Below are 109834 nucleotides of genomic sequence, written 5' to 3'. Positions count from 1 at the left end.
CCACGGTTAATCCGGCATGAACGCGTCGGCCAATATCCGGCGCGTTCGTTTATATGGCTGCAATCTAAGATAGGTATCATGCGCTTCTCATTGGGAGAGACGTGACATGCTTTCGAAAATCACTCTGACAGCGACTGCAGCGACATTGCTGATCGTCTCCGCGACGGCGGCGGTCCAGGCGCAAATGCCGGGCAACCGTCGAATGCCCGGCCCCAACGGCGTGCCGGAGGGCTACATCCGCATCACAGCCACGCTTAATCTGTTTGTGGCCGGCCCAACCGGCGAAGGCGAAGAGGCCGACAAGCTGCGCGATCGTTCCCGCCGCTTCATCTACAGCACGGCCGCGCGCGAATGCGATATTCTGCGTGAAACGCTGGCGCAGGAATGTGCGCTGGAGAATGTCACCAGCAACCTCAACGTCACGCCACGCTACCAGCCGAACCAGCCGGAAGGTTACAATGTGAGCGGCACGATGACGCTCAGCGTGAAATTGAAGAAGGAGTAGAGCATTGTCACCCCCGTCGCACAGCTTCGCTGTGCTTGGGGGATGACTGAGCGCGACTTCGAAGATCCTGCGTTAGTCTCGCGCGCGCTTTGCTCGTCTCACGTCAGAACTTCACCGTCGCTTCCAGCGAGAAGCGACGGACGTCGCCGATGGCGACGTTCGTATTGTTGACGGCCGACGGGTAATAGGTCTTGTCGAACAGGTTCTTGACGTTGAACTGATAAATGACCGGGAAGCCATTCTGTTTCACCTCATAGCTCGCAAAGGCGTCGGCCACCGTATAGGACGGCAGCATGTAGGTGTTGGTGGAGTCGCCCGGTCGATCACCGACATAGCGGGCGCCGCCGCCGACGCGTAGCCTGCCCGGCAGCGCGGTGCCGAAATCATAGACCATAAACAGCGAGGCGGTGTTGAGGGCTACGTTGAGCAACCCCTTGCCGATCAGCGTCGGATCTTCCGTGACGCGGGCGTCCGTATAGCCATAGCTGCCGATCACGCTGACATTGTCGGTCAGGCGGCCGGTGAGGTCGAGTTCAACGCCGCGCGAGCGCACCTTGCCGGCCGTGCGGATCGCATTCACCCCGCCTCCGACAGGAATTGCGACCAGTACGTTCTTCTTGTCGATATCAAAAACGGCAATATTACCGGACAGCCGCTTGTTGACGTCGAATTTGATGCCGGTTTCCCACTGCACGCCTTCTTCGGGAAGCAGGTCCGAGCCGATCGTGAAGCCGGTGGATGCGCCAGGAAAGATGTTGATCGCGGAGGTGGGCTTCAGCGACTCAGTGTAGCTGAGATACCATGACACTTCGTCGGTGATCTTGTAGATGACGCCGCCGATCGGCAGCGCCTTGCTGCCAGCGAGATTCGTGTTGGTGATAAACGGGCTTGGGCTGCGGCCGCGTCCGGCGAGTTGTTCATACTCCAACCATCGCACGCCGCCGACCAATAGAAGCTGATTGGTCAGATAGAACGTGTCCTGAAAGAACAGGCCGCGCATGCCGAGCAAATCGGTCTGCGCGCTTTCGGTGGAACCGACGATCGAGCTCGGCTGCAGCACGCCATAGACCGGATTGTACATGTTGAAGTTGGATGGACCGCCGCGGATCAGATATTCGCGATAGATGGAGCGGTATTGCGCATCGCCGCCGAACAGCACTTCGTTGCGGAAGCCGCCAATATTGACGTCGCCGCGCAGATAGGCGACGCCAGCGCTCACATTGCTCAGCGATCCCTTGGTGCCATCGTTGTTGCGCACCATTGCGCCGGTCGTGGGGTTGAAGCTGTTGATGCGCAGCTGGTTCGCATCGAACATTTCGGTGTTGTAGCTGTAGGATGCGTAGAGCTTCCAGTTCTCGTTGATGCGATGATCCACCGACGCCTGGATCAGGTGCGACTTGCCCCACATATTGTTATAGGCTTCGTCCAGCCGGCGCTCGCGCGGAATCTGCAACGGGGTCGAGGTGCCGGCGATGAACGACGTGCCGCGATCGAATGGATAGCTGAAGTCGCGATATTCGTAGTTCAGGTGCACCGTGGTGTCGTCGCCGTACCAGGACAGCGATGGCGCGATCAGCGTTTCCTTGCGGAGGCCGAAATTGCGCCAGTAATCCTCGCTCTGCCCATAGGCGATGAAGCGATAGGCAAGGCCATTGCTGCCGATCGGTCCGGTGATATCGGCGGTGCCGTCGATGCCGTTCTTGCCATTGCCAAAGGTCGAGCCGAGCAGGGTGACCGAGCCGTGCTGATAGAGATCGGGCCGCTTGCTGATCGTGTTGACGATGCCGCCGGGATCGATGATGCCGTAAAGCAGCGAGGCCGGCCCCTTCAGCACTTCAACGCTTTCGACGGCGGCGTTGAGGCTGCGGCCCTGCACCAGCGGCAGCCCGTTGCGCATGATCGAGCCGTCGCGATTGTCACCGAAGCCGCGGCGCATCACGGCATCCTGTGTGCCGGCCAGCGTGTTGGTCTGGGTGATGCCGCTCACATTGGCGAGGGCGTCGTCGAGATTGCGCGGCAGCTGATCCTTGATCACCTGCTCGGGAACGACGTTCACGGTCTGCGATGAATTCAGCGGCGGCTGGCCGGAGCGCAGCGTGGTGGCGCTCGGCATCGCGCGATAGCCGAGCACCTGCTCATAGCGCACAGCCGCTGCCGCGATGGCGCGCTCGGTCGCCGTGGGTGGCGCAGGCGGCGGCGTGGTGTTGCGACGGGCAGCGACGGCGCGCGAACGGCTCGGCGTGGCGGTGGCGCGGGCAGGGCGGCGCGTCTGCGTGGAGGATTCCACGGTGACGGGCGGCAGCGATGTCTGGGCCTGAGCCAGCGAGGCGCATGCCATCATGTCGCCGACGACGAATGCGGCACCGATCAGCCAGCGGGCTTGTCGCGCAGTGAATGCGTTGGGTCGGCTCTTGTGAGAGCCACGAGAAATGCTGGTCGTCACGTCGCCCTGCCACTTTCCAATTGAGGTGAGAAAGTGGCGCTGTATCAGGCGTTAACCATCAGCAGAATGAGCGCGACGGTTGAATTGCTCTAAGAACACACCATCGCACCTTTCCGCCTCAACAATCCGCGGGTCGTGCCGATGAATTGTGCAGTCACCTTTGCTCGAAAGCTTTTAAAATCGCGCAGCGCGGGTTCGGTCTGTGAACTGCGCTGCGCGGTTGTTGTCCGATTTCGGGCTTACACGCCGGCCTTCACCTGGGCGACAGCTTCGGCAATCAGCGAATCCATCTTGCTGCGCAGTTCGGCGTCGGTGATGGCCACGCCCTTGGCGGTAAGATCGGCCAGCACCTTGCGCAGCACGTCGTCATCGCCGGCTTCGTCGAAATCGGCCGCCACCACTTCCTTGGCATAGGCATCGGCGTCCGCGCCGGCCTTGCCGAGCTTTTCCGCGGCCCACAGGCCGAGCAGCTTGTTGCGGCGGTTCATCGCCTTGAACTTCTGCTCCTCATCGAGCGCGAATTTGCGTTCAAAATCTTGTCCGCGCTTGTCCATTGATGACATCTTGGGGTTCCCTGGGTTGGCGGGTGGTCGGGCCGGCGTTGTAATTACCGGTTGGAGGCTTAACTAAGTGCGCGTAGCTGACCGAACAATCGGCCGCATGGTCGCAGGTCATTGCGAGGACGGATCATTTGTGCAACCGGGTAAAACCCGCATCTAACCGGCTGGATCGATTGTATCGGCGGGGGGGATCGGGTAGGTTGCCACAAGGTTCGGTTCTCGTTCTGTTTCCTGATCACAGTTCTGTATTCAGAATCTGTGACAGATTGGTGGACAGACCGGTTCCTGGCCTTCACGGCAGCTCCGTCGTGGGTCAATCCCGTTACTCCGGAGCAACCAAATTCCATGGATTTCAACAACACACGGTACATCCCCATGAGCCGTCGACGTCGCATTTATGAAGGCAAGGCCAAGGTTCTGTATGAAGGCCCCGAGCCCGGCACTTTGATCCAGCACTTCAAGGACGACGCGACCGCGTTCAATGCGAAGAAGCATCAGGTGATCGAGGGCAAGGGTGTCCTCAACAACCGGATCTCGGAATACCTGTTCCAGCACCTGAACGATATCGGCGTGCCCACGCATTTCATCCGCCGGCTCAACATGCGCGAGCAGTTGATCCGCGAGGTCGAGATCGTGCCGCTCGAAGTGGTCGTGCGCAATGTCGCCGCCGGCTCGCTGTCGCAGCGCCTCGGCATTGAGGAAGGCACCCAGCTGCCGCGCTCGATCATCGAATTCTACTACAAGAACGATCAGCTCAACGATCCGATGGTCTCCGAAGAGCACATCACGGCATTCGGCTGGGCGACCCCGCAGGAAATCGACGACATCATGGCGCTGGCCATCCGCGTTAACGACTTCCTGACCGGTCTCTTCCTGGGCATCGGCATCCGTCTGGTCGATTTCAAGATGGAATGCGGCCGCCTGTTCGAGAACGACATGATGCGCATCATCGTCGCCGACGAGATCTCGCCGGATTCGTGCCGGCTGTGGGATATCAAGTCGAACGAGAAGCTGGACAAGGACCGTTTCCGCCGGGATCTTGGCGGCGTGCTGGAGGCCTATACCGAGGTTGCCAAGCGTCTCGGCATTCTGGCAGAGAACGAGCGTCCGATGGGCACCGGCCCGGTATTGGTGAAGAGCTGAGGATATAAAGTGAAAGCCCGCGTCACAGTCACATTGAAGAACGGCATCCTCGATCCGCAGGGCAAGGCGATCGAGGGCGCATTGAAGTCGCTCGGCATCGATGGCATCGCCCAGGTACGCCAGGGCAAGGTATTCGATATCGAACTCGCCGCCGGCGCCGATCAGGCGAAGGCCGAAGCTGCGTTAAAAGCAGCAGCGGACAAGCTGCTCGCGAATACCGTGATCGAGAATTACAAGGTGGAAGTGCAGGGGTAAGACGAGGTTCAGCTCAGGGGCTTGGGAGATCGTGTCATGGCTGAGATCAGTGCTGATTTGGTCTACGAAGTTTTGAAAGCGGTGCAGAACGACATTTCGCAGATAAAGCATGAGATGCGCGATGCCAACGGTGCAACGAATGCAATGCGTGGACATCAGATCTCCATGCAGCAGGACGTTCACAACATCTACTCCATCCTCACGAGATACGACGCTCGTCTGGAGCGGATCGAGCGCCGTCTCGAATTGAGCGACGCGCCGACGCTCTCGGCCTAGCGGCGATCATGAGCGAAGTCACCAACCAGCAGGTTTTCGATCTGTTGTGCGAAGTCTTGGATGACCTCGATCGTCTTGATGCAAAGCTTGACGAAAATCTCGTCTTGCTGCGAACGATAAATTACGAAGCAGAGCTTTGGCGGCAACGCATTGATGCGGCCAGAGCTTCGTACAGACCATCCAAGGAAGCTCTTTCGCCATGAAATCCGCCGTCCTCGTCTTCCCCGGAATCAATCGCGAGCGCGACATGGCGCGGGCGCTCAAGCTGGCGTCGGGCACCGAGTCCAAGATGGTCTGGCACACCGACACGACGCTGCCTGATGGCACCGATCTGGTCGTCGTTCCCGGCGGCTTCTCCTATGGCGACTATCTGCGCTGTGGCGCCATCGCGGCACGCTCGCCGGTGATGGATGCGGTGCGCAAGTTTGCGGCGGATGGTGGCCTCGTGCTTGGCGTCTGCAACGGTTTTCAGATCCTGTGCGAGAGCGGCCTCCTGCCGGGCATCCTGATGCGCAATGCGCGTCTGAAGTTTATCTGCCAGGACGTGCATCTGCGCGTCGAACGTTCGGATACGCCTTTCACCCGCGGTTACAATGCGGGGCAGGTGATCCGCGTTCCCGTCGCCCATGGCGAGGGCAACTACACGGCGGATGCCGAGACGCTGAAGCGCCTCGAAGGCGATGGCCGCGTGCTGTATCGCTATTGCTCGCCCACCGGCGATGTCGGCGACTTGCATAATATCAACGGCGCCGCTGCTTCGATTGCCGGCATCGTCAGCGAGAACGGCAATGTCCTCGGCATGATGCCGCATCCGGAAAACCACGTCGAAGACATCATGGGCAACACCGACGGCCGCGGTCTCTTCACCGGCCTCGCCGCCCATCTGTCGCGCGCTGCATAGCTGCACTGCGCGTTTGAACCCAGCGTCATTTCGCTGCGTCCATCACGGCATAGGATGACACGTCACCGGCGGTTCCGGTGCGTGCGTTTCAATGCTTGCCTGAGGGGACGCTCATGCCGCTGGCTCTGGTCATTATTCTGCTCGATATCATGCTTGTCTGGCACGCTGCCCGCACCGGGCGGATGCAGCCATGGGCCTATATCATCCTGATGGTGCCGGTGGCCGGCGCGGTCGCCTATGTACTGATCGAGCTGCTGCCGGAAATCTTTGGCGGCCGTACCGCGCAGCAGGCGCGCCGCAATGTCGCCAAGCGCATCGATCCCGAAAAGACCTATCGCGGATTGGCCGATCAGCTCGCTTCCGCCGATACGATCGCCAATCGCGCCGCACTGGCGGCCGAATGCCTCGAGATCGGCCGGTTCGACGAAGCCGTACAGCACTACGCGCATATCCTCACACTGCCGCTCGGCCATGACCCCAAATACGCGCTCGCCAAGGCCAGGGCGCAGTTCGGCGCCAGGCGTCCGCTGGATGCGATCGCGACGCTCGACGCGTTGCAGACGCAGTGGCCGGATTTCGAATCTGCGGACGCGCACCTGCTTTATGCCCGGGCGCTAACGGAGGCGGGGCGAACCGACGAGGCGCTCGGCGAATATGAAGCGCTGCTGCGTTATGCATCGAGCGCCGAGGCGAATGTTCGCTATGGCCAGTTGCTGCATGCGCTGGGCCGCACCTCTGAAGCGAAGGTCGTGTTCGCGGAGTTCGTGGTGCAGATGAAGCGCGCGCCCAAATTCGCCCGCAAGGCGCAGGCCGAATGGCTGTCCATCGCCGAGAAGTCGCTAGCGGCGTGAGGTTGCGGTGGCGGATTGCGGAACAACCGGGGTGTGGCAGTCGGCCATCTTTCCGGCGCGGCCAGGGCCGATATGATGATCCATCGGTCACAATACGGCCCGGGCTGCGTTTGATGTGGACGCCGGCGGCGAATTGATGAAATCGCAATCAACATTTGCAAAACTCGCATTCGACAGCATTTCACTGGGGCATTGCATGACAAATCGGTTGGCGACGACGCATCTCACCGTGGCGACGCGGTGCTGGACGGTCTCCGCCGTGATGGCGCTGGCAGCGATGGCTGCGGCGCCGGCCTTTGCTGCCCCCGCCAAGCAGGCGCGACCGGCCAAGGTCGTCGAGGCGATGGCGCCGCGCAATGCCGGCGAGCCGATCATGGCGATCGTGTCGATCAAGAGCCAGCAGGTGACGTTCTACGACGCCGAAGGCTGGATCGCGCGTGCGCCGGTCTCCACCGGCGTCGGTGGACGCGAAACGCCGTCCGGCGTGTTTGCGATCCTGGAGAAAAACAAGGATCACCGCTCCAACATGTATGACGATGCGCATATGCCGAACATGCAGCGCATCACCTGGAACGGTGTGGCGCTGCATGGCGGCCCGCTGCCCGGTTATGCCGCCTCGCATGGCTGCGTGCGCATGCCTTATGGTTTCGCCGACAAGATGTTCGACAAGACGCGCATCGGAATGCGCGTGATCGTCTCGCCGATCGATACGGCGCCGATGGATATCGCTCACCCCGCACTGCTGGTGCCGAAGGCCGAGATCATCGCGGCGGTGCCGGCGCGTGCCGAGACGGCGACGCGCGAGGCGGCTGAGGCTGCCACTGCTGCAGCCGAGGCGAAGAAACTGGCCGCGACGACGGCGCGCGAGGCGAAGCCGCTGCCGGCTGCGCTGCGCAAGCTGGAACTCGCCAAGACCCGTGCCGATGCCCAGCTCGCTTCTGCCGACAAGGCGTTGGCCGCAGCCGCGACCGATCAGGCGAAGGCACGCGCTGAAGATGCGCAGAAGAAAGCGGCTGCGAAGGCGGCAGACCTCGCGACACAGCTCGAGGCGACCAAGGCCGACACGACAGCGAAGCTCGATGCTGCCGCTGCGGCCAAGGATGCGCTAAAGGCTGCCGACGCTAGGAAACTCGCCACGGCCACAGCGGCCACCGACGCAAAACTCGCTGCCGAGCCGGTCTCGATCTATATCAGCCGTGAAACGCAGAAACTCTATGTTCGCCGCAACACGCACAAGCCGGCGCCCGATGGCGGCGGTGAGGTTTACGACTTCAGCATCGAGGTGCCTGTGACGATCCGCGATCCCGGCAAGCCGATCGGCACCCACGTGTTCACGGCCATGGCGCGTGACGGCGCAGGCCTGCGCTGGAGCGCGGTGAGCATCGACGATGGCGACGACGCCAAGTCCGCGCTCGACCGCATCACCATTCCGCAGGAGGTGCTGGACCGGATCGGGCCGACCGCGTTGCCGCGTTCCTCGATCGTGATTTCGGATGAGCCGCTGAGCGCCGAAACCAATTATCGCACCGAGTTCGTCACCGTGCTGAACAACCACCCGCAAGGTGGCTTCGTCACCCGCGTACCGACGCCGCGGATGGATGTGGCGAGCGATGATGGCTATTACGACGATGGTTTCAGCAGCATGTTCTTCCCGCGCGAGCGTGCCCCGCAGGGCAATGCGATGCGCCGTCGCAGCGGCCAGAACGAACGCCCGATGTATCAGCGCAATTGGTGGGAATAGGGCCGGGCCGCATCGACGCCGGCGGGTGTTAACCTCTCGGTAACCGCATTTGTTCAGATCTTAATCAAAGTGTGAACATTTCGTTTCATGCTCGGGTTATTGCGCCGACAACATCGGATTTGAACAATGGCATTGCGGTTCATCACCATGCTCGTCGCCACGGCGGCGAGTGCATCGACGGCTTTCGCGCAGGCGCCTGCAGCCGCACCCGCCAAGGCACCGAACGCCAATGCGATCATCGATGCCAAGAGCATGACGCCGGAGCAACGCTCGGCAGCCATTCTCGCGCAATATGGCGAGCCGGTGTTCGATCCGCAGTCGGCGCAACGGACCGAAGAGGCGCTGAAGCGCTACCGGGCGATCGCAGCGAAAGGCGGTTGGCCGCTGATCCCGGCCGAAGCCAAATATGCGGCCGGCGCGGAAGGGCCGGATGTCGAATTGCTGCGGCGTCGACTCGTGGTCACCGGTGATCTGTTCACGGTGGAAAGCAGCGGCCCCTATAATGACGAGCTGATCGCCGGCGTGAAGCGCTACCAGCTGCGCAACGGCTTGCTTGCCACCGGTCTGGTCGGTCCGCGGACGCTGGCGGCGCTTAATGTGCCGGTGGACAAGCGCATCCAGCAGCTGGAAGCCTCATTGCAGCGCATGCAGGCGATCGGCTTCAAATTCGGCGAACGCTATGTAGTGGTGAATATCCCCGCAGCTTTCGCCGAAGCTATCGAAGGCGACAAGGTCGTGCGGCGTTATCGTGTCATCGTCGGCAAGAGCGAGAAGCCGTCGCCGACGGTCACGTCGCAGATCAACAACGTCAATCTCAATCCGACCTGGACCGTGCCGTCGTCGATCACCAAGCACGAGATCACTGCGCGCATGCGAAAAGATCCCGGCTATCTCGCGCGCATGCATATGCAGGTGCTGGATGGCCGCGGCAATGCGCTGGATCCCGCCAGTATCGACTGGAGCGAGAGCAAGGTGCCCGATGTCACCGTGCGGCAGGACCCCGGCGAGTGGAATGCGCTCGGCCGCGTGCGCATCGACATGCCGAATTCCTATGCGGTCTACATGCACGACACCAACCAGCGCAATCTTTTCGCGAATGATTATCGCTTTGACTCCCATGGCTGCGCTCGCGTCGACAATGTGCGCGATCTCGCGGCATGGCTGCTGAAGGATACGCCAAACTGGGAGCGCCCGCAGATCGATGCGGCGATCGCGACCAGCCAGCGTCAGGACGTGAAGCTGACGAAGTCGGTGCCGGTGGCGTGGGTCTATCTCACCGCCTGGATGGCGCGCGACGGCATCGTGCAATTCCGCAACGACATCTACGACCAGGACGCGCAACTCACCGAAGCATCGGCGGATATCAAGGCATTCCTGAAGCCGTCACCCGAGCCGGTGACGCGCTAGCGCTGAAACGTAGGGCGGATGAGCGGAGCGTCATCCGCCGACCGATTGCATGTGGCGAAGAATGGCGGATTACGCCTACGGCTCATCCGCCCTACGGTCCTTCGCATAGGCTCCATGCATTCGCGTGCGACTGGTTTACAGTTCCCGCATCGGCGGCCTACGCTTCGTTCAGCAATAACCTTGTTGAACGGATGCACGGCATGACTTTGGCGATGAGCTGGGACGAATGGGCGAAGCACGATGCGGTCGGGCTGGCCGAGCGCGTGCGCAAGGGCGAGCTCAAGCCGTCTGAACTGGCGGCGCAAGCCGCAGCCGGCATCGCCAAAACCAATCCCGCGCTCGATGCTGTTGTCGAGGTGTTCGACGACGTGGTAGCCGATCCGCTCAAGGACGGCATGAATCCGGACGGCGTCTTCGGCGGCGTGCCGTATCTGATGAAGGATCTTGGGCCGACGCTGAAGGGGCGCCTGCAGGAATTCGGTTCGCAGATCATGCAGGGCAACCGCCCCGCGCAGGACAGCTTCCTGACCGGCAAGATCCGCAATGCCGGCCTCAATATCATCGGCCGCAGCACCACGCCGGAATTCGGCGTGTGCAGCTCGGCGGAAAACAAGTTCTATGTCACGCGCAATCCGTGGAACGTCGATTATTCCAGCTGCGGGTCTTCCGCAGGTTCGACGGCGATGGTGGGCGCAGGCGTGCTGCCGATCGCACACGCCACCGACGGCGGCGGCTCGATCCGCATTCCGGCCGGCGTCTGCGGCACCATCGGTCTGAAAGTGTCGCGCGGTGTCTATTCGCTGGCGCCGGCTTTGTCGGATCTCTCCGGCCTGGTCTCGATCCAGGGCTGCACCACGCGCACGGTGCGCGACACCGCCGCATTCGTGGACAATTGCCGCGGCGGCGCGCCCGGCGAGTTCATGCCGTTCTGGTCGCCGGCAGATTCCTATAGCGAATTGATCAAGCGCGATCCCGGCAAACTGCGCATCGCGCTATCGCATGAATGGGGCGACTACAAAGCCACGCCGCAATTCGTGGCGGAGCTGGAGCGCGTCGGCAAGATGCTCGAGGTGCTGGGGCATCATGTGGAATGGGCCGTGCCCGAGGTCGATTTCCGCGCGGCCTTCGCGGCGCAGACGACCTGCTATATCAGCAACTTTGCGCAGGTGATCGCGGGCCATCTGGCGCGGCTCGGCCTAGACAAGCCGACGCCCGGGCTGCTGGAGCCGATCAATGTCAAGATCTGGGAAGAGGGCGTGAACACGTCCTATACCGAACGTGCAGCGATGCAGGCGGTATTCAATACGACGTCACGCGCCTTCGGCAATTTCTTCGAGCGATATGACATCATCCTGACGCCGATCACCGCGAAGCCGACGCCGAAGATCGGCACCACGGAATATCTCTCCATGAGCGACAATCCGTCGGTGCATGACTGGTTCGCCAATCTCTGGAAGTTCTTCGCCTATACGCCGCTGGCCAATCTCAGCGGCATCCCCGGCATCTCGCTGCCGCTGGCGTCGCAGGACCATGGCCTGCCGCTTGGTATCCAGGCGCAGGCGCGCCAGGCCAATGACGGGCTGCTGTTGCAACTGGCCGCGCAGATCGAGCGCGCCATCGACGGCAAGTGGAATGACGGCAAGGTGCCGGCGACGCACGTCACGCACTAATCGTTGTGCATGAGGCGCCGTGATGTGCATCCACATCACGGCGAATGATCGTCGTACGGAAAATGTGAGCGGGATCTTGTCTCGCTCTGCGCCTTTGCGGCGCGCATGAGGTGTGCCACACTTCTCGTCACGAAGATCGACGCCGAATGGCGCGATGGTGACAGGGAAGGGAGCGCCGATGCGCGCAAGCAAGTTTCTCCGGGACGGCGGTGTTGCGCTGGCCCTGGCCGTCTCCAGTCTATCTGCGACGGCGCAGACCTATCCGGACCGCAATATCACGATGGTCGTGCCGTTTCCGCCGGGCGGAACAACCGACATTGTCGCGCGCGTACTCACCGAGCAGCTCAGCGCAGATCTCGGCAAGCAGGTCATCATCGAAAACCGCGGCGGCGCCTCGACCTCCATCGGTGCCCAATATGTCGCGGGCGCGGACAAGGATGGCTACACGCTGCTGTTTGCGGCCGCGACGACATTCACGACCAATCCGCATCTGCTCGCCTCGATCAAATACAAGCTCGAAGACTTCGCGCCGGTCGCCATGGTGGTGAAGGTGCCGTTCGCCTTCAATGTGAAAAAGGATTTTCCGGCCAAGGATGTTGCGGCATTCCGCACCTATGCGCTGGCCAATCCCAGCAAGGTCAACAACGCCACCAACGGGCCGGGCAGCACCGTGCATCTGATGGGTGAGATCGTGGCGCGCGGGCTCGGCGTAAAGCTGCAGCATGTGCATTACCGCGGCGCCGCGCCGGCCATGAACGATCTGCTCGCAGGCGTGGTCGACAGCAATGTGGAGGCGCTGACCAATACGGTGCCGAACCACAATGCCGGCCTCTACAAAGCCATCGCGGTCCTCTCCGAAGAACGCTTGCCGCAATTGCCCGACGTGCCGACCTTCAAGGAACTGGGCTTTCCGAGCATCGTCGGCTCCACCTGGTTTGCCGTGTTCGCGCCGGCAGGCACGCCGCAGCCGGTGGTGGACAAGCTCAGCGCCGCCATCAACAAGGTGATCAAGACGCCGGAATTCGCCAAGAAGATGGACCCGATGGGCAACCAGCCCTGGCCGATGACGCCTGCCGAACTGAATACGCATGTGAAGAGTGAAAGCGAGCGTCTCGGCAAGTTGATCCGCGACGCAAATATCACGGTCGACTGACCGCTATCGACACAAGGGAGAACATCCATGAACGCCGCTGTCAGTGCACCCGCCGTCAAGGTCGTCCGCTCCGTGCAGGAGCAGGTCAGCCCCGAGGAATGGCAATCGCGCGTCAATCTTGCCGCCTGTTATCGCCTCACGGCGATGTATGGCATGACCGAGATGATCGCCAACCATATCTCATGCCGCGTGCCGGGGACCGAGGATCAGTTCCTCATCAATCCCTATGGCATGCTTTATGAGGAGATCGATGCGTCGAGCCTCGTCAAGATCGACCTTGATGGCAACACGCTGTTCAATGCCTCCGACTACAGCGTGAACGCAGCCGGCTTTGTCATTCACAGCGCGATCCATATGGCGCGTCACGATGTCGATTGCGTCGCGCATACCCATACGGTGGCGGGCATGGCGGTGTCGGCGATGGAATGCGGCCTGCTGCCGGTGGCGCAGACCTGCATGCGCTTCCTTCACGTCGCCTATCATGATTTCGAGGGGATCGCCGACAATCCCGAAGAGCGCGAAAGGCTGATCGCCCATCTCGGCGATCACGAGGCGATGGTGCTGCGCAATCACGGCTTGCTCGTGGTCGGCAAGACGATTGCGTCGGCCTTCAACGTGCTGTTTCGCATGGAGCGCGCCTGCGAGGTGCAGGTCGCGGCGCTGTCATGCAACACCAAGCTGGTGACCCCGCCGCAGCATGTGCTGCAAGACACCTATGACCGCATGAAGCCGCGCGACAATGTCCCCGGCCTCAGCGGCGAGCTCGCCTGGCCGGCGCTGCTGCGCAAGCTGGACCGGGCCGATCCGTCCTATCGGAACTGAGGCGCCGCGCTCCGGTTCGATATTCTTGGGTGCGGCCGGTATCCACGGGATGCCGGCCGCCCGCGGTTCCATATGTCGCCGCAACATGATGGAACCTGAGCCGATGGAGGCTATTGATCACCGTTCCGGAATTGACGAAACGGGTCGGGTTCAATGTCGAAGATGCGCCGCAAGGCCGATCTGCCGCAAAAGATCTGTGCGGCGTGTGGCCGGCCATTTGCGTGGCGCAAAAAATGGGCGCGCGACTGGGAGCAGGTGAAAACCTGCTCGGATCGCTGCAAGGGTGATTTGCGCCGCAAGGCGTCCGGGGTCGCGTTGGCTGGCGGTGTCCGCTCGTGACACGCTTGCGCCTCGTACTCGGCGATCAACTCACGCGTGATGTCGCCTCGCTTCGTGGTTACGCGGCAGGCGATGTCGTTGTCATGGCGGAGGTCGTGGGCGAAGCGACCTATGTGAAACATCACAAGCAGAAAATCGTCTTCGTGCTGTCGGCAATGCGCCACTTCGCGGACGAACTGCGCGCGGACGGAATTGCTGTCGATTACATCAGACTCGACGATCCCGACAATAGCGGCTCCATCGCCGGTGAGTTGCAGCGCGCCGTCGCGCGACACCGGCCAGTTGAACTGATCGTCACAGCGCCCGGCGAGTGGCGCTTGTTGGCGGACTTCAAGGCGCTGGATCTCCGCATCCCCATCGATATCCGCGAGGACGAGCGCTTCTTCGCAACGACGGCGCGCTTCGCGGCCTGGGCCGAAGGTCGCAAGGTGCTGCGCATGGAGTTCTTCTATCGCGAGATGCGCCGCGAGACGAACCTGCTGATGGAGGGCGATGTGCCCGCAGGCGGGCAATGGAACTACGATCACGACAACCGCAAGCGCCTGCCGAAATCACAGGCGTTGCCGCCGCATTTCGGATATGCGCCGGATCGGATCACGCAGGACGTCATCGCGCTGGTGCAGGATCGCTTCGCCGATCATTTCGGCGATCTCGACGGCTTTGAATGGGCGGTTACGCGGAAGGATGCGCTGCGGTCGCTGGACGATTTTCTGATTCATGCGCTGCCGAATTTCGGCAAGTATCAGGACGCCATGGCGTCAGGCGAACCGTTCGTGTTTCACGCGGTCATCTCGCCCTATCTCAATGCCGGGCTTTTGACCGCGTGCGAGGTCTGCATCGCGGCCGAGCGCGAATATATCGAACGGCGCGCGCCGCTGAATGCAGTCGAGGGCTTCATCCGCCAGATCCTCGGCTGGCGCGAATATGTCCGCGGCGTCTATTGGCTGAAGATGCCGGATTATGCCGAGACCAATGCGCTGAACGCCACGCGGCCGCTGCCATGGCTCTATTGGTCTGGTGAGACCGATATGCATTGCATGGCGGAAGCGATCGGGCAGACCAGGCGAACCGCCTATTCGCATCACATCCAGCGGCTGATGGTCACCGGCAATTTCGCGCTGCTCGCCGGCATCGCGCCGAAGGAGATCGCCGAATGGTATCTCGTCGTCTATGCGGATGCATTCGAATGGGTCGAACTGCCGAACGTACAGGGCATGTCGCAATTCGCCGATGGCGGCCTGCTGGCATCGAAGCCCTACGCTTCATCGGGCGCTTACATCGATCGGATGTCCGATTTCTGCGACAGCTGCGCCTATGATGTGAAACTCAAATCCGGCCCAAAAGCGTGCCCGTTCAATTTCCTCTATTGGGCCTTCCTGATCCGCAACGCAGCGACACTCCGCAACAGCCAGCGCATGGCGATGCCCTATCGCACGCTGGCGGGATGGGACGAGGGCCGCAAGGCGGCGATCACGGCAGAGGCTGAGGCATTTCTGGATGGGCTGGCGACTGAGTGAGGTCGGCTGTTCTGGACGCAGGCGCGCGTAGCGGGTATATTGCCGCCAGAGGTTGCGTTGTCTCGACCCCGTCTCCGAATTCCACGACGCGTTTGCCGTGTCCCCCGCAAGCGGAGATGAAGCGCCTTTAGCCGACCAATTGCCTGACATCGCCTGAGTTGAATTTCCATCGTGAGGTTCATCGCGTTCGCGTAACGCATCAAGGAGGTTGTGATGAGCAAGGGAAAAGTGCTGATCGTCTGCTCCAATTCCACCCAGATCGAAGTACATGGCGGCTTCGGCCCCACCGGCCACTATCTCAACGAAACCGTGGTGCCGGCGATGGCGCTGGTCGATGCCGGCTATGACATCGTGCTCGCGACGCCAAGCGGCGCCAAGCCGCCGCTCGACGAGGTCTCGCGTGCCGCTGCGCATTTCGAGAATGACGAAGCTGCCTTTCAGCGCGCCGAGGCGTTCTTCGCCGATCATCCATCGATGAACGATGTTCGCAGCCTGCGTTCGGTGATCGATGCGGGGCTGGACAACTACGCGGCCTACTTCACGCCGGGCGGGCAAGCGCCGGTGGTCGATCTGATGCAGAATGCAGAGGTGGGCGAAATCCTGCGCCATTACCATACGCGTCAGAAACCGACGGCATTGCTCTGCCATGGCCCGATCGCGCTGATCGCGGCATTGCCGACGGCGCCCGCATTGCGCGCCGCTCTGGTCGAGGGCGACGCGGCCAAAGCGGCCGAAGCGGCCAAAGGCTGGCAATATGCGGGATATCGGATGACGATCTTCTCCAACAGCGAGGAGAAGGTGATCGAAGAGCAGATCCTGCATGCCGACATGTATTTCCATGTCGTCGACACGCTCGAACTCGCCGGCGGCAAGGTGATCATCGGCCCGGATTTCGAGCCGAATGTGATCGAGGATCGCGAACTGATCACCGGCCAGAATCCGCGGTCAGATCATCTCATTGCGGAGAAGCTGATCGAGGCACTGGGGCGCATGAAGATCGCGGCGTGAGCAGCGGCGCTTGTGTCGTGGCTGTCTCATTCTTCAAGGGTCAGCCCTTCTTGCCATCAATCTTGCCGGCTTCGGCTAGGATGAGCGTGATCAGGCCGGGAAAGCGCTTTTCGAGTTCCTTGATGCGCAACTGGTTGGTGCGGCTGTTGCCGAGATCGACCTGTCGCAGCAGTCCGGATTCCCGCAGCACGCGGAAGTGATGCGTCCGGGTGGCCTTGGTGACAGGCAGATCGAATGAGCTGCAGTCGCGGATCTCGTTGGGCCTGGCCGCCAGCGCCAGCACCACGCGGCGGCGAATGGGATCGGCAAGGGCAGCGAAAATGCTGCCGATGTCCATTTGCTCCGGCGTTGGATGGGGCAGCTCGTCCGGCATGTAAATCCTTAGGTATGGCTTGTGTCGTACCTTGCGGCGGTCTACAGAACTATCCCGCCTTTGGAGCATAATTCAATGAGCACTCGCCGCGCTGCCGTCATCCGGGCTTTCGGCCCAGCTTCTGTTCTCGAGCTCGTCGAAGAGGCATTGTCGCCGCCGGCGGCCGGCGAAGTGCAACTCCGGCAGACGGCCATCGGCTTCAACTTCATCGATATCTATCAGCGCTCAGGCATCTATCCGCTGCCGCTGCCAACCGGGCTCGGCTTTGAGGCTGCGGGTGTGGTCGAAGCCATCGGTGAGGGCGTCGCGGATATCAGCATGGGCGATCGCGTCGCCTATATGAATGCCGGCGTCGGCGCCTATGCGGATCGCCGCAATGTGCCGGCGGAACGTCTCGTCAAGCTGCCTGATGACGTCAGTGACGAGGCGGCGGCGACGTTGCTTTTCAAGGGAATGACCGCGCAATATCTGCTGCGCAAGACCCATGCGGTTCAGCCCGGGGATCTCCTGCTCGTGCATTCGGCCGCCGGCGGCGTCGGCCAGATTCTCACGCGCTGGGCCACGGCCTTGGGAGCCACGGTGATCGGAACGACCGGCTCACCGCACAAGCGTGCCGCTGCGCTTGCAGCAGGCTGTGCCGAGGTGATCGACCTGAAAGACCCGGAATGGCCCGCGGCCTTTTTGAAGGCCACGAATGGCCGTAAGGCGCGCGTCGTTTACGACGCGGTTGGCAAGGATACGTTGATCCAGTCGCTGGATTGCGCGGCGCCATTCGGACTTGTGGTGAGCTATGGCGCAGCCTCGGGCAAGGCGCCTGCCATCGATCCCGAACTGCTCAACAAGAAGGGCTGTCTGTTCTTCACGCGCCCCTCCGTATTTCCGCACAATGCAGACCCGGCGACGTTCAAGGCCAATGCGGCCGATCTGTTCGATGCGATCGGTCGTGGACATGTGAAAGTCGATATCGGCCAGCGTTTCGCGCTCAACTATATCGTCGATGCTCATCTCGCAGCGGAGCAGCGCGTTGCTGAAGGCGCGATTCTCATCGTGCCTTGATGCCCAGCGTCAGGGGCGATGCGCTTTGACGAAATCGACAAATGCCCGCAATGGCCCCGGCACGAGCCGCCGCCCGGCGAAATAGAGAAACGGTCCTTCAAAGCTCTGCCACCAGGGCTCCAGCACCGGCTCCAGCGCGCCGCTGTTGAAATGCGGGCGTAGCCAGTCTTCGAAGAGCGGCACGATGCCGACGCCTGCGACGGCGACATCGACGATGAGGTCGCTGGCGCCGCCGATTTCCACGGTCAGCGGCCCCGTCACATCGACCTTCACGACCTCATGGCCGCGCTCGAATTCCCATTGCATGCGGGTGCCGCTTGGAAAGCGGCCCTGCAGGCAGCGATGCGTGAGCAGATCGCGTGGGTGCTCCGGCCTGCCGCGTTCATCGAGATAGGCCGGCGACGCGCCGAGCGCGAAGCGCTGGCGACGCGGGCCGATGGGTACGGCGATCATGTCTTTCTCGAGCCGCTCACCGTAGCGAATGCCGGCATCGCAGCCGGCAGCAAGGATATCGACAAAACTCTCGTCGACCGTGATGTCGAGATGGATGTCGGGATAGGCGGCGAGAAAGGCCGGAATGATCGCGGGCAGCACAAGGCGCGTGGCGCTGACCGGCACATTGAGCTTGAGCGTGCCGGCAGGGCGATCGCGCAACTCGCGGGCGTCGCTGATGGCGGCATCGACTTCGCTGAGCGCAGGTGTGAGACGATCCAGCAGACGCCGACCGGCTTCCGTCAGCGCGATGCTGCGGGTGGTGCGATTGAGCAGGCGCAGGCCCAGCTGTGTTTCCAGCCGGCGCACCGCCTCGCTCAGCGCCGATGCGCTGGCGCCGCTCATACGGGCACCATCGCGAAAACCACCAGCACGCGCGACGGCCACGAATGCGTTCAGATCAGACAGATCGGCCTTCATTGTTTGGATTATCGCACGGCCTGTGCAGATTGTCTGTATTTTCGTACGGAAGGGCAGGGGTTATCTCCGGGGCTCACGGAGAAGGAGATCGACCATGACCAGCGTTCAGACATCCGGCACATTCAAGCTTGGCACCCGCACGGTGCATCGTCTCGGCTATGGCGCCATGCAGCTTGCAGGGCCCGGCGTGTTCGGGCCGCCCAGGGATCGCGAAGCGGCGGTGAAAGTGCTGCGCGAAGCTGTGGCGCAGGGCGTCGATCATATCGACACCAGCGATTTCTATGGCCCGCATGTCACCAACCAGATCATCCGCGAGGCGCTGCATCCCTATGCGAAGGATCTCACCATCGTGACCAAGGTGAGCGCCCGCCGCGGCGAGGACGGCTCGTGGCTTCCGGCAACGTCGCCTGCGGAGCTGACGCAGGCGGTGCATGACAATCTCCGCAATCTCGGTCTTGATGTGCTCGATGTCGTCAATCTGCGCAGCATGCTCGATGTGCACGGTCCCGCGGAAGGCTCGCTTGAAGCGCAGGTGACGACCCTCGCCGAACTGCAGCGCAAGGGGCTGATCCGCCATATCGGATTGAGCAATGTGACGCCGAAGCAGGTCGCGGATGGACGCAAGATCTGCGAGATCGTCTGTGTGCAGAACGCCTATAATCTTGCACATCGCGCCGATGATGCGTTCATCGATGATCTTGCACGCGACGGCATCGCCTATGTGCCGTTTTTCCCGCTCGGCGGCTTCAATCCGCTGCAGTCGTCGGTCCTGTCGGATGTCGCAGCAAGCCTGAATGCGACACCTATGCAGGTGGCGCTTGCGTGGCTGCTGCGCAGATCGCCAAACATTCTGCTGATCCCCGGCACGTCGTCGGTGGCGCATCTGACAGAGAATGTGGCAGCGGCAGATCTGGTGTTGAGCGACGATGTTGTTCGCAAACTGGATGGCGTCGCCAGTCGCTAATTCGTAGCCCGGATGGAGCGTAGCGCAATCCAGGGACCGGCGTTTCAATGAACTCTGTTGTCCCGGATTGCGCTTCGCTCCATCCGGGCCACAACGTTACTCCGCTGCGATCGCCGCCGGCTTCGCCCGCTTCTTCACGCGCTTGATGGTGCCGGAGAAGCTGAACAGTTTTCTCCCATCCGTATGCAGCACGCCGCGCAAAAAGATGAGCGAGCCGCCGATGCGGGTCATTTCGCCATCGCATTCGATGAGGTCGCCGACGCGGCCGGCATCGAGAAATTCGCAGGCGAAGGAGACGGTAATGCCGGGGCCGGCCAGTTCGCGCGAGGCGAGGGCGAACAGGCAGTAGTCGGCAAAGGTCATGAAGCAGCCGCCATGGACGTTCTTCATGCCGTTAAGATGCCGCGGCTCCACCCGGAAGGCGCAGCGGATGCGGCCGTCGGCCTCGACCTTGTGCCAGAACGGGCCGGACAGCGATTCGAAGGAATCGCGCTTCCAGGTGCTCCAGCCCGCAAATTCCCCCTCGGTTTCGGTATAGACGTCGGAACTGAACGGGATGACGGCGTCTGCAGGCACATTCACGGCGCGGAACTCCTTGGATTGTCGGCGAAAAGTGTTAAATCCGATCCGTCCGGCGGGCGCAATCCGGCCTCCGCGCAGGGCACCATGCGGGCCGATTTTCGGCCCCGGCGGGACTTTTCGGGCAAAGCTTGGGACATGCGGGGAACGGGCCTGAAAAGGGCCTTTTCCGGCTGCTCCGATCTTTCTATGAAGGGCCCTTCCCAGAGCCAAACATTCGACGACTGGATCCCATGACCGAGCCCAAGAACGAGCCAGCGATCACTCCCGAACTCGTCGCCTCCCACGGCCTCAAGCCCGACGAGTATGAGCGCATCCTGAAGCTGATCGGGCGCGAGCCGAGCTTCACCGAACTCGGCATCTTCTCGGCCATGTGGAACGAGCACTGCTCGTACAAGTCCTCGCGCATCCATCTGAAGGGCCTGCCGACCAAGGCGCCATGGGTGCTGCAGGGGCCTGGCGAAAACGCGGGTGTCATCGATATCGGTGACAATCAGGCCATCGTGTTCAAGATGGAGAGCCACAACCATCCGAGCTATATCGAGCCCTATCAGGGCGCGACCACGGGTGTCGGCGGTATTTTGCGCGACGTCTTTACCATGGGCGCCCGGCCGATCGCCTGCCTGAACGCCATCTCGTTCGGCGCCCCGGAACATCCGAAGACCCGCCATCTCGTGTCGGGCGTCGTCGCCGGTATCGGCGGCTACGGCAATTCGTTTGGCGTGCCAACCGTCGGCGGCCAGACGCGTTTCCACACCCGCTATGACGGCAACAACCTCGTCAATGCGATGGCTGTCGGCCTGGCCGATGCGGACAAGATCTTCCTTGCCGCAGCTTCCGGCGTGAACATGCCGATCGTCTATCTCGGCTCCAAGACCGGCCGCGACGGCATCCATGGCGCGTCGATGGCTTCGGCTGAATTCGATGATGCCTCGGAAGAGAAGCGCCCGACCGTGCAGGTCGGTGATCCCTTCGCCGAAAAGCTGCTGCTGGAAGCCTGCCTCGAAATCATGGCCGCCGATTGCGTGATCGCGATCCAGGATATGGGCGCCGCGGGTCTCACATGTTCGGCCGTTGAAATGGGCGCCAAGGGCGATCTCGGTGTCGAACTCAATCTCGATGCGGTGCCGACGCGCGAAGAGGGCATGACGGCCTATGAGATGATGCTCTCGGAAAGCCAGGAGCGCATGCTCATGGTGCTGAAGCCCGAAAAGGAAAAGCAGGCCGAGGATATCTTCAAGAAGTGGGGCCTCGACTTCGCCATTGTCGGCCACACCACACCGACCCTGCGTTTCGTCGTAAAGCATGGCGGCAAGACCATGGCCGACCTGCCGATCAAGGAGCTCGGCGACGAAGCGCCGCTCTATAATCGTCCGCATGTGCCGTCGCCGAAGCTGCCGGTGATCGCGGCGCGCGACGTCAAGGCGCCGGTGTCGCTGGTCGATGCGCTCGTCAAGCTGATCGGCTCGCCGGATCTGTGCTCGAAGCGCTGGGTGTGGGAGCAGTATGATCACGTGATCGGCGGCAACACCGTGCAGCGCCCGGGCGGCGATGCCGGCGTGGTGCGCATCGAGGATGGCCCGAAGGGCATCGCGATGTCGGTGGACGTGACGCCGCGCTATTGCGAGGCCGATCCGGTGGAAGGCGGCAAGCAGGCCGTGGCCGAAGCCTGGCGCAACATTACTGCGGTGGGCGGCAAGCCGCTGGCGGTGACCGACAATCTCAACTTCGGCAATCCCGAGCGGCCCGAGATCATGGGCCAGCTGGTCGGCTGCCTAAAGGGCATCGGCGAAGCCTGTATCGCGCTCGACTTCCCGATCGTGTCGGGCAATGTCTCGCTCTACAACGAAACCAATGGCCGCGGCATCCTGCCGACCCCGTCGATCGGCGGCGTTGGCGTGCTCGACGATTTCACCAAGTCGGCGACGCTGGCCTTCAAGAAAGAGGGCGAAGCGATCCTGCTGATCGGCGCCACCGAAGGCTGGCTCGGTCAATCCGTCTATCTGCGCGATGTCTGTGGCAAGGAAGAAGGCGCTCCGCCGCCGGTCGATCTCGCCACCGAGCGCCGCAATGGCGATGTGGTCCGCGGCATGATCCATGCGGGCACCGCCACTGCGGTGCATGACATTGCCGATGGTGGTTTGCTCGTTGCGATTGCCGAAATGGCGATGGCCTCGGGTATCGGCGCCAAGCTGGATGCGGCGCCGTCATCGATCGTGCCGCATGCCTTCTGGTTCGGCGAGGATCAGGCGCGTTACATCGTGACGGTGGCGGAGAATGATCTGCTGACAGTGCTGTCGAAGCTGAAGAATGTCGGCGTGCCCTGCGTGCAGATCGGCGTCACCGGCGGCCACGCGGTCGCTGTCAACGGTGAGAAAGCGGTGGACATCAAGGCGCTCGTGCATGCGCATGAAAGCTGGTTGCCGAACTATATGAGCGGCAAGGTCGCGTAGGCCGCTACTGGTGTTTTTACACCTTCAGGTTTAGATTGTTCCCGCTGACCTTTTGGCGGGAGCATGCTAAAGTGAGCATTGAAGCGATACGGCGCAACGAGCGACGCAAGTTGACCGCGGCTTGGTGCAATGGCGCAGCGACCGGTGTTTTGACTGTAGGTTTCTTTGCGCCAATCGTTGCTGGCATTGTAGGTGTCGGAACGTCGCCAAGCAGTTTGGCTGTTTGGAGCACTGTGCTTTGCGCGTTCGCTATTTCGATATGCCTACACTTGGCCGGCCGGCATATGCTCGAAGGACTCGAAGAATGACACAGATCGAAATTCTCGGGATTCTGGCCCCAATCATGGGTGGATTGGTCGTCATCGTGACGGCCTTCGTTGTCACCCATTTCGATAACAAGGCAGCCGAAGCCGAGCGTAGGTCCAAGCTGTCGTCCGGCAAGGACGACGCGGCGCGGATGGCGTCGGCGGCGGAGTAGATGTCGCCATCGTCTCAATAGCTCAACGTCCGATCTACCACATGCAGCAGCGGCTGCCCGCTCTCTGCGCGCATCACATTCTCCGCGATCTTCTCCGCCGCCGTCGAAGCCCGTGTTGCTGCTGCGATATGCGGCGAGATCGTCACGCCCGGATGCGACCAGAACGGATGATCTGACGGCACCGGCTCGGTACGGAACACGTCCAGCGTGGCGTGTGCCACCTGTCCGCTGTCAAGCGCAGCGATCAGCGCGCCATCGACGATCAGCGTGCCGCGGCCGGCATTGACGATGATGCTGCCCTTCGGCAGCAGCGCCAGCCGTTCGGCATTGAGGAGATCGATCGTTTCCGGCGTCTGCGGCAGCAGGCCGACGAGGATCTCCGCCGAGGCCAATGCCTGCGGCAGGTTGTCCGCGCCGGCGAGGCAACGAACGCCCGTGACTTCGCGCGGGCTGCGGCTCCAGCCGGTGACGCGGAAGCCGAGCTGCGCCAGTGCCGTCGCTGCCGCCGCGCCCAATTCGCCGAGGCCCAGCACCGTCACTGCGCGATCAGTGGCGAGTGGTGGCACATGCTGTTCCCATGCGTGTGGCTTCTCGCAGACATAGCGGTCCATGCCAAGATGGGCGCGCAGCACGTGGCCGACGACCCATTCGACCATGCCTTGCCGCAAGCCATCATCGACCATGCGGCAGAGCGGCTGCGTCAGCGTGGTGTTGCCGACGATCTTCTCCACGCCGGCCCACAGGCTCAGCACGGCGCGCGTATTGGTGAAGGGGGCGAAGTCGGTGATCGGGCCGCCGGTGGCGTGGATGATATAGTCCACGTTCTCCGGCGCGATGTCGCCGAGCAGGCCGGCATGTGCGTCGATGCTTCGGCGCTTCAAAGCGTCGAGAATGGAATCGCGATATTCCTCGAGCACGTCCGGCGTGACGTTGAAAAGCAGATTGATCTTGTCGCCGTTGCGCACGCGCATGCTGGTCTCCTGCAGGTGGTCGTTATTCGAGTGGGAAGGGCGTTACAGTACCCGCGTCATGCCGGGTATCTGGCGCAATGCGCGCGTCGCGGCCCAGCTCATGGCGAGCGTGCCGGCGAATGCGATCAGCGCCTTGGGCTGCGCGCCCCACGGCATTTTCAGCATCGCCCATTGCAGCCACAGCATCGGGATGTAGTGCAGCACGAAGATGCCATAGGCGTCGCCGCGCAGCGGATCGAAGATGCTCTTCTCGCGCTGGCCGAAGCGGACGAACAGCGCCAGCACGGCGAGGCAGATCAGCGTGCAGGCGATCGCATAGATCACGCCATAGCTCGACTGCCACCAGAATGGCGGCGCGCCGGTGAGATTGGATAGCTTCATGCGGCGGAAATTGATGAGATAGGCGAGCGATCCGAACGAGGCGGCGGCGGCAATCGTCCACCACAACCATTGCCGTGCCAGCGTGCCGGTGCGGGCGAGCAGGCCCTGGTCGATATTGGCGGCGCCGATGCCCATGCCGGCGAAGAAGAACACGCCATAGATCGCCATGCGGCTGAACTGCACCTGCAGGGGACCCAAGCTGAACCAGCGCACGGCGCCGACGGTAAAGAGGAACGGCACATAGGAGATCACGGCAATGATCGCGAGCGCGGCGATGAACAGCCATGGTCGCTCGAAAGCGCGGATCGACAATCGGTTGATGCCGTCGACCAATCGCGGCGCGAACAGGAAGACTGGAATCGCGACGAGATCGAGAAACAGCAGATACCAGATGAACCAGCCGGGGCCGGCGAACCATTGGCCCTGCTTGAAATTATTGATGTAGAATTCGACGAAGCCGGTCTTGTTGGTGGAGAGGCTGAACGACGCGTAATAGGCGATCGGCATCAACACCAGGATCATCGCCAGGAAGGGCAGGCCGAGCCGCAGCGCGCGGTCGCGCACAAAATCCAGGATGCCCTTGCGCTTCAGGCTCGGCCACACGAACAGGCCCGACAGCATGAACATCAGGCACATGAAGAAAGTGTCGTTGAACAGCGTCAGAACATTGAAGCCGAACCAGCGCTGGTCGTCGACGATGGGCGCCGTCGACCACAGATAGTGGTTCGGGTAATAGCGGCCGAAGGCGGTGTAGGCGACCACCGCATGGTTTGCGAGGACCAGCAGCGTGACGAAGGTGCGGGCGCGGTCGAGCGCGGCGTTACGGTCTGACATGGTGGTCCGGCGAGCCCCCGCTGTGCCGCGCCATGGGCGCGGCCGTCGCATCATTCATGCGCACCATGATAAGGGGCGAAGCGTGTCCCGGCAATTCGCGGGGGATCGGCGGATGCCGGGTCAGGCGGGAAGGATCTCGATCTTCACCTTGTCCGGATAGAAAGCGAGATAGTCCTTGATGTCAGCCATGGCCGGGAAGGGCGTCTCATAGGTCCAGATGGCGTTGTCCAGCACCTTGTCCGCGGTCTTGATGCTGTAATAATTCGCGTCGCCTTTGTAGGGGCAATGGGTCACGCGCTCGGTGCGCGTCACGATATCCATATTGGCGTCACTGCGCGGGATATAGAACACCTCGGGATAGGTCGCTTCCTTGAGCGTTACGGCCCGGGTGGTATCGGCGACCACGAGGTCGCCAGCGGTGACGCGGATATGCTTGCCGGCGGGCGTGATGGAGATCGGATGGTCCGGGCCGGGGACTTTCATAGGGAAACCCTTGAGCGGTCGATGATCCCAACCAGATGTGACCTCTTGCCTGCCTTTAAAAGGGGCGGATGAGGGATTATCGTGATGGGAATGCCGCGCTGCACGCGATAGGCTGACGCTTCCTGCGGCGCAATCAGGCCGCGATTCGAGATGTCTGGAGACCCGATTAATGCCGATGGACGCCCGCGATATCGAGACCATGATCAAGGCCGCGATTCCCGACGCGCAGGTGACAATCCGTGACCTCGCCGGCGATGGCGACCACTATGCGGCAACCGTGTTGTCGGAAAGCTTTCGCGGCAAGTCCCGCGTAGCCCAGCACCAGATCGTCTATCAGTCGCTGAAGGGCCAGATGGGCGGCGTGCTGCACGCGCTGGCGCTGCAGACGGGTGTGCCGGAGGGCTAGGCCCGCACTCGTAGCCCGGATGGAGCGAAGCGCAATCCGGGATTCAGAGCTTCAATAGTTCGCCGGTCCCCGGATTTCGCTCCGCTCCATCCGGGCTACAGATCGTCGACTATTCCACCGCCACCAGCGCATGGACCGAGAACTGCTCCTCCGCATCGGTCCATGACGACTTCGGCTCCCAGCCCGAACCGCGGGCCAGCGCCCCAAAACGCTCCATGCTGTATTTGTAGCTGCTTTCGGTGTGGATGCTCTCGCCGGCGCGGAAATTGAAGCTGCGGCCGAGCAGATGCACCGTCTGCGGCTTCTTGGCGATCAGATGCATTTCGATGCGATGGCGCTCCTTGTTGTAGATCGCGCGGTGCACGAAGGCGCCGAGATCGAAATCGCCACCGAGCTCGCGATTGATGCGTACCAGCACGTTCTTGTTGAATTCGCCGGTGACGCCGGCCGCATCATTATAGGCGGCTTGCAACACGCGCTCGTCCTTTTCGAGGTCGATACCGATCAGCATCAACGCGCCCTTGCCAAGGATCTGGCGGGCCGATCGCAGAAATGCGCAGGCTTCATGCGGATCGAAATTGCCGAGCGTCGAGCCGGGAAAGAAACCGACTTTCGGCATCGCTTTCACGTCGGTGGGGAGATCGAACGTCGTAGTGAAATCCGCGTTCACCGGCAGCACGTCCAGCGTCGGGAAATCCTTGCGCAGCTCCGCGGCCTGATCGGCGAGAAAGTCGCCGGAAATATCCACCGGCACATAGGCGCCGAATGAGCACTGCTCGAGCAACAGGCGTACCTTCGTGGTGGCGCCGGCGCCGAATTCGACCAGCGCTGCGTCCTTCGGAATGATCGAGCAGATATCCTTGCCGCGGGCGCGGAGAATGCCGAGCTCGGTGCGCGTCGGATAATATTCGGGCAGTTTTGTAATTTGCTCGAACAGCTGCGAGCCGGCTTCGTCGTAAAAATATTTCGGCGACAGCTTTTTCGGCTGCTGCGACAGCGCTTCGGTCACATCCGCAGCAAAGGCCGTGGTCGCAGGATCGAGCTTGGCCTCGGCCAGCGGGGCATGGACGTTCATGTTGCTCTCCTCAACGCGGTCGCGATGGATGCGGGGTGATGCTCAGTTGCCGTAGTCTGCGAGGCGCAGGCCGGTGAACTGCCAGCGATGGTAGGGATAGAAGAAGTTGCGATAGGTGACACGGCTGTGACCCTGCGGCGTCGCCAGCGACGAGCCGCGCAGCACATACTGGTTCACCATGAACTTGCCGTTGTATTCGCCGAGCGCGCCTTCGATGGCGCGGTAGCCGGGATAGGGCGCGTAGGATGAGCGCGTCCATTGCCAGACGATGCCATAGGCATCGTTGAGGCTGTTGGCGCGGGCCGCGACTTCCCATTCCATTTCGGTCGGCAGATGCTTGCCACTCCAGCGCGCAAAGGCATCGGCCTCGTAATAGCTGATGTGACAGACCGGTGCGTCCGTATCGATGGTCTGCAGACCACCCAGCGTCATGATCTGCCACTCGCCGTCGATCTTGCGCCAGTGGCCGGGTGCCTGCCATTCCTCGCGCGCAGCAGCGGCAAAGCCGTCCATCAGCCACAGCGTGGCCTTGTCGTAGCCGCCATCATCCATGAAATCGCGCCATTCGCGATTGGTCACAAGATTGCGCTGCAGTTTCACCGGGCCGACAAGCGCACGATGTGCGGGCTTCTCGTTGTCGAAATGAAAACTGTCGCTGGTGTGGCCGATGGTGTGGATGCCCTCGGTGAGCGTGGTCCATGCATCGCCGTCGCGCGTCGTCGCGGGCATGCGCCAGTCAGCGTCGTAGGCAGGCGGGATCGGATTCTGCGCGAAGGCGTGCAGGATGTCGGTATACATCAGCTCCTGATGCTGCTGCTCGTGATTCATGCCGACTTCGAGCAGCGGCACCAGCGATGCGAGCTTGTCCTCGCTGGCCTCGCTGAAGAATTTTACCACGGCATCATCGACATGGCGGCGATACGCCGTGACTTCGTCCGCCGATGGGCGGGTCAGATGCCCACGTTGCGCGCGGGCGTGGCGCGGGCCGGCCGAGACATAATAGGAATTGAACAGATAGGCGTAGTCGGGATGGAAGACCTTGTAGCCGAGCTGATGCTCGCCGAGCAGAAACTGCTCCCAGAACCAGGTGACATGGGCGCGGTGCCACTTGGCCGGGCTGGCGTCGGCCATCGACTGGATCAACTGGTCTTCTGGCGAGAGCGGTGCTGCACGGCGTTCGGTCTCGTGACGGACCGTCAGAAAGGCATCGCTGAGTTGCTGGGCGAGGGAGCCGGTCGCGGAGATCGTGGCTGCGTGCTGGGCGGATACTGGTGGCGTCACGTAAATCTCCGATTTTGAAGGAGAACGTCAGTCTTCCGGATGCGTTCCGCAGGAAAGGTTTGTCCTAGATAGGCCCTTTCCGGCGGGATGAAAGGCTTCCCATCATACAAAACGGGCCTTTGCCGGCTTGGACAAATTTGCGGAGAGGCGGCGGGAAGGGGCGGATGGCGCGGGAAATGCCCGGAAAATCAGGCTTTCGGCTTGGGCTGCAAAGCAGATTCGGATACATATATGGGCATGTGACGGGCGCTGCGGCGGATGGCAGGCAGCGATGGGCCGCAACATTTTGGCCGCAACAGGGACGCGATCATGAGCATTGAGCAATTCATCGAGAACGAAGTGAAGACCAACGACGTGGTGCTGTTCATGAAGGGCACGCCGCAGTTTCCGCAGTGCGGTTTCTCGGGCCAGGTTGTCCAGATCCTCGATCACGTCGGCGTCGGCTACAAGGGCCTCAATGTTCTCGAATCCGCCGATCTGCGCGACGGCATCAAGACCTATTCGAACTGGCCGACCATTCCGCAGCTCTATGTGAAGGGCGAATTCATCGGCGGCTGCGACATCGTCCGCGAGATGTTCCAGGCCGGCGAGTTGCAGAGCCTGCTGGCTGAAAAGGGCGTGATCGACGCCCCGGCTTCGGCCTGATCTTTCAGCGACAATGCGGGGCGACGACGCTGGACGTCGTCGTCGCCGACATCACCACGCTGCGCATGGATGCCATCGTCAACGCCGCCAATGAGACGCTTCTTGGCGGCGGTGGCGTGGATGGCGCGATCCATCGGGCTGCAGGCCCGGATCTGCTCGCCGAATGCTGTACACTGGGCGGTTGCGCCACCGGCGATGCGAAAATCACCCTCGGATACCGTTTGCCGGCCCGCCATGTGATCCACACGGTGGGCCCGATCTGGCATGGCGGCGGGCGAGGCGAGGACGCCGCTCTCGCCTCATGCTACCGGCGCTCCCTGGAACTTTGCCAGGCGAACCGGCTCGCGTCGGTTGCCTTCCCTGCCATCTCGACTGGCGTCTACGGCTTCCCGGCGGATCGGGCTGCGGAAATCGCGGTGGGAATCGTGAGTGAGACCTTGCCCGATATTGCGGGCATCACCGCCGTCACCTTCTGCTGCTTCTCCGAGCCATCGGCAGAATTGCATCGCCGGGCGCTGGCCCGCATCGCACCTCTTGCCTGACATCGTCCGGCCGCTAGACTTCCTGCCATCTGGCAAAGAGGACGGGCGATGAAGCGACGGGATCTGATGCGTGCGATGATCGTCTGTGCGCTGCTGCTCGCGGTGCCTGCATCGGCGCAGGATCGCTTCGCCGCCGAAGGCACGTTCGACATTCCGGCGGGCGCGCAGTTCTCGCAGGAGAAACTGAAGGCCATCGATGCCTTCTTCAAGACGCAGATTGCCAACGGCAAGATCCCCGGCGCCATCGTGCTGATCCAGCAGCACGGCAAGCCCGTCTATGAGCGGTTCTTCGGCGAGCGCGATCCAGACACCAAGCAGCCGATGACGGCGGACACGATCTTTCGCCTGCACTCCATGACCAAGCCGATCACGTCCTTCGCGGCGATGATGCTGGTGGACGAAGGGAAGCTGAAGCTCGACGATCCCGTGTCAAAGTACATTCCGTCCTTTGCGAAGGCCAAGGTCGGCGTCGAGAAGAAGCTGGAGAATGGCGAGAAGGCGCTGGAGATCGTCGCACCCGATCGCCCGGTGACGATCCGCGATCTGCTGTTGCACACCTCCGGCATCACCTATGGCTTCTACGGCGAGAGCCTCGTGCGTCGCGCCTATGGCAATGCGGATATCTACAATGGTGATTTCGACAACAAGGAATTCGCCGATCGCATCGCGCAGCTGCCGCTGGAATATCAGCCCGGCACCATGTGGGACTACGGCCACTCCACCGACATTCTCGGCCGCGTCATCGAAGTCGTATCCGGCAAGACGCTGCTGGGCTTCGAAGAGGAGAAGCTGCTGAAGCCGCTCGGCATGACCTCCACCGGCTTCTATGTGAAGGAGAAAGTGAAAGAGGCGCTGCTCGCCAAGCCGATGGGCTGGGATCGCGATTTCCGCACCGGCCGGCAGGGCCGTCCCGAGACCTATCAGAAATGGGAGTCCGGCAGCGGCGGCATGGTCTCGACACTGTCGGACTACCGCAAATTCGCGCAGATGCTGCTCAATGGCGGCGAGTATGACGGCAAGCGCTATCTGAGCCCTGCGGTGTTCAAGGACATGAGCACCGATCACGTCGGCAAGGACTCAGGCATCAAGCGCGACGCGCTGTATTTCCCTGGCGACGGTTTCGGTTTCGGCTATGGTTTTGCCGTGCGCACCGATGCAGGCAATGCAAAACCGCCGCCGCCGGGATCGCTCGGCGAGTTGAAATGGGACGGCGCTTCCGGCTGCTATTTCATCATCGATCCCAAACAGGATTTCTTTATGATCCTGCTCGAACAGACCCCATCGGAACGCCAACGGATCCAGCGCTCGCTCAAGCTGCTCGTCTATGAAGCGCTGGAGAAATAGTGCCCTCGCATTACTGCTGCTGGCGCTGGGTGGCGTCGGCCTCTGTGGCTCGCCGGTATCGTCTGCGCTCGCAGAGAAAGCGCATCCAGTCGCGCGAAAATTCTCGCCCGACAGGCTGCTCAAGCTCGATGATTACTTCCTCGGCATGGTGGCTGAGCGCAAGATACCGGGTGCGGTGGTGCTGGTGCAGCAACATGGCAGGCCCGTCTATTTCGATACATTCGGCAACCGCGACGGCGGCCATCCGATGACGGCGGATTCGATCTTCCGACTGTATTCGATGAGCAAGCCGGTCACCTCGGTGGCGGCCATGATGCTGGTTGAGGAGGGCAGGCTGAAGCTCGACGATCCGCTGTCGACATACATTCCGGCCTTCGCAAAAGCCAAAGTGGGGCTTGATGCAACGGGCGGTGACGAACATGCCAGCTTCGGTCTCGCGCCGCTGAAGCGCCCGATTACCATCGCCGATTTGCTGAAGCATACATCCGGCATCACCTATGGCTTCTATGGCGATGACCCCGCCCGAAAACGCTATGCCCAGCTCGATGTGTTCGGGCGCGATTGGGACAATGCGTCATGGTCCGATCGGATCGCAAAGCTGCCACTGGCGGAGCAGCCGGGCACGTTGTGGAACTACGGACACTCCACCGATATTCTCGGTCGCGTGATCGAGGTCGTGTCGGGCGATACGCTCTATCACTTTCTGAGGGATCGCCTGTTCGATCCGCTCGGGATGACGGATACGTCCTTTTACATCACCGACTTGAATCACCGCGAACGCGTCGCCGAGCCCTTTGCATCCGATCGCATGGTCGGGCCGGTGGTCGGCATGCATGATCCCGCCGATGTCCGCCTCTGGCAGGCCGGCGGCTCCGGTCTTGTCGGCACCATCGCCGATTATGCGCGCTTCCTGCAGATGATGCTGAATGGCGGCGCGCTGGATGGCAAGCGATATCTTTCGGCCGTGCGCGTCAAGGAGATGACACGCGATCACATCGGTCCCGGGAGTGGCATCGCACGCGATTACTATTACTTCCCCGGTGCAGTCAGTGGATTCGGTTATGGCTTCGCCGTGCGGACGAAGGAAACGACGGAGGAGCCCGGGCCGCTCGGTGAGTATCGCTGGGATGGCGTCGGCGGCACCTTCTTCTGGGTCGATCCCGCCGACGACATGTTCGTGCTGGTGATGACCCAGGCGCCGTCGCAGCGCTGGCGCATGGAGGTGGACGTGCGGAAGATTGTGTACGAGGCGCTGGAGAAAAACTAGATCGTCATTGCGAGGAGCGAAGCGACGAAGCAATCCAGAGCCACACGTGAAGAACTGGATTGCTTCGTCGCGAAGTGGCTCCTCGCAATGACGGAGAAATTACACGCCCCGCACGATATCGCGCACCATCCCCAACGTGTCCTCGATCATCGCGGCATTCACATCCAGATGCGTACAGGCCCGGATGCGGCCATCCATGGTGGCGAGGGTCACGCCTTTCACGCGCAGTGCTTTCACCATGTCCGCCGCCGTGATGCCGGCGCCGGCGGGGTCGAAGAAGACGAGATTCGTTTCCGGCTCCTGCACGTCGATGCCAGCGATCTGCGCAAGGCCACGCGCAAGCGTTCGCGCATGGGTGTGATCGTCAGCGAGGCGATCGACGTGATGGTCGAGCGCATGGATGCAGGCAGCGGCAATGATGCCGGCCTGGCGCATCGATCCGCCCAATCCCTGTTTCCAGCGCCACACCGCGTCGATGTAGTCGCGCGTGCCGGCGAGAACGGCGCCGACGGGCGCGCCGAGGCCCTTGCTGAAATCGATCCACACGGAATCCCAGCCCGCGGACATCTCACGCGCGCTGATGCCGGTGGCGACGCAGGCATTGAGCAGCCGCGCGCCGTCCATATGCGTGGCCATGCCGCGTTCGCGGGCGATGGCAACGACCGCGTCGAGATCGGCTTTCGCCCAGATGGTGCCGCCGCCGATATTGGCGGTCTGCTCGACGCTGACGAGTGTTTGCGCAGCCTCGTAGCGCGTGCGTGGATGCAGCGCTGTGCGCAGCGTATCCGGCGTGAACTTGCCGTCGGCGCCGTCGAGGCCGGTGATCTGGAAACCGCCAAGGGCTGCATGGGTACCGCCTTCGCGCGACAGGATATGCGCGGTGCGATGGGCGAGGATTTCATCGCCTGGTCGGCAATGCGCGAGCAGGCCGGCAACATTGCACATGGTGCCTGACGGCATGAACACCGCGGCTTCCTTGCCGAGCAACTCGGCGACGCGATCGCAGAGGGCGTTGACGGTGGGATCGTCGCCGACCTGTTCGTCGCCGACTTCTGCCGCGGCCATGGCGGCACGCATCGCGGGTGTCGGCTTGGTCTGCGTGTCCGACAGAAGGTTGATGCGGACAGACGGCTGCGAAGGATCGGGACGGGCAGGGGTGAAGGGCATGTTCGCTTTCCGATGAGCTCTGCAAAGTGAAACAAGAACGCGGATGGACGAGAGGCCTATCTCCGACCCTCATGGTGAGGAGGCGCCACTTGGCGCCGTCTCGAACCATGAGCTGCATGTGTGGCCATCCTTCGAGACGCGCGCAAGGGCGCGCTCCTCAGGATGAGGGCAGAGTGTGTGGCGGCAACAAAAAAGGCCCCGGAGAACCGGGGCCTTTTCGTCTTCGTCGCAAAAGCGATTAGCGCGAATAGAATTCGACGATCAGATGCGGTTCCATCTGCACGGCGAACGGAACGTCCGACAGTGCGGGGATGCGGATGAAGCGCGCGGTCATCTTGTTGTGGTCGGTTTCGACGTAATCCGGCACGTCACGCTCGCCGAGCTGCGAAGCTTCGAGAACGATGGCGAGCTGCTTCGAGGCTTCCTTGACCTCGATCACGTCGCCGACCTTCACGAGGTAGCTCGAAATGTTGACGCGCTTGCCGTTCACGCGGACATGGCCGTGATTGATGAACTGGCGGGCAGCGAACATGGTGGCGACGAACTTGGCGCGATACACCACGGTGTCGAGGCGGCGCTCGAGCAGGCCGATCAGGTTTTCACCGGTGTCGCCCTTGAGGCGCGAAGCCTCGACGTAGACGGCGTAGAACTGGCGTTCGGAAATGTTGGCGTAATAGCCCTTCAGCTTCTGCTTGGCGCGCAGCTGCGTGCCGAAGTCCGAGAGCTTGCCCTTGCGGCGCTGGCCATGCTGGCCGGGGCCGTATTCGCGCTTGTTGACCGGAGACTTGGGGCGACCCCAAATGTTCTGGCCCATGCGGCGGTCGATTTTGTACTTGGCTTCACTACGCTTTGTCATCGCGTCCTCGATAATGAGATTGGTGGATGTGAGGAGACGCGCCCTCCTGTATGCCGGGTGATCTTTTGAAGGAAATCCCGGCACCGACAGGCTCATTCCCAAAGCTGGGAGGAGAACCACGGGTGCGAAACGCTTCGCGGGCCGAAAACGGCCCGCGAGCAGGGCGGTTTCTAGGGGGCGGGGCCGGTTATGTCAATTGAAAGACAGGGCTTTTTGGCCATCCGGGGCGATTATAGCCCGAATGAGCCGATATCAGCCTGAAAATCGGCCCGGAACCGGGTTTCGACGCCGAATTCCCTCGAAACCGGCGGCAATTCCACGCTGGAACAGGCTCCAGTCGAATCCCAGCGCGAGGGCCACATAGCCGCGGTCGATCATGGCATTGGCCATGTCCGCATTGAGCGCCGCGCCGCCGATCGGCACGCCGCTCTTCAGGATCCCGGCCTCGGCCCTGGCGACCAGCGCCTGCACCTCGGGATCGCCGGTCTGGCCGCGCTTGCCGATGGAGGTGGCGAGATCGCCGATGCCGATCACGGCGATGTCGATGCCCTCCGTGGCCATGATCTCGTCGATGCGGTTCACCGCATCCACATGCTCGATGGTGATCATGCAGATCATGCTGTCGTCGGCGCGCGCCATGTAGTCGGGCATGCTTACGTTCCAGCGGAACGGCGCATGGAACGGTCCCCACAGCCGCTCGCCGGCCGGCGGATAGCGCAGGCTGCGCACGGCCTTCGCGGCATCCGCAGCGCTGTTGATCATCGGGAAGTTGATGCCCATGGCGCCAAAATCCATCGGCGCCTTGGCGAGGGAGGGGTCGTTGGATGCGATCCGCACCAGCGGCGTGCAGTTGGTGCCCGCGGTGGCGGTGATCATCCCATGCGCGGTGTTGAGGTCGATCGGGCCGTGTTCGCAATCGACGATCAGCCAGTCCAGCGACTGCGCCATGATGCGCACGGTCTGGATCGAGGGGATGGTGGCAATGGCCCGAACGTGGGGCGCCCCTCGCGCCATTTCTGCTTGAGATCGTGAAACGGCGCGGGGAACGTCATCGGCACGGCATGTCCTGCTTTTACTTGGCGGCTTCGGCGAGCGGTTTGCCCTTGGTGACGATATAGATGCCGAGCACCTTCATTGGCTTGTCGCCGGTGGCGCGGGCATCGTGTACGGCGCCGGCCGGGATCTGATAGCTGTCGCCCGCCTTGAGCTTGAGCGGCGGCTTGCCATCGATCACCAGTTCGAGTTCGCCCTCGAGCACATAGCCGGTTTCAGCACCGGGATGTGTGTGCCGACCCGATGCGCCGCCCGGCGGCACCTCGGCGATCGCGGTCACGGTCTCGTAGCCCTCGGGGAATTCCACTTTCTGCAATGGCGTACGCTTGATGCCTTGCGCGAAGGCGGCACCACCGGCGAGCGTGGCAATGGTCAGCCCGACTATCACTGTCCTGAACATGTCTGTCTCCCTCTGCCGGTCTCTTGGCGGATCGGCACCACGGGAGGCTAGCAGTGCGCGGGGGAAAGTCGAGCGAAGGTTATGCCGCGACCTGGCCGCCGAAGAAGGGCGCCAGTGCTTCCGGCCACGCATGGCGCTTGCCGGACGTATAGAGCAGGACCGCATCGCCATGCGGCGCGCCGGGCTGGAGATCGCCGATCAGGCCGACCACGCGGCGCGCGATCGCGGGCGCCGGATCGATCCAAGTCACCGGCCATGGGGCGAGGCGCGTCAGTTCATCCAGCAGCAGCGGGTAATGCGTGCAGGCCAGCACCACCGTGTCGGTACGCGCGCCGGCTGCGTCCTGGATGAAGCAGGGCGCGATCTCGTCGAAGATGGCTTTGTCGGTAATGCCGTCACCGGCGCTGCCGAGCGCGCCTTCGGCCAATGAGGCGAGATGCGGCGAGCCGACCAGCGTGACGATGCAGCCGCCGCCGAATTCGCGGATCAGTGTTTGCGTATATTCGCGCTTCACGGTGCCGGAGGTGCCCAGCACCGAAACCCGCTTGGTGAGCGAGCCCGCGCAGGCCGGCTTGATCGCCGGCACGGTGCCGACGATGGGCACGCTATAGGCGGCGCGCAGATGCGACAGCACGATGGTCGAGGCGGTGTTGCAGGCGAGGACGATGAGATCGGGCCGATGCGCCGCGATGAGCTCGCCCATCAGCGGCACGACACGATCGATCAGCGCCTGTTCGCCGTGCTGGCCATAGGGGAAGAACGCGTCATCGGCCACATAGACATAGCGCGCATCCGGCCGCGCCTTCGCAACCTCGCGCTGGACGGTGAGGCCGCCGAGACCGGAGTCGAAAACGAGAATGGTGGGGCGTGTGGGCACGATGGGGAGCCTAGGGCAGGTTGGTTACTGCGGGGTTGTTGAACCGCATTTAATGCGATTTGCGCGATTGATTGCGGCGCGATGAGGGCTTGCCGGTTGACAAAACTCACGAGGATAAGCCTTATTGATTGCATAATTATAAGATTGCAACTTTAATAATATTTCAGTCAGCTCATGACGTCAGGGGGAGGCGGAGTGATGGTGAAGAATATTGTTCTTTTGTCCGACGGCACCGGCAACAGCTCGGGCAAACTGTTCAAGACCAATGTCTGGCGGCTGTATCAGTTGCTCGACCTGCGCAAGCCCGCCGACCAGATCGCTTATTACGACGACGGCGTCGGCACCTCATCCTTCAAGCTTTTCGCGATCCTGGGCGGCATCTTCGGCTTCGGCCTGAAGCGCAACGTCATCGACATCTACAGTTTTTGCTGTCGCAACTACCAGCCGGGCGATCGCATTTATGGCTTCGGCTTCAGCCGCGGCGCCTTCACGATGCGCATTGTTGCCGGCATGATCGCGCGGCAAGGGCTCATTGCCTATCAGAACGACGAAGCCGCGCTCGGGCGTTACGCTGCCGATGCCTACCGGGACTATCGACGCCGTTTCAACATCACCAAGGGACTGGTGACGCCGGCGCGTGCGGTGCGCGATGCAGCGATCTGGACGTGGCGCAAGATGACTGGGGCGCCAGTGACGCCGCCGCCGCCGATCCATGTCGACAGCATCCACTTCATCGGTCTGTGGGATACGGTCGATGCTTACGGTGGTCCGATCGAGGAGATGACACGCGCCATCGACTATTGGGTGTGGCCGCTCTCGATGCCCGATCGGTTCATGAATGCGAAAGTGCATCGCGCCTGCCACGCGCTGGCTATCGAAGACGAACGCGACGCATTTCGTCCGGTGATCTGGGATCAGCGTTATGTGCGAGGGCATGACGATGTGCCGGGCCGCAAAAAAAAGGAATGGCTTTTCGACGCCAATTATCAGGCCCCGTCAGTCACCGGCCGGCCGCTGGAAACGCCTCCGCATCTACGGATGGATCTTCCCGAGATCGATCGCGAGCGTATCAGCCAGGTCTGGTTCACCGGTGTGCATGCCGATATCGGCGGCGGCTATCCGCAGGATGGCCTCTCTTATGTGACGTTCGACTGGATGCTCGACCGTGCATCCGCTTATGGGCTGTTGCTGTTGCAGCCGCAGCGCCAGATGCTGGTCGATCCGCAGATCAATCCGAATGACAAGCTCAACGATTCCCGCGAAGGCGTTGCAGCCTATTATCGCTACAGACCGCGTAACATTGCCGAACTTTATGATGCATTGCCTTATAAGCCGTCGATCCGCCGCGACGTCCGTCATCTCTATCGCCTGTTGACCGGCCAGTCCGACCAGAAGCAGGATATCCTGTCCGATCTGCATCCGACGATGCCGCAACACGTCGTGGATTCGCCGCGCGCGGTGATCCATCAAACGGTGTTCGACCGGATCGCGAAAGGTAACGATCGTTACGCACCGGCGATCCTGCCGCGCATCTATGATGTGACCGACAAAGCGGGTGCGATTGCCCGTGGACGTTCGCCGGTCGATCCGGGGCAGGAGCGGTCGCAGATTCAGGACGATGTCTGGAACTGGATCTGGCTGCGCCGTGTCGTCTATTTCCTGACCGTGTTCGCGTCGCTTTTCATCGCGATCATTCCGCTGCTCGTCATTTATGTGCCGGAATTCGGCCGCCAGACCGTCGGCGCTTTCGTCAATCCGGTCGTCAACATGGTGGCGTCGTTCCTGCCCGCGCTGCTTAATCCATGGTTCGATGCATTTCGCAGCGCGCCGGGTTTCGTGTTGATCGGCGTCATCCTGGTGGGGCTATTGCTGCTCTATGGCAGCTATCTCCAGCTCAAGATCCGCGATGTCATGCGCATCGGCTGGCACAGTCCCACCGACTATCCGGCGCTGACCGGCTGGCACAAGTCCGTTTACAAGCTGCGGCGGCAGGGCTGGTACCGCGCTTTCTTCTATGTGCTGAAGAACTGGATCTTCCCCACCGGCATCGCCTTCTGGCTATTCTGGTGGCTGGCCTTCGGCACGGCGAACACGCTCGGGCTGATCTGCAAGGGCAATGCGACGCTCGAACTCTCCACGACCACGCCGCAGATCGTCAGCCCGCATGTGATGGACACTGCGTCCATCTGCAACGCGACGGGCATCAAGGTGAAGGAGGGCGAGACTTACGATATCACGCTGCGGATCACGGAGCCCTGGCTGGATGACACGATCGACGGCAAGCCAAACGGGTTTGGCTGGGCAAAATCATCATGGGTGCAGGTGCCGGCCATCCCGTATCGCCGCCTGATCTGGTCGAATTGGTTCGCGACCATCCTGCGCGTCGGTGAAGGCGGACTGGAAGAGCATCTTCTCGATCTCACGACCAGCGGCAATGACATATGGACTGCGACCTTCAAGCCGCGACGCGACGGCGAAGTATTCGTCTATGTCAACGATGCCGTGATCAGCCTGCCATGGGTCTATGACTTCTTCTATCGGCACAACAATCACGGCAAGGCGGAAGTTACGCTGCGCAAGCGGCCATGATGACTACACCGGCGCCAGCGGTTGTGTGTGACCGGCGGGCGTCTCGATCTGGATCGCATCGCCCGGCGCCACTTCGCCACCGGCGATCACGATAGCCATCACACCGGCTTTGCGGATGGTCCGGCCATCCGCATCGCGGTCCAGCGTCGCGGCTTTCAGGCCTTGCTGAAACCGGTCCATCAGCACGCAGGGCTCGCGCAGGCCGGTGAGTGCGATCACCGCATGCGCGCCGAGATGCAGCCGCGTGCCTGTTGGCAGTGTTGCGAGATCGATGCCCGATGTGGTGATGTTCTCGCCGAGATCGCCGGGCGCAATGGCAAAACCCTTGCTGCGCAAGTCGTCGAACAGTTCGGACGGGATCAGATGCACCTGCCGCAGGTTCGGCCGGGTCGGATCGCGGCGGCGGTCGTAGCGGTGCTGCACGGTCGCGCCGCAATGCCCGTCGCCTTCGATCCCGAGGCCGCTGAGCAGGCGAATGCTCAGCGCAGGTGTCTTGCTGAAGTGATGTCCGCGTCGGAAAGAGACGGCGACGACGCGAGGCTGAGGCCTCTCACCCGTCATTGCGAGGAGCCCTTGCGACGAAGCAATCCAGTCTTCATTCGTTTCAAGAACTGGATTGCTTCGCTCCGCTCGCAATGACGGGTGAGTTAAGACGCGCTGCCGAACACGCGCTTGAAGATCGTGTCCACATGCTTGAGGTGATAGCCGAGGTCGAACTTCTCGGCGATCTCGTCGTCGGTGAGATACTTCTTCACGTCGGCGTCGTTCTTCAGCAGCGTCTGGAAGTCGCCTTCGCCGCGCCATACCGGCATGGCGTTGCGCTGCACGAGCTTGTAGCTGTCCTCGCGCGATGCGCCCTTCTGCGTCAGCGCGATCAGCACGCGCTGCGAATGCACGAGGCCGCCGAGGCGGTCGAGATTCTTCTGCATGTTGGCGGGATAAACCAGCAGTTTCTCGATCACGCCGGCCATGCGGTTCAGCGCGAAGTCGAGGGTCACGGTGGCGTCCGGGCCGAACATGCGCTCGGCGGAGGAGTGCGAGATATCGCGCTCGTGCCACAGCACCACGTTCTCCAGTGCCGGCGTCACATAGGCGCGAACCATGCGCGACAGGCCGGTGATGTTTTCGGTCAGCACCGGATTGCGCTTGTGCGGCATCGCCGACGAGCCCTTCTGGCCTTCGGAGAAGAACTCCTCGGCTTCCAGCACTTCGGTACGCTGCATGTGGCGGATTTCGACGGCTAGGCGCTCCATCGAGGAGGCGATGACGCCGAGGGTCGCAAAATACATCGCATGGCGATCGCGCGGGATCACCTGGGTCGAGATCGGTTCCGGCTCGAGGCCCATGGCTTTGGCAACATGCTCTTCCACGCGCGGATCGATCTGCGCAAAGGTGCCGACGGCGCCGGAGATGGCGCAGGTCGCAACTTCCTTGCGCGCGGCGACGAGGCGTTCACGGTTACGGGTGAATTCGGCATAAGCGAAAGCGAGCTTGAGGCCGAAAGTGACCGGCTCGGCATGGATGCCGTGCGAGCGGCCGATGGTCGGCGTCATCTTGTGCTCGAAGGCGCGGGTCTTCAGTGCGGCGAGCAGGCGGTCGATATCGGCGATCAGGATATCGGCGGCGCGCACCAGCTGCACATTGAGGCAGGTGTCGAGCACGTCCGACGAGGTCATGCCCTGATGCACGAAGCGCGCTTCCGGCCCGACGATCTCGGCGAGATGGGTCAGGAAGGCGATGACGTCATGCTTGGTCTCGCGCTCGATCTCGTCGATGCGATCCACATTGAAGGTGGCGTCCTTGGCCTTGGCCCAGATCGTCTTGGCCGCATCCTTCGGAATGGTGCCGAGTTCCGCCAGCGCATCGGCGGCATGCGCCTCGATCTCGAACCAGATCTTGAAGCGGGTCTGCGGCTCCCAGATGGAGGCCATTTCAGGACGGGTATAGCGCGGGATCATCGGCAGTCTCGGACGGTATGAGGGGGATTTCGCCGCGGTTTAGCAGATGGGGCGGGGGGAGGAAACCGGCGACACGGGAGGAAATGACGGCAATCTATAGTTGTATTTTGGGCGATATCGAGTAGCCTGCTTCAGGGGCAGGAATGGCCGAGCAGCAATTACCGACCTTGCAGCCGCCGGTCGGCGGGAGCACAGTTGACGCCATGATCGAAGCACGCGTCGCCACGCTCGAAGCTGATGTCAGACACATCCGAGACGATGTGGCAGAGATGAAGCTCGACCTCAGGGAGCTGCGCACCGATCTCAAGGATTTGCGAGAACGACTGCAAGGATCTCGGGTTGAAGCGCAATCGTCGATGGAAGGGCTGCGCTCGGAGACGCACTCAGGCTTAGCAGAGCTCAGGGTGAATCTGGCGACGCTGAACGAACGCATCGCTCATTTGCCAACCAAGGGCTACATCGGCTGGTGGTTCACGTTCGCGATGAGCACGATCATCGCCGCGATGACGATTCTGTCGCGCTTTGGTTTTCTGGTGCCTGGCGTGACAAAGTAGTCCCGTTGCCGGCTACTTCGCTGGCAGCCGCGTCGTCACCACCATGAAACGCCGGTTAGGGCCAGCGTGGAATTCGTGGGCGTCCACGGTCTCGATCAGCACCGCCAGCGTCTGCGTGCCGTCGGTGGCCCGATGGTGATAGGCCTCGGCGATGCCATAGGCCGTGACGCAACGGCGGCGTTTCGGCAGTTGCTTGTCCTGCTGCAAGGTCACGGGCTGAGCGCCGTCGATGGCCAGTTGCAGCTTCAGCCCGGTGACGATGACACTGCCAAAAGTGCCGCGGCCGCCGGCGCCGTAGCAGGAGGCCTTGCCGAGCGCCTGGTCTGACAGCGTGAGGGTCAGTTTGCGGCTATCGGGCAGCGTGATGTCCTGGGCGGTGGCGAGCGGCTTCGGATCCATCTGATAGATGCCGATCTCGTCGAGATCCATCGATGGCTTGCCGGCGAAGTGCGTGCCAGGCTGCGAGATCTTCAATCTGTCGAGCGTCGGTTTGGCCTTGCTCATCAGCCCGGCGCGCACGGCATCGACCTCGCGCTCGTCGTCATCCCTGGTGCGGATGGCGAAAGGCGAGCCCTTCACGAAATCATCCTTGCGGATGTCGATCACCTGAATTTCGGCGATGACCTCGGTGGCATCATAGAGCTGCGTATATTGCTCGAACGCGAAATACGCGCCATCCGGCGAGAAACCGATGATTTTTCGCGCGGCGGCGTCGCCGGCCTGGGCCGCGCCGAATGGCGCGAGCGAGAGCAGGGCGGCGAGCACTAAACGCGTGAGAGCAGGCTGTATCATGTGTGTTGGTCGCGCAACGCGTTCGGAAGTTCAGACGTAGTCCGCATGAGCGGAGCGATATGCGGGATTTCCTCGGGGCATGCCTTGCGACAGCAGGATTAAGTGTCTGGTCAGGATAGCCGCAATCAAGGATTGTGGGTTTCTGGAATCCGGAGCAGCTTCCCTGTCAACGGGAGGCTGACATGCTCGGCGGGACAGGACGGTTTGCGCGATTGGTTTCGCTGCTTGCGGCGCTGTTGCTTGTGCCAGGCGGATCAGCTGACGCCAGCGACAATTGGGATGACCTCCTGACCAAGGGCGTCGTCGCGATCTCCAAGAAGGACTACGACAACGCCGCTGCGATTTTTTCGCAGGCAATCGGCTTGCGGTCGGACGTCCAGGCCGATGTGAAAGTCCGCCGCTTTCGGAGCACGGCATATTGGCTGGCAGGCAAGTTCGAGCAGGCCGAAGCTGATTTGACCGAAGTGGTCAGGTTGGTCGGTGAAACCGATCCGGGCGCCTACGAAGAGCGTGGGCGCTTTTACTACCAGAATGATCGCTACACGGCCGCGCTCGCGGACTACATCACAGGTGCAAGACTGTTTCCGCAAGACGGTCGATTTGCAAACGGACAAGGACTGACACTCACCAATCAAGGTGAGCATGACGAAGCGATCAAGCAGTTTGACGCTGCCATCAAACTTGATCCGTCGTCGGCAATTTTCGTTCTGGGCCGGGCTGAGGCCTATAATCGCTCAAAGCGGGAGCAACTCGCGATCGAAGACTATGATCGCGCGCTGGCGCTTGGCAGGCTTACGCCAAACGATACGGGCCGGCTGCGATCCGGTCGCGGATATGCGTATCTTCGGCTCAAGGATTACACGGCAGCCATCGCCGATTTCGATCTGGCGCTGGAGTTAAGGCCACGCCACATCAATGCGCTAAAATGGCGCGCACTTGCGTTCGAGCGTGTCGGCAATACCGAGCGCGCACTTCGCGATTACGAAGCCGCCTTGGCGATGACGCCCGCGGATAAAATGATCGCCAAGCGCATCGAGGATTTGCGCGCGCAACCCGGAGCGGTCAAACCGTAGCGCTGGCGGGATGGTTACACCATCTCCCCGCGCGCCTTCAGCGCCTCGCCGCGGATCCCGTCGATATTCGCCTTGTAGCTCTCCATCGTGCCGCCCTTGAACACGGCGGAGCCCGCCACGAACGCATTGGCGCCCGCTGCTGCCAGTGCACCGACCGTTGCGGCCGAGACCCCGCCGTCGACTTCGATATCGACGGGGCGGCCGGCCAGCATGGCGCGGAGATTGGCCACCTTGTCGATCGCCGAGGGAATGAAGGCCTGGCCGCCGAAGCCGGGATTGACCGACATCACCAGCACGAGATCGACGAGGTCGAGCACATATTCGATGGCCGAGAGCGGCGTGCCGGGATTGAGCGAGACGCCGGCCTTCTTGCCGAGCGCGCGGATCGCCTGCAGCGAGCGGTGCAGATGGGGGCCCGCTTCCGCATGCACGGTGATGTGGTCGCATCCGGCCTTGGCGAAGGCTTCGAGATAGGGATCGACAGGTGCGATCATCAGATGCGCATCGAAGATCTTCTTGGTGTGCGGGCGCAGCGCCTTGATGACGTCGGGGCCGTAGGAAATGTTCGGCACGAAATGGCCGTCCATCACGTCGAGATGCATCCAGTCGGCGCCGGCTTGGTCCACCGTGCGCACTTCCTCGCCGAGCTTGGCGTAGTCGGCCGCCAGGATGGAGGGGGCGATCACCAGCGGGCGCGGTGCGAAGCTCTGGGACATGGTCGGTCTTCCTGCAGGGGCGATGGATCGGCTCCGCGTAACATGCAGCCGGGAGCGCGGCAACGCGGCTGCGCGGGGCTGTGGAGTTCCGGCAAAATCTGCCGCAACGGCACGAATTACCCGGCTGGCAAGGCGCAATGGACGCCACTGGCCGTTGAATTTAAACAGCTTTTCCGCTGGCATGGGGCTTGCTGATCCTTGCCCGGGTCATTCCGGCCCGGATGGAGATCGACGATGCTCGGCGTCGCGGCGCTTGCCACATCGGCCATAGACCTTCTGCAGTCGCTGACCGCAAAGAAGAACGCGTCGTCCGCCTCCAAGACGACGACCGGTCTTTCGCAGGGCGGCGCGTTCCAGCCGGGCACGCCGACGCCTATCGCGGCGACCACCGGCACGACGGCGGGCGCGACGCCATCCTCCGGCAATCTCTCGACCTCGACCATGAGCGCGCTGCTCGATGCGCAGAGCCAGACCAATGTCTCGGCCAATTCGAAGACGCGCTCGGACGCGCTGAAGAGCCTGTTCAAGCTGCTCGATGGCGACGGAGACGGGTCGATCAGCAAATCGGAATTCACGGACAAGCTCGGCGCCGGCGGCACCAATGTCGCCAATGCCGAGAAGGTCTTTGCCAAGCTCGACACCGACGGCAATGGCTCGGTCAGTGTGGATGAGTTGAGCAAGGTGGTGAAGGGCATCGCCAAGCCGCAGCAGGACGGCAGCGAGATACGCCTGAGAGGCGACAATTCCGACGTCACCGGCGCCACGACATCGTCAGCCGTGAATGCCGACGGCAGTACGACCACCTCGATCACCTATGCCGATGGCTCGAAAGTAACGTCGACCTCGGCCGCGGCATCGTCATCGACGGCGGCCGCGGCACGCACGTCCTACAATGCGGTCGAGCAGATGATCGCCAAGCAGGCGCAGCAGATCTCATCCGGCGCGTCGTCGCTGGCGATCAGCGTCTGATCTTTCGATCTCGCGATAGGCAAACCGGTCGCGAATGCAATGGTTGAAGAACGCGCCGCGTGACGGCGCGGTGCTGAAGGCCGCATGCACATGCGGCGGCACCTGTGCATAAGCATACCGACGACCACTCGTGAACGTCACGCGCATCTCGCGTGTCACGGGGCTGTAGGTGAGATGGCGAATCGCTGTCGATGGCATCTGCGCATCTCCTTTCTGCTCACCAACGGAAACTCCTACCGCTGCATTTCGTTGCGCGTGGCGCGCTGTAGGTAGGAGGTTGTGCACGCGCAATCTTTTCGCGGTCAGATTGCCGCATATGTGGCGGCGGCCGCCGCAGCTTCATTTCTCGCTAACTATAACGCGGCAGGCTTTCCTCCAGTTTGAAGTATATCTGGTGGAATATGTTGCGTATCATAGTATTCGTTGCGGTGATTGGTAGTTATCTACTCGGCGCTCCCGCGCGTGCGGAGGACGAGCTCTTCGCCTCCATGCGGCTGCGCGGCGGCTATGACAGCAACCCGCTGTTCTCGACCGGCGGCGGCCGCGGCACCGGCGATATCGGCAGCGCCTTCATCGGCACCGAGGTCGGGCTGATCGCCGCTGGCAAGCAGGACGACATCACCTGGAATGCAACGGCGGAGGCGAACGGGACGCGCTACATCGCGCCCGGCATCGATCCCGCGCTGGTCGCCAAGCTCGGCCTTCGCGGTATCATGGGCGACGACAGCCTGCGCGTGATCTCGACCACGTCCTTCGTCGATATCAACACCTACAACACGCATTCGACGGATCTCGTGCAGTCGGTGAAGGTCGAGACCATCCAGGACAAGATCAAGTGGTTCGTCACCGGCGAGGTCGGCGTGTCCAGGCTGAACCAGACCAATGTGATCCTGCAGGACTTCCTGCCGATCCCGCTGCAATTCATGCGCGGCGCCATCATTCCTGGCGTCAGCGTGATCACCAGCAAGGGCGAGGTCGGCGTCTCCGTGAATCTGTCGATGCGGCGCTATGCGGAAGAGCTCGATCTGTTCGGCTTCCGTCGCGACAACGAGCGCATCCAGCCCTTCATGTTCGGGCGCTACGAGAGCGGCGACATCGCGCTGTTCGCGGCGGTGTCGCAGCTCTACGGCATCTGGCACGATATCGACTTCACCAATGTCAACACCACGCTGTTCGATGCCAGCCTGACCTGGCGTCCGAAACCGTTCACGCTGGAATTGGCGGCCATCAGGCGCGCAGGCGAAACCACGTTCCCGATCTCGCCAATCACCATCGATACGTTGATGACGGCCAAGGGAAGCTGGCAGGTGAATGACAAATGGCTGCTGACGGCGGCGGCGGGCTATACGTCGTCGGTCTATCTGGACTCGCCCTACAAGGCGACGACCATCACCTACGGCCTCGGCGCGGTGCGCGATATCGGCAATGGCTACAAGCTGGGCTTCGATGTCACCCGCATCACCGGCACCTTGCTGAACGACGAGAAGGCGCAGGGTTACATCGTGGCGTCGTCGCTGTCGAAGAGCTTTGTGCCGACAGCGACGAAGCCAAAGGGTGACCTGATTGCCAAGCCATCTCTGTGATGCAACTGCGATGAGCAGTTGGAGGGCGAACGGGGGCGTACCCCCGTTCGCTGCCAAGGGAACTATCGGTTTCCCGAGCTATCGGTTTCCCTCAGCCGTCATGTGTGATGCTGAGATCAGCAGCCGCACCCGCCGCCACGTCCGCCGACACCGAGACCGGCGCCGACATTGACGAGGAGACCGTTGCGCAGCAGGCCGCCAACCAGGCCGTGCTTGCCGCCGAGACCGGAGACGCCGACGCCGAGACCGGCTCCGACACCCAGGCCACCGCGGCCACCAATGACGCCGCCGAGCAGGCCGCCCGCATTGACGCCGACCCCAAGGCCGAGACCGACATTGAGGCCCTTCGCGTTTGCAGACGGAGCGCTCATCAGAGCGGCGGCGGTGATGGCAAGGATAGCGATCTTCTTCATGACGTTCTCTCCACTGTTGTGTGCCCCTTTTGGACACGCGTGAAGATGCGCCGTTCAATTTGGCTCTGCAATCGAAAGGGATTTTTTACCTTAAAGCAGGCGCTTTTATACGATCGAATACTATGATTTCGGTAGTTATATACTTGGTGCGTTAGAAGTATACCTGATCGAGCCGTAGGGCGGATGAGCCGAAGGCGTAATCCGCAGGCCGAATTCATAATTGAAACTCTGCGGCGGATTACGGCTTCGCCTCATCCGCCCTACAGACGCGTCTTATTTCGCAAACCGATCCCGCCAGCTCGGCAGCGCGCCGGCAAATGGCAATGCGCTCGCCTCATACACGCCCCGCGCAATGGCGCGCGCGATCACATTGCCGGCGATCATGCCGAGCTCGGTGAGACCGACGACGGGATCGATTGCTTTCTCGCCCGTCGCTGCAGCAAACACGATGTCGCCGTCGAGCGGGGCATGCACGGGATAGATCGCATGCGCGAATCCGGTCTGCGCCATCATCGCAAGGCGCTGCGCCTGCGCCTTGGTGAGGATCGCGTCGGTGACGACGACGGCGAGCGTGGTGTTCTCGATGGATGTTGCGGCCGGCCCGCCCTTGATGCGCAGCGCATGCATGTCGGGCATCATCACGCGCGGAAAACCGCGCCCGCCGAATTCATTGTTCTGCTCGAACGCTGCCGCCCAGAAATGCGTGCTGTCGCCCATGGTGATGCTGCCCACCGCATTCACGGCAGCAAGCGCGGCCACGCGCACGCCTGATGGCGTGACGGCCGAGGCGGAGCCGAGGCCGCCCTTGAGATTGACGGTGGTGGCCCCCATGCCGGCGCCGACGCTGCCGAGCGCAAAGCTGTCGGTGGCATTGGCGGCGGCGGCATAGCCGAGATCGCGATAGGGCGGGAAGCGGCCCCAATCCTTGTCGCCGCCATTGATGAGATCGAACAGGATCGCGCCGGGCACGATCGGGATCATGGCCGCGCCGATCTGGAAGCCGCGGCCCTGTTCGGCAAGCCAGGCCTGCACGCCGCCGCCGGCCTCGAGCCCGAAGGCGGAGCCGCCGGAGAGCGCGAGGCCATGAATGGCATCCACGGTGTTGACGGGATCGAGCAGGCTGCTGTCGCGCGTGCCGGGGCCGCCGCCGCGGATATCCACCGAGGCGACGGCGGGCTTGTCGAACAGGATTGCGGTGACGCCGGAGGCGAGGGCGGCATCGTCGGCGTGGCCGACGCGGACGCCGGCAATATCGGTGAGAAGGTTCTTCATGGGGTTCCTCCCGGCAAATTCCATGCTGCGATGGCGATCACGCGCGATCACAACCTTATCAACTGCATAATCCTTGATCTAACACGCTTGCATGTCGGCGCGCGCGCGGTGCATCTAGCCGCATGATCACGGATGTCACGATCCCCGCGGCGCTCATTGCCGGCATTGTCAGCTTCCTGTCACCTTGCGTGCTGCCGCTGGTGCCGCCTTATCTCATCTATCTCACGGGCGCGACCATCGAACATGTCGCCGATGATGAGCAGGAGGCGGTGTCCCGCCGTGCCGTGATGATCTCGGCGCTGGTCTTCGTGCTGGGCTTCTCCACAGTGTTCGTGCTGCTCGGTGCCAGCGCCAGCCTGATCGGCAGTCTGGTGCGCGCCTATGCGGCGCAGCTCTCGATGATCGCGGGCGTGCTGATCATCCTGATGGGCCTGCATTTCCTCGGCCTGACCCGCATCGGCGTGCTGATGCGCGAGGGGCGCCTTGCGATGCCGAAGCCCGTCGGCCTGTGGGGCGCCTATGCCATGGGCCTCGCCTTTGCGTTCGGCTGGACGCCCTGCATCGGCCCGATCCTGGCGGCGATTCTGTCAGTGGCGGCGGCGGAGGCCACGGTGACCAAGGGGCAGGGCTGCTCGCCGTCTATTCGCTCGGCCTCGGCATTCCGTTCCTGATCGCGGCCTTCATGGTGGAGCAGTTCTCCAGCGTGTTCGCGCGGATGAAGAAGCATCTGGTGCATGTGGAGCGCGCAATGGGCGTGCTGATGATCCTCACCGGCATCGCCTTCCTCACCGGCGGTATCGCCAATGCCAGCATCTGGCTGCTGGAGACATTTCCGGCGCTGCAGAATTTCGGGTAGGGCCCTTAACCTCTCCCCGCCCTTGAGCGGGGAGAGGTCGTCCGGCGAAGCGTAGCGAAGCCGGGCGGGTGAGGGCATGGCACGCGCGTGCCTCATGCGAGGCCTATCGGATCTCTCCGACCACCAAGTCAGGCATGCTGAAGAATTCTTCGCTTCGATAGTGGTGAGACTGCGTCAGGCCTTGTGCCATGCCCCTCACCCGGCGCGAAGGCGCGCCGACCTCTCCCCGCGCAAGAGCGGGGAGAGGTTAAGACGCCTCAGCTACCCTTGCCGAGCTCCGCATAGTTGCCCTTCGCGTCCCACTTGTAGACGACATAGTCGATCGCCTTGATGTCGCCCTTGGCGTCGAAGGCCATCTTGCCCAGCACGGTGTCCCATTCGCCGGCCTTGATGGTCTCCATCACCTTCTTGGTGTCGGTGGAATTGGCCTTGGCCACAGCCTGGGTCCAGACCTGGAACGCGGCATAAGTGTAGAGCGTGTAGCCTTCCGGATCGATGTTCTTGGCCTTGAACTTCTCGACGATGGCCTTGGCGGTCGGCTTGTTGCGCGGGTCCGGGCCGAAGGTGAACAGCGTGCCTTCCGCGGCGGGGCCGGTGATGGACGCGAATTCCTTGTCGTTCATGGCGTCGCCCGCCATCATCACGGTTTTGAGGCCCTGGTCGCGCATCTGGCGCAGGATCAGGCCGGCTTCCTGGTGATAGCCGCCGACATAGACGAGATCGATATTGTCGCGCTTCAGGCGCGATACGATGGAGTTAAAATCCTTGTCGCCTTTGTTGTAGCTCTCGAACATTTTTTCGGTGACGCCGGCCTTGTTCATCGCCTTTTTGGTCTCGTCGGCGAGGCCCTTGCCGTAAGTGGTCTTGTCGTTGAGGATCGCGACGTTCTTGCCCTTGAAGTTCTTGGCAATGTAGTCGGCGGCGACGAGGCCCTGCTGGTCGTCACGGCCGCAGACGCGCAGCACATTGGCGAGCTTGCGCTCGGTGAACAGCGGGTTGGTCGAGGCCGGCGTGATCTGCAGCACATTGCTGTCGGCATAGGCTTCCGAGGCCGGGATCGACGACGACGAGCAGAAATGCCCGGCGACGAACGGCACCTTCGAGGAGGCCAGCTTCTCGGCGACCGAGCGCGCCTGCTTGGGATCGCAGGCATCGTCGCCCACCTGCAGCGCCAGCTTCTTGCCGAGCACGCCGCCAGCGGCATTGATGTCGGCCACGGCCTGGTCGGCGCCGTTCTTCATCTGCCGGCCGAACGCCGATTCGCCGCCCGTCATGGGGCCGGCCACCGCGACATTGATGTCCTGCGCAAAGGCCGCCGATGACAGCAGCGATGCAGCGAAGGCAAGACCGAGAAGCTTGATGGGTTTCATGTGATCCTCGCGATGAGGGCCGTGGGGCCGGGATGGATGACGGTGGAGTGTGGTGTGATTTTGAAGTGAAGTCACCGGCAATTTTAGGGTGCCACCAAGGCCAACTGCGTCACTTCGCCGCCACTTCCTAACCTCTCCCCGCACTTGCGCGGGGAGAGGTCGGCGCGAAGCGCCGGGTGAGGGGCGGCACGCGGGAGCAGAGGCGAGCGCGTGGGTCTCGGGTCGATGATTGGTGCGGCTGTGGTCGGAAAGATTTCGATCATCCGCTCGTGTGGCTGGCCTCGTGCCATGCCCTCACCCGGCGCGAAGATGCGCCGACCTCTCCCCGTAAAGAACGGGGAGAGGTTATTCGCGCGCCGTCGCTTCTACCCGTGTCGTCCCCCTTCGAGATAAGCCGACCTGATCTCCGGCGCCTTCAACAATTCCGCGCCCGTGCCCGACAGTGTGATCAGTCCATTGACCATCACATATCCACGATGGGCGAGGCGCAGCGCGTGATTGGCGTTCTGCTCGACGATCAGCACCGTCAGCCCGTCCTCTTTGTTGAGCACGCGGATGGCGTCAAAAATCTGCTTGGCGATCAGGGGGGCGAGGCCGAGCGAGGGCTCGTCGAGCAGCAGCAAACGCGGGCGGCTCATCAGCGCGCGGCCGATGGCCAGCATCTGTTGTTCGCCGCCGGAGAGCGTGCCGCCGCGCTGGGTCATGCGCTCCTTCAGGCGCGGAAACAGCGTCAGCACCTTGTCGAGGCTTTCGCTGTGCTGGGCGGGCGTCATCTCGTTGACGTCGGCGCCCATCTGCAGATTCTCCTGCACGCTCATACGCGGAAAGATGCGGCGGCCTTCCGGCGATTGCGCGATGCGCATGCGCGCGATCTCATGTGTCGGCATAGCGGTGATATCCATGCCGTCATAGACCACGTGGCCGGCGCGGGCGCGCGGCTTGCCGAAAATCGTCATCATCAGCGTCGACTTGCCGGCGCCATTGGCGCCGATCAAGGCGACGATCTCGCCGCGCTGGATCGAAAGGTCGATGCCCTTCAGCGCTTCGATCTTGCCATAGGACGCGCGTAGGCCGGTGATGGCGAGCATGGGCGTGGAGGTCATGCGATGGCCTCGCTGTCATTGCGAGCGTAGCGAAGCAATCCAGAAAGCCAAGTGAGGGAAGAGCTGGATTGCTTCGTCGCAAGGGCTCCTCGCAATGACGGCTGAGAGAATGGCGTTTTCACGTTTCGCCCTCCATCACCGCAATCGCCTCTTCCTCATCGGCGCCGAGATAGGCGGCGATCACCTTCGGATCGTCGCGGATTTCCTGCGGCGTGCCATGCGCGATCTTCACGCCGTAATCGAGCACATGGATGTGGTCGGAGATTTCCATCACCACGGACATGTCATGTTCGATCAAAAGGATCGACGTGCCGTGGTCGCCGCGGATCCGCAGCAGGAGTTCGTTGAGCTCGCCGCTTTCCTTCGCATTGAGGCCGGCGGCGGGTTCATCGAGGCACAGCAGCGCCGGCTCGGTACACATCGCGCGCACGATTTCGAGGCGGCGCTGGTCGCCATAAGGCAGGTTGCCAGCCGCATCGTCGGCGCGTGGGAGCAGGCCGATCTGGTCGAGCCAGTAGCGCGCAAGATCGATGGCTGCATTCTCCGCCGCACGAAACGACGGCACGCCGAACAGGCCGAGGAAGGTGTAGCCGGAGGCACGCATCAGTGCGTTGTGCTGGGCCACCATCAGGTTTTCCAGCGCAGTCATGCCGGGAAACAGGCGGATGTTCTGGAACGTGCGCGCGACCTTGGCGACTTTCGAAATGCGAAAATCGTTCAGTGTCTCCAGCTGCCATTCGCTGTCGCTGTGGCGCAGGCGAATGACGCCCGAGGTCGGCTTGTAGAAACCGGTGATGCAGTTGAACACCGTGGTCTTGCCGGCGCCGTTCGGACCGATCAGCGCGGTGATCTTGCCGCGTTCGGCCGTGAAGGACAGATCGTTGACGGCCACGATGCCGCCGAACCGCATGGTCAGGTTTTCGACACTCAAGATCGTGTTGATTGGAATGTCGTTGATCATCCGTGCCCCTCTTTGACGAGGTCGGACGAGATCGCCTGATTGCGTTCGAGATAGACGGTGGGCGCGCGGTGGCCGATCAATCCGCGCGGGCGCCAGATCATCAGCAGCACCATGGCCATGCCGAACACCAGCATGCGGAATTGTTCGAGCCCGCGGAACAGCTCGAAGCCGCCGATCAGCGCGACGGCGGCGAGCGCCACGCCGAGTTGCGAGCCCATGCCGCCGAGCACGACGATGGCCAGCACCAATGCCGACTCATGGAAGGTGAAGCTTTCCGGGCTGATAAAACCCTGACGCGTGGCGAAGAAGGCGCCGGCAAAACCGCCGAACATGGCGCCGATGGCGAAGGCGGTGAGTTTTGTCGTTGTGGTGTTGATGCCGAGCGCGCGGCAGGCGACTTCGTCCTCGCGCAGCGCTTCCCAGGCGCGGCCGATGGGCAGGCGGCGCAGGCGGATGGTGGCCCAGTTGGTGATCAGCGCCAGCACCAGGATCAGATAGAACAGGAAGACGATGCGGTGGGTCGGCGAGAACTCTATGTGGAGCAGCGCGGCGAGGCCGTCATCGCCCGGCGTCAGCGGAATGCCGAACATGGTCGGGCGCGGAATGCCGCTGATGCCGTTGGGGCCGCCGGTGAGCGACTGCCAGTTCAAGAGCACGAGGCGGATGATTTCGCCGAAGGCCAGCGTCACGATGGCGAGATAGTCGCCGCGCAGCCGCAGCACAGGGAAACCGAGCAGGATGCCGAAGAAAGCCGCGAGGATGCCGGCCAGTGGCAGGCAGATCCAGAATGACAGGCCGAAGGTGGTCGCCAGCAGCGCGTAGGAATAGGCGCCGACCGCGTAGAAGGCGACATAGCCGAGATCGAGCAGGCCGGCGAGGCCGACCACGATATTGAGGCCCCAGCCGAGCATCACATAGGTGAGCACCAGGATGCCGAGATCGAGGATGTAGCGCTCGTTGTAGAAGATGACGGGGACGAGGAAGGCGAAGATCAGCAGCACCGGCACCAGCGCGCGGCCGGCCAGCGACAGTGCTTTGCTGGCCGACGGCGGCACCACGCGTACCGTCTCCACCGGCCCCCACCAGTGGCGCAGCAGTTCGATCAGGATGCTGCCGCCGAACACGGTGGCGACCATCGCCGCGAGGTCGCCGAAGCGTGTCCAGTAAGTCAGCTGCCCATCGGAGCCGGCTTCCGTGCGGATGCCGATCATCAGCGAGAACAGCACCAGCGCGACGAGCGCCGAGATCACAGATTTCTTGAGGATGAATGCGACGTCGAGGCCGCCGGTGGTTTTGCTGGATGTCGATGCCGCTGCCACGCTGTGTCCCGTCTCAGACTTTTTCGACTTCGGGACGGCCGAGCAGGCCGGTCGGCATGAAGATCAGCACCACGATCAGGATCGAGAAGGCAGCGACGTCCTTGTATTCCGTGGAGAAATAGGCCGACCACAACGTCTCGATCAGGCCGATCAGCAGGCCGCCGAGCATCGCGCCGGGCAGCGAGCCGATGCCGCCGAGTACGGCGGCAGTGAACGCCTTGATGCCGGCGACGAAGCCCATGAAGAAATCGACCAGGCCGTAATAGAGCAGGTACATCATGCCGGCGACGGCAGCGAGCGCAGCGCCGATCACGAAAGTGAAGGAAATGGTGCGATCGACATCGACGCCGAGCAGCGAGGCCATCTTCTGGTCCTGCTCGCAGGCGCGCATGTCACGGCCGAGCCGCGTGCGTGCGACGAGATAGGTGAACAGCGCCAGCAGCACGACGGTGGTGATCACGACGATGATCTGGATGTTGGAGACGCGGATGGAGAAACCATCGACGCCTTCATGCAGCGTGTAGCCGCCGGTGATGATCGGCGGCACCGGCTTCACGCGGGCGCCTTGCGCCACCTGCGAGAAATTCGTCAGCACGAAAGACATGCCGATCGCCGACAGCATCGGCGCGAGGCGGAACGAATGGCGCAGCGGCCGATAGGCGATGCGCTCGATGGTCCAGCCATAGAGCGAGGTGACGGCCATGGCGACCAGCAGCACCAGCAACAAAATGAGCGGGACAGCGGTGAGGCCGATGGAGACGAGGATCAGAAAGGTGATCAGCGCAATGAAGCCGCCGATCATGAAGATGTCGCCATGGGCGAAATTGATCATGCCGACGATGCCATAGACCATGGTGTAGCCGATGGCGATCAGGCCATAGATCGAGCCGAGCACGAGACCGTTGATCAGTTGCTGGGCAAAATAATCCATAGACCCCGTATCATGCTGTCGTGTTTCGCGTGGCGCGATGCTGAAACCCCGACAGCCGGAATCTCGCGATCACTGTTCCATTTTCTAACAGTGGTTTTGCGGGAACAGCAACAGGGGAGGCTGCGGCTAAGTTGAGCTGTCCCTGCCGTTTTTCGCTGCAGTGCAATCAGTTCCGCCGTCACATTTGCTCCGCGCAATGGCCCTGCAATGACCATGTCGGAACAGAAACGGTCGGCGGAGGCATGCGTTGTCGATGCGTTGGATGGTTCAACAAAGGAGAAGGCCGAATGTCCAAACGACAGTCGAACCAAAACCAGAGCAATCAGGGCCAGCAGACCCAGAACCCCGGCCAGATGGGCCAGCAGGGAGGGCAGCAGCAGGGCCAGCAGCGCCCGGGCCAGCAGCAGGATCCGAGCCGGCAGGGAAATCCGCCAGGCCACCAGCAGCAGAGTTAGAGCGGGTTGTTCTCAGCAACTCCTGAGGAAGGCCCCGCCGAAAGGCGGGGCTTTTCTTTTGGCAAGTGGAAATCGTCCACAAGGAAGGGATGTCCCCAAAGTCCGGAAATTAAGGTTAATGAATGGTTTACATTGTCGCTGTGGTGGCGTGGGCGTTAGCTCCCCGTCAACCATGTCGGCTCGCATGCGAGTCGCGGATCAGCGATGGACAGCGGCATGCCCGAGCACGATATTTCCCAGAACAGTATTTCCCAGGACCCTGTCTCTCAGGATAACTGGTCGGCCAAAGGCACGTTTCAGAGCTGGCGCATCAGCACCTTTGCGGGCGCGCTGCTGGCGTTCTATTTCATCCCGACCTGGACCATCTTTGCATTCCGCATCATGGTCTCGCCGATCCAGGGATTCTACGAGCGCCCCAACATCTCGCTGGCGCTGTTCCTGAGCGATTATCTGCAGCTGTCGAGCTTCGGCACCGTCCGCTATGCGTGGCTGCTCGCGCTCGGCAAGCTCACGGTGGTCGCATTCTTCGCGGTCTTCCTCGTCTTCATCACCCGTCCGAGAATCCGCCAGGCAGGCGGCTGCGACGAGCCACTGGCGATGGCGCTGGCCATCGGCGGCGTGATTTCCTTCGCGAGTATGATCATGGCGTCGAAGGTCGGCGAGATCCTCGCCATGCGGCTGCACATCACCGAATTGCTGCTGATCCTCGGCGTGGCGGTCGTGATGGTCGTCGAGCCGCCGCTGCGCCGTGTGGGTGCAGGGCAGGTGCTCGATCCCGGCCAGCCCAGCAGCGCCGCCAATGATGCGGTGGCGGCGCAGAAGGTCGCTTAGACAGCGAGCCCCAATTCCTTGATGATCGCGCCAGCTTCCTTGGTGGCGTGGTTCGCCGCCGGCACCCCGCAATAGATCGCCTGCTGCAGCAGGATTTCCTTGATGTCGTCGGGCGTGAAGCCGCCTTCGGCCAAAGCTGCGCGCACATGCAGGCGGAATTCGTCCCACTGGCCGAGCGCCACCATGGTGCCGATCACCAGCACGCGCCGCGTGCGATCGTCGAAGGCAGGCCGCGTCCAGATCTCGCCCCAGGCATAGCGCGAGATCAGGTCGAGGAAATCGGCATTGAAGCTGTTCTTGCCGGCCGCGGATTTATCGACCCACGCATCGCCGAGAATCTTGCGGCGTTTTGCGGTGCCTTTTTCGGCGCGTTTTTGTTCGTCCATTTGGTCTCTCCTCGTCATTGCGAGCGAAGCGAAGCAATCCAGTCTTTCTTCGCGCGGCTTCTGGATTGCTTCGTCGCTACGCTCCTCGCAATGACGGCTGTTATCGTTGAGTTAAAAAGCCGACCACGGCTTCCGTAAAGGCGTGGCTCTGCTCGACATTGGAAATATGCGCGGCATCCAGCAGGGTCATGCTGGCGCCGGGGATGTTGGCGCGGATGAATTCGCCTGCGGCCACCGGCGTTGCATTGTCCTGCTTGCCGGCAATCACCAGCACCGGGCTCTTGATCTTCGGCAGCAGCGCGCGCTGGTCGAGGGTCGAGAGCGCTTCGCAGGCGGCGAGATAGCCTTCCACCGGCGTCGCCAGCAGCATGGCCTTCATCTTGGCCGTGGCTTCCGGCTCGCGTTCGCGGAAGTCTGCGGTCAGCCAGCCACCGATCACGGCGTCGGCGACCGAGGCGATGCCGCCTTCACGCACGGCCTTGATGCGGTTGTGCCAGTTGGTCGGGTCCGGATAGTAGCAGCTGGTATTGGCGAGGATCATCTTGTTGAAACGATCCGGCGCATTGGCACCGAGCCATTGCCCGACCATGCCGCCCATCGAGAGGCCGCACCAGTGCACGCGATCGATATTGAGATCGTCGAGGATCGCCAGCACATCCTTGCCGTAGCGTTCCATCGACACCGCGCCATTCATGCCGGATTTGCCATGGCCGCGGCGATCATAGCGGATCACGCGGAAGAGTTTTGAGAGCGCCGGCATCTGCGGCTCCCACATGGCCATGGTGCAGCCGAGCGAGTTCGACAGCATCAAGGTCGGCCCGCTGTCGCGGCCTTCGACGGACACATTCAACAGGCAGCCGTCGGCATCGATCATGGGCATGGGATAAACTCCGTCGTTCTTAAAGCTTGAGTGATGTCAGCAGACGATCGATGAGAGCCTGCGAGGCGCCCTGGTAATCCATCGGCTCGAACAGTTTTGTGATGGCATCCGCATTGAGCTGCGCCGTCACCCGGGGATCTGCAGCCAGCACATCGCGCAGATGCTTTTTCTCCACGGCGGCCTTCTTGCTGGCCGCTTCCACCAGATGATGGGCATCGCTCTTGCCGAGCTTTTCGGCCAGCGCAAAGGTCACGGCCTCGGCCATGATCAATCCGTGCGCGGTATCGAGATTGCTGCGCATCCTCAAAGCATCGACCTCGAGCCCTTCGGCGATATCGACGATGGCGGCGAGGGCGCCGGAGGTCACCAGCAGCAGCGATGGCAGCGTCGGCCATTCCGCATGCCACGGTCCCGCGCTGCGCTCGTGGTCCTGCACCTGCGCGGCGAAGATGGTGGCGGCGAGATTGGGCGCCATGGTGGCAGCGCCGAGCGCGGAGGCGGACGCGACCGGATTGCGCTTGTGCGGCATCGTGGATGAACCGCCGCGGCCTTCGCCGGAGGGCTCGAAGGCTTCGCCCACATCGGTCTGCATCATCAGCGACACATCGCGGGCGATCTTGCCGCAGGTGCCGGACAGGATGGCGAGCACGGAGGCGACATCAGCGATGCGATCGCGATGGGTGTGCCACGGCGCGTCCGGCAGCGGCAGGTCCAGTTCCTTTGCCAATTGCTCGGCAACGGCGAGGCCCTTGTCGCCGAGCGCCGCAAGTGTCCCGGCGGCGCCGCCGAATTGCAGTGCGAAGCCTTCGGCGCGCAGCCGCGCGAGGCGCTGACGCGAGCGGTGCAAGGCTGAGGCGTATTCGGCAAGCTTCAGCCCGAACGGCATCGGCAGCGCGTGCTGCAGCCAGGTGCGGGCGACCACCGCGGTGTTGCGATGCTGTGCGGCCAGCTTTGCGAAGCCGGCAATGGCGCGGTCGCAATCGGCCAGCAGCGCGTCGATGGCGGCGCGCAGGCTGAGCATGGTCGCGCTGTCGATCACATCCTGGCTGGTGGCGCCCCAATGCACATAGCGCGCGGCGTCCGGATCGGCCTTGGCCACATGGGCCGTCAGCGCCTTCACCAAGGGAATCGCGAGATTGCCGGATCGCGTCGCGGCCTCGGCCAATGCGCCTATGTCGAATTGATCGGCGCGGCATGCGGCGTCGATGGCTGTCACGGCGCCAGCGGGAATCACGCACACGGCGGCCTCCGCCCGCGCCAGCGCGGCCTCGAAGTCCAGCATGTGCTGCAGTGTGGTCGCATCGTCACAGATCGCGCGCATCGCGGCGCTCGAGAGTAGCGGTGCCAGGAGAGGGGAAAGGGCTGTGCTCATTGCGGCCGGACCCTAGCCATTCCCGTTGGAGTCTCCAAGAGCCCCGAAAGGTCCTGGCGCCACATCGCTGTTGCACTGCGAATAGGCAGTGGGGCGGTTGCCGGCCGGTCTTTCCTTTGCCCGATCCGTGCATTACTTGGGATGAGCCTCTTTTGAATTTTTGAACACGCAGGAGATTGCCCATGGCCATGACGATGAGCGGCGAAGTGCAGCTGGCCGCGAGCCGCGAAGTGGTCTGGGAGAAGCTCAATGATCCCGCCGTCCTGAAATCCTGCATCCCCGGCTGCGAAGAGCTGGAGACCACCGAAGAGGGCGGTTTCCGTGCCACGGCAAAAATCAAGGTCGGTCCCGTCTCGGCCCGCTTCAAGGGCAAGGTCACGCTGAGCGATCTCGATCCGCCGAACGGCTACAAGATTTCGGGCGAAGGCGAGGGCGGTGTCGCCGGCTTCGCCAAGGGCGGCGCTACCGTGGCGCTGACCGAGAAGGATGGTGGCACGCTGCTGACCTATAATGTGGAAGCGCAGATCGGCGGCAAGCTCGCCCAGCTCGGCCAGCGCCTGATCAATGGCTCGGCCAAGAAGATCGCCGACGAGTTTTTCAACAATTTCGCCAAGGCCGTGCAGGGCTGACGATTCCTGTAGCCCGGGTGGAGCGCAGCGAAACCCGGGGACCGGCGATGTGCCGACGCTCCGATTCACGGATTGCGCTACGCTCCATCCGGGCTACGGCTGCGCCTCGTTGCTACCGCAGCGCACCCGATCACGCTCTCTTGATATCCGCGGAAAACGCGCATCGGGCTGCGTTTTCGCGCGGTTGCCGATGGCAAACTTCGTCAATATGATACGTTTGGAACGATTTTAAGAACCGTGCGGCCACGCGATGGCATGCGCGGATGACAGAGAGTGCATATGGCAAAAGTCTCGATGATCGTGAACGGGAATCCCGTCGCCAAGAATATCGATCCGCGCACCCTGCTGGTGCAATTCCTGCGCGAAGAGCTGCGGCTGACCGGCACCCATGTGGGTTGCGATACCTCGCAATGCGGCGCCTGTGTCGTGCATCTCGATGGCAAGGCGGTGAAGGCCTGTACCACGCTTGCGGTCATGGCTGACGGTCATGAGGTGAAGACCATCGAAGGCCTCGCCGCCGATGGCGCACCGCTGCATCCGATGCAGGAAGCGTTTCGCGAGCATCACGGTCTGCAATGCGGCTTCTGCACGCCGGGCATGATCATGACCGCCATCGATATCGTCCACCGCAAGGGGCACGATCTCGAGGACCATGTGATCCGCGAAGAACTCGAAGGCAATCTCTGCCGCTGCACCGGTTATCAGAACATCGTGGCGTCGATCGCCGCGGGTGCCAAGGCGATGGAAAACTCCGACCTCGCTTAAGAACGCCCAACGATAATCGCGACCAGCGCGCGCGCCCCAAGGATTGTTCAGGGATTTTCCATGTACGAATTCAAATATCATCGCCCGTCCACCGTGCGGCAGGCTGCCAATCTCCTCGCCAAGCATGAAGACGCAAAACTGATCGCCGGCGGCCACACGCTGGTGCCGGTGATGAAGCAGCGCCTCGCTGCGCCGTCCGATATCATCGACCTCTCCCATATCGAAGGCGTCGATGGCATCGAGATCAAGGGCCGCTCGCTGGTGATCGGCGCGCTGGCGAAACATGCCGATGTCGCGTCGTCGCCAACGGTGGCCGAAGCCATTCCCGCGCTGGCCGAACTCGCCGGCCTGATCGGCGATCCCGCCGTGCGCCACAAGGGCACCATCGGCGGCTCGCTCGCCAATAACGATCCGACCGCGGATTATCCGGCGGCTGTGATGGCGCTCGGCGCCACCATCGTCACCAACAAGCGCAAGCTGAAGCCGGAAGAGTTTTTCCAGGGCCTGTTCACGACCGCGCTGGAGTCGGACGAGATCATCACCAAGGTCTCGTTCCCGCTGCCGAAGAAGGCCGCCTATCAGAAATTCCGCAACCAGGCCTCGCGTTACGCGCTGGTCGGTGTATTCGTCGCGCGTCTGCCCTCGGGCGTGCGCGTCACGGTGACGGGCGCTGGTCAGGACGGCGTGTTCCGCGTCGAGGCGTTTGAGGAAGCACTGAAGAAGCGGTTCTTGCCGAAGGCGCTGGATGGCATCGATGTGTCGCCGGATGGCCTCAACAGTGACTTGCATGGCAGCGCCGAGTATCGTGCGCATCTGATCGGCGTGCTGGCCAAGCGCGCGGTCGATGCCGCCAACAACCGGGCCTGATTGTCAGGCCCGCAGCTTCTGAGATTGGGTAATCCATGACTGCACCATCGGCGCTTCCCACTTCCGTCGATGGCATGCTCGATCTGCTCACCAAGCGCGACTATTTCGCCGAGCGTTCTCTGGCCACGGTGGCCTATCTGTCGCTGCGAATGGGCCGGCCGCTGTTTCTCGAAGGCGAGGCGGGCGTTGGCAAGACCGAGATCGCAAAAGTGCTGTCGGCCGCCCTCGGCCGCAAGCTGATCCGCCTGCAATGCTATGAAGGCCTCGACGTCTCCTCCGCCGTCTATGAGTGGAACAGCGCCGCGCAGATGATCGCGATCCGGCTGGCGGAAGCCGCCGGTGACAGTGATCGCGATCAGCTCGCCAGCGACATCTTTGCCGATCGCTATCTGATCAAGCGTCCGCTGCTGCAGGCGCTAGAGCCCGATGTAAACGGCGCGCCGGTGCTGCTGATCGACGAACTCGACCGCGCCGATGAGGCCTTCGAGGCGTATCTCCTCGAAATCCTGTCCGACTTCCAGGTCACGATCCCCGAACTCGGTACCGTGAAAGCGCCGTCGCCGCCGATCGTCATCATCACCTCGAATCGCACCCGCGAGATCCACGACGCGCTGAAGCGGCGCTGCCTGTATCACTGGGTCGATTATCCCGCCGCCGATCGCGAACTCACCATCGTGAAATCGCGCGTGCCCGGCATCTCCGCAAAGCTGTCGCAGCAGGTCGTGTCCTTCGTACAGAAACTGCGCGACCAGGATTTCTACAAGTCGCCGGGCGTGGCCGAGACCATCGACTGGGCGACAGCCCTGACCGAACTCGACGCCCGCTCGCTGACGCCGCAGGTGGTGGGCGACACGCTCGGTGCGCTGCTGAAATACCAGGACGACATCCAGCGCATGCAGGGTGACGTGCTGGCGAAGACGATCAAGGAAGCAACGGATGGGTAGTGCGGGAGCAAGCGCGGCGCTTCTCTTCTCCCTCTCCCGCTTGCGGGGGAGGGCCGGGGTGGGGGCGCGCCGCGCTCAGCTGTCAGCCGTCGCGAAGAATTCTTACCTCAACAATTCTCCGGTGCGGGTGGCTTGCCCCCACCCCAACCCTCCCCCGCAAGCGGGAGAGGGGGCGATCGCATCGGGGGCCTGAAATATGCCCATCGATCACCTCAATCCCCCCACCGGTGCCATGGCCGATAATGTCATCGGCTTCGCCCGCGCTTTGCGTAAAGCCGGACTCCCGATCGGGCCGGGCGCTGCCATCGACGCGCTCGCGGCGCTGCAACTGATCGAGATCGGCAAGCGCGCCGATGTCTATGCCACGCTGGAAGCGATCTTCGTCAAGCGGCACGAACATGCGCTGATCTTCCATCAGGCGTTCGACCTGTTCTTCCGCGCCGAGGAAGACTGGAAGCAGATGCTCGATTCCGTGCCGCTGCCCGACGATGCCAGGCGCAAGCCGCCGCCGGCCTCGCGCCGCGTGCAGGAGGCGATGGCGCAGCCGTTGAAAGGCGAAGAGCGCGAGGCGCCGCAGGAGCAGGAGATCAAGCTCTCGGTCTCCGATCGCGAGGTCCTGCAGAAGAAAGACTTTGCGCAGATGAGTGCGGCGGAGATCGCCGAGGTCACCCGCGCCATCGCCACTATGCGGCTGCCGCAGGCGGAGCTGCGCACACGCCGCACCCGGCCGGACAGGCAGGGCGTCAGGCTCGATCTGCGCCGCACGCTGCGTGCCTCGCTGCGCACCGGCGGCGATATCGTCGATATTCGCCGCCTCGGCCTGATCGACAAGCCGGCGCCCATCGTGGCGCTGCTCGATATTTCCGGCTCGATGAGCGAATATACCCGCCTGTTCCTGCACTTCCTCCACGCCATCACCGATGCGCGAAAACGCGTCTCGGTGTTCCTGTTCGGCACGCGGCTCACCAATGTCACCCGCGCCTTGCGGGCGCGCGATCCCGACGAGGCGCTGGCGTCATGCACGGCGTCAGTGGAGGACTGGGCCGGCGGTACCCGCATCTCGGCCTCGCTGCACAATTTCAACAAGCTGTGGGGCCGCCGGGTGCTCGGGCAGGGCGCCATCGTGCTGTTGATCTCTGATGGCCTGGAGCGCGAGGCGGATTCGCAACTTGCCTTTGAAATGGATCGGCTGCATCGCTCCTGCCGCAAACTGATATGGCTAAATCCGCTGCTGCGTTTCGACGGCTTCGAGCCGAAGGCGCAGGGCATCAAAATGATGCTACCCCACGTTGACGAATTTCGCCCGGTACATAATTTGACATCTATCGATGGGCTGATCAAAGCCCTGTCCGCGCCGACATCCGGCCATCACGGCCCGTTGATCCGCCCGGCCGCTTAAGGAGATTCTGATGCTCAATCGCGAAGAAGACATCCTGCAGGCCGCCGAAGCCTGGCAAAAAGCGGGACATGGCGTCGCACTCGCCACGGTGGTGGAGACCTGGGGCTCGGCGCCGCGCCCCGCCGGCTCCAATCTGGTCATCAATGACGACGGCACGTTTCTCGGCTCGGTCTCCGGCGGCTGTGTCGAGGGCGCCGTCGTCACCGAAGCGCTCGACGTGATCGAAAGCGGCAAGCCGAAACTGCTGGAATTCGGCGTGGCTGATGAAACTGCGTGGAATGTCGGTCTGTCCTGTGGCGGCACCATCCGCGTCTTTGTCGAAAAGGTAGGCTGAACCGTGAAAACCGAAACACTGGCGCTGCTCAATGCCGAGCGCGCCGCGCGCCGGCCGGTCATCGTGGTAACCGATATATCCAGCGGTATACAGCGCTTGGTGAAGGCGGTAGACTTCGCCGCCGACCCCTTGCATGCGGAGCTGGAAAAGCAGCTGCGCATGGGCAAGAGCGCCATGATCGAGGTGGACGGCACAAAGCAGTTTCTCAATGTCTATGCACCCACCGCAAAACTCGTGATTATCGGCGCCGTCCATATCAGCCAGGCGCTTGCGCCCTTGGCTCGCTCGCTCGATTACGACGTCACTGTCGTCGATCCGCGCACCGCCTTTGCCAGCCCCGAGCGATTCCCGGATGTGAATCTGATCGCGGAATGGCCGGACGAGGCGCTGCCGCCGCTCGGCATCGATCGCTGGACCGCTTTTGTGGCGGTGACCCATGATCCGAAGATCGACGATCCCGCATTGCTGCATGCCTTCGAGAAGGGCTGCTTCTATATCGGCGCACTCGGCTCGCGGAAGACGCACGCCAAGCGCCTCGATCGCCTGAAGGGGCAGGGCGCAAGCGACGCAGATCTCGCAAAGATCAAGGCGCCCATCGGCCTGAACATCGGTGCAGTCTCACCGTCGGAGATCGCGGTGTCGATCATGGCCGAAATCACTGCAGAGCTCCGCCTGCCGAAAGAAGCAAAGGCAGCTGCGGCATGAAGTTCGGTCCGGCCAGCCCGGCCGATGCACTCGGCGGCGTCACGGTGCACACGCTGCGGCAGGGCGATCTCGTGCTCAAGAAGGGCACGACGATCGGCGCCGATGAAATTGCCGCACTCAAGCGCGCTGGCGTCAAGGAAGTCGTCGTCGTGCGCCTAGAAGACGGCGATGTCTCCGAAGATGCAGCCGCAGCCAGCATCGCGCAGGCGGTGGCGGGCGAGGGCGTCACGGTGGAGCGCGCCTTCACCGGCCGTGCCAATCTGTTTGCTGCCAAGCCCGGCGTTTTGGTCATCGATCGCGCCGCCGTCGATCGCATCAACAGCGTCGATGAAGCGATCACCTTCGCGACGCTCGATGCGTTCAAGCCGGTGGTTGAGAACGAGATGATCGCCACCGTGAAGCTGATCCCGTTCGGCGTCGCGGCCACGCTGCGCGATGCCGCGGTGAGGGCGGCCGGTGGCGCTGCCATGCGGATTGCGCCTTACAAGGTGAAGAAGGTCGGCATCGTTTCCACGCTGCTGCCTGGCCTGTCGCCAAAGGTCATCGACAAGACCCTTCGCGTGACGGAAGAGCGCCTTGCGCCGGCCGGCGCCAAAATTATCGCCGAGCGGCGCGTGCCGCATGATGAAAAGGTGCTGGCGAAAACGATCAATGAATTGCTGCGGCTCGGCGCCGAGCTCGTGATCGTATTCGGCGCGTCCGCCATCGCCGATCGCCGCGACGTCATTCCAGCCGCCATCACCGAGGTCGGTGGCACTATCCAGCATTTCGGCATGCCGGTGGATCCCGGTAATCTGCTGCTGATCGGTGCGGTCGGCGATGTACCGGTGCTCGGCGCGCCCGGCTGCGCGCGTTCACCGGTGGAGAACGGTTTTGATTGGGTGCTGATGCGCCTGCTCGCCGGCCTTGAGGTGACGCGCAAGGATCTCGTCGGCATGGGCGTCGGCGGGTTGCTGATGGAGATCGTAACCCGCCCGCAGCCGCGCGCGCCGGCAGAGACCGATGGCAATCGCAGCGTTGCAGCACTTGTGCTCGCCGCCGGCCGCGGCACGCGCATGGGCGGACCGAACAAGCTGCTCGCGGAGCTCAACGGCAAGCCGCTGGTGCGCATCGTTGTCGAGCATGCGCTGAAGTCGAAAGCCAGCAGCGTCACGGTGGTCACCGGCCACGAGGCTGCCGAGGTCGAAAAGGCGCTGCGCGGCCTCAACGTCACCTTCGTCTACAATCCCGATTATCCCGATGGCATTGCCAGCTCTGTGAAAGCCGGCATCGCCGCCGTGCCGCGTGATGCCGATGGCGCCGTGGTCTGTCTCGGCGACATGCCGCTGATCGACACGAAGCTGATCGATCGCCTGATCGACGCCTTCGCGCCGGATCGCGGCCATCTCATCGCAGCGCCCGTCAGCGAAGGTCGTCGAGGCAATCCCGTGCTGTGGTCGCGCCGCTTCTTCCCGGAACTGATGACGCTGGACGGCGATATCGGTGCGCGCGCGTTGGTCCTGAAACATGCGGAAGTCGTCGCCGATGTCCCCGTCGAAGGCCGCGGCGCCTTTCTCGACATCGACACGCCAGAGGCGCTGGAAGAGGCGCGGGGCGGCTGAATTTGTAGCTGAGACTAGAATGGGCAAAGCGCAACGTGCCCACCATTGCCATCACGTCGGGATGGTGGGCACGGCGCAAGAGCGCTTTTGCGCGCCCTGCAATCTCCCTGTTTAGCTTGCATCCCGGTCCGATCAAAAATCGCTGACATGATCAGGCGAAGCGATTCATCGCCGAGCCTTTCAATCATGAACAATCCTGCGGTGGATGATTGAACAATACGGCGCGGCGATAAAATCGCAACATGTCAATGGCAGCGCGCAATCCTGCGAAAGCAGGCCAACGCGATGCGCGATATTTCTGTAGCTCCGCCGAGATGATGCGCTGATCAGCCACGCCGGCGACAACGCGAAGGAACGTGTGACATGACGGTTGAAAACAAGGTGGCAATCATCATCGGAGCGTCTGGCGGCATCGGGCGGGCCATCGCATTGCGGCTCGCAATGCAAGGCTTTGCAATCGTCGCCCATTACGCAGGTAACCCTGCCAAGGCTGATGAGATCGTCGCCGCCATCAAGGCCAGGGGCGGGCAAGCGATCAGCGCAAAGGCCGACGTGGCCGCCGAGGCGGAGGTGAGAGCGGTTTTCAAAGCCGCCCTGGACACATTTGGTCGTATCGATGTGGTGGTTCAAAGCTCAGGCATCATGCCATTGACCAAGATCGAAGAAGGCGATCTGGCGACGTTCGACAGGGTCATCGCGACAAACTTGCGTGGCACCTACATCGTTTTCGGCGAGGCAGCCCGCCATGTCGCGGAAGGCGGACGCATCATCGCGTTTTCCAGCAGCGTGCTGGCGAAATCATTTCCCAGCTTCGGCCCGTACATCGCTTCCAAGGCCGGGGTCGATGGTCTCGTCCGCGTGCTCGCCAACGAACTTCGTGGGCGCAATATCACCGTGAACGCCGTCGCGCCCGGCCCGACTGGAACAGACCTCTTCTTCAAAGGAAGGTCGGGCGAGGAGGTCGAGGAATTCGCCAAGCTTGCGCCGCTGGAGCGGATCGGCACGCCGGAAGATGCCGCCGATATCGTCGCTTTCCTCGCAAGTCCAAGCGGCGGTTGGGTCAACGCCCAGATCATTCGATCCAATGGCGGGTTCGCCTGACGCTCCGTTCTTCGCCCGATTTTTCCCAACACGAGAGGCTAAAGATGAAGAAGATCATCGTCATCACGGGCGCATCCAGCGGTTTCGGTCTGATGAGCGCCAAAGCGCTGGCTCAGGCCGGGCACACCGTCTTCGCCGGCATGCGAGAAACGACCGGACGCAATGCCGGGCAGGTTGAGACCGTCACAAAATTCGCACGCGAACAGGCCGTCGATATCCGGCCGCTCGAACTCGATGTCGGCCATGACGAATCTGTCGGTGCTGCGATCGCCAAAATTATCACGGATGCAGGTCGTCTTGATGTCGTGATCCACAATGCTGGCCATATGGTTTATGGGCCAGCCGAATGTTTCACGACCGAACAACTCGCCGCACAATATGATGTCAACGTATTGAGCACCCAGCGCGTCAATCGCGCGGTTCTGCCCTATATGCGCGAGCGGCGCGACGGCCTGGTTCTATGGGTCTCGTCCAGCAGCGCGCGCGGCGGTACGCCGCCCTATCTCGCACCTTACTTTGCTGCCAAGGCTGCGATGGATTCGCTTGCGGTCAGCTATGCCGGTGAACTCGCGCGCTGGGGTATCGAGACAACCATCGTGGTGCCGGGATCTTTCACCACCGGCACCAACCACTTCGCGCATGCCGGCAAGCCCGGCGACACGGCCCGTGCCGAGGCATATGCCGACGGGCCGACCGCTGATATTGCCGACATCGCGGTCCGGAATCTCGCTGCGGCTTCGCCTCCGGAATCAGACCCTGAAGAGGTCGCGCGCGCGATCGTTCGCGTCGTCGGTATGCCGTTCGGAAAGCGGCCGTTCAGGGTGCATATTGATCCCGTCTCGGACGGAGCGGAGGTCGTCAATGCGGTCGCAGACCGCATCCGCGCCGAATTCCTGCGACGCGTGCAACTGGGCGATTTGCTGACGCCGCACACGCACTGACGGGCTTGAGGCCCTCGTGTGCCACCCTGTCGCACATGAGGGCTTCATGAAGGCGCGGCTGCACGCCTTTGTGCGGCCTGCGTCCTCGTATCATTCACCATCTCGAAACTCCCGGGCGGTAATGTCGTGCTGACTGCACCTCGGGGAGGGGATTTTGTCATCTCGATTTGCCGCGCGTCACCGCGCGTTTTTTTCTGCCATGCTGGTTCTGAGTTTGGGGATGCTGCAACCGGCGATGGGCGCTGGCGCCCTCGCTATCGGAAAATGCGGCGCCTATGGCCAGGCCTATGATCATGCGGCACAGGCATCGGCGCTGACTGCCGCCAAGAAGGCCTGCAAGGGCAACTGCACGACTGTCACCATGAACCGCGCCTGCGCGGCGCTGGCGGTGGATATGGCCAATCCCTGCGGTGCTCATGGTTATGCCGTCGCGCCGCGTATTTCCTCGTCGCTCAACGAGGCCACCAAGAAGTGCTACGAGCATGGCGGCAAGGAATGCGTCATCCGCGCCTGGGCCTGCGACGCCAAAGGCTAGTGATGCCCAGATTTGGTCTCGTTGATTTCCTGATCGGCCGCTAGTCTGCCGCCGATGATGCCATTTCGACGAACCATATTTCCCCCGGTCGCTGAAAGCCCAGAACTGCGGGCCGCCCGTGAAGCGCTGAATCTGCAAGTGCTGCTCACCGAGCGGCTGCGCATCAAGGCCGTCATCGCGACGGTCGTCGTGCTGATGGTGGTGGTCACCATCGTTCAGTTGGTGACGCCGGATATCTTTATCGGCATCTCCAAGGGCGGTTTCGAGCTCGGCTCCACCTATGTCATTTTCCTTCCGTTCCTGGGGCTCGAACTGCTGGCGCTCTATCTCGTCAGCCGCCGCGTCGCCCAGAACAAGGACGTGCCCATCGTCCGCCGCTATCTGAGCGCGCTGGTCGAGACCAGCGTGCCGACCGCCGCGCTCTATCTGCACATGAACTGGATGGGCGCCAACACTGCGCTCGCTTTCGCGGCGCCGCTCACTTATTTCATCTTCATTATCCTCTCGACCCTGCGGCTGGATTTCTGGCTATCGACATTCACCGGTTTCGTCGCGGCGGCCGAGATGTTCGCCTTGGCGATGCTTTATCAGCCGGTGGGCTTTGCCGATGAACCGATGCCGGAAGGCATTTTCCAGTTCGTCCGCGCGGTGATGCTGTTCGTCGGCGGCGTGCTCGCGGGAGCTGTCGGGATGCAGCTGCGCCGCCAGTTCGAGGCGAGCATCGCGGCCACCGCGGCGCGCGATCACGTCACCAATCTGTTCGGCCAGCATGTCTCGCCGCAGGTGGTCGAACGCCTGCTGGCGTCGGGAACGGCTCCGACCACGGAGATGCGGCGGGTCGCCGTGATGTTCGTGGACATCCGCGATTTCACGGCGGCGACGCGCATCCATACGCCACGCCAGGTCGTCGAGCGCCTCGATGATGCCTTTGCTGTGCTCGTCGATGTGCTCGATCGCCATTCCGGCATCGTGAACAAGTTTCTCGGCGACGGCTTTCTCGCGCTGTTCGGCGCGCCGATCGAGGATCCCGGGTCTGCGCAATGCGCCGTCGATGCCGCGCGCGAGATGCTAGAGGAGATCGCGCGCAACAATCAAGGCAGCGCGTGGCCGCTGCGGATCGGCATCGGCATCCATATGGGCGCCGTGATCGCCGGCAATGTCGGCTCGCCGCGCCGCAAGGAATATACGGTCATGGGCGACACCGTGAATTTTGCGGCGCGCCTCGAAGCGCTCAACAAGGAGTTCGGATCGCAGCTCCTGATTTCCTCGGCCGTGCGCGATGCCCTCGATGCCGGCCATGACGAGGCGACCTTCCTCGGCGATGTCGCGATCCGCGGCTATGAGCAGCCGCAGGCGATCTGGCGTTTGGGGTGAGGCAGGTCAGTTGTCGAAAAACGGCGCGCGGCGCGGCCGCAGCATGATGCCAAACCGGCCGTAGAAACCTTCGCGGCCGAAATTGTCGGTGACGCGGCCGGCGGCAAGGCTCCATTCGTAGTCGTACATGCGCAGGCCCGTGATGTGCGCGCCGAACCGTGTCTGCTCGCTGAAGAAGTCGCTTGAGAACGTGGCTTCCGGGCCGATCCAGAACCAGTCCGAGACGCGCCATCCCGGCGCGATGCGGGCTGTGTATCCGTTGTCGATGGTGGTGGCGGACAGGGTGGATTGCAGCATCAGGTACGGCGTCGGCTCCCACCAGATATCGGCGAGGCCGCGCATGCCGAAGCGGGTCCGCCAGCGATTGGCGCGGCCGTTGTGGAAGAAGAAATCGACTTCCGCATCGGGCCCGAGAAGAAACTGCGCGTCCATCCGCCCGATGCGGAACTGGTAGCCGGGCAGGATCGAGGCGCGGCCGATCTGGGTGTCGTAGACGAAGCGCCCATTGGTGTAGCGCTCGATGCTTTCGGACATGAACATCCGAAGGATGAAGCCATTCCGGTTGATGCCATTGGGCATCCACTGCCCACCACCGAAAACGCCGACGCTCCATTGCGACGCTTCGACACCGGCGAAATAGATCGTCTTGTCCGGCATGCCACCGGACAGGACATCGAGCGGCTGTTTGCGGTTGGCCCGGTTGTCGGTCAGCAATTCCCAGAACGTCTTCTGGCGCCGCGAGGTCAGGTCCTCGACATCGATCTCGACGCCATCGATCTCGATCACTTGTGCGATCGCAGGGCTCATTGCGGAGCTGGCGAAAGACAGCCCCGCAATGAGCAGTGTCATCCGTAACGCCTGTCCCCAACGCATCGAGCCCCCACCCAACGCAACAGAACGCAATTCCAAATAACAACTTAAGATAGAATATATGTGGATAAGTCGATGTCTAGTGGGGATAACGGAACGTTGGCAGAACGGCGCTGAAATTTATCGGGAAGGCTCAGACCTGCGGTGCGACCAGGTTTTCGGTCGCAACATGGACGCGATCCTCGATGATTTCGGCGATCCAGCGCCGATGGCAGTCCTTGTGATCGCGCTCATAGCAGAGGATGCAGATCGGTCCCGCCTGGGTCACCAGTGCCGCCAGTTCGTCCATGCCTTCGCGCGCCTGCGGCGTCTTCAAATGCGCGCGATAGATCTTTTCGAGCACGGCCTGATTGCCACTGCGCGCCGCCTCGCGGCCATCCTTCGGCGTGCCCAGGCTGCGCAGGTGGATATAACCAATGCCGCGTTCGTCCAGCCCCGCGGCAAGTTGCGTTTTCGAAAAGCCCGGCCGGCGCGAGGCGGCGACGGCACGCACATCCACCAGCAGTTTGACGCCGGCGGCTTCCAGCTCATCGAGCACGGCCTTGGCCGGCGTCTGCTCATAGCCGATGGTGAAGAGCTTGGCCGCCTTCGCTGCTTTGTCTGCTTTGGCCATCAGACGCTCCTGCGTTGACTACACCCGTTCGATCAGCGCCATCGCGCCATGCGGCGCGCGGACCTTGGCTTCGTGGATCACGTAAGCGAACACGTCGCGCGGCTGCTTCTTCACTTTGCCGTCGCTGACGCGGGGCAGGTCGGTGGGCTCGCCGCCGGCAGCAAAATCCTTGAAGCGCTTTGCCCAGGCATCCAGCGCTTTCGGCGGGTAGGCGGTCGGGATCGAGTCCTCGCCCTTCTGCAGGCGCAGATAGACGAAGTCGGCGGTGACATCGGCGATGGCCGGATAGGTCGCGTGTTCGGAGAACACCACAGGGATCTTGTGTTCGCGGAGCAGGGCGATGAAGGCCGGGGTGCAGAAACTGTCGTGCCGCACCTCGACCACGTGGCGCAGCGCGCGGCCGTCGAGTTCGCGCGGCAGCAGATCGAGGAAGGCGCCGAAATCGGCCTCGTCGAATTTCTTGGTCGGCATGAACTGCCACAGCACCGGGCCGAGCTTGTCGCCGAGTTCGAGCACGCCGGAATCATAGAAGCGCTTCACGCTGTCGCCGGCTTCGGCCAGCACCTTGCGATTGGTGGCAAAGCGCGGGCCCTTCAGCGAGAACATGAAATCATCCGGCACCTCGCTTGCCCATTTGCGGAAGCTCTCCGGCTTTTGCGAGCCGTAATAGGTGCCGTTGATTTCGATCGAGGTCAGTTTGGACGCGGCATAGCCGAGTTCCTTCGCCTGGGTCAGCTTCTCCGGATAAAACGTCCCGCGCCAGGGCTCAAAGGTCCAGCCGCCGATGCCGATACGGATATTGCCGGTTTTTGCAGCCATGATGCGTTCCCCGATTTTTCCTTTACGCCGCCCCTTGCGGAACGGCCACTGCATTCCTATCTCGTCTGTAACGGCGACGTCGATGCTTAACAGCTCCGTTGCCGAGACGACCTTGAATAACCCTGCCCTTTGATGGGATGGCGCGCCGGATGTACGTGCGCCGGTTGTTCGGGGTCGTTTGCATTTTGGCCACCGCCATCGGCGTGCCCACCCGTTTCCCGCATGTGATCAAACGGTTGACGTGTTCCCCCGATGCCTTGGCAGGCTCTGGTGCGGCAGATATATGCTGGCGCCATGAGTGTGACCATCCAAGCGGAAACAGGACGGACCATGCCGGCGGGGCGCCCGCTGCAGCTGTCCGTGGTCGTCCCGACCTTCAACGAGCGCGGCAATGTGGCCACGCTGGTCCGGCGGCTCGACGCGGCCCTTGCCGGGATCGCATGGGAGGTCATTTTCGTCGACGACAATTCGCCCGATGGCACCACCGATGCCGTGCGCGAACTGGCGCGGACGGATGAGCGGGTCCGTTGCATTCGCCGTATCGGTCGCCGTGGCCTGTCCGGCGCCTGTATCGAGGGCATGCTGGCCTCGTCGGCGCCGTGCGCCGCCGTGATCGATGGCGATCTCCAGCATGACGAAACGCAACTGGCCAAAATGCTCGGCCTGATCGAGACCGGCTCCGCCGATCTGGTCATCGGCAGCCGCTATATCGATGGCGGCAGCGCCGACAGTTTTGACCAGAAGCGCGCAGGCTTCAGCAGGTTTGCCACGACGCTGGCGCAGCAGGTGCTGCGCGTGCGTGTCGCCGATCCCATGAGCGGCTTCTTCATGATCCGCCGCGATCGCTTCGAGCAGCTGGCGCCTCAACTCTCCACGCAGGGCTTCAAGATCCTGCTCGACGTCGTGGCCACCGCGCGCGGTACGCTCAAGATCGTCGAAGTGCCCTATACGTTCGGTTCGCGCATGCATGGCGAGAGCAAGCTCGATTCCATGGTAGCGCTGGATTTTCTCGGCCTGATCCTCGCCAAGCTCACCAATGACATCGTCTCGCTGCGCTTCCTGCTGTTCGCGCTGGTCGGCTCGCTCGGCCTGATCGTGCATTTCGTGGTGCTGTTTGCCGGCCTCGAAGCCTTCGTGCTGCCGTTTGCCGAAGCGCAGGGCATCGCGGCCTTCTGCGCCATGACCAGCAACTTCCTGCTCAACAATTTCCTGACCTATCGCGACCAGCGGCTGAAGGGTGTTCGCATCCTGCAGGGCCTCATCCTGTTCTATCTGGTCTGCAGCGTCGGTCTGCTCGCCAATGTCGGCGTGGCCTTCTCGGTCTATGACAACGAGCCGATCTGGTGGCTCGCCGGTGCCGCCGGCGCGCTGATGGGCGTGGTCTGGAACTACGCCATGTCCGGCCTGTTCGTGTGGCGCAAGCGGTGACGGCGCAGGAGCTTCGCATGGTCCGCGGCGCCTTTGCCGCGGTGATCGCGCTGGTGGTGATCCGGCTCATCGCGGCCGCATGGACGCCGCTGACCTTCGACGAAGCCTATTACTGGATGTGGTCGCGGCATCTGGCCGGCGGCTATTACGACCATCCGCCGATGGTCGCCGTCGTCATCCGGCTCGGCACCATGATCGCGGGTGACACGCCGTTCGGCGTGCGCGTCGTCTCGGTGCTGCTGACGCTGCCCATGAGCTGGGCGATCTACCGCACGGCCGAACTCCTGTTCGGCGGCAAGCGCATCGCGGTGTCGTCGATGCTGCTGCTCAACGCCACCATGATCACCTCGGTCGGCCTGATGATCGTGACGCCCGACGCGCCGCTGTTGGTGGCGTCGAGCTTCGTGCTGCTGGCGCTGGCGCAGGTGGCGGCGACCGGGCAGGGCGTCTGGTGGCTTGCAGTCGGCGTCGCCGTGGGCATCGCGCTGCTGTCGAAATACACGGCGCTGTTCTTCGGCGCCGCGATCCTGATCTGGCTCGTTGCCGTGCCGCGGATGCGGCGCTGGCTGCTCTCGCCATGGCCCTATCTCGGCGGCATCGTCGCTTTCGCGGTGTTCTCGCCGGTGCTGTTCTGGAATGCCGATCACCAATGGGTGTCGTTCATCAAGCAGCTCGGCCGCGCCCGCATTGAACATTTCAACCCGGTCTATGTCGCCGAACTGGTCCCGACCCAGTTCGCCTTCGCGACCCCGCTGGTGTTCATCCTCGGCACCATGGGCCTCTACGCGCTGGCGCGCCGCAATCCCGGCGCACTGCCGGCGCGGGTGCTGGTCAGCGTCATGTTCTGGGTGATCAGCCTGTATTTCGTCTGGCACGCGCTGCATGCGCGGGTCGAGGCCAACTGGCTGGCGCCGGTCTATCCCGCTTTCGCCATTGCCGCGGCAGTCGCCGCCACCATGGTGCGGTGGAGCCCGCGGACCCAGCGCTCGGTCGATTTCTGCCTGCGCTGGGCCGGGCCGGGCGGCGCCGTGCTGTTCGTGGCGCTGGTGGTCCAGGCCAATACCGGCCTCCTGTCCGGCTACAAGCGCGACGCTACCGTGCGCAGCATCGGTGTCGGCTTCGTCGAACTCGCAGCCGAGATCGAGGCCGTGCGTCAGCGCACCGGCGCCACCTGCATCCTGGTGCCCGATTACGGCACGACCAGCTGGCTGACCTTCTATCTGCCGAAAGGCACCTGCGTGGCCCAGCGGGCGGAGCGTATTCGCTGGGTGAACATGCCGGAGCCGACGCAAGCGCAGTTGTCGGGCAAGCTGCTGCTGGTCGGCGCCATCAACGCCGCCGGCCAGAAGGAGTGGCAGGAGGCCTTTGCGGGGATCGAGCGGGTCGCCAATCTCACCCGCAAGCGGGGTCCGCTGGTGATCGAGCAGGTGGAGATCGACCTGCTCACGGGCCCCAAGGGCGATGTCCTCGACCGTTCGCCGCCGCCGGAGCTCGGCGGCCGTTAAGCCCCCTGAATAAAATTATACGTTCCATTGAACCTTTGATGGGGTTCCCGCCGACATACCTCCGCACACACTGAAATGGGCGGTGATTGGGAACATGGAAAACACAAACCTTGCCTTCAGCAGCCACTCCGACTTCACGAGCAACCACGTCACCGCCAAGGTGCACGAGGCGCCCGTCCAGACGGATCCCGTCAATCTGACCGATGTTGGCGGCCTGCGCGGCGCGCGCATTGCCAGCGTCATCAACCAGATCAATGAGAGCTTCGCCGACCAGCAGTTCTCCACGCGGGTGGTCGCCGAGAAGCTCGGCCTCTCCGTCCGCTACGTCCAGGACCTGTTGCAGGGTTCGGGGCTGAGCATTACCGACCGCATCATGCAGCTGCGCCTCGACAAGGCCCGCCGCATGCTCACCGAAGACAAGCAGTGCATGCTCAAGATCAGCGAAGTCGCTGCGGCCTGCGGCTTCAACGAGCTGTCCTACTTCCATCGCAGCTTCCGCCGTCGCTTCAGCGTCTCGCCTGCGAAATATCGCATCCAGTCGATGAACGGCTGAGCCACGCGCTCTGACGAAATGAGACGGCCCACGGAGTGATCCTTGAGAGGATCGCGCCGTGGGCCGTTTCGTTGCGTGATGCCATCGCGCCGCGTCACGCGATTTTCGTGATTTCCAGTTCCTGACCGGAGGCCTCCACGACGTCGCCGACGGCTTTGCCGGTCAGCGCCTTGGCCACCGGCGAGACGAAGGAGATCGAGCCGGCTTTCGGATCGGCCTCGTCCTCGCCCACGATGCGATAGGTCTGCACGCGCCCGTCGTCGCGCTGGAAGGTCACCGTGCTGCCGAAGGCTACGATATCTGTGGTCTCGGGCTTCGCTATCACCTGCGCCGTGCGCACGCGCTCGGCGAAGTAGCGGGTGTCACGGCCGGGGATCGCCGACTGCCGTCGCTTTTCATTGACGTCCTCGATCGCCTGCGCCGCCTCATAGGCGGCGCGCGCCTCGTCGAGCTGGCGTTCCAGGGCCTTCAATCCCGCTTCGGTGACGAGATTCGGGTGCGGCGAAATCGGGCGGTCGGGGAGCTGGGTCTCCGACGCCGTTTCGGCACTCTCTTCCTTGGTGAAGGCAACGCTCAAAATCGAACTCCCGTCGTGTAGATGATCACCGCATGTGCTTTTGCAACAGCCGCGGAGCAGGGGCAAACAGCCGGTCCCGCCCGGGCGTTCCTTGCAGGTCGTCAATCCGTCCTGATGGGGCTGCCGGAGAAGGATTCCGCTGCGGCAGACCCCGCCAATTGGGCGAAGAGAAGCATTTTGTCGCCGGAAGGTGGCAACACGATAGCAATCCACTCTGCGGCGGATTGCATTTGCAAACCCGTTTCCTTGTCGAAACGGGGCTTCGATGACATTTTTAGCTAGCTAATAAAGCTGCTTCCCAAGCCGCCGAAAGCGCCGCAAGGCGCCCCAGGCGGTCACAAAAACAGCCACCATTGTCCGGTTTTCCAACCTGCTCTTGCGAGCGGGACCGGTGAATCGTGTCTGCGGGCAGCGGTGAAACAACGTCTTCAACCAAAGGATCACACCCGTGCGCTCCGTCCTGTTGTTCCGTCTTCTGTCTGCCGCTTTCGCTTCGGTCATGCTGACCACGGGCGTCGGTGCGGCCTGCGCGGCTGACGTCTGGCCGAGCCGTCCGATCAAGCTTGTCGTTCCGTTCCCGCCGGGCGGCGCTGCCGATATTTCCGCACGCGTCTTTGCCGACAAGCTCGGTGAAGCGCTGAAGCAGACCGTGGTGATCGAGAACAAGGCCGGCGCCGGCACGGCGATCGCGGCCGAAGCCGTCGCCAAGGCCGATCCCGATGGCTACACGCTGTCGCTGGCGCCCGCCGGCCAGCTCACCATCCTGCCGCATATCAACACCAAGGTGCAGTTCGACCCGTTCAAGAGTTTTGTCCCGGTGTCGAACCTGACCTCGGTGCCTTACGTGCTCGCCGCCAGCCCGGATGCGCCGGTCTCGACCGCGAAGGAGCTGGTCGCTGCGGCGAAGAAGGAGCCGGGCAAGTTCACCTATTCGTCGTGCGGGCCGGGCACGCTGTGCCATCTGAGCGGTGAGCTGTTCAAGAGCCTCACCGACACCGACCTGCTGCATGTCCCGTTCAAGGGCTCGGCACCTGCGGTGAATGCGCTGCTCGGCAATCAGGTCAACCTGTCCTTCGACACGTTGACCATGCTGGCGCCGCAGATCCGCGACGGCAAGGTGAAGGGTCTTCTCGTCACCAGCCGCGAGCGCTCGCCGCAGCTGCCGAATGTGCCGACCGCTGCTGAAGCCGGCATCAAGGATTTTGTCGTCGACAGCTGGTTCGGTCTGGTCGTGCCTGCCGGCACGCCCGACGCCATCGTCGATCGCCTCAATGCCGAAGTGGTCCGCATCGGCGCATTGCCGGATGTGAAGGAGCGTCTCGAAGCCCAGGGCCTCAGCGTCACCACCTCGACGCGCGAAGCCTTTGCGCAGACCATCCGCGAAGACCATGTCCGCTGGGGCAAGGTCGTCGATGCCGCCGGCGCGAAGCTGTACTGAGAGGCTGAATCTGTAGGGTGGGCACGCTACGTATTGCCCACCCTGTAAAATTCGAAACGCGAAGGCCGGGTTGAACGCTCAACCCGGCCTTTGTCGTATCTAGCTCACTTCACCAGCGCGCAGCCGCCTTCGTTCATCGGACGGAACGCTTTCTCGGCCGGAACGGTCGCGAGCAGCTTGTAATAGTCATACGGATATTTCGATTCCGCGGGCTTCTTGATCTCGAACAGATAGATCGGATGGATGACGCGGCCGTCGGCGCGGATCGTGACGTCGCCGAACAGCTTGTCCTTGCCCTTGAACGTCTTCATCTGCGGCACCACCACGCCGGCATCGTCGCTGCCTTTGGCGGCGACCGCGTTGAGATAGGCCAGCGTCGAGGCATAGACGCCGGCCTGGTTGCCGCTCGGCATCTTGCCGTTCATGCCCGGCCGTTGTGCGAAACGCTTGGCGAAGGCGCGGGTGTCGTCATCCATGTCCCAGTAGAAGGCTTCCGTCAGCAGCAGGCCCTGCGCGGTCTTCAGCCCCATGCCGTGGACGTCGTTGATGAAGATCAGGAACGCAACGAGCTTCTGCGGGCCGTCCTGCATGCCGAATTCGTTGGCCTGCTTGACGAGGTTGATGGTGTCGGCGCCGGCATTGGCGAGGCCGATCACTTTCGCTTTCGAATTTTGAGCTTGCAGCAGCAGCGAGGCGAAGTCCGAAGTGCCGAGCGGGTGCTTCGACGACCCCAGCACCTTGCCGCCGTTCTTGGTAATGTAGTTCGTGGCTTCGGCCTCGATGCCTTGGCCCAGCGCGTAATTCACCGTGATGAAATACCAGTCGTTGCCGCCGCGCTGCATCATCGCCTGCGCCGTGGTGTTGCCGGTGGCCCAGGCATCGTTGACCCACTGGATGGTGTTCGGCGAACATTGCGCGCCGGTGAGGTCGGAGGTCGCCGTGGACGAGGCGAGGAACGTCATCTTGGTGTTGCGGGCGATATTGTTGATGGCGAGGCCGACCGACGAATTCGGCACGTCGACGATGGCATCGACCTTGTCCACATCCAGCCATTTTTTAGCGATGGCGGAGCCGACATCGGCCTTGTTCTGGTGATCGGCATAGACGATCTCCACCTTGATATTCTTGCCGCCGCCGTTGAAATCCTCGGCGGCCATGCGCGCGGCTTCTACCGAGCCCATGCCGTTGGTGTCCTGAAACACTCCGGAAATATCGTTCAACACGCCGATGCGGACGACATCGTCCGACACCTGCGCATGTGCGGCGCTTGCCATCAAGCAGGACGCCGCGGCGGCTAGAACTGTCTTGTAGCTCTTCATGGTCCATTCCCCTGTGTGATTTGTTGCGCGGGTCCGGACGTTGCCGGTCGCGGTGGAGCTAGATTTGCCGCTCCGGCAGTCGCAATACGAGGCCGTCGAGCGCCTCGGTGATCTTGATCTGGCAGGAGAGGCGGCTGTTCGGCAGCCGGTCGGTGGCCACGCCTTCCAGCAATTCGCTCTCGTCGCCGCTGACATCGCCGACACGCGTCAGCCAGTCGTCGTCCACATAGACATGGCAGGTCGCGCAGACAGCGCTGCCGCCGCATTCGGCGACGATTTCGTCGATCCCGGCCCGCGTCGCCGCCGACATGGCGCTGTCGCCGAGCGCCGCATCGACGTTTTGCGCGTGGCCATCGGGGTGGATGAACGTGATATTCGGCATTGTATCCTCAGGCAGGTGTGAAGGTGACGGGCAGGCTTTCGAGCCCGCGCAGTGTGTTGTTGTAGCGGCGCGTGATTTCGCCGCTGATCGCGATGCTCTTCACCTTGCGCGCCAGGGCCGACAGCATGGCTTCGCCCTCCAGCCGCGCGACCAGCTGGCCGACGCACATATGGATGCCCGAGCCGAAACCGACATGGCCGGATGTCTTGCGGGTAATGTCGTAGCGCGCGGGATCGTCCCAGCGGCGCGGATCGCGATTGGCGGCGCCGAGGAACATCAGCACCTTCTCGCCTTCGCCGATGCGATAGCCGCTGATCTCGACAGCGCGCGTCGTGGTGCGGAAGAAGGTCTGCACCGGGCTCTCGTAGCGCACGGCTTCCTCGAAAGCGTTGCGGGCGAGGGAGAGGTCCGCACGCAGCCTTGCAAACTCTTCGGGATAGCGCGCCAGGCAGTAGACCGCGGCGCCGATGCCGTTGACCGTCGTATCCAGTCCCGCCGAGAGCAGCGAGCGCACCAGCAGCGGTGCTTCGTCAGGCGTGATGTCGCCCGTATCGGCGCGTGCATGGATGCAGGCGCCGAAGCCGCCGGGCGCGAGATTCTCGCGCTGGCACTGCGCCTGCACATAGGCCTGATGCGGGGCCGAGCGGGCGATGGCGTTCTGGCGCAATTCGTTGGGCGGGCCGAACGCATTGAAGACGAGGCCGGCATAAGGCAGCAGGTTTTCACGCCCTTCCTTCTGCAGCCCCATCGCATCGGGAAACACCGAGAGCGGATAGGCTTCCGCGAGATCGGCGATCGCATCGAAGCTGCGGCGCTCCAGCAACTCGTCCACTTTCGCATCTGCTGCGGCCACGAAACCGTCGCGTAGCGTCTTCATCACGGCGGGGGACAGCACCTTGCTCAGGACCGCACGGGTGCGGGTATGCGCGGGTGGATCGGCTTCGAGGATCAGGCTCGGCGGCCGCCACGGGGTCTCCTTGGCAAAGTCGCTGAGGCCGACGCCGCGGCTGGAGCAGAAGGTGGCGGGATCGTTCAGCACGGCATGGACTTCCGCGTAGCGGGCGACCGCATAGACGTTCCATTTGTGCAGATAGACCAGAGGCCCGGCTTCGCGCAGCACCTCATGGGTCGGATGCGGATCGGCGAAGAAGTCGATGGCGAATGGATCGACGTCGAGTGTCGGAATGCGCGGGAACGCTTGGTCCTCTGCTTGTGTATCGAAGGCGAGGACCGGCACTGATGGCGCCGTATTGGAATAGCTCAATGCGACCATGGGGCGTCTCCCTGTTTTCTTCTTGGCAATTGTCGTCGCGTATCTCTATGTCTCGAATGATACGAGCGGCCCGGATCGGGGCTGGCTTGAACAGACAAACGAGGCCGCGGCGGATGGGCAGAAAACAGGCGGACAAACACATGCCGAAGATCGACGCGCCCGTGCGCAATGAAGCCCATGCGCAGTTGCTCGATCTCGAACGCTATGTTCCTGCCTTCATCACCTTCATCGCCAACAAACTGTCGAACAGCGCGACCGTTTTCTATCAGTCGCATTTCGGCGTGAACGTCACCGAATGGCGCATCATGTCTTTGCTGGCGATCGAGCCCGGGATTCCAGCCTCGCGGATTTGTCAGGTCATCGGCTTCGACAAGGGGCCGGTCAGCCGCACGCTGTCGATGCTGGAGGGCAGGGGGCTGGTGGCCATCGGCACCGATCGGCGCGATGCGCGCACGCATTCGATCAAGCTGACGGCGAAGGGGCGCAAGACTCACGATGCGGTCATCGTGGCGGCGTTGGAACGCGAACAGCGGCTGCTGTCCTGCCTCGCGGAAAGCGAGCGCGAGGTTCTGATCGACCTGCTGCGGCGCATTCACGGCAATCTCGATGCCGTCACGGCTCCGGCCGGCTAGGCGCGGGCGCGCAGCATCGCATTCGGTCCCGCGCATGCGGTCCGTCATCGTTTCTCTCCCTGCAGCGGCGCGGCAATTGAATTGCTCTCGATGCGCCCGATTGATAAATGTTCTCACGGATTAGTTGCTGAGGCAACAAAAAGCTTCGCCGCCCTGGAAATGTTGCTGTGCACGCGTGCACCAACAAAAAAGCCCGGCATCTCCGCCGGGCTTTTCCGTTGCGCAGTCGGATGATTCAGGCCGCAGCCTTCGGCTTGTCGATCGGATGGGGAAGGCGGAAGGCGACTGCGAGGCGATTCCAGACATTGATCGCCGCGATTGCGGTGGTGATCTTGAAGCACTCCTCATCGGAGAAGTGGGCCCGCAGTGCTTCGTAATCGGCGTCGGGCGCGCGCGTCGCTGCGATCAGCGTGACGGCATCGACCCAGCCGAGCAACGCGCGCTCGCGCGGCGAGTAGACGGTGGCTTCATGCCAGACCGACATCATGTTGATCCACTGTTCGCTCAGCCCGTCGTGACGCGACTCCTTCACATGCATATCGACGCAAAAGGCGCAGCCATTGATGATCGACGCGCGCAGCTTGATGAGGTGGACGATTGCAGGCTCAAGGCCGCTGTCCTTGACAACGTAGCTGTCAAGGGCGGAGACGGCCTTGTAGGCATCCGGGGCGGCTTTGGCGAAATTGAGACGGGCGGTCATGGTCGTTCTCCTGGGATGTGGGATGAGATGATGATTTGAAATTCAATTGGCGCTGCGGCGCCGTTCGTTGTGTGCAAGGAACGCGCAGCCGCGTGCGGCGATGGCGCCGTCGGTGTCCTTGCTGCGGAGATCGCCGATGATGTCGGCAAGAGTGACCTTGGCGAGTTCGTCGCGATAGACGCGTTCGGCGCGCAGCATCGCGGCATTGATGGCGCAGGGCATCTTCGGCTTGCCCGGCAACGGATTGGGGCCGCGCTGGCGGATCTCGGCGCAGCGAAACGCGGGGGCGGGGCCTTCGATCGCCAGCACCACGTCGAGCAACGTGATGTCTGCAGGCATGCGCGCCAGACGATAGCCGCCGGTCGGGCCGGGCTTTGTCATCACGATGCCGGCGCCGGACAGCGCCTGCAGATGTTTTAGAAGATAGCTGGTGGAGACACCGTGAAAATCAGCGAGCGCGGCGGCGGACAGCACGCCATCAGCGGTGAGACCCGCCATCATGGCCACGCTGTGAATGGCCTGCTCGACACCATCGCTCATCTTCATCGGGGCAGCCTCCAACAAATCGTGGATACTGTTTATCCGTGATTAGTTCGAGTGTCAAGGTGAGGCGAAACGCGTCGCTGCCGATGGCCTCCCTCCCCGGAGCGAAACGAATGGGGAGGGTCCGCCGATAGGCGGGGGTGGGGTAACTCCCCACGAACAGACGTCACGTGGGGAGAGACCCCACCCGTCACGTCGCTCGCAAGTGCTCGCGCCGCGCCACCCTCCCCAGTCGCTTCGCTCCGGGGAGGGAAAAGAAAGAGCCACTCAATTCACCAGTCGCGGCGGCATGATCGGTCCGTCGGAGGCCTGGCTGAGGCGGATGCCGCTGACGTGAAGCGAGGTCTCCCACAAGGGCTCCAGCGTTTTCAGCGACGGCAGCACGCGCAACTCCACGCCGGCATCGCTCAACGCTTTTTCCAGGTTGTCGATGCGCTCGACAGCGATCGGCATGGTCGGCGCCGGCGAGACAAACATGCCGGCATCGCCAAGCGACTCGAAGCCATCGGGCGCCAGTTCGTAGCGATAGATCGTGGTCTGCGCGAGCCGATCGAGCCAGCCGAGCTCGATATGCGCGACCATCCGGCAGGAGGTCATCTTGTGGTAGGCCGTGACGTATTCCGGTGTCGTCGTCGTCACCGGCCAGACGAAGATCCGCGGACAGTCGCGCGGAAACAGATACATCGCCTGATGCCAGTCATCGATCGCCCAGACCAATGGCGCGTCGAAGCCCGGCACCGGCCGTGGCGTAGGCCGCGGCATGAAGACCTCGATATGGTTCTCTTCGCTGAAATGAAACAGGCGCATTCCGGTACTCAATGACAGGCGCATCGGCGACGTCAATCTCCGGAATTGTCCGTGTCGGTTTCCCCGGTTCCGCAACGTCTTCCAGTCACGGGCGTTCAATCATTCCACGGAGGTGATGCCATGACCGAGTCCCTGATCCCCGCTGCCGAACTCGTGAAATCGAATACCGTGCGCTTCCCCAATGAGAGTGCGGATTACCGTGCCGCGCGAAATGCATTGCTGATCGAGGAGATCGAGCTGCGCCGCCATATCGAGCGTGTCGCCGAGATGCGCCGTGCGCTGCCCGATGGCGGCGCGGTCACCACGAACTATCAATTCATCGGCGAGAACGGTCCGGTGTCGCTGGAAGGCCTGTTCGGCGACAAGCAGACGCTGGTCACTTACTCCTACATGTTCGGCCCGCAGCGCGAGCAGCCGTGCCCGATGTGTACCTCGCTGCTGTCGGCCTGGGATGGCGAGGTGCCCGATATCACCCAACGTGTCGCACTGGCCGTGATCGCGCGCTCGCCGATTGCGCGACTCACCGCGTTCAAGCGTGCGCGTGGCTGGCACCACCTGCCGTTGTTTTCGGACCCGTCCGGCGACTTCAGCCGCGATTATTTCGGGATGACCAAAGATGGCGGGGACGATGCGGCCTTAAACATTTTCACTCGCCGGGACGGTTCCATCCGCCACTTCTGGGCCGGTGAGATGTTCGCCGCGACCGCCGATCCGGGCCAGGATCCGCGCGGTGCGCCCGACCTGATGCCGATCTGGAACATCCTCGACTGCACGCCGGAAGGGCGTGGAACCGACTGGTATCCGAAGCTGAATTATTAACCTTTTCAGTCACCTAGGGCCTGGATGGGGCACTCTTCAGGTGTGTTCCATCACGCAGAGTAGCTGCGGACAAGATCCATCGGCCTGATCTGCATCTGCCTGAGCAACGGCCGGGGCTGTGCACTGGAGCGCATTTCGCGACGGATCCTGTCCCGAAACGGGACGTCAAAAACCGTCGCGGGAACCGCCAAAACGCTTGCCTCGAAACTCAAAAAGGCCATGATTGGCAGGCCTTTAGTCAGGCATTCGTTGGGGGACCTCCGATTAATTCGCATTTAACTAAAACTCGCCTTAATGGCGCTCCGCACTCCTGCGGAATGCTGCCGTGGATCGTCCGATCCACCGGCGCAGCGGCAGGGGACACAGAGCTTTTGTGTCGGGCGTCAGGCGTATGAGTAATAGTGAACATGCGTTGAAGACGAAGTCCGCGCCCTCGCGCCAAGGTCGTTACGTGACACAGTCAAACTCGAACTCACGCATGTTCATCGTCGGTGGCGCCCTTGCTGCCGTAGCTCTGACGGGTGGATGGACACTGGCTGGCAAGCTCTTCAGCGATGTCGAGCCGTCCATGGTGACCGCGAGCATCGCACCCGATGCCGGCGTATCGACCTCCTCATTTGCCGAACGTTTCGGTCAGCGCGTCGCCCGCGCCGAACAGAACGCCGATTTCACCGATCGTTTTGAACCCGCGCGCCGCGCGCCGCTTGCAGGCTCCGCACCGGTCGCAGCACCGCAGGCGAAGCAGCAGGTCGCCTGGTTTGCGCCGTCCTCGATGGGCGCACCGCCGGATCGCTTCGCGCAGCGCTGGAGCGCTGTGGAGCCGACCGTGCCGGCACCGGCCAAGCCGCAGGAAGTCGCGCTGATGCAGCCGGCGCCGACGGTCAAGCAGCTCGTCGCCAGCATCCCGACGCCCAATGCCCGCCCGACCGATGCCGGTGCATCGCAGACCCATCAGCAGACCGCGCAGGCCGCCACGCCGAAGGGCGGCGCTTTCGGTCATGACGCGCTGGTGCAGCGCGCCCGCATGGCGCTGGCCACCCAGCCGAAGAACGCCAGCCTCAATATTTTCGACAAGCTGTTCGGCGGCAAATCCCCGCAGAGCGGCCCGGTGCTCGCTTATGCCGGCTCCGACGGCGGCGTGTTGCCGAACGGCCAGGACGCGACGTCGGCGTCGCCCGAGCCGACCGACATGGATCGTCTCACCGCGGTCTATGACATCACCGCCAAGCGCGTCTACATGCCGGACGGTACCAAGCTCGAGGCGCATTCGGGCCTGGGTTCGCGGATGGACAATCCCGCTTATGCGCATGAGCGCATGCGCGGCGTGACCCCGCCGCACATCTACGATCTCAAGCCGCGCGAAGCCCTGTTCCATGGCGTCGCCGCGCTGCGCATGACGCCGCTCGGCGGCGAGAGCGCGATCTACGGCCGCAACGGCCTGCTCACCCATAGCTACCTGCTGGGCCCCAACGGCGATTCCAACGGCTGCATTTCCTTCAAGGAATACGACAAGTTCCTGCAGGCCTATCGCCGCGGTGAAGTCCGCCGCGTCGTCGTCGTCGCCAGCCTGGACTGAGCTTTAGCTCAGGCCTTGGTCGCGTAGTTCTCTGATCTCGGTCAGCGGAAATCGACACTGCGCAAGATGATTCCGCGCGGCGTACCTTCGAACTCATTTTTCTCGAACTTTTTGTTCGCGCTGTCCTCGATGCGATCGCGCAGCCGCATGAATTGCTCTTCGCGCTGCTCTGGTTTGGTCCGGCTCGATTTCTCCAGATCGTCCATCGCCGATGTCGAGATGGCGCACGCAACCTCCACTTCGGCATTCTTCATCGAGAAACGCACGACACCGCGGTCGTCATCAAAACTCTGATAGGCGCCGCGTGTCAGGGCCATGATGGTCTCCTTTGTTGTCGTTCGCCGCGCAGAAGATCAGTCGTTTCTGGCGAGGCGCGTGAAGTCATCGAGCACCATGGCGATCAGGTCGCGATGCCGGGTGTCTTGCGGGCCAAGCGATGCGGCATAGAGATTGAGAACATAGCGCGCATTGGCGGCCACTTCCGGCCAGGTGGTCGCGCGCGTGGCGAGCAGTTGCACTTCGATCTCGCTCTGGCGATTGCGCAAGTTTTTCGCATTCGCTTCGACATCCGCGAGCGCGCGGCGAAGATCGGTGGCCTTCTGTGCGGCCATGCCGCGGCGGCTGTCGAGTTCGACCGGCTCATCCGTCATTAGGGGCGCTCGCATCGATGCGCTGGGCATCGGACAATTCGAGCGAGCCAATGGACATCATTTCCATGGAATTGCCATGCGGCGGCGCGCAGGGCACGGTGATCATGGTCGCCACGCGCCGATAGCTCGCAAAGGACAAGCCTTCGATCATCTCTTCGTCGGTGACGACATCGTAGGTGCCGGCTGGAAGCAGCCTGTCGATGCTGGCCAGCCGAAAAGGATGCTTGAACGTGATGCTTTCGCGCCGCGATCTGGTGGTCATACGCGCGCGTCGCTGTGAACATCTGGCATCGGATGACGGTGCGCCTATTCGCCGCGATTAGCTATCTATTTCTCCGCATTGGGGTGGATCGCGCTGCAATGCCGCGCTTTGTGCTCGCAATTGCCGGAGAGAACTGTGCATGCTGTTGAAGCAGTGAGGTAATTTGCATGAAGATCCGCGTCGGCTACGAGATGGTCTACGATTTCCCGCAGGCCACGCCGATGCTAATCGTGATGGGCACGCATTTCACCCGCGCGTCGGATGTCATCGTGCCGGACTTTCTGGTGACGGAGCCGGCGGTGCCGATCACGCTCTATCGCGATGGCTTCGGCAACTGGTGCAGCCGCATTGTGGCGCCCGCCGGCCGGATGCGGCTGACCGCCGATGGCATCGTCAATGACAGCGGCAAACCCGACGCCATCGTGCCGACGGCGTTTCAGCATGCCGTGGAAGATCTGCCGGCGGAGACCATCGTCTATCTCCTCGGCAGCCGCTATTGCGAGACCGATCGGCTGTCGGAAACAGCGTGGCGGCTGTTCGAGAAAACCTTGCCGGGTTGGGCGCGCGTGCAGGCGATCTGCGATTTCGTGCACAATCACATCGCGTTCGATTATCTGCATGCCCGCGCGACGATGACCGCGTGGGATGTCTACAACGAGGGCAAAGGCGTGTGCCGCGACTATGCGCATCTCGCGATCACCTTCTGTCGCTGCATGAATATCCCCGCGCGCTATTGTACCGGCTATCTCGGCGATATCGGCATGCCGAAGCCGTGGGCCGATGGCGACTTCGCCGGCTGGTTCGAGGCCTATCTCGGTGGGGCCTGGCACACATTCGATGCCCGCAACAATATCCCGCGCATCGGCCGCGTGCTGATCGCACAGGGGCGCGATGCAGCCGATGTCCCGATCACGCAGACCTTCGGGCCGAATACGCTGTTGAGCTTCAAGGTATGGACCGATGAAGTCGATGAAGGCGTCGCGTTGCGCCCCAATTGATTCGCAAACGAGCCGCCATTTTCAGCAGCGATGCGCGAGCATATGGGGAACTGAGAGCGGAGTGATGAATTTGATTTGTCACAAGCGCGGAGGACACCAGGCTATGGCCTCGAACAGTGTGACCTTGAATAAAAATGTCTCAAAGCTTGCATCAGGTATGATGGCAGCAGCGGTGATGATTGGAACCGTCGTCACCGTGCATGCGCAGGGTGGCACCGATGCGCAGCGCGAGGCCTGCATGCCCGACGCGTTTCGCTTATGCGCGACGGCCATGCCGGATGAGAGGCGGGTGGAGAACTGCTTGCGAGATGCCAGCCCTCGTTTGAGCCGCGCCTGCTACGACGTCTTCTATCCGCCGCAAGCGGCCACGCCGAACCAGGTCACCCGCGGGCAGGGGCCGATGGTCCGTGACCGCACGCAGCCGTCAGCGCCGCAGCGCCCGCAAAACCCGTCGATGCCACAAATGCCGCCGGGGCCTGAACCTGACGATGAGTGATCCGTTGATCGCCAATAAAAAAGGCGGCGCAGGATTGCGCCGCCTTGATCTTTTGGCTGGTGCTGTCGCTTAGCGGCAGACGCGAACCTTGTTCACGACGCGGCGGCCGTAAGGGCCACGCTTCACGACGGTGCGCACGGTGCAGACCGGACCACGACGGATCACGGTCGTGCGGCGGGCGTGGTGGGGGCCGCGATGATAATGACGGTGCTGCGACGAGAAATCTGTGAGCGGCGCAGCGACATTGGTCTTGTCGATGGTGATCGTCGTCGCCGAAGCGGGCGAGACCAGCGAAGCCAGGCCAATCGTGACGGCAGCGGCAATAGCAAAAGCAAATTTCTTCACGGGCATTCTCCAAACTCGAGGCCGATGCATGTCATCAGCCAGCGCAGAAGAATTACGTGCTGCGGGTGAACCGAACCTGAAGAAAATGCGGCGGGAAGGGGGCGTGTGTGACAGCACTGATCTCAGGCGTCATTGAAAATAAAAGCCCCGGCTTTGCTGCCGGAGCTATGCTTCGCTTTCGAAAATGTGGTTGCAATATTAGCGCGCGCCGCCTGTGACATGAAGCGTCTCGCCAGTGACGTAGGACGCCGCATCTGATGCAAGGAATGCGACCACTGAGGCGATCTCCTCGACCTTGCCGACGCGACCAAGCGGCGTCACGCTCTCGACCCAGTTGCGCATCTCGCCTTCATGAAAACCGGCGGACACTACGCCTTCGGTGACAATCATGCCGGGATTGACGGCGTTGACGCGGATTTTCTTCGGCGCAAGTTCTTTCGAGAGAACCGAGGTGATGGCATCCACCGACGCCTTGGTCGCGGTGTAGACTGCACTGTTCGGCGGAGCCATGGTCGAGACACCCGATGAAATATTGATGATGCTGCCGCCGTTCGCATTGAAGTGCCGGACAGCTTCCTGCGACGTCAGCAACAGCCCCAGCACATTGAGATCGAACTGGCTGTGAAAATGCTCCGGCGTGATGTCATCGAGGCCACCGAAGGCGTAGACGCCGGCATTGTTGACCAGGATGTCGATCGGCCCGAACGCTTTGACTGTCTCGGCAACCGCCGCGGTGGCGCCGCCGGATGAGGCGAGATCGCTATGCACAGCAATCGCCTTGCCGCCCTTGGCCGTGATCGCCGCCACCACCTTATCGGCTCCCTCCTTGCTGGACGCGTAATTGACGCCGACCGCGGCGCCGGCAGCGGCAAGCTGGAGGGCGATTTCAGCACCGATTCCTTTGGAGGCGCCGGTTACGAGTGCCACTTTGCCTTCGAATGTCTTGGTCATGATCGTGATCCCCCGTTGGGTGTTTCAATAGTTCGGAAGTATGGGACTATTGAACGAGCGCAAGGGGGCGCCTATATCTTTTTTCATGGCACAGTTCGTTCACCCCGCGACGAAGGACATCACGCTATCCGGCGTGCTTTCGGCGCTGGCCGATCCCATCCGGCTGCAGATTGTTCGCGGCCTGCTGCAGGAAAGCGGCTGCCTGTCCTGCACGGCGGCCTCGCCGTGCCCGACCATCGCCAAGTCTACATTGTCGAACCATTTTCGCGTGCTGCGCGAGGCCGGGCTGGTGCAGACCAGCAAGAAGGGCGTCGAGCATCAGAACGCGGTGCGTGCGGCGGATATCGAGGCGCGGTTTCCGGGGCTGCTGATGGTGATCTTGGCGCATTCGATGAGCGATGGCGCGGCGGAGGTGGGGGCTGGGAGTTGACGCGCTTCGTTTTGCGCGACCTGGCTCCTGACACACAGCGTTCGACCACCGACTACACAAACAAAAACCCCGGCATCGCTGCCGGGGTTCTGCATTTGCTTGTTCGCTTGAACAGCGCGGACCCTTAGAAGTCCATGCCGCCCATGCCGCCGCCCGGGGGCATGCCGCCGCCGGCTGCGCCGCCCTTCTTGGGCAGTTCGGCGACCATGGCTTCGGTCGTGATCAGCAGCGAGGCAACCGAGGCGGCGTTCTGGATCGCTGCACGGACAACCTTGGTCGGGTCGATGATGCCCTTCTTGAGCATGTCGCCATAGGTGCCGCTCTGCGAGTCGAAGCCGTAGGCATACGGGGTGTTCTCGAGAACCTTGCCCACGATCACCGAACCATCTTCGCCAGCATTGACGGCGATCTGGCGGGCCGGAGCCGACAGGGCCTTGCGGACGATCTCGACGCCGGTCTTCTGGTCGTCGTTCTTGGTCTTGATGTTCTTGAGCTGCTCGGAGGCGCGGAGCAGAGCGACGCCGCCGCCGGGGACGATGCCTTCTTCAACCGCAGCGCGGGTCGCATGCATCGCGTCATCAACGCGGTCCTTGCGCTCCTTCACTTCGACTTCGGTCGCGCCGCCGACGCGGATGACGGCAACGCCGCCAGCCAGCTTGGCGAGACGCTCCTGCAGCTTCTCACGGTCGTAGTCCGAAGTGGTCTCTTCGATCTGCGCCTTGATCTGCGCCACGCGTGCATCGATGTCGGCCTTCTTGCCGGCGCCGTTGACGATGGTGGAGTTTTCCTTGTCGATCATCACCTTCTTGGCGCGGCCGAGCATCTGAAGGGTCACGTTTTCCATCTTGATGCCGAGGTCTTCCGAGATCGCCTGGCCGCCGGTCAGGATCGCGATGTCCTGCAGCATGGCCTTGCGGCGATCGCCGAAGCCCGGAGCCTTGACGGCAGCAACCTTGAGGCCGCCACGCAGACGGTTGACGACGAGGGTGGCGAGGGCTTCGCCTTCAACGTCCTCGGCGACGATGACGAGTGGCTTGCCGGTCTGCACGACGGCTTCGAGCAGCGGCAGCATCTCGTTCAGCGAGGAGAGCTTTTTCTCGTTGATCAGGATGTAGGCGTCGTCGAATTCAACGCGCATCTTGTCAGCATTGGTGACGAAGTAGGGCGAGATGTAGCCGCGGTCGAACTGCATGCCTTCGACGACGTCGAGTTCGGTTTCGAGCGACTTGGCTTCTTCAACCGTGATGACGCCTTCGTTGCCGACCTTCTTCATGGCGTCAGCCAGGAACTTGCCGATTTCCGAGTCGCCGTTGGCCGAGATGGTGCCGACCTGGGCGATTTCGTCGTTCGAGGTGACCTTCTTGGAGTTCTTGACGAGGTCGGCGACCACGGCTTCCACAGCCATGTCGATGCCGCGCTTCAGATCCATCGGGTTCATGCCGGCGGCGACCGACTTGGCGCCTTCCTTCACGATGGCCTGGGCCAGCACGGTCGCGGTGGTGGTGCCGTCGCCAGCTGCGTCAGCCGACTTCGAAGCCACTTCGCGCACCATCTGGGCGCCCATGTTCTCGAACTTGTCCTCGAGCTCGATTTCCTTGGCGACGGTGACGCCGTCCTTGGTGATGCGCGGTGCGCCGAACGACTTTTCGATCACGACATTGCGGCCCTTCGGACCGAGGGTGACCTTCACCGCGTTGGCGAGGATGTCCACGCCGCGCAGCATCTTGTCGCGCGCGTCAACGCCGAATTTAACTTCTTTGGAAGCCATGTTGGATGTCCTTGAATATCAGGAGGGAAGGGAAAGGAAGGAGAGGCCCTTAGGCCTTCTTCTTGGCAGCAGGAGCGGCAGCGCCTTCGAGGACGCCCATGATGTCGCTTTCCTTCATGATCAGGAGGTCCTGACCGTCGATCTTCACTTCGGTGCCAGACCACTTGCCGAACAGCACGCGCTCGCCGACCTTGACGTCGAGCGGGACCAGCTTGCCGGCTTCGTCACGGCCGCCGGGGCCGACGGAGACGATCTCGCCCTGGGAGGGCTTCTCTTTGGCGCTGTCCGGGATGATGATGCCGCCAGCAGACTTCTCTTCGGCGTCGATACGCTTGACCACGACGCGGTCGTGAAGCGGACGGAATTTCATGCAGTCCTCCTAAGTTTCTGTAATCGCTAGAAAATTGCAAAATTAGCAGTCATGGGCAGGAAGTGCCAGCATGACTGGTGCGGAGATAGGCCGATCGTTCCCGACGGGCAAGGGTGTCTACCAAATAATTTGGCACTCAAATGTGACGGGTGCCAGATTGGTTAAGGGGAGACCGGTGCGCGGCGGCAGCGTTGAACGATCGCGGTAACCCGCTCATTGCGCGATAGGCTAATAGTCTTGTCTATACAAAGCGCGCCATGTCGCATCGATTGACGTGTGGCCGGTATCTTCACACTGACCTTTCACCGACGAAATCGCGCTATGAATTGTTGGATAATTATTGTGATTTCGCGTCTTCCGGTTGCAGGCATTCATCCCTCAACAGTTTTGACGAATTGCTGCACCCAGGAACTACAGTTAGTTTGCGCGCCGCGTCGATCGCTGTTCGATAGGCGCATGGGAAGTGCATCATGGCGAAGCAGAAGCGAACGTCGAAAACTATTGCCAAGAAATCTGTCGCAAAGGCCGCGGCCAAAGCTGCTTCACGTAAGTCTGTCGCAGCCAAGGTTGCCAAGAAGGCACCTTCCGCCAAGCCAGGGAAAGCCATAGCCAAGAAAGCCCTAGCCAAGAAAGCGGTCGCCGCTCCTGTGTCGGCCAAGCGACTCAAGCAGCGGCCAGCGATCAGCCATTATCGCGAAGAGGACTTTGCAGCTGGCCTGCGCGCTTACGCGAAATACCGCGATCTCGGCGTGGCCGAAGCGAGCGGTGGCGTGGCGCAAGCGCATGTGATCCGGCTGATTGCGCCATGCGATCCGAACGAAGTCTCCAAGCTGCACTATCACGACGCCGAGTTTCAGCTCGTCTATGTGCTGAACGGCTGGGTGAAGACCTATATGGACGGCGTCGGCGAACAGACCATGCGGCAGGGCTCGTGCTGGACCCAGCCGCCGCGCATCAAACATCTGATCCGCGATTATTCCGACAATTGCGAATTGCTCGAGGTGATCCTGCCGGCGCAGTTCAAGACGGTGGAAGTGAAGGCCTGAGTTCTTCCACCGACTGCGCCGCCTGCGCTTCCGCATCGTGCAGCGAAAAGCGCGGTCCGTCATACAGGAACGAGCACTGGTGGATCACGATATTGCCGTCGTCCACGGTGACGAACGCATAGTCCGGTGCTTCATGCGAGCCGGGAATGTGACCTTCTGCCTCGAAGTCGAACGCGACCTGATGCGTCAGTGCGCGCTGGATGTGGAACGGAATGCCGCGCCAGCTCCCGGCGATCGGGCGATGCAGATGCCCCATGAACAGATAGTCCGGCTTTCGCGTGCGGGCGATCACCTCCCACTCGGCTTCGCCATTGGCGAGCTTGATCGTGTCCATGTAGCGCAGGCCGCTGTCGAAGGGCGGATGGTGCTGGAACAGCAGCAACGGTCGATCGCTCGGCGCTGAGGCGAGGGCGTCGTCCAGGAATTTCAAGCGCGCGTCGCAGAGCAGACCGGCATGGTCCGGCGTGTCCTCGTTCAGCGTGTCCAGCGTGATGATGGTGGCGGCGTCCGTCACGCGGACGCTTTGCACGAAGCCGTTGTCGTCGCGATCGGCGTTCGGGAAGACCGTGCGGAAGGCGTCGCGCTTGTCGTGATTGCCGAGCATGGTGATCACTGGAGCATTCAGCCGACCGAGTTGCGCCGCGAGGCTTTCATAAGCACCTTGCTCGCCCCAATGGGCGAGGTCGCCGGTGACGATGACGAAAGCGATGTCGCGATGCGTTGCGTTGATCTTATCCACCGCGATCGACAGGCGCGCGGCGGGATCGAGCCCGTAGAGCTTGCGGCCGGCCGGGACGAAATGCGTGTCGGTGAGGATGACGAACTTCATCGCTGCATGGTCTCCCGGTCCCATGCGGTGTAGTCGGGCGAGCCGCCGGAGCGGATTTCGCCCTGGTAGCCGAATTCGATCATGTGCACGGTCACGTAGTCCTCGCCGATAAAGGCGACGCCGTAGGATTCCGGCAGGTCCGAGCCGAGCAGCATTTTGGTTTCGGCGAAATTCACATAGCTCGCATGGTTGGTGCCGCGCAGCGAGGTGGTCGGCACGCCGGCGGTGGAGCCGGCCATCGGGATATGACAGTGGCCGAAGAAGATGTGACGGATCTTGTCGCGATGGCGGCCGACGATGCGGCGGAACGCGACATCATCGTGCAGGCCGATGGCATCCATCGGGGCGAGATGCGTCGGGATCGGATTGTGATGCATGAACAGGAAGAACGGGCCGTCGCTTTCGGAAAGCTGCTGTTCCAGCCATTGCTGGCGCGCCTCGCAATAGAAGCCCGCATGGCTTTCCGGCCCCCATGTATCGAGGAACAGGCAACGGCCGGCGGCGATGTCCTTCACGCCTTGCGCGAAGCCGCCTTCATTGCATTCCGGGAACACGCTGAGAAAGGTCGCGCGGTCGTCGTGATTGCCGATGCATAGGCGTACGGGCAGCGGAAACTCCTGCAGGCGGGCCTTCAGCCATTCGTAGTCAGAACGGTCGGCCCAATCGGAGAGGTCACCGGTGATCACCATCAGTTCGGCGTCGGCGTGATCGCGCAGAATATGTGTCAGCGCACGCTCGAAATTGGCGCGGGGATCGCGGCCGCCGATGGTGTTGCCAGGGGTCGTGAGATGGATGTCGCTCAAATGGATCAGTTTCATGGCCGCCCTCATGGAAGAAAGGGCTGCGGAGCGCGTGGCTCCGCAGCCGATGTCGTGCGTGTTACTTCGCAGCGCCGACCGACTTCGGCAGCAGCTTCTGCACGTCGGCGGTCATGTCGGCGAGGACGGCATCCGGCTCCTTGGTGCGGGCACCGGAGATGATGCTGTTGAGGTGATCCTTCAGCACGTCGGTGATCTTCAGGCCGTTGTCGCCGGGGAAAGCGTACCACTTGGTAAGCAGCGGCAGCTGTTTCACGGCGGTGTAGTTGTTCGGGTTCTTAACGTAGAAATCCTTGAGATAGGTGTCGTTGGCGACCTTGTTCGGCGGCATGTATCCGGTGGTCTCGGCCATGATCGCCGCGCCCTTCGGACCGGTCCAGAACTTGACGACTTCCCAGGACGCATCGCGCTTGGCTTTGTCCTTCGCCGTGATCATCACCACATTGCCGCCGGCGGGCAGGCGACCATTTGGCGCGATCACCTCGGGGAAGGTGTGGGTCTTCAGCACAAACTTGTCGCCGATCATCTGGGTGATCTTGTTGAGATCAGACGTCGAGGTGATGTGAATGCCGGTCTTGCCGGCGGCGAAAGCGGCGCGGCTGGCGGGCTGGTCGAAATTCGGCATGCCGCCATCGGTGACGACGCGGGCGATGGTGCGGATCGCGGCCTGGCCTTCCGGACCGTTGAAGGCGACCTTGGTTTCATCCGCATTCAGCATGGTGCCGCCACGGGCAAACACCGGCGCCTGCCACAGCCAGTTGCCGGTGATGTCCCAGGCATAGGTCATGCCATTGGCGCCCGGAGTCGTAGCGCGAATCTTCTTGGCGAGGTCGAACAGCCCGTCCCAGGTGGTGGGCAGATTGTCGATGTCGGCGCCCGCCTTCTTGGCGAGATCGGTGTTCACATAGACGACCGGCAGCGAGATCGCGAAGGGCAGCGCATAGACTTTGCCATTCGTGTTGCCGATGTCATACATCGCCTGATGGAATCCCTGCTTGTCGAAATCCTTTTCGGCAGCGATGTAGCCATCGAGCGGCGCCGGGATGTTCTTGTCCACCAGCACGCGGATGCGGTTCAGGCCCTGGAAGGTGACGTCGGGCACCTGATTGGTGACGGCTTCGCGCAGCACGCGCTGGGTCGCGTCTTCATAGGATTCGTAAGGCGCGCGCATGGTCACCTTGATGTCCGGGCGCACCTTGGCGAATTCCTCGGCGATCTTCTTGTGCGTGTCAGCGAAGAGCTCGGGGAAGGGGTATTGCAACACGACTTCGGTCTGGGTCTGCGCTTGCGCACCGGCAACGCCGGTCAGCAGGGCGAGAGCCGCGAGGGTCGATCTCATCAGCATGGGAAGTCTCCTGTTGGGGTTGGACAGTAAGGAACTACTTGATGCCCGTCAGCGTGATGCCTTCGATGAAGCGGCGCTGGGCGAGCAGGAACGCGACGACGAGCGGCGCGATGATGACGATGGCAGCGGCCATCAGCGGGCCGTAGTTGGTGCCTGCTTCCTCGTTCCGGAAAGCAGCGACGCCGAGCGGCGGCGTGCGCAGGTGCTCGCTGGTGAGCACGATCAGCGGCCAGAAATAGTCGTTCCAGTGCGCGACGACCGAAAAGATACCGAAGGCGGTGAGGGCGGGAATGGCGGTCGGCAGCATCACGCGCCAGACGATGCCGAATTCGCTGATGCCATCCATGCGCGCGGCATCGATGAGATCGTCGGGCACGGTCTTGAAGAACTGGCGCATCAGGAAGATGCCGAAGGCGGAGATGGTGAACGGCACCACCAGCGCGGCATAGGTGTCGAGGATGCCGAGATGATGCAGCAGGAGGAACACCGGAATTGCGGTGGCCTGCGGCGGGATCAGGATGCAGAACAGCACTAGCGCGAATAGCACGTCGCGACCGACGAAGCGCAGCTTGGCCAGCGCATAGGCGGCGGGCAGCGCGACCAGCACCTGCAGCAAGAAGATGGCGACGGTGACGATCACGCCATTGATCAGGAAGCGGGCGAGATCGGCCTTGCCGAAGGCCGTCTGCAGGTTGTCCCACAGCGCGAAGGTTTGCGGGATCAGATGGACATCGGTGGTGAAGATCTCGGTCTGCGGCTTCGACGCTGTCGAGATCATCCAGATGAAGGGCAGCAGCATCACCACGGCGCCGAGCAGCAGCAGCGTGTGGCGGATGACGGGCCAAGCGAGCGAGCGGGATTTTGTCATGTGTAATGCACCCGGCGACCGGCGAGTTTTGCCTTGATGAGGGTGAGCAGCAGCACGAAAGCGAGGAACACGACCGTGAGCGCCGCGCCATAGCCGGAGCGGAAGAACTCGAACCCTTCCACATACATGCGATGGATCAGCACTTCCGTGGATTTCGATGGGCCGCCTTTGGTGAGCACATGCACGGTGTCGAACACCTGGAAGCCGCGGATGCTGGTGATGACCACGACGAACAAAGTGGTTGGCCCGAGCATCGGCCAGGTGACGAGGCGGAACTTATCCCAGCCGCTACGTGCGCCGTCGATCTCGGCGGCGTCGTAGAGGTGGCGCGGGATCGACATCAGGCCGGCGAGGAACAGCACCATGTTGAAGCCGAGGGCCTGCCAGATGCCGATGGCGCAGAGCGCGTAGAGCGCGGTGCGACGATCCTGAAGCCAGCTATAGCCCTCGAGGCCGATACTCGCGAGCAGCGCATTGATGAGACCGAACTGCGGATGCAGCATGAACTCCCAGACGATGGACATGGCGATCAGCGTGGCCATGACCGGCAGGAAATAGATGGTGCGATACCAGCTGCGCAGGCTGCTGCCGCTCTCGATCAGCAGCGCGACGCCGAGGCCGAGGCCCACAGCAAGAGGCACCACGATGGCGACGTAGACGATGGTGTTGGTGAGCCCGATCCAGAACACGCGATCGTCGAGCATCTCCTGGTAGTTGGCCAGGCCGATCCAGGCGAGCGAAGGGGCGCCGAGCTGATAATCGGTGAAGGACAGCGCGATGACGGCACAGAGTGGGCCGATCAGCATCAGCAGCATCAGTATGATGGCTGGTGTGGACATCACCAAAGCCGCGCCGGTGCGACTCACGCGACGCGCTTTTGGTGCCATCGCGACGCGGGTGTCGGGGATGGTTGAGGACGATGCGGTGAGGTCAACCAAAGGCCGCCTCCAGCGTCTTTTCCCGCTGTGCCTGCTGCCGTGTGTCGATGCGACGGCCCTGCGCATCGAAGGCCCGCACGGCGTCGGGCGCGAACGAAAAGGCAATCTTGCTGCCGATCACGGGCAGCGGGCGATCGTGATCGATGCGCGCGACCACGGGCAAATCGATCGCATCGTGCTTGATATGGACGAAAGCCTCTGCACCGAGGTTTTCAAGATGCACGACCGTGCCGGCAAAGCTGCCGTCACCCAGCCGGATACGCTCGGGACGAACGCCGATGCTGCAGCGGCCTGCGGATGCCGATGTGGTCAGGCCGAGCCGTTGGCCGAGTGCGTCGAGTGCACCGTCGCTGCCGACCGAGCCGGGCAGGACGTTGATCTTCGGACTACCGACAAATTCGGCGACGCGCAGGTCGCGCGGATTCTCATAGACATCGGCGGGTGCGCCGATCTGGACGATATGGCCGGCGATCATGACCGCGATGCGGTTCGACATGGTCATGGCCTCGGCCTGGTCATGCGTCACATAGATGAAGGTGCTCTGCATCTGCCGATGCAGCTGCGCGATCTCGGCGCGCATATGCACGCGCAGTTTGGCATCGAGATTGGAGAGCGGTTCATCGAACAGGAAGCCGACGGGATCGCGCACGATGGAGCGACCGACCGCGACGCGCTGGCGCTGGCCGCCGGACAGCTGTCCTGGCTTGCGCTTCAGGAGCGGGGTGATTTCGAGTTGCGCAGCGACACGCTCCACATCGTCGCGAATACTGCGTTCGATGCGATGGCGATCGGGAAATAGTTGGCCGAGCAGGGGGAAACGCTGCAGCGCCGACAGCCGACGCATGCGCAGCGGCACGGCGATATTGTCGAACACCGACAGATGCGGATACAGCGCGTAGGATTGAAACACCATCGCGAGGTTACGTGCGCTCGGCCTGACACCATCGACGGTAGCTCCGTCGATACGCACATTGCCGGAGTCTTGTGTTTCGAGACCGGCAATAATCCGCAGTAGTGTGGATTTGCCGCAACCGGAGGGCCCGATAAGCGCGATGAACTCGCCATCGTCGATAGCAAGGTCGATCCCCTTGAGGATCTCATTGCCTTCGAACGTCTTGCGGATACCGCTGAGTTCGATCTTCGCCATCGTGCAGCTCCATCAACATTGCGTGCGTCGATGGCGGCACCGATAGGCGAGATATTTGACAGTGCGATTACAGTTTGATGGAAGCTGCAAAATCCCGCGGAAAACGGCGATATTTGCAAAGAAAAGTTGTCGCACGAAACGAACAACTCGGAATTGGACGGATTTTAGGACGCACAATCGCGCGTCAGTTGAGTACGCCGACGATGGCGCCCATGAGGCACGTCGTCAGTGTGCCTGACAGGATCGACTTCAATCCGAGCGCATTGATTTCATTACGCCGTTCGGGCGCCATGGTGCCGAGGCCGCCGATCATGATGCCGAGGCTGGCGAAATTGGCGAAGCCGCACAGTGCATAGAGCATGATGAGGCGCGAGCGCGGATCAAGTGCGTCCGGTGCAAGCTTGCTGAGCTGCACATAGGCGATCAGCTCGTTGAGGATCGTCTTGACGCCCATCAGCGATCCCGCGGTGAGCGCCTGATCCCATGGCAGGCCCATCAGCCAGCAGATTGGCGCCATGAGATAGCCGACGATGCGTTGCCCCGTCAGCGGCGTGCCACCCATGGTCGGAAACAACATCAGGATCGCATTCATCAGATACATCAGTGCAACGAAGACCAGCAGAAGCGCCACGATATTGACGAGCAGTTCGATGCCCGCCGTCGTGCCTCTGACAATGGCGTCCATCGTGCTGTTCGCGGGTGAGTCCGGTTTGGCCAGCAGGCCGTCGGTGCGGCGGTCTTCGGTCTCCGGCACCATGATCAGGCTGACCAGGATCGCGGCCGGTGCCGATAGAACCGAGGCAATGACGAAATGCGCCGAGGCATCCGGCAGCAGCGGCGCCATGAAGGTCGCGTAGAGCACCAGCACCGTGCCGGCAATCCCCGCCATGCCGCCGGTCATCACCAGAAACAGCTCGCTGCGTGTCAATTGCGCGATATAGGGACGGATGAAGAGCGGCGCTTCCACCATGCCAAGGAAGATGTTCGCAGCCGTGGAGAGGCCGACTGCGCCGCCGATGCCGAGCGTGCGCTCCAACAGCCACGCCATGCCGCGCACGATGGGCGGCAGGATACGCCAATAGAACAGCAGCGTCGTCAGCACGCTGATGACCAGCACCACGGGTAGGGCCTGCAGGGCCAGGACGAAATCGGCGCCGGGCGCTTTCAGATCAAACGGCAGCGCGCCGCCGCCGAGATAGCCGAACACGAAGGATGTGCCGGCGCGGGATGCTGCCGCAATGGTCGAGACCGCGTCATTGATCGCCCCGAAGGCGTGCGCCACGATCGGCAGCTTCAGGAGAACAACAGCCGTTGCGATGGTGACGGTTAGTCCGATCGCTGCCTTGCGCAGCGACACCTTGCTGCGATTTTCACCGCACAGCCAGGCAAGGCCAAGCAATGCGATGACGCCGAATGCCGACTGAAGCTGAAGCATGAATCCCCCGAAACCGCTGCAATGATGCCGCGGCGGGAGAGGTCATGCAATGTCGGTGGCGGCGCCTCAAGCGTGATCAGGCGGCTTCTGGATCGACAACTGCGTCTGTCTCTGTAACCGCTTCGGCAACGAGCCTTACGCCCAGAGCAGCAAGCACCTTTCGGATCGTCTCGAACTCGGGCTTGGATTGCCCATTCAGAGACTTGTAGAGGCTTTCGCGCGAGACGCCGGCGCGATCTGCGACCGCTGCCATTCCCTTCGAGCGAGCTACTGTCCCGATTGATCGTGCGATGATCGCAGCATCATCGCTCTCGAAGGCTTCGGTCAGATACGCCGCGATCGTGTCTGCATCATTGAGGTGTTCCGCAACGTCGAATTTCTTGAAATGTGTCATGACGCTTCTCACCATCTTCCAGCGATTTGGATCGCGCGCCGAATATCCTTGGCCTGTGTCGATTTATCTCCGCCGCACAAAAGGAGGACGATCACTGCGCCTCGATGTGTATAGTAGACACGATAGCCCGGACCATAGTTGATCCTCATTTCGAGGACGCCGTCACCCACGGGCTTAACATCCCCCGGATTACCGTCCTGTAGTCGCTCGATGCGGTCGAATACCTTGGCCGCTGCCCGTCGATCGCGAAGCGTGTCGATCCATTGGTCGAATTCAACACTCGATTTAATCTCGATCATATCCAGTATCCCTTAGGATACAAGTCGATTTGTGTCGGCGGGCAGCGGTGTTTTGGTGTCCTCAGCCGCGCCCCACGAACGGCATCTTCGTCGCCATCACGGTCATCGTCAGCACATTCGCGTCCAGCGGCAGGCCGGCCATGTAAGCCACGGCATCACCAACCGCCTTCGCATCCATGCGCGGCTCCTGCTTCGAGGTGCCGTCGGGCTGCAGCACGCCGGGGCCGTTGACCATGCGGTCGGTCATCGGGGTCGCGGCATTGCCGATATCGACCTGGCCGACAGCGATGTCATAGGCGCGGCCGTCGAGATTGCTGGCTTTTGTCAGGCCGGTGATGGCGTGCTTGGTGGAGGTATAGGCGGCCGAGAACGGGCGCGGCGCATGCGCCGAGATCGAGCCGTTATTGATGATGCGGCCGCCGCGCGGGGTCTGGTCCTTCATGATGCGGAAGGCGTGCTGGGTGCACAGGAACGGCGCGGTGAGATTGGTGTCCACCACGGCCTTCCATTGCTCGAGGCCGAGATCCTCGAACGGGATCGCAGGCGCGCCCATGCCGGCATTGTTGAACAGCACGTCGAGGCGGCCGAATTCCTGCACGGTCTTGGCGAACAGCGCCGCGATCGAGGCGGGGTCCTGCATGTCGGCAGTCACGGGCAGGCTCTTGCCGCCGCTCGCAGCGCCGAGCTTCTGCGTCTCCTGCAGCATCTCCAGCCGGCGGCCGGCGAGCACGACGGTGAAGCCCGTATTCATCAGCGCGAGCGCGGCGGCGCGGCCGACGCCGGTGCCGGCTCCGGTGACGATGGCGATCTTGGCGGTCATTGGTTTCTTCCCTGGTTTTTGAATTGCAGTGTTCTAGGTGAGGTCTCGCGTCATGAAGCGCGCCTGATCGCCGTAGCTTTTAAGCTTGGCGTCCAGCGCGGGATCATCGGTGACGCTGAAGCCCTGCCGCTGCCAAAAGTGGACCGAATTGTTGACGGCAACAAGGGTCATATTGGGGAGGTTGTGTTCGCGTGCACGGGCTTTGAGGAGGCTGACAATCGCCGTGCCGGCGCGGCTGCCACGGGTCTCGGGCAGCAGCGCAAGATCGTGGATGTAATAGGTCGTGGGCACAGCGACCGGCGCCAGCACGGCATCAAGCGGCGGCGGTGAACGGTCGATCCAGGGATGGCTCAGCACATACCCCTGAGCCCGTCATCGCCGTCCAGCACCGCGCAGCCATCTGGATGCAGCGCGAGGCGATTAGCGAACACGGCCTCGCTTTCGGGGAAGGCGGGATGGATGATGTCGGCGAGTGACTTGACGATGGGGAGATCGGCGGCCGTCATTGGGCGCCATATGTAGGATGGGTAGAGCGCAGCGAAACCCATCACAACAAGCTCCGGAATGTGTGGTGATGGGTTTCGCGCCGGCGCTGCGCGCCTGCGCTCTAAACGTCCTACGATCTCAACTTTTATACGGCGGGCGCGGAATGTTCTGATGCGCCGCGCGCAGCGCCGCCGACCAGCGCGAGCGCAGGTCGTGGAAATAGGGTTCGCCGGCCTCGATGCGATGATTGAGATCGGCGTCGCAGACATCGGTGCGCACCACCAGCACATCGATGGGCAGGCCGACGCCGATATTCGAGCGCATGGTCGAATCCATCGAGATCAAGCCGGTCTTCAGCGCTTCATACAATTCGACATCGTAATGCATCGCGCGATCCAGCACCGGCTTGCCGTATTTATGCTCGCCGATCTGCAAGTAAGGCGTGTCCACCGTGCATTCGATGAAATTGCCGGCCGGGTAGATCATGAACAGCCGCATCTTGGCGCCGGCGATCTGGCCGCCGAACAGAAACGAGACGTCGAAGTTGATATCCTCGGCCTGCAGCGCCTTGCCTTCGGTGGAGGAGACATGGCGGATTGCCCGGCCGATCCGCTTGGCGGCCTGGAACATGGTCGGCGCATTCAGCAGCGTCTCGATCTCGCCCGTATCGGGATTCTCCAGCCCCTCGCTCAGGGTCGAGAGCACCGACTGGCTGATGGCCAGATTGCCGGCGGAGGCGATCGCCATGATGCGATCGCCGGGCTGGTTGAAGATGTGTAGCTTGCGAAAGGTGGAGACATTGTCGAGGCCGGCATTGGTGCGCGTGTCCGCGATCATCACCAGGCCGTCTTTCACCAGAATTCCGCAGCAATAGGTCATCGCAAGCCCCTTGAACCTGCAAGCGTCTTACGCGCCGATGGCCGGCCGGGCAACCGGTCGCGGCTGAAAAATGGGCATCTGTAGGGTAGGCAAAGCGTAGCGTGCCCACCATCCCCAGCCGTGCACTTGGAGGTGGGCACGCTACGCTTTGCCCACCCTACGATGCGGAGCCTAGCTCTGGAACTGCGACTGCCCGCGATCCGAAACCTTGTCCACCCGCACCGCGACGGTCAGTGTCTCCATTCCGCCACCATAGCGGGTGCCGCGGACCGGCGCAGCACCGAGATAATCGAGGCCGATCGCGATGCGGGCATGGGCGTCGGTGGTGCAGATGGCATTGGCCGGGTCGAAGCCGACCCAGCCGAGACCGGGCACATGCGCCTCGGCCCAGGCGTGACCAGCCTCCTGCTGATTCGCGCCGTCGGCGCGCCAGAAATGGCCGGAGACGAAACGGGCCGGGATGCCGCCCATCCGCGCGCAGGCGATGAAAATATGCGCGTAGTCCTGGCACACGCCGCGCTTCAACGAGAAGGCCTCACTGGCGGTGGTGCCGCTGCTGGTCGGGTCGGTGTCGAAGGTCATATGCGTGTTGATGCCGAGCATCAGCGCATGCAGATAGCCGAGCGCATCGCTGTCCGCGGTCGGTGCCAGCTCGCGGACGAAAGCCTCCATTGCGGGCGTCATGTCGGTGAGCTCGGTCGGGCGCAGGAACAGGCTCGGCGGAAAGCGCTCGTCGGTGCCACGCAGAACCCCGCCAGTGTCCTGGGTCTCGATCAGTCCCTCCACGGTGACGGTGAGATCCGACAGCGGCCCATGGGTCAGCACATGGGTGACGTTGCCGAATGCATCCTCGTGCCTGTCGAGGCGCGAGTCGGTGGAGACGTCGATCTGCCAGTCGGCGACATATTGGCTGTCATGGCTTCCGGGCGTCATGCGCAGAATCTGGATGACACCGGAGGCCGGCGGCTCATAGCGATAGGTGGTGGAATGGGCGATACGGAGGCGCATGTCAGATCAGATACTGCTTGCCGATGATTTCGCCCAGCCGATTGTTGTCGGCAATGAATTCCTGGATGAATTCATGCAGGCCGCGCTGGAAGATATCGTCGATATGGCTGTGTTCAAGTCGGTTGCGGATACCGCGGGCATGGCGCTGGGCGGCCCCCTGGCGGCCATAGGCGACACCGATCTGGTCGAGATTGCGGACGAGATTACCATAGCAACTCGCCAGCGAGCGCGGCAGCGTGTCGTTGAGGATTAACAGATCCGCAATCAGCCACGGTTTCAGCGTCTCGCGATAGACCCAGTGATAGGCCGTGAGCGCCGAGACGGAGCGCAGGATCGAGGTCCATTGATAGTAATCGAGGGGCCCGCCGACATGCTCGTCCTGCGGCAGCAGCAGATGATACTTCACATCGAGAATGCGCGCGGTGTTGTCGGCGCGCTCCAGATGCAGGCCGAGCCGCGAGAACCAGTAGGCATCGTTGCGCAGCATGGTGCGGTAGGCCGAGCCGTCGAAGCGCAGCGAGGTCTCCTGCACGAAGCGCAGGAAACGCGCGAGTTGCTCGCGCGATTTGGTGCCGTTGCTCCAGACCGACTGCAATTCCAGCCAGGCGCCGTTAATGGTGTCCCACATCTCGCCGGTGAGGGCGGTACGCACCGAGCGTGCATTCAGGCGCGCGGCCTCGATGCAGTTGCGGATCGATGATGGATTGTCGGGCGCAAACGCGATGTATTCGACGACGCTCTCTTCATCGGCGATCTCTTGCTTGGCGTGGAAGCCGAAATTCATCCCTGCGGTCTGCAGTGCCGAGTCCCATTCATTGGTCTGCCCGACATAGGCGCTTGGCAGCGCGGTGACACGCAGCGTCGCCTCGATGGTACGCGCGAGATATTCTGCGCGTTCGATATAGCGGGCCAGCCAGTACAGGTTTTCAGCGGTGCGCGACAGCATGGGCGATAATGGTCTTTCTCAAATACTCTCAATCGTCATTGTGAGGAGCGGAGCGACGAAGCAATCCAGTTCTTCCTTTGCGCGGCCCCTGGATTGCTTCGTCGCCTTCGGCTCCTCGCAATGACGGAGTTACTCATCCAGAATCCACGTATCCTTGGTCCCGCCGCCCTGGCTCGAATTCACCACCAGCGATCCCTCCTGCAGCGCCACGCGCGTGAGGCCGCCCGGGACGACATTGATGTTCTTGCTGCCCGTGAGCACGAACGGCCTGAGATCCACATGGCGCGGTGCAAGCCCCGACGCCGTGCAGGTCGGGCAGGTCGAGAGCGCCAGCGTCGGTTGGGCGATGAAGCCTTCCGGCTCGCGCTTCAGCTTGTCGCGGAAGGCCTCGATGGTCGCCTTCGTCGCCGCCGGGCCGATCAGCATGCCGTAGCCGCCGGAGCCATGCACTTCCTTGACGACGAGGTCGCCGAGATTGTCGAGGACGTAAGCGAGGTCGCCGGCCTCACGGCAGCGCCAGGTCGGCACATTCTTCAGGATCGGCTCTTCGCCGAGATAGAATTTCACGATGTCCGGCATGTAGCTGTACATCGCCTTGTCGTCGGCGATCCCGGTGCCGACGGCGTTGGCCAGCGTGATATTGCCGGCCATGTAAGCGGACATCAGGCCGGGCACGCCGAGCGCGGAATCCGGCCGGAAGGTGAGGGGGTCGATGTAGTCGTCGTCGAGCCGACGATACAGCACGTCCACGCGCTTCAGCCCTTCGGTGGTGCGCATGAACACCTCGTCATTCTTGACGATGAGGTCGCGGCCCTCGACCAGTTCGACGCCGAGCTTGTCGGCCAGGAACGAGTGCTCGTAGAAGGCGGAGTTGTAGACGCCGGGCGTGAGCAGCGCGACGGTCGGCTCGGTGGAGGCCGAGCGCGGCGCTACCGAACGGAGACACGACAACAGCTCGTCCGGATATTTCTCCACGGGCGCCACGCGGTGGCGCGCGAACAGGTCGGGAAACAGCCGCATCATGATCTCGCGGTTCTCCAGCATGTAGGAGACGCCGGAAGGCGTGCGGGCATTGTCCTCCAGCACATAGAACTCGTCGGGATCGGTACGGACGATGTCGATCCCCGCGATATGGACATAGACGTCGTGCGGCACGTCCTGGCCATTCATCTCCGGCCGGAATGCCGGGTTCTGAAACACCAGATCATCCGGCACCACCCCGGCGCGCAAAATGTCGCGGCCGTGATAGAGGTCCTTCAGAAACATGTTGATGGCGCGGGTGCGCTGTTTCAGGCCGGCTTCCAGCCGCGACCACTCCTTGCCGGAAATGATGCGGGGGATGACGTCGAAGGGGATCAACCGTTCGGTGGATTCCGCCTCGCCATAGACGGCGAAGGTGATGCCGATCCGGCGAAACAGCAACTCGGCCTCGGCGCGGCGATGTTCGAGTGCGTCCGGCGGCGTCTCGGCAAGCCAGCGAGAGAGTTCCTCATAGGCCGGGCGGAGAGCGCCATCGAGCCCATTCATTTCGTCGAACGCGACTGCCATATACCCCTAACTGTGCTCGAGCCCGTGTTCTAGATTGCACGACCAGACGAGACGGTAGCAAGGGTCGGGCCAGCGCGATATGCGTCAAAGACGAGCAATTGGGTGGGGATGCGGAGGCGCTGCCCTAAAAAACGGCTGGACGCTGCACGTTTAGGCGGCATAACCGGGTGACATCGAGGGCAATGCCTGCGCATGGTTCTGGGTTAGGCGAGGAAGTGACACATGACCGAGATCGTGACGGCGTCCATTCTGGTGATCGGCGACGAAATCCTGTCCGGCCGGACCAAGGACAAGAACATCGGCTATATCGCCGAATACCTCACCAATATCGGCATCGACCTCAAGGAGGTCCGCGTGGTCTCCGATGACGAGGCCGATATCGTGGCGGCCCTCGACGCCCTGCGCAAACGCTACGATTACGTTTTTACCACGGGCGGCATCGGGCCGACCCATGACGACATTACCGCGGATTCCGTCGCCAAGGCGTTTGGCGTCAACATCGATCATCACCCGGAAGTGGTGGCGCGTTTCCAGGAGCGCTTTGGCGCCGACCTCAACGAGGCCCGCCTCCGCATGGCGCGCATTCCCGATGGCGCCGACCTGATCCAGAGCGCGACCATCCTCGCGCCGGGTTTCAAGATCGAGAATGTGATCGTCATGGCCGGCGTGCCGAGCATCATGCAGGCGATGATGGACATCGTGGCGCCGAAGCTGAAATCGGGCGTGCGCATGCTGTCGGACACCGTGAAGGCCAATGCCCGCGAGGGCGATGTCGGCGGCCCCTTGCGCGAGATCGCCGCGGCGCATCCCGATACGATCATTGGCAGCTATCCGTTCATGGATGACGCCGGCAAGCCGAACACCAATCTCGTGGTGCGTTCGCGCGACCAGGCCAAGCTCGATGCCGCCATGGACGCGGTGAAAGAGATGCTTGCGGCGCTTGCAGCCGCGAAGCAATAGACGTTTTTTCTAGGAGTGAGATATGGCTGAACATCCGGAACTGAGCGCGCAGGAGCGCGCCGGCAAGGCATTTCCGGTGTCGTGGGATCAATTTCACCGCGACTGCCGCGCATTGACCTGGCGGCTCAACAGCGCTGGCCCCTTCAATGCGATCGTGGCGATCACCCGCGGCGGCCTCGTGCCGGCGGCGATCGTGGCGCGCGAACTCGGTGTCCGCGTGATCGATACGGTCTGCATCGCAAGCTACGACCACAACAAGCGCGGCGAATTGCAGGTACTGAAGGGCGTCTCCGATGCCACGACAAAGCTCGGCAACGGCACCGGCAAGGGCCTGTTGATCGTCGATGATCTCGTCGATACCGGCAAGACCGCCCGCATGGTGCGCGACATGCTGCCCGACGCACATTTCGCCACCGTCTATGCGAAGCCGATGGGCCGCCCGCTGGTGGATACGTTCATCACCGAAGTGTCGCAGGACACGTGGATCTTCTTCCCGTGGGATCTCGGTCTGTCGTTCCAGCCGCCGATGCGGGATGGGGCGGCGTAGCGCCGACTGTCATACGCACTGACTGTCATCACCCGCGAAAGCGGGTGATCCAGTAAACACAGGCGGCGCGGCTTGATCGACAGGCCGGTGTTTACTGGATCGCCCGGTCGAGCCGGGCGATGACAGACAGAGCAAGGGAGACGCGCGACATGCCCCTCCAAAACCGTGTCACCCCCTTTGGCGATATCGTCGCCGTTCCCGACCGCGGCCTGTTCACCGGCAACCGCGGCATCATTCATGATCCCGCCACCAAAACACTGCTGAACCGCCGTTGGTCGAATCCGGCCTGGATCACCTGCGTCTGCGAATTCCGCGGCCGCCGCCGCGATGTGATGGCGCGGCAGAGCTGGACCGAACTGTTTTTCCTCGACGAGGCGACATCCTTCGCCGCTGGCCATCGCCCGTGTTTCTATTGCCGGAGAGACGATGCCAACCGGTTTCGCGCGGCATGGGAGCAGGGCAATGGTGTCTCTGGCGTGAAGGCGACGGAGATCGACCGTGTGCTGCATGCGGAGCGACTGGAGAGGCGCGGGAAGCGGATGCATTCGCTTGAAGGGCCGGTCGATGCGCTGCCGGATGGCGCGATGGTGGAAGCTGATAGTGACAGCTATCTGATTGCGCAGGGGCGTGTGTGGCGGTGGTCATTCGCGGGGTATGCGGAGATCAATGATAGTCTCCACGATGCCCAACTGCTGACACCGCCATCAACGCTACGTGCCTTCCGTGCTGGATACAGGCCGGTGCTGCATTCTACGGCATCCAAAAAAACTCCCCCGTCATCTTGAGGTGCGAGCACTTGCGAGCCTCGAAGGATGGGCCGCAAGCACCGGC

The 109834-nt window shown here is 62.4% G+C and carries 119 protein-coding genes and 2 pseudogenes; 58 read left to right on the top strand and 63 right to left on the bottom strand.

Going from position 1 to position 109834, the window contains the following annotated elements; genetic code table 11:
* The first annotated feature begins 106 nt into the window (after positions 1-106).
* Positions 107-505: a hypothetical protein gene (locus RPMA_RS20085; protein WP_249225315.1), complete on the top strand. Its 399-nt coding sequence runs from the start codon at positions 107-109 to the stop codon at positions 503-505.
* A 103-nt stretch (positions 506-608) separates the two neighbouring features.
* Here the strand turns inward: RPMA_RS20085 and RPMA_RS20080 are convergent, their stop codons facing one another.
* Both RPMA_RS20080 and RPMA_RS20075 read right to left on the bottom strand, forming a co-directional pair.
* Positions 609-2846, bottom strand: coding sequence for a TonB-dependent siderophore receptor (locus RPMA_RS20080; protein WP_211913744.1), 2238 nt, complete (start codon positions 2844-2846; stop codon positions 609-611).
* A 341-nt stretch (positions 2847-3187) separates the two neighbouring features.
* Positions 3188-3511 carry a DUF1476 domain-containing protein gene (locus RPMA_RS20075; protein ID WP_211909434.1) on the bottom strand — a complete coding sequence of 108 codons (324 nt, stop codon included), beginning with the start codon at positions 3509-3511 and terminating at the stop codon, positions 3188-3190.
* A 372-nt stretch (positions 3512-3883) separates the two neighbouring features.
* Here RPMA_RS20075 and purC point away from each other — a divergent pair, with 372 nt between their 5' ends.
* From purC to RPMA_RS20005, 14 genes are all read left to right on the top strand, one after another.
* The gene (gene purC / locus RPMA_RS20070; protein ID WP_211909433.1) at positions 3884-4651 is read left to right on the top strand and encodes a phosphoribosylaminoimidazolesuccinocarboxamide synthase; all 768 of its coding nucleotides are present in this window, start codon (positions 3884-3886) and stop codon (positions 4649-4651) included.
* A gap of 9 nt (positions 4652-4660) precedes the next feature.
* The gene (gene purS, locus RPMA_RS20065) at positions 4661-4906 is read left to right on the top strand and encodes a phosphoribosylformylglycinamidine synthase subunit PurS (RefSeq protein ID WP_211909432.1); all 246 of its coding nucleotides are present in this window, start codon (positions 4661-4663) and stop codon (positions 4904-4906) included.
* 36 nt (positions 4907-4942) lie between these two features.
* On the top strand, positions 4943-5182 hold the full coding sequence (locus tag RPMA_RS20060) for a hypothetical protein (protein ID WP_211909431.1): 240 nt from the start codon (positions 4943-4945) through the stop codon (positions 5180-5182).
* A gap of 8 nt (positions 5183-5190) precedes the next feature.
* Positions 5191-5385, top strand: a complete 195-nt coding sequence (locus RPMA_RS20055) for a hypothetical protein (RefSeq protein WP_211909430.1) — start codon at positions 5191-5193, stop codon at positions 5383-5385.
* Positions 5382-6083 (top strand): phosphoribosylformylglycinamidine synthase subunit PurQ, encoded by a 702-nt coding sequence (gene purQ, locus RPMA_RS20050; protein ID WP_211909429.1) that lies wholly within the window; start codon positions 5382-5384, stop codon positions 6081-6083. Before RPMA_RS20055 ends, purQ begins: the two co-directional genes overlap by 4 nt.
* Before the next feature lie 113 nt (positions 6084-6196).
* Complete coding sequence (locus tag RPMA_RS20045; RefSeq protein ID WP_211909428.1) at positions 6197-6934, top strand: tetratricopeptide repeat protein; 738 nt, start codon at positions 6197-6199, stop codon at positions 6932-6934.
* A 196-nt stretch (positions 6935-7130) separates the two neighbouring features.
* Positions 7131-8675, top strand: coding sequence for a L,D-transpeptidase (locus tag RPMA_RS20040; protein ID WP_211909427.1), 1545 nt, complete (start codon positions 7131-7133; stop codon positions 8673-8675).
* Positions 8676-8801: 126 nt separating this feature from the next.
* Entirely contained in the window at positions 8802-10082 is a 1281-nt protein-coding gene (locus tag RPMA_RS20035) for a L,D-transpeptidase family protein (RefSeq protein WP_211909426.1), read from the top strand.
* 200 nt (positions 10083-10282) lie between these two features.
* A complete protein-coding gene (locus tag RPMA_RS20030) occupies positions 10283-11752 on the top strand; it encodes an amidase (RefSeq protein WP_211909425.1) in 1470 nt (489 codons plus the stop codon).
* A 178-nt stretch (positions 11753-11930) separates the two neighbouring features.
* Positions 11931-12905, top strand: coding sequence for a Bug family tripartite tricarboxylate transporter substrate binding protein (locus RPMA_RS20025; protein ID WP_211909424.1), 975 nt, complete (start codon positions 11931-11933; stop codon positions 12903-12905).
* A gap of 27 nt (positions 12906-12932) precedes the next feature.
* Complete coding sequence (locus RPMA_RS20020; RefSeq protein ID WP_211909423.1) at positions 12933-13727, top strand: class II aldolase/adducin family protein; 795 nt, start codon at positions 12933-12935, stop codon at positions 13725-13727.
* A gap of 153 nt (positions 13728-13880) precedes the next feature.
* A complete protein-coding gene (locus tag RPMA_RS20015; RefSeq protein WP_211909422.1) occupies positions 13881-14066 on the top strand; it encodes a DUF2256 domain-containing protein in 186 nt (61 codons plus the stop codon).
* Positions 14063-15583, top strand: a complete 1521-nt coding sequence (locus RPMA_RS20010; RefSeq protein ID WP_211909421.1) for a cryptochrome/photolyase family protein — start codon at positions 14063-14065, stop codon at positions 15581-15583. The genes RPMA_RS20015 and RPMA_RS20010 overlap by 4 nt, the downstream gene beginning before the upstream one ends.
* A gap of 213 nt (positions 15584-15796) precedes the next feature.
* Complete coding sequence (locus RPMA_RS20005; protein ID WP_211909420.1) at positions 15797-16591, top strand: type 1 glutamine amidotransferase domain-containing protein; 795 nt, start codon at positions 15797-15799, stop codon at positions 16589-16591.
* Positions 16592-16631: 40 nt separating this feature from the next.
* On the opposite strand, the gene RPMA_RS20000 is transcribed toward RPMA_RS20005, so the two are convergent.
* The gene (locus RPMA_RS20000) at positions 16632-16964 is read right to left on the bottom strand and encodes an ArsR/SmtB family transcription factor (RefSeq protein WP_211909419.1); all 333 of its coding nucleotides are present in this window, start codon (positions 16962-16964) and stop codon (positions 16632-16634) included.
* A gap of 75 nt (positions 16965-17039) precedes the next feature.
* Between RPMA_RS20000 and RPMA_RS19995 the strand changes: the two genes are divergently transcribed.
* Positions 17040-18020 carry a quinone oxidoreductase family protein gene (locus RPMA_RS19995; protein ID WP_211909418.1) on the top strand — a complete coding sequence of 327 codons (981 nt, stop codon included), beginning with the start codon at positions 17040-17042 and terminating at the stop codon, positions 18018-18020.
* Positions 18021-18029: 9 nt separating this feature from the next.
* On the opposite strand, the gene RPMA_RS19990 is transcribed toward RPMA_RS19995, so the two are convergent.
* Complete coding sequence (locus RPMA_RS19990; protein WP_211909417.1) at positions 18030-18932, bottom strand: LysR family transcriptional regulator; 903 nt, start codon at positions 18930-18932, stop codon at positions 18030-18032.
* A gap of 94 nt (positions 18933-19026) precedes the next feature.
* Between RPMA_RS19990 and RPMA_RS19985 the strand changes: the two genes are divergently transcribed.
* A complete protein-coding gene (locus tag RPMA_RS19985) occupies positions 19027-19896 on the top strand; it encodes an aldo/keto reductase family oxidoreductase (RefSeq protein ID WP_211909416.1) in 870 nt (289 codons plus the stop codon).
* A 96-nt stretch (positions 19897-19992) separates the two neighbouring features.
* Here the strand turns inward: RPMA_RS19985 and RPMA_RS19980 are convergent, their stop codons facing one another.
* On the bottom strand, positions 19993-20478 hold the full coding sequence (locus RPMA_RS19980) for a PaaI family thioesterase (RefSeq protein WP_211909415.1): 486 nt from the start codon (positions 20476-20478) through the stop codon (positions 19993-19995).
* Positions 20479-20708: 230 nt separating this feature from the next.
* On the opposite strand from RPMA_RS19980, the gene purL reads away from it, so the two are divergent.
* Positions 20709-22928, top strand: coding sequence for a phosphoribosylformylglycinamidine synthase subunit PurL (gene purL / locus RPMA_RS19975; protein ID WP_211909414.1), 2220 nt, complete (start codon positions 20709-20711; stop codon positions 22926-22928).
* Between the two features lie 304 nt (positions 22929-23232).
* Positions 23233-23406 (top strand): hypothetical protein, encoded by a 174-nt coding sequence (locus RPMA_RS19970; RefSeq protein ID WP_211909413.1) that lies wholly within the window; start codon positions 23233-23235, stop codon positions 23404-23406.
* Between the two features lie 14 nt (positions 23407-23420).
* Here RPMA_RS19970 and RPMA_RS19965 read toward each other — a convergent pair whose 3' ends face one another.
* From RPMA_RS19965 to RPMA_RS19955, 3 genes are all read right to left on the bottom strand, one after another.
* Positions 23421-24377, bottom strand: coding sequence for an NAD(P)-dependent oxidoreductase (locus tag RPMA_RS19965; protein ID WP_211909412.1), 957 nt, complete (start codon positions 24375-24377; stop codon positions 23421-23423).
* Positions 24378-24419: 42 nt separating this feature from the next.
* Positions 24420-25592 carry an acyltransferase family protein gene (locus RPMA_RS19960; RefSeq protein WP_211909411.1) on the bottom strand — a complete coding sequence of 391 codons (1173 nt, stop codon included), beginning with the start codon at positions 25590-25592 and terminating at the stop codon, positions 24420-24422.
* A gap of 120 nt (positions 25593-25712) precedes the next feature.
* The gene (locus tag RPMA_RS19955) at positions 25713-26075 is read right to left on the bottom strand and encodes a DUF427 domain-containing protein (RefSeq protein WP_211909410.1); all 363 of its coding nucleotides are present in this window, start codon (positions 26073-26075) and stop codon (positions 25713-25715) included.
* A 169-nt stretch (positions 26076-26244) separates the two neighbouring features.
* On the opposite strand from RPMA_RS19955, the gene RPMA_RS19950 reads away from it, so the two are divergent.
* Positions 26245-26481 carry a BolA/IbaG family iron-sulfur metabolism protein gene (locus RPMA_RS19950; RefSeq protein ID WP_211909409.1) on the top strand — a complete coding sequence of 79 codons (237 nt, stop codon included), beginning with the start codon at positions 26245-26247 and terminating at the stop codon, positions 26479-26481.
* 109 nt (positions 26482-26590) lie between these two features.
* On the opposite strand, the gene egtD is transcribed toward RPMA_RS19950, so the two are convergent.
* Positions 26591-27556, bottom strand: coding sequence for an L-histidine N(alpha)-methyltransferase (gene egtD, locus RPMA_RS19945; RefSeq protein ID WP_211909408.1), 966 nt, complete (start codon positions 27554-27556; stop codon positions 26591-26593).
* A gap of 42 nt (positions 27557-27598) precedes the next feature.
* Complete coding sequence (gene egtB / locus RPMA_RS19940) at positions 27599-28837, bottom strand: ergothioneine biosynthesis protein EgtB (protein ID WP_408056453.1); 1239 nt, start codon at positions 28835-28837, stop codon at positions 27599-27601.
* A gap of 309 nt (positions 28838-29146) precedes the next feature.
* On the opposite strand from egtB, the gene grxD reads away from it, so the two are divergent.
* The 4 genes from grxD (at position 29147) to RPMA_RS19920 (ending at position 32635) form a co-directional block, all read left to right on the top strand.
* Positions 29147-29482: a Grx4 family monothiol glutaredoxin gene (grxD, locus tag RPMA_RS19935; RefSeq protein WP_211909407.1), complete on the top strand. Its 336-nt coding sequence runs from the start codon at positions 29147-29149 to the stop codon at positions 29480-29482.
* 65 nt (positions 29483-29547) lie between these two features.
* Positions 29548-30024 carry an O-acetyl-ADP-ribose deacetylase gene (locus tag RPMA_RS19930; protein WP_211909406.1) on the top strand — a complete coding sequence of 159 codons (477 nt, stop codon included), beginning with the start codon at positions 29548-29550 and terminating at the stop codon, positions 30022-30024.
* 48 nt (positions 30025-30072) lie between these two features.
* The gene (locus RPMA_RS19925; RefSeq protein ID WP_211909405.1) at positions 30073-31368 is read left to right on the top strand and encodes a serine hydrolase domain-containing protein; all 1296 of its coding nucleotides are present in this window, start codon (positions 30073-30075) and stop codon (positions 31366-31368) included.
* Positions 31349-32635, top strand: coding sequence for a serine hydrolase domain-containing protein (locus RPMA_RS19920; RefSeq protein WP_211909404.1), 1287 nt, complete (start codon positions 31349-31351; stop codon positions 32633-32635). Before RPMA_RS19925 ends, RPMA_RS19920 begins: the two co-directional genes overlap by 20 nt.
* 99 nt (positions 32636-32734) lie before the next feature.
* On the opposite strand, the gene RPMA_RS19915 is transcribed toward RPMA_RS19920, so the two are convergent.
* The 5 genes and pseudogenes from RPMA_RS19915 to murI all read right to left on the bottom strand — a co-directional run bounded on the left by RPMA_RS19915 (position 32735) and on the right by murI (position 36988).
* Positions 32735-33802 (bottom strand): threonine aldolase family protein, encoded by a 1068-nt coding sequence (locus tag RPMA_RS19915; RefSeq protein ID WP_211909403.1) that lies wholly within the window; start codon positions 33800-33802, stop codon positions 32735-32737.
* A gap of 238 nt (positions 33803-34040) precedes the next feature.
* Positions 34041-34658 (bottom strand): 30S ribosomal protein S4, encoded by a 618-nt coding sequence (gene rpsD, locus RPMA_RS19910; RefSeq protein ID WP_211909402.1) that lies wholly within the window; start codon positions 34656-34658, stop codon positions 34041-34043.
* Positions 34659-34910: 252 nt separating this feature from the next.
* Positions 34911-35710, bottom strand: a pseudogene (locus RPMA_RS19905) (HpcH/HpaI aldolase family protein).
* Positions 35711-35730: 20 nt separating this feature from the next.
* A complete protein-coding gene (locus RPMA_RS19900; protein WP_211909401.1) occupies positions 35731-36111 on the bottom strand; it encodes a cupin domain-containing protein in 381 nt (126 codons plus the stop codon).
* A 79-nt stretch (positions 36112-36190) separates the two neighbouring features.
* Entirely contained in the window at positions 36191-36988 is a 798-nt protein-coding gene (gene murI / locus RPMA_RS19895) for a glutamate racemase (RefSeq protein WP_211909400.1), read from the bottom strand.
* A gap of 198 nt (positions 36989-37186) precedes the next feature.
* On the opposite strand from murI, the gene RPMA_RS19890 reads away from it, so the two are divergent.
* Positions 37187-39577 (top strand): DUF2235 domain-containing protein, encoded by a 2391-nt coding sequence (locus RPMA_RS19890; RefSeq protein ID WP_249225314.1) that lies wholly within the window; start codon positions 37187-37189, stop codon positions 39575-39577.
* Between the two features lie 3 nt (positions 39578-39580).
* Here RPMA_RS19890 and RPMA_RS19885 read toward each other — a convergent pair whose 3' ends face one another.
* Complete coding sequence (locus RPMA_RS19885) at positions 39581-40138, bottom strand: MOSC domain-containing protein (protein ID WP_211909398.1); 558 nt, start codon at positions 40136-40138, stop codon at positions 39581-39583.
* Between the two features lie 86 nt (positions 40139-40224).
* Complete coding sequence (gene purB / locus RPMA_RS19880; RefSeq protein WP_211909397.1) at positions 40225-41535, bottom strand: adenylosuccinate lyase; 1311 nt, start codon at positions 41533-41535, stop codon at positions 40225-40227.
* Positions 41536-41678: 143 nt separating this feature from the next.
* On the opposite strand from purB, the gene RPMA_RS19875 reads away from it, so the two are divergent.
* Positions 41679-42089, top strand: coding sequence for a hypothetical protein (locus RPMA_RS19875; RefSeq protein WP_211909396.1), 411 nt, complete (start codon positions 41679-41681; stop codon positions 42087-42089).
* Between the two features lie 12 nt (positions 42090-42101).
* Here the strand turns inward: RPMA_RS19875 and RPMA_RS19870 are convergent, their stop codons facing one another.
* Positions 42102-42881 carry a DUF2259 domain-containing protein gene (locus RPMA_RS19870; RefSeq protein ID WP_211909395.1) on the bottom strand — a complete coding sequence of 260 codons (780 nt, stop codon included), beginning with the start codon at positions 42879-42881 and terminating at the stop codon, positions 42102-42104.
* A gap of 182 nt (positions 42882-43063) precedes the next feature.
* On the opposite strand from RPMA_RS19870, the gene RPMA_RS19865 reads away from it, so the two are divergent.
* Positions 43064-43954 (top strand): tetratricopeptide repeat protein, encoded by an 891-nt coding sequence (locus tag RPMA_RS19865; RefSeq protein ID WP_211909394.1) that lies wholly within the window; start codon positions 43064-43066, stop codon positions 43952-43954.
* Positions 43955-43968: 14 nt separating this feature from the next.
* Here RPMA_RS19865 and rpe read toward each other — a convergent pair whose 3' ends face one another.
* Entirely contained in the window at positions 43969-44670 is a 702-nt protein-coding gene (gene rpe, locus RPMA_RS19860; protein WP_211909393.1) for a ribulose-phosphate 3-epimerase, read from the bottom strand.
* Positions 44671-44904: 234 nt separating this feature from the next.
* On the opposite strand from rpe, the gene RPMA_RS19855 reads away from it, so the two are divergent.
* Complete coding sequence (locus RPMA_RS19855; RefSeq protein WP_211909392.1) at positions 44905-45639, top strand: EF-hand domain-containing protein; 735 nt, start codon at positions 44905-44907, stop codon at positions 45637-45639.
* Here the strand turns inward: RPMA_RS19855 and RPMA_RS19850 are convergent.
* Positions 45604-45786, bottom strand: coding sequence for a KTSC domain-containing protein (locus tag RPMA_RS19850; RefSeq protein ID WP_328516579.1), 183 nt, complete (start codon positions 45784-45786; stop codon positions 45604-45606). The genes RPMA_RS19855 and RPMA_RS19850 overlap by 36 nt on opposite strands.
* A gap of 254 nt (positions 45787-46040) precedes the next feature.
* Between RPMA_RS19850 and RPMA_RS19845 the strand changes: the two genes are divergently transcribed.
* Complete coding sequence (locus RPMA_RS19845; protein WP_211909390.1) at positions 46041-47222, top strand: outer membrane beta-barrel protein; 1182 nt, start codon at positions 46041-46043, stop codon at positions 47220-47222.
* Between the two features lie 116 nt (positions 47223-47338).
* On the opposite strand, the gene RPMA_RS19840 is transcribed toward RPMA_RS19845, so the two are convergent.
* Both RPMA_RS19840 and RPMA_RS19835 read right to left on the bottom strand, forming a co-directional pair.
* On the bottom strand, positions 47339-47635 hold the full coding sequence (locus tag RPMA_RS19840; protein ID WP_211909389.1) for a hypothetical protein: 297 nt from the start codon (positions 47633-47635) through the stop codon (positions 47339-47341).
* A 273-nt stretch (positions 47636-47908) separates the two neighbouring features.
* On the bottom strand, positions 47909-48907 hold the full coding sequence (locus RPMA_RS19835; RefSeq protein WP_211909388.1) for a P1 family peptidase: 999 nt from the start codon (positions 48905-48907) through the stop codon (positions 47909-47911).
* A gap of 122 nt (positions 48908-49029) precedes the next feature.
* Between RPMA_RS19835 and RPMA_RS19830 the strand changes: the two are divergent.
* Positions 49030-49763, top strand: a pseudogene (locus RPMA_RS19830) (cytochrome c biogenesis CcdA family protein).
* 257 nt (positions 49764-50020) lie between these two features.
* On the opposite strand, the gene RPMA_RS19825 reads toward RPMA_RS19830, so the two are convergent.
* The 5 genes from RPMA_RS19825 to RPMA_RS19805 form a co-directional block, all read right to left on the bottom strand.
* Complete coding sequence (locus tag RPMA_RS19825) at positions 50021-51133, bottom strand: branched-chain amino acid ABC transporter substrate-binding protein (protein WP_211909387.1); 1113 nt, start codon at positions 51131-51133, stop codon at positions 50021-50023.
* Between the two features lie 365 nt (positions 51134-51498).
* Positions 51499-52236: an ABC transporter ATP-binding protein gene (locus RPMA_RS19820; protein WP_211909386.1), complete on the bottom strand. Its 738-nt coding sequence runs from the start codon at positions 52234-52236 to the stop codon at positions 51499-51501.
* Positions 52237-52354: 118 nt separating this feature from the next.
* Positions 52355-53197, bottom strand: coding sequence for an ABC transporter ATP-binding protein (locus tag RPMA_RS19815; protein WP_211909385.1), 843 nt, complete (start codon positions 53195-53197; stop codon positions 52355-52357).
* Positions 53194-54516, bottom strand: a complete 1323-nt coding sequence (livM, locus tag RPMA_RS19810; protein ID WP_211909384.1) for a high-affinity branched-chain amino acid ABC transporter permease LivM — start codon at positions 54514-54516, stop codon at positions 53194-53196. Before livM ends, RPMA_RS19815 begins: the two co-directional genes overlap by 4 nt.
* A gap of 13 nt (positions 54517-54529) precedes the next feature.
* Positions 54530-55447 (bottom strand): ABC transporter permease subunit, encoded by a 918-nt coding sequence (locus RPMA_RS19805; RefSeq protein ID WP_211909383.1) that lies wholly within the window; start codon positions 55445-55447, stop codon positions 54530-54532.
* Positions 55448-55734: 287 nt separating this feature from the next.
* Between RPMA_RS19805 and RPMA_RS19800 the strand changes: the two genes are divergently transcribed.
* Together RPMA_RS19800 and RPMA_RS19795 are read left to right on the top strand one after the other, a co-directional pair.
* Positions 55735-55902, top strand: coding sequence for a hypothetical protein (locus RPMA_RS19800; RefSeq protein WP_211909382.1), 168 nt, complete (start codon positions 55735-55737; stop codon positions 55900-55902).
* Between the two features lie 216 nt (positions 55903-56118).
* Entirely contained in the window at positions 56119-56733 is a 615-nt protein-coding gene (locus RPMA_RS19795) for a hypothetical protein (protein WP_211909381.1), read from the top strand.
* On the opposite strand, the gene RPMA_RS19790 is transcribed toward RPMA_RS19795, so the two are convergent.
* The 3 genes from RPMA_RS19790 to RPMA_RS19780 form a co-directional block, all read right to left on the bottom strand.
* Positions 56730-57119 carry a carboxymuconolactone decarboxylase family protein gene (locus RPMA_RS19790; RefSeq protein WP_211909380.1) on the bottom strand — a complete coding sequence of 130 codons (390 nt, stop codon included), beginning with the start codon at positions 57117-57119 and terminating at the stop codon, positions 56730-56732. The genes RPMA_RS19795 and RPMA_RS19790 overlap by 4 nt on opposite strands.
* Positions 57120-57219: 100 nt before the next feature.
* Positions 57220-57999, bottom strand: a complete 780-nt coding sequence (gene pcaD, locus RPMA_RS19785) for a 3-oxoadipate enol-lactonase (protein WP_211909379.1) — start codon at positions 57997-57999, stop codon at positions 57220-57222.
* Positions 58000-58018: 19 nt separating this feature from the next.
* Entirely contained in the window at positions 58019-59371 is a 1353-nt protein-coding gene (locus RPMA_RS19780; protein WP_211909378.1) for a 3-carboxy-cis,cis-muconate cycloisomerase, read from the bottom strand.
* A 182-nt stretch (positions 59372-59553) separates the two neighbouring features.
* Between RPMA_RS19780 and RPMA_RS19775 the strand changes: the two genes are divergently transcribed.
* The 12 genes from RPMA_RS19775 to RPMA_RS19720 all read left to right on the top strand — a co-directional run bounded on the left by RPMA_RS19775 (position 59554) and on the right by RPMA_RS19720 (position 70566).
* Positions 59554-60000, top strand: a complete 447-nt coding sequence (locus RPMA_RS19775) for a CoxG family protein (RefSeq protein ID WP_211909377.1) — start codon at positions 59554-59556, stop codon at positions 59998-60000.
* Between the two features lie 279 nt (positions 60001-60279).
* Positions 60280-60765, top strand: a complete 486-nt coding sequence (locus RPMA_RS19770; RefSeq protein ID WP_211909376.1) for a (2Fe-2S)-binding protein — start codon at positions 60280-60282, stop codon at positions 60763-60765.
* Between the two features lie 60 nt (positions 60766-60825).
* The gene (locus RPMA_RS19765; protein WP_211909375.1) at positions 60826-61632 is read left to right on the top strand and encodes an FAD binding domain-containing protein; all 807 of its coding nucleotides are present in this window, start codon (positions 60826-60828) and stop codon (positions 61630-61632) included.
* 35 nt (positions 61633-61667) lie between these two features.
* Positions 61668-62576, top strand: coding sequence for an AAA family ATPase (locus RPMA_RS19760; RefSeq protein WP_211909374.1), 909 nt, complete (start codon positions 61668-61670; stop codon positions 62574-62576).
* Positions 62577-62772: 196 nt separating this feature from the next.
* Entirely contained in the window at positions 62773-63975 is a 1203-nt protein-coding gene (locus tag RPMA_RS19755) for a vWA domain-containing protein (RefSeq protein WP_211909373.1), read from the top strand.
* A 10-nt stretch (positions 63976-63985) separates the two neighbouring features.
* Positions 63986-64309, top strand: a complete 324-nt coding sequence (locus RPMA_RS19750; RefSeq protein WP_211909372.1) for an XdhC family protein — start codon at positions 63986-63988, stop codon at positions 64307-64309.
* A 3-nt stretch (positions 64310-64312) separates the two neighbouring features.
* Positions 64313-65014 carry an XdhC family protein gene (locus RPMA_RS19745; protein WP_211909371.1) on the top strand — a complete coding sequence of 234 codons (702 nt, stop codon included), beginning with the start codon at positions 64313-64315 and terminating at the stop codon, positions 65012-65014.
* Positions 65011-66615: an NTP transferase domain-containing protein gene (locus RPMA_RS19740; protein WP_211909370.1), complete on the top strand. Its 1605-nt coding sequence runs from the start codon at positions 65011-65013 to the stop codon at positions 66613-66615. The genes RPMA_RS19745 and RPMA_RS19740 overlap by 4 nt, the downstream gene beginning before the upstream one ends.
* Before the next feature lie 363 nt (positions 66616-66978).
* The gene (locus RPMA_RS19735; protein ID WP_211909369.1) at positions 66979-67716 is read left to right on the top strand and encodes an SDR family oxidoreductase; all 738 of its coding nucleotides are present in this window, start codon (positions 66979-66981) and stop codon (positions 67714-67716) included.
* A 44-nt stretch (positions 67717-67760) separates the two neighbouring features.
* Positions 67761-68657 (top strand): SDR family oxidoreductase, encoded by an 897-nt coding sequence (locus tag RPMA_RS19730; protein ID WP_211909368.1) that lies wholly within the window; start codon positions 67761-67763, stop codon positions 68655-68657.
* Between the two features lie 199 nt (positions 68658-68856).
* Positions 68857-69192: a DUF4189 domain-containing protein gene (locus RPMA_RS19725; RefSeq protein ID WP_211909367.1), complete on the top strand. Its 336-nt coding sequence runs from the start codon at positions 68857-68859 to the stop codon at positions 69190-69192.
* 138 nt (positions 69193-69330) lie between these two features.
* On the top strand, positions 69331-70566 hold the full coding sequence (locus tag RPMA_RS19720) for an adenylate/guanylate cyclase domain-containing protein (RefSeq protein ID WP_249225313.1): 1236 nt from the start codon (positions 69331-69333) through the stop codon (positions 70564-70566).
* A 6-nt stretch (positions 70567-70572) separates the two neighbouring features.
* Here the strand turns inward: RPMA_RS19720 and bcsS are convergent, their stop codons facing one another.
* The 3 genes from bcsS to RPMA_RS19705 form a co-directional block, all read right to left on the bottom strand.
* A complete protein-coding gene (gene bcsS / locus RPMA_RS19715; RefSeq protein ID WP_211909365.1) occupies positions 70573-71415 on the bottom strand; it encodes a cellulose biosynthesis protein BcsS in 843 nt (280 codons plus the stop codon).
* Positions 71416-71569: 154 nt separating this feature from the next.
* Positions 71570-72049, bottom strand: a complete 480-nt coding sequence (locus tag RPMA_RS19710; protein ID WP_211909364.1) for a DUF488 domain-containing protein — start codon at positions 72047-72049, stop codon at positions 71570-71572.
* 18 nt (positions 72050-72067) lie between these two features.
* On the bottom strand, positions 72068-72868 hold the full coding sequence (locus RPMA_RS19705; protein WP_211909363.1) for a DUF72 domain-containing protein: 801 nt from the start codon (positions 72866-72868) through the stop codon (positions 72068-72070).
* Between the two features lie 330 nt (positions 72869-73198).
* Here RPMA_RS19705 and RPMA_RS19700 point away from each other — a divergent pair, with 330 nt between their 5' ends.
* The 3 genes from RPMA_RS19700 (at position 73199) to RPMA_RS19690 (ending at position 76354) form a co-directional block, all read left to right on the top strand.
* Positions 73199-74296, top strand: coding sequence for a glycosyltransferase (locus tag RPMA_RS19700; RefSeq protein WP_249225311.1), 1098 nt, complete (start codon positions 73199-73201; stop codon positions 74294-74296).
* Positions 74297-74313: 17 nt separating this feature from the next.
* On the top strand, positions 74314-75801 hold the full coding sequence (locus tag RPMA_RS19695) for a glycosyltransferase family 39 protein (protein WP_211909361.1): 1488 nt from the start codon (positions 74314-74316) through the stop codon (positions 75799-75801).
* A 94-nt stretch (positions 75802-75895) separates the two neighbouring features.
* A complete protein-coding gene (locus RPMA_RS19690; protein WP_211909360.1) occupies positions 75896-76354 on the top strand; it encodes a helix-turn-helix transcriptional regulator in 459 nt (152 codons plus the stop codon).
* Between the two features lie 94 nt (positions 76355-76448).
* On the opposite strand, the gene greA is transcribed toward RPMA_RS19690, so the two are convergent.
* Complete coding sequence (greA, locus tag RPMA_RS19685) at positions 76449-76931, bottom strand: transcription elongation factor GreA (RefSeq protein WP_211909359.1); 483 nt, start codon at positions 76929-76931, stop codon at positions 76449-76451.
* Positions 76932-77379: 448 nt separating this feature from the next.
* Here greA and RPMA_RS19680 point away from each other — a divergent pair, with 448 nt between their 5' ends.
* Positions 77380-78369, top strand: a complete 990-nt coding sequence (locus RPMA_RS19680; protein WP_249225309.1) for a Bug family tripartite tricarboxylate transporter substrate binding protein — start codon at positions 77380-77382, stop codon at positions 78367-78369.
* A 104-nt stretch (positions 78370-78473) separates the two neighbouring features.
* Here the strand turns inward: RPMA_RS19680 and RPMA_RS19675 are convergent, their stop codons facing one another.
* Genes RPMA_RS19675 through RPMA_RS19665 form a run of 3 tightly spaced genes read right to left on the bottom strand, consistent with a single transcriptional unit; the run spans position 78474 to position 81343 of the window.
* A complete protein-coding gene (locus RPMA_RS19675; protein ID WP_211909358.1) occupies positions 78474-79688 on the bottom strand; it encodes an ABC transporter substrate-binding protein in 1215 nt (404 codons plus the stop codon).
* A gap of 58 nt (positions 79689-79746) precedes the next feature.
* Entirely contained in the window at positions 79747-80070 is a 324-nt protein-coding gene (locus RPMA_RS19670; RefSeq protein ID WP_211909357.1) for a 2Fe-2S iron-sulfur cluster-binding protein, read from the bottom strand.
* A gap of 7 nt (positions 80071-80077) precedes the next feature.
* Complete coding sequence (locus RPMA_RS19665; RefSeq protein WP_211909356.1) at positions 80078-81343, bottom strand: cytochrome P450; 1266 nt, start codon at positions 81341-81343, stop codon at positions 80078-80080.
* Between the two features lie 140 nt (positions 81344-81483).
* On the opposite strand from RPMA_RS19665, the gene RPMA_RS19660 reads away from it, so the two are divergent.
* A complete protein-coding gene (locus tag RPMA_RS19660; RefSeq protein WP_211909355.1) occupies positions 81484-81975 on the top strand; it encodes a MarR family winged helix-turn-helix transcriptional regulator in 492 nt (163 codons plus the stop codon).
* A 235-nt stretch (positions 81976-82210) separates the two neighbouring features.
* Here RPMA_RS19660 and RPMA_RS19655 read toward each other — a convergent pair whose 3' ends face one another.
* From RPMA_RS19655 to RPMA_RS19645, 3 genes are all read right to left on the bottom strand, one after another.
* A complete protein-coding gene (locus RPMA_RS19655) occupies positions 82211-82675 on the bottom strand; it encodes a carboxymuconolactone decarboxylase family protein (RefSeq protein WP_211909354.1) in 465 nt (154 codons plus the stop codon).
* Between the two features lie 42 nt (positions 82676-82717).
* A complete protein-coding gene (locus tag RPMA_RS19650; RefSeq protein WP_211909353.1) occupies positions 82718-83221 on the bottom strand; it encodes an RrF2 family transcriptional regulator in 504 nt (167 codons plus the stop codon).
* A gap of 264 nt (positions 83222-83485) precedes the next feature.
* Entirely contained in the window at positions 83486-84025 is a 540-nt protein-coding gene (locus RPMA_RS19645; RefSeq protein ID WP_211909352.1) for a DUF6886 family protein, read from the bottom strand.
* 120 nt (positions 84026-84145) lie between these two features.
* On the opposite strand from RPMA_RS19645, the gene RPMA_RS19640 reads away from it, so the two are divergent.
* Together RPMA_RS19640 and RPMA_RS19635 are read left to right on the top strand one after the other, a co-directional pair.
* A complete protein-coding gene (locus RPMA_RS19640) occupies positions 84146-84844 on the top strand; it encodes a DUF899 family protein (RefSeq protein WP_211909351.1) in 699 nt (232 codons plus the stop codon).
* Between the two features lie 478 nt (positions 84845-85322).
* Positions 85323-86420, top strand: a complete 1098-nt coding sequence (locus tag RPMA_RS19635; protein ID WP_211909350.1) for a DUF2778 domain-containing protein — start codon at positions 85323-85325, stop codon at positions 86418-86420.
* A 41-nt stretch (positions 86421-86461) separates the two neighbouring features.
* Here the strand turns inward: RPMA_RS19635 and RPMA_RS19630 are convergent, their stop codons facing one another.
* From RPMA_RS19630 to RPMA_RS19620, 3 genes are read right to left on the bottom strand one after another with little or no spacing between them, the layout of a single operon-like run.
* Positions 86462-86737 carry a DUF1488 family protein gene (locus RPMA_RS19630; RefSeq protein WP_211909349.1) on the bottom strand — a complete coding sequence of 92 codons (276 nt, stop codon included), beginning with the start codon at positions 86735-86737 and terminating at the stop codon, positions 86462-86464.
* Positions 86738-86773: 36 nt separating this feature from the next.
* Positions 86774-87070 carry a hypothetical protein gene (locus RPMA_RS19625; RefSeq protein ID WP_211909348.1) on the bottom strand — a complete coding sequence of 99 codons (297 nt, stop codon included), beginning with the start codon at positions 87068-87070 and terminating at the stop codon, positions 86774-86776.
* Positions 87060-87332, bottom strand: coding sequence for a hypothetical protein (locus tag RPMA_RS19620; protein ID WP_211909347.1), 273 nt, complete (start codon positions 87330-87332; stop codon positions 87060-87062). The genes RPMA_RS19625 and RPMA_RS19620 overlap by 11 nt, the downstream gene beginning before the upstream one ends.
* Before the next feature lie 167 nt (positions 87333-87499).
* Here RPMA_RS19620 and RPMA_RS19615 point away from each other — a divergent pair, with 167 nt between their 5' ends.
* Together RPMA_RS19615 and RPMA_RS19610 are read left to right on the top strand one after the other, a co-directional pair.
* On the top strand, positions 87500-88330 hold the full coding sequence (locus RPMA_RS19615) for a transglutaminase-like domain-containing protein (RefSeq protein WP_211909346.1): 831 nt from the start codon (positions 87500-87502) through the stop codon (positions 88328-88330).
* 103 nt (positions 88331-88433) lie between these two features.
* Complete coding sequence (locus RPMA_RS19610) at positions 88434-88826, top strand: hypothetical protein (protein WP_211909345.1); 393 nt, start codon at positions 88434-88436, stop codon at positions 88824-88826.
* 69 nt (positions 88827-88895) lie between these two features.
* On the opposite strand, the gene RPMA_RS19605 is transcribed toward RPMA_RS19610, so the two are convergent.
* Positions 88896-89177, bottom strand: coding sequence for a hypothetical protein (locus RPMA_RS19605; protein WP_249225307.1), 282 nt, complete (start codon positions 89175-89177; stop codon positions 88896-88898).
* A 192-nt stretch (positions 89178-89369) separates the two neighbouring features.
* The gene (locus RPMA_RS19600; RefSeq protein WP_211909343.1) at positions 89370-90122 is read right to left on the bottom strand and encodes an SDR family NAD(P)-dependent oxidoreductase; all 753 of its coding nucleotides are present in this window, start codon (positions 90120-90122) and stop codon (positions 89370-89372) included.
* A gap of 85 nt (positions 90123-90207) precedes the next feature.
* Here RPMA_RS19600 and RPMA_RS19595 point away from each other — a divergent pair, with 85 nt between their 5' ends.
* The gene (locus RPMA_RS19595) at positions 90208-90552 is read left to right on the top strand and encodes an ArsR/SmtB family transcription factor (RefSeq protein WP_211909342.1); all 345 of its coding nucleotides are present in this window, start codon (positions 90208-90210) and stop codon (positions 90550-90552) included.
* A 124-nt stretch (positions 90553-90676) separates the two neighbouring features.
* Here the strand turns inward: RPMA_RS19595 and groL are convergent, their stop codons facing one another.
* Entirely contained in the window at positions 90677-92320 is a 1644-nt protein-coding gene (gene groL / locus RPMA_RS19590) for a chaperonin GroEL (protein WP_211909341.1), read from the bottom strand.
* A 49-nt stretch (positions 92321-92369) separates the two neighbouring features.
* The gene (locus tag RPMA_RS19585; protein WP_211909340.1) at positions 92370-92690 is read right to left on the bottom strand and encodes a co-chaperone GroES; all 321 of its coding nucleotides are present in this window, start codon (positions 92688-92690) and stop codon (positions 92370-92372) included.
* A gap of 470 nt (positions 92691-93160) precedes the next feature.
* Here RPMA_RS19585 and RPMA_RS19580 point away from each other — a divergent pair, with 470 nt between their 5' ends.
* A complete protein-coding gene (locus RPMA_RS19580; RefSeq protein WP_408056452.1) occupies positions 93161-93736 on the top strand; it encodes a cupin domain-containing protein in 576 nt (191 codons plus the stop codon).
* On the opposite strand, the gene RPMA_RS19575 is transcribed toward RPMA_RS19580, so the two are convergent.
* The 16 genes from RPMA_RS19575 to RPMA_RS19505 form a co-directional block, all read right to left on the bottom strand.
* Positions 93711-94565 (bottom strand): phosphodiesterase, encoded by an 855-nt coding sequence (locus RPMA_RS19575; RefSeq protein ID WP_211909339.1) that lies wholly within the window; start codon positions 94563-94565, stop codon positions 93711-93713. The two genes, RPMA_RS19580 and RPMA_RS19575, sit on opposite strands and share 26 nt — an antisense overlap.
* Positions 94562-95383 carry a phosphodiesterase gene (locus RPMA_RS19570; protein ID WP_211909338.1) on the bottom strand — a complete coding sequence of 274 codons (822 nt, stop codon included), beginning with the start codon at positions 95381-95383 and terminating at the stop codon, positions 94562-94564. The genes RPMA_RS19575 and RPMA_RS19570 overlap by 4 nt, the downstream gene beginning before the upstream one ends.
* A 61-nt stretch (positions 95384-95444) precedes the next feature.
* Entirely contained in the window at positions 95445-96554 is a 1110-nt protein-coding gene (locus RPMA_RS19565) for an ABC transporter substrate-binding protein (RefSeq protein ID WP_408056558.1), read from the bottom strand.
* Positions 96555-96762: 208 nt separating this feature from the next.
* The gene (locus RPMA_RS19560) at positions 96763-97596 is read right to left on the bottom strand and encodes a carbohydrate ABC transporter permease (protein WP_211909337.1); all 834 of its coding nucleotides are present in this window, start codon (positions 97594-97596) and stop codon (positions 96763-96765) included.
* Positions 97593-98483: a carbohydrate ABC transporter permease gene (locus RPMA_RS19555; RefSeq protein WP_211913739.1), complete on the bottom strand. Its 891-nt coding sequence runs from the start codon at positions 98481-98483 to the stop codon at positions 97593-97595. Before RPMA_RS19555 ends, RPMA_RS19560 begins: the two co-directional genes overlap by 4 nt.
* Positions 98484-98526: 43 nt before the next feature.
* Complete coding sequence (locus tag RPMA_RS19550) at positions 98527-99681, bottom strand: ABC transporter ATP-binding protein (protein WP_211909336.1); 1155 nt, start codon at positions 99679-99681, stop codon at positions 98527-98529.
* Positions 99682-99865: 184 nt separating this feature from the next.
* On the bottom strand, positions 99866-101116 hold the full coding sequence (locus RPMA_RS19545; RefSeq protein WP_211909335.1) for a NupC/NupG family nucleoside CNT transporter: 1251 nt from the start codon (positions 101114-101116) through the stop codon (positions 99866-99868).
* 76 nt (positions 101117-101192) lie between these two features.
* Positions 101193-101510, bottom strand: coding sequence for an addiction module antidote protein (locus tag RPMA_RS19540; protein WP_211909334.1), 318 nt, complete (start codon positions 101508-101510; stop codon positions 101193-101195).
* An 8-nt stretch (positions 101511-101518) separates the two neighbouring features.
* Positions 101519-101809 (bottom strand): type II toxin-antitoxin system RelE/ParE family toxin, encoded by a 291-nt coding sequence (locus tag RPMA_RS19535; RefSeq protein ID WP_211909333.1) that lies wholly within the window; start codon positions 101807-101809, stop codon positions 101519-101521.
* A 61-nt stretch (positions 101810-101870) separates the two neighbouring features.
* On the bottom strand, positions 101871-102629 hold the full coding sequence (locus RPMA_RS19530) for an SDR family oxidoreductase (RefSeq protein ID WP_211909332.1): 759 nt from the start codon (positions 102627-102629) through the stop codon (positions 101871-101873).
* A gap of 33 nt (positions 102630-102662) precedes the next feature.
* A complete protein-coding gene (locus RPMA_RS28440; RefSeq protein WP_328516528.1) occupies positions 102663-102986 on the bottom strand; it encodes a GNAT family N-acetyltransferase in 324 nt (107 codons plus the stop codon).
* Positions 102980-103177 carry a hypothetical protein gene (locus RPMA_RS28435; RefSeq protein WP_328516527.1) on the bottom strand — a complete coding sequence of 66 codons (198 nt, stop codon included), beginning with the start codon at positions 103175-103177 and terminating at the stop codon, positions 102980-102982. The genes RPMA_RS28440 and RPMA_RS28435 overlap by 7 nt, the downstream gene beginning before the upstream one ends.
* Positions 103178-103253: 76 nt before the next feature.
* Entirely contained in the window at positions 103254-103994 is a 741-nt protein-coding gene (locus tag RPMA_RS19520; RefSeq protein ID WP_211909331.1) for a peptidase, read from the bottom strand.
* Between the two features lie 171 nt (positions 103995-104165).
* Positions 104166-105002: a transglutaminase family protein gene (locus tag RPMA_RS19515; protein WP_211909330.1), complete on the bottom strand. Its 837-nt coding sequence runs from the start codon at positions 105000-105002 to the stop codon at positions 104166-104168.
* 1 nt (position 105003) lies between these two features.
* Entirely contained in the window at positions 105004-105948 is a 945-nt protein-coding gene (locus tag RPMA_RS19510) for an alpha-E domain-containing protein (RefSeq protein ID WP_211909329.1), read from the bottom strand.
* Between the two features lie 129 nt (positions 105949-106077).
* Positions 106078-107496, bottom strand: a complete 1419-nt coding sequence (locus RPMA_RS19505) for a circularly permuted type 2 ATP-grasp protein (protein WP_211909328.1) — start codon at positions 107494-107496, stop codon at positions 106078-106080.
* Between the two features lie 222 nt (positions 107497-107718).
* On the opposite strand from RPMA_RS19505, the gene RPMA_RS19500 reads away from it, so the two are divergent.
* From RPMA_RS19500 to RPMA_RS19490, 3 genes are all read left to right on the top strand, one after another.
* Positions 107719-108456, top strand: coding sequence for a competence/damage-inducible protein A (locus tag RPMA_RS19500; protein ID WP_211909327.1), 738 nt, complete (start codon positions 107719-107721; stop codon positions 108454-108456).
* A 22-nt stretch (positions 108457-108478) separates the two neighbouring features.
* Complete coding sequence (gpt, locus tag RPMA_RS19495; RefSeq protein WP_211909326.1) at positions 108479-109003, top strand: xanthine phosphoribosyltransferase; 525 nt, start codon at positions 108479-108481, stop codon at positions 109001-109003.
* Positions 109004-109152: 149 nt separating this feature from the next.
* Positions 109153-109788: a hypothetical protein gene (locus RPMA_RS19490; RefSeq protein WP_211909325.1), complete on the top strand. Its 636-nt coding sequence runs from the start codon at positions 109153-109155 to the stop codon at positions 109786-109788.
* Positions 109789-109834 lie beyond the last annotated feature (46 nt).

Origin of the sequence: Tardiphaga alba (assembly GCF_018279705.1) — a bacterium.
GTDB classification, from domain to species: Bacteria; Pseudomonadota; Alphaproteobacteria; order Rhizobiales; family Xanthobacteraceae; genus Tardiphaga; species Tardiphaga alba.
Note: the sequence above shows the minus strand (reverse complement) of the source record. Positions and strands in the feature narration are given on the sequence as shown.

Coding starts and splice junctions, on each gene's coding strand:
- RPMA_RS19920 (WP_211909404.1), top strand. CDS start 31,349: ATGAAGCGCTGGAGAAATAGTGCCCTCGCATTACTGCTGCTGGCGCTG.
- RPMA_RS19500 (WP_211909327.1), top strand. CDS start 107,719: ATGACCGAGATCGTGACGGCGTCCATTCTGGTGATCGGCGACGAAATC.
- RPMA_RS20030 (WP_211909425.1), top strand. CDS start 10,283: ATGACTTTGGCGATGAGCTGGGACGAATGGGCGAAGCACGATGCGGTC.
- RPMA_RS19730 (WP_211909368.1), top strand. CDS start 67,761: ATGAAGAAGATCATCGTCATCACGGGCGCATCCAGCGGTTTCGGTCTG.
- RPMA_RS19665 (WP_211909356.1), bottom strand. CDS start 81,343: ATGGTCGCATTGAGCTATTCCAATACGGCGCCATCAGTGCCGGTCCTC.
- RPMA_RS19565 (WP_408056558.1), bottom strand. CDS start 96,554: ATGCGCGCGCCTTACGAATCCTATGAAGACGCGACCCAGCGCGTGCTG.
- egtD (WP_211909408.1), bottom strand. CDS start 27,556: ATGAACGTCCATGCCCCGCTGGCCGAGGCCAAGCTCGATCCTGCGACC.
- RPMA_RS19990 (WP_211909417.1), bottom strand. CDS start 18,932: ATGAAGGCCGATCTGTCTGATCTGAACGCATTCGTGGCCGTCGCGCGT.
- RPMA_RS19610 (WP_211909345.1), top strand. CDS start 88,434: ATGGCCTCGAACAGTGTGACCTTGAATAAAAATGTCTCAAAGCTTGCA.
- RPMA_RS19605 (WP_249225307.1), bottom strand. CDS start 89,177: ATGCCCGTGAAGAAATTTGCTTTTGCTATTGCCGCTGCCGTCACGATT.
- RPMA_RS19615 (WP_211909346.1), top strand. CDS start 87,500: ATGAAGATCCGCGTCGGCTACGAGATGGTCTACGATTTCCCGCAGGCC.
- RPMA_RS19490 (WP_211909325.1), top strand. CDS start 109,153: ATGCCCCTCCAAAACCGTGTCACCCCCTTTGGCGATATCGTCGCCGTT.
- RPMA_RS19840 (WP_211909389.1), bottom strand. CDS start 47,635: ATGAAGAAGATCGCTATCCTTGCCATCACCGCCGCCGCTCTGATGAGC.
- RPMA_RS20000 (WP_211909419.1), bottom strand. CDS start 16,964: ATGCCGGACGAGCTGCCCCATCCAACGCCGGAGCAAATGGACATCGGC.
- groL (WP_211909341.1), bottom strand. CDS start 92,320: ATGGCTTCCAAAGAAGTTAAATTCGGCGTTGACGCGCGCGACAAGATG.
- RPMA_RS19735 (WP_211909369.1), top strand. CDS start 66,979: ATGACGGTTGAAAACAAGGTGGCAATCATCATCGGAGCGTCTGGCGGC.
- RPMA_RS19505 (WP_211909328.1), bottom strand. CDS start 107,496: ATGGCAGTCGCGTTCGACGAAATGAATGGGCTCGATGGCGCTCTCCGC.
- RPMA_RS20075 (WP_211909434.1), bottom strand. CDS start 3,511: ATGTCATCAATGGACAAGCGCGGACAAGATTTTGAACGCAAATTCGCG.
- RPMA_RS19850 (WP_328516579.1), bottom strand. CDS start 45,786: ATGCGCGTGACGTTCACGAGTGGTCGTCGGTATGCTTATGCACAGGTG.
- RPMA_RS19700 (WP_249225311.1), top strand. CDS start 73,199: ATGCCGGCGGGGCGCCCGCTGCAGCTGTCCGTGGTCGTCCCGACCTTC.
- RPMA_RS19545 (WP_211909335.1), bottom strand. CDS start 101,116: ATGCTTCAGCTTCAGTCGGCATTCGGCGTCATCGCATTGCTTGGCCTT.
- RPMA_RS19985 (WP_211909416.1), top strand. CDS start 19,027: ATGACCAGCGTTCAGACATCCGGCACATTCAAGCTTGGCACCCGCACG.
- RPMA_RS20005 (WP_211909420.1), top strand. CDS start 15,797: ATGAGCAAGGGAAAAGTGCTGATCGTCTGCTCCAATTCCACCCAGATC.
- RPMA_RS19575 (WP_211909339.1), bottom strand. CDS start 94,565: ATGAAGTTCGTCATCCTCACCGACACGCATTTCGTCCCGGCCGGCCGC.
- RPMA_RS19515 (WP_211909330.1), bottom strand. CDS start 105,002: ATGCGCCTCCGTATCGCCCATTCCACCACCTATCGCTATGAGCCGCCG.
- RPMA_RS20045 (WP_211909428.1), top strand. CDS start 6,197: ATGCCGCTGGCTCTGGTCATTATTCTGCTCGATATCATGCTTGTCTGG.
- RPMA_RS19970 (WP_211909413.1), top strand. CDS start 23,233: ATGACACAGATCGAAATTCTCGGGATTCTGGCCCCAATCATGGGTGGA.
- RPMA_RS19885 (WP_211909398.1), bottom strand. CDS start 40,138: ATGACGGGTGAGAGGCCTCAGCCTCGCGTCGTCGCCGTCTCTTTCCGA.
- RPMA_RS19580 (WP_408056452.1), top strand. CDS start 93,161: ATGGCGAAGCAGAAGCGAACGTCGAAAACTATTGCCAAGAAATCTGTC.
- RPMA_RS19555 (WP_211913739.1), bottom strand. CDS start 98,483: ATGGCACCAAAAGCGCGTCGCGTGAGTCGCACCGGCGCGGCTTTGGTG.
- RPMA_RS19805 (WP_211909383.1), bottom strand. CDS start 55,447: ATGGATTATTTTGCCCAGCAACTGATCAACGGTCTCGTGCTCGGCTCG.
- RPMA_RS19635 (WP_211909350.1), top strand. CDS start 85,323: ATGTTCATCGTCGGTGGCGCCCTTGCTGCCGTAGCTCTGACGGGTGGA.
- RPMA_RS19775 (WP_211909377.1), top strand. CDS start 59,554: ATGGCCATGACGATGAGCGGCGAAGTGCAGCTGGCCGCGAGCCGCGAA.
- RPMA_RS20035 (WP_211909426.1), top strand. CDS start 8,802: ATGGCATTGCGGTTCATCACCATGCTCGTCGCCACGGCGGCGAGTGCA.
- RPMA_RS19795 (WP_211909381.1), top strand. CDS start 56,119: ATGCCCGAGCACGATATTTCCCAGAACAGTATTTCCCAGGACCCTGTC.
- RPMA_RS19740 (WP_211909370.1), top strand. CDS start 65,011: ATGAAGTTCGGTCCGGCCAGCCCGGCCGATGCACTCGGCGGCGTCACG.
- rpe (WP_211909393.1), bottom strand. CDS start 44,670: ATGTCCCAGAGCTTCGCACCGCGCCCGCTGGTGATCGCCCCCTCCATC.
- RPMA_RS19965 (WP_211909412.1), bottom strand. CDS start 24,377: ATGCGCGTGCGCAACGGCGACAAGATCAATCTGCTTTTCAACGTCACG.
- RPMA_RS20025 (WP_211909424.1), top strand. CDS start 11,931: ATGCGCGCAAGCAAGTTTCTCCGGGACGGCGGTGTTGCGCTGGCCCTG.
- RPMA_RS19710 (WP_211909364.1), bottom strand. CDS start 72,049: ATGGCCAAAGCAGACAAAGCAGCGAAGGCGGCCAAGCTCTTCACCATC.
- RPMA_RS19755 (WP_211909373.1), top strand. CDS start 62,773: ATGCCCATCGATCACCTCAATCCCCCCACCGGTGCCATGGCCGATAAT.
- RPMA_RS19925 (WP_211909405.1), top strand. CDS start 30,073: ATGAAGCGACGGGATCTGATGCGTGCGATGATCGTCTGTGCGCTGCTG.
- RPMA_RS19570 (WP_211909338.1), bottom strand. CDS start 95,383: ATGAAACTGATCCATTTGAGCGACATCCATCTCACGACCCCTGGCAAC.
- RPMA_RS19550 (WP_211909336.1), bottom strand. CDS start 99,681: ATGGCGAAGATCGAACTCAGCGGTATCCGCAAGACGTTCGAAGGCAAT.
- RPMA_RS19825 (WP_211909387.1), bottom strand. CDS start 51,133: ATGAAACCCATCAAGCTTCTCGGTCTTGCCTTCGCTGCATCGCTGCTG.
- RPMA_RS19870 (WP_211909395.1), bottom strand. CDS start 42,881: ATGATACAGCCTGCTCTCACGCGTTTAGTGCTCGCCGCCCTGCTCTCG.
- RPMA_RS19835 (WP_211909388.1), bottom strand. CDS start 48,907: ATGAAGAACCTTCTCACCGATATTGCCGGCGTCCGCGTCGGCCACGCC.
- RPMA_RS19650 (WP_211909353.1), bottom strand. CDS start 83,221: ATGAAGATGAGCGATGGTGTCGAGCAGGCCATTCACAGCGTGGCCATG.
- RPMA_RS19725 (WP_211909367.1), top strand. CDS start 68,857: ATGCTGGTTCTGAGTTTGGGGATGCTGCAACCGGCGATGGGCGCTGGC.
- RPMA_RS19670 (WP_211909357.1), bottom strand. CDS start 80,070: ATGCCGAATATCACGTTCATCCACCCCGATGGCCACGCGCAAAACGTC.
- RPMA_RS20015 (WP_211909422.1), top strand. CDS start 13,881: ATGTCGAAGATGCGCCGCAAGGCCGATCTGCCGCAAAAGATCTGTGCG.
- RPMA_RS19640 (WP_211909351.1), top strand. CDS start 84,146: ATGACCGAGTCCCTGATCCCCGCTGCCGAACTCGTGAAATCGAATACC.
- bcsS (WP_211909365.1), bottom strand. CDS start 71,415: ATGACACTGCTCATTGCGGGGCTGTCTTTCGCCAGCTCCGCAATGAGC.
- purC (WP_211909433.1), top strand. CDS start 3,884: ATGAGCCGTCGACGTCGCATTTATGAAGGCAAGGCCAAGGTTCTGTAT.
- RPMA_RS19540 (WP_211909334.1), bottom strand. CDS start 101,510: ATGACACATTTCAAGAAATTCGACGTTGCGGAACACCTCAATGATGCA.
- RPMA_RS19855 (WP_211909392.1), top strand. CDS start 44,905: ATGCTCGGCGTCGCGGCGCTTGCCACATCGGCCATAGACCTTCTGCAG.
- RPMA_RS20055 (WP_211909430.1), top strand. CDS start 5,191: ATGAGCGAAGTCACCAACCAGCAGGTTTTCGATCTGTTGTGCGAAGTC.
- RPMA_RS19625 (WP_211909348.1), bottom strand. CDS start 87,070: ATGACGGATGAGCCGGTCGAACTCGACAGCCGCCGCGGCATGGCCGCA.
- RPMA_RS19585 (WP_211909340.1), bottom strand. CDS start 92,690: ATGAAATTCCGTCCGCTTCACGACCGCGTCGTGGTCAAGCGTATCGAC.
- purQ (WP_211909429.1), top strand. CDS start 5,382: ATGAAATCCGCCGTCCTCGTCTTCCCCGGAATCAATCGCGAGCGCGAC.
- RPMA_RS19820 (WP_211909386.1), bottom strand. CDS start 52,236: ATGACCTCCACGCCCATGCTCGCCATCACCGGCCTACGCGCGTCCTAT.
- RPMA_RS19815 (WP_211909385.1), bottom strand. CDS start 53,197: ATGATCAACGACATTCCAATCAACACGATCTTGAGTGTCGAAAACCTG.
- RPMA_RS20040 (WP_211909427.1), top strand. CDS start 7,131: ATGACAAATCGGTTGGCGACGACGCATCTCACCGTGGCGACGCGGTGC.
- rpsD (WP_211909402.1), bottom strand. CDS start 34,658: ATGACAAAGCGTAGTGAAGCCAAGTACAAAATCGACCGCCGCATGGGC.
- RPMA_RS19620 (WP_211909347.1), bottom strand. CDS start 87,332: ATGACCACCAGATCGCGGCGCGAAAGCATCACGTTCAAGCATCCTTTT.
- RPMA_RS19955 (WP_211909410.1), bottom strand. CDS start 26,075: ATGAAAGTCCCCGGCCCGGACCATCCGATCTCCATCACGCCCGCCGGC.
- RPMA_RS19600 (WP_211909343.1), bottom strand. CDS start 90,122: ATGACCAAGACATTCGAAGGCAAAGTGGCACTCGTAACCGGCGCCTCC.
- RPMA_RS19790 (WP_211909380.1), bottom strand. CDS start 57,119: ATGGACGAACAAAAACGCGCCGAAAAAGGCACCGCAAAACGCCGCAAG.
- RPMA_RS20085 (WP_249225315.1), top strand. CDS start 107: ATGCTTTCGAAAATCACTCTGACAGCGACTGCAGCGACATTGCTGATC.
- pcaD (WP_211909379.1), bottom strand. CDS start 57,999: ATGCCCATGATCGATGCCGACGGCTGCCTGTTGAATGTGTCCGTCGAA.
- RPMA_RS19915 (WP_211909403.1), bottom strand. CDS start 33,802: ATGCCCTTCACCCCTGCCCGTCCCGATCCTTCGCAGCCGTCTGTCCGC.
- RPMA_RS19535 (WP_211909333.1), bottom strand. CDS start 101,809: ATGATCGAGATTAAATCGAGTGTTGAATTCGACCAATGGATCGACACG.
- purL (WP_211909414.1), top strand. CDS start 20,709: ATGACCGAGCCCAAGAACGAGCCAGCGATCACTCCCGAACTCGTCGCC.
- RPMA_RS19690 (WP_211909360.1), top strand. CDS start 75,896: ATGGAAAACACAAACCTTGCCTTCAGCAGCCACTCCGACTTCACGAGC.
- RPMA_RS20080 (WP_211913744.1), bottom strand. CDS start 2,846: ATGATGGCATGCGCCTCGCTGGCTCAGGCCCAGACATCGCTGCCGCCC.
- RPMA_RS19675 (WP_211909358.1), bottom strand. CDS start 79,688: ATGAAGAGCTACAAGACAGTTCTAGCCGCCGCGGCGTCCTGCTTGATG.
- RPMA_RS19750 (WP_211909372.1), top strand. CDS start 63,986: ATGCTCAATCGCGAAGAAGACATCCTGCAGGCCGCCGAAGCCTGGCAA.
- RPMA_RS19645 (WP_211909352.1), bottom strand. CDS start 84,025: ATGCGCCTGTTTCATTTCAGCGAAGAGAACCATATCGAGGTCTTCATG.
- RPMA_RS19780 (WP_211909378.1), bottom strand. CDS start 59,371: ATGAGCACAGCCCTTTCCCCTCTCCTGGCACCGCTACTCTCGAGCGCC.
- RPMA_RS19630 (WP_211909349.1), bottom strand. CDS start 86,737: ATGGCCCTGACACGCGGCGCCTATCAGAGTTTTGATGACGACCGCGGT.
- RPMA_RS19800 (WP_211909382.1), top strand. CDS start 55,735: ATGTCCAAACGACAGTCGAACCAAAACCAGAGCAATCAGGGCCAGCAG.
- grxD (WP_211909407.1), top strand. CDS start 29,147: ATGAGCATTGAGCAATTCATCGAGAACGAAGTGAAGACCAACGACGTG.
- RPMA_RS19560 (WP_211909337.1), bottom strand. CDS start 97,596: ATGACAAAATCCCGCTCGCTCGCTTGGCCCGTCATCCGCCACACGCTG.
- RPMA_RS19530 (WP_211909332.1), bottom strand. CDS start 102,629: ATGACCGCCAAGATCGCCATCGTCACCGGAGCCGGCACCGGCGTCGGC.
- RPMA_RS19865 (WP_211909394.1), top strand. CDS start 43,064: ATGCTCGGCGGGACAGGACGGTTTGCGCGATTGGTTTCGCTGCTTGCG.
- RPMA_RS19890 (WP_249225314.1), top strand. CDS start 37,187: ATGGTGAAGAATATTGTTCTTTTGTCCGACGGCACCGGCAACAGCTCG.
- RPMA_RS19960 (WP_211909411.1), bottom strand. CDS start 25,592: ATGTCAGACCGTAACGCCGCGCTCGACCGCGCCCGCACCTTCGTCACG.
- RPMA_RS19950 (WP_211909409.1), top strand. CDS start 26,245: ATGCCGATGGACGCCCGCGATATCGAGACCATGATCAAGGCCGCGATT.
- RPMA_RS20060 (WP_211909431.1), top strand. CDS start 4,943: ATGGCTGAGATCAGTGCTGATTTGGTCTACGAAGTTTTGAAAGCGGTG.
- gpt (WP_211909326.1), top strand. CDS start 108,479: ATGGCTGAACATCCGGAACTGAGCGCGCAGGAGCGCGCCGGCAAGGCA.
- RPMA_RS19520 (WP_211909331.1), bottom strand. CDS start 103,994: ATGACCTATTGCTGCGGAATTCTGGTGAAAGACGGCCTGGTGATGATC.
- RPMA_RS20020 (WP_211909423.1), top strand. CDS start 12,933: ATGAACGCCGCTGTCAGTGCACCCGCCGTCAAGGTCGTCCGCTCCGTG.
- RPMA_RS19595 (WP_211909342.1), top strand. CDS start 90,208: ATGGCACAGTTCGTTCACCCCGCGACGAAGGACATCACGCTATCCGGC.
- RPMA_RS19655 (WP_211909354.1), bottom strand. CDS start 82,675: ATGACCGCCCGTCTCAATTTCGCCAAAGCCGCCCCGGATGCCTACAAG.
- purB (WP_211909397.1), bottom strand. CDS start 41,535: ATGATCCCGCGCTATACCCGTCCTGAAATGGCCTCCATCTGGGAGCCG.
- RPMA_RS28435 (WP_328516527.1), bottom strand. CDS start 103,177: ATGGGTTTCGCTGCGCTCTACCCATCCTACATATGGCGCCCAATGACG.
- RPMA_RS19695 (WP_211909361.1), top strand. CDS start 74,314: ATGGTCCGCGGCGCCTTTGCCGCGGTGATCGCGCTGGTGGTGATCCGG.
- RPMA_RS19845 (WP_211909390.1), top strand. CDS start 46,041: ATGTTGCGTATCATAGTATTCGTTGCGGTGATTGGTAGTTATCTACTC.
- RPMA_RS19930 (WP_211909406.1), top strand. CDS start 29,548: ATGGATGCCATCGTCAACGCCGCCAATGAGACGCTTCTTGGCGGCGGT.
- RPMA_RS19760 (WP_211909374.1), top strand. CDS start 61,668: ATGACTGCACCATCGGCGCTTCCCACTTCCGTCGATGGCATGCTCGAT.
- RPMA_RS19765 (WP_211909375.1), top strand. CDS start 60,826: ATGTACGAATTCAAATATCATCGCCCGTCCACCGTGCGGCAGGCTGCC.
- RPMA_RS19770 (WP_211909376.1), top strand. CDS start 60,280: ATGGCAAAAGTCTCGATGATCGTGAACGGGAATCCCGTCGCCAAGAAT.
- RPMA_RS19660 (WP_211909355.1), top strand. CDS start 81,484: ATGCCGAAGATCGACGCGCCCGTGCGCAATGAAGCCCATGCGCAGTTG.
- RPMA_RS19705 (WP_211909363.1), bottom strand. CDS start 72,868: ATGGCTGCAAAAACCGGCAATATCCGTATCGGCATCGGCGGCTGGACC.
- RPMA_RS19900 (WP_211909401.1), bottom strand. CDS start 36,111: ATGTTCAGGACAGTGATAGTCGGGCTGACCATTGCCACGCTCGCCGGT.
- RPMA_RS19995 (WP_211909418.1), top strand. CDS start 17,040: ATGAGCACTCGCCGCGCTGCCGTCATCCGGGCTTTCGGCCCAGCTTCT.
- RPMA_RS19875 (WP_211909396.1), top strand. CDS start 41,679: ATGGCCGAGCAGCAATTACCGACCTTGCAGCCGCCGGTCGGCGGGAGC.
- RPMA_RS19510 (WP_211909329.1), bottom strand. CDS start 105,948: ATGCTGTCGCGCACCGCTGAAAACCTGTACTGGCTGGCCCGCTATATC.